Below are 115,343 nucleotides of genomic sequence, written 5' to 3'. Positions count from 1 at the left end.
ACAAGACCCTAAAATTCGATAAAGAACTACGCGGGAATGGTGAGATTGTAACACAGGATCTGAGGTTGATTGAAAGGTTTTTCTATCAGATCAGGAAATTACTGGGTTATCAGAATTAAAAAAACTTACTAAAAATTTTAAAAATTAATTTCGAAACTTCCATCTTCCAACAACCTACACCAAACTGTTCTTATCGGCGTAATTTAGTTTAAAGAAAATAAAAGTCATAATAGAAAAGGCAAGAAGAGAACTCCCACCATAGCTAAAGTATGGCAACGGAATCCCAACGGTTGGAAAAAGCCCCATTACCATCCCCAAATTGATGGAAAAGTGCATTAATAAAATCGAAGCAAAGCAATACCCGAAAACCCGGTTAAAACTAGATTTCTGCTTTTCTGCGAGATAATAAATTCTGCCGATGAAAACCATGTAGCAAAGTACCAAAACAGCACTTCCTACAAATCCCCATTCTTCGCCTACGGTACAAAAAATATAGTCTGTTTCCTGCTCAGGAACGAATTTCCCTTGCGTTACGGAACCCTCACGATAACCTTTTCCAAACATTCCACCAGAACCGATGGCGGTTTTTGAATACAGCAAATTGTAACCCGAAGTATCTCTAAACGCTTTTTCACCTTTATACAAAACTTCAATTCTTTCTCTTTGGTGTTTCGGAAGTTTTTCTAAAACGTAAGGTGTTCCGAATGCCAACCCACAAAGCAAGAGAAGAGACCCCGCAACGCCAGAGACAGAGATTACATCCCATGACATTCTATGGTAATTTAAAAATATCGCAACCGCATAAATCAGCACAATTGTAATGACAACGTAGAGCGGATTTATCGCAAGAGAAATTAAAAATACTCCGGCAAACAAACCTCCTATACCAAACAACAAACCACTTAAACCTTCACGGTACAATGCAATGAAAAATGCCGTAAAAACCAATAACGAGCCCACATCCGGGATCATTAAAACAACTACAGCAGGAATTCCGATAATTGCTAAAGTGGTTAATAAAGATTTTCTGATTTTTAAATTAAATTCTGCGCCAGATACATAACTTGCCAGCATCAAAGCCGTTCCTATTTTTGAAAACTCAACAGGTTGCATGGTTATGCCGCCGAATTTATACCAGTTCCTTTGTCCTAAAATTTCTGTTCCAAAAGGGAAGAGACCAATCAAAAGTAAAACACCGCCAATATAAAATATTGCTGATAAGTTCTCGAAAAATTTACTTCTGCTGAAGAAAATAATTAAGCCTACAAATATTGAAATTCCGAAGAAAATCAATTGTTTTTCGCCCAATTTTTGGTCTACACTGTAAATATTGGCAATGGCAAAGATGCAAAGCAAAAAATAAAGTCCGAGCCCGAGTTTGTCTATACCTTCCGTCCACTTCATAATTTTGGAATTTTCGAAGTTTTAGCTTTTTCCTTTTCCCGAATTTTGGCTTTCTGTTTCTTCACCATTTCTAGGCTGTCCTGTATTTTTTTAAGTTTGATAGAATCTGGTTTGGGATCTTTATACAAACCTTTACGCTTTAGATCGGCAATCCATTGGCGTTTATATTCTGGCATAAAGCTCGATGTGATCATTTTTTTGTAAAGATGTTCGCGCTTCAGATCTCCTGTAATATATTTTTCGGCAATTACTGTACACGCCGGTCCTGCCCAAGTTGCCCCAAATCCTGCATGCTCCATTACAGCAACTACTACAATTCTTGGTTTATCCGCAGGCGCAATCAATACAAAAATAGAATTGTCTTTCCCTTGCGGAACCTGTGCTGTTCCTGTTTTAGCTAATTGAGTAAACTCCGTAGATTTTAGACCTCTTGCAGTTCCGGCAAGCACCACAGCTTCCATGCCTTTAAGAACCGGCCCGAAATGTTTTGCATCTACCAAAGTTTGATGTTTCTTTTTGAACCTCGGATCTGGATTTGGTTTCCCATCAATTGATTTCACAATATGAGGAGTGAAGTACCAGCCGCGGTTGGCAATGGCAGAAACGAAATTGGCCAATTGTAAAGGTGTAACCATCACATCACCCTGCCCCATCCCATTGTAGATAGCACCAGTAGACATTTCGTCCCAGTTTCTAACATCGGTACGGGTAGAGCCGTTGGCTTTTATAATGGCTTTAAATCTTCTTTCATAAAAATCACCTGACGGAATTCTTCCTTTAGCACCTACGGCGAAATCGTTATTTAAAAACTCTCCTACACCGAAGCTGCTCATGATTTTCTTCCATTCATCTACTCCTCTCGACGGGTTTCCCGGATATTTTTTGATAATAGCAATAAAAGCGTAGGTAAAAAAACAGTTACTTGATACCTGAATAGAAGGAATCAGCGGGTCTGCTCCACCATGACCTTTAATTCTTTTACCTTTATAATAAAATCCTCCACCACATGGGAAAATTGTTTTATCAGTCATCACACCCATCTGCATGGCTGCAAGGGCAGTTAGTAATTTAAAAGTAGACCCTGGAGGATAACCTGCTTGTAAAGACCTGTCAAAGGTTGGTTTATTTTCATAAATCGTATCTTTTGAAAGTCTGTAAAGGTTTTTGGATTTGTTTGGTCCTGTAAAAAGATTGGGATCAATATCCGGACCGGTTGCTGCAACCAGAACTTCACCGTTATTTGGATCAATAGCAACCACTGCCCCATGCTTGTCTACCAGCATCTCTTCTGCCATCCTCTGTAGATCGTAATCTATCGTTAGCGTAATGTCTTTTCCGGTAACAACTTCTCTATCCAAGGTTCCGTTTTTATAAGGACCTACATTTCTAAGTTTGATGTCTTTTTGAATATATTTTATACCTTTTACTCCACGAAGCTCTTTTTCATAAGCTTTTTCTACCCCACTTTTCCCAATAAAATCTCCGGGAAGGTAATAAGTAGAGTCTTTTTTAATCTCGCCATCGTTTACTTCGTTGGTGTAACCCAAAAGATTTCCAGAAGTAGAAACCTCATATTGCCTCTGGGGTCTTGAAACGATATTGAATGCCGGATATTTAAATATAATTTCCTGAACTCTTGCAATGTCTTCTCTGCTTAGATCCTTGAAGAAAGTCATTGGCGTAAGCTTAGAAAAATATTTTTCTTTTTTAATAAGATCTACTTTTTTAATGAAATCCTGCTTAGATATTTTCATTAAATTACAGAAAGCAATGGTATCAAAATCTGGCTTCATTAAAGCCTGAGTGAAAGAAATTTCATAAGCCGGCTGATTTCCTACCAAAATTTTACCATTTCGGTCGAAAATGACACCTCTTTGAGGAATGATGTATTCGGTTTTGATGGAAGTATTGGCCGCATTAAGTGCATATCTATCGGTGAATAGTTGCAAATAGGAAAGCCTTGCTACAAAAATTACAGCAATGACAACGAGTACGGAGAAAATTTTTAAATAGCGTGTATTCAAACTTTTTGTTTGATTTTAAAGATTAATGCATAAATGATTATAAATATAAACGAAATTATACTTGTTACCAATACATTAAGCAAGATTTCGAAAACTCTTGTAAACTTGAAAAATTCTATATACTGCACAAAAAGTTGGTGCATAAATATACTTGAAAACAGAAACAATAAAAACTGGCTCCACTGTAAAGACTGAAACGAGAAAAAATCTGTAGACGTATCTGTAGAAGTACGAAAAATTAACGTACGATAATAAGCAATAAGCGTTGTTGCAAAAGCATTATTCCCTCCCGTATGCAAAAAAATATCTATTGAAAGACCAATTAAAAAACTTAATCCTAAAAACTGAAATTTATTCCTAAAAAAAGGATAAAACATAACAAACACGGGATAAATAACAGGTGTATAAATTCCGAAAAGCGTGATTCTATTAAGCACAAAAATCTGCAGTGCTACAAGAAAAGCCATGATCAAAAAGTCTGTAAATATAGTTCTGCTAATCATGTTCTTTTTTCATTACGGCCTGCATTGTATCCTGAATTCTCTGCACTTCTGCTTTTTTCAGGTTTTTAACTACATAAATTTTACTTAAAGCACCCATTTTTTCACTCAGTTCAACCGAAATATCCCAAAACCCGGTTTGGTTATCTACAGAATATCCTGCTACTTTACCAATCATTATGCCTTGAGGGAAAATTGCTGATTTACCATCTGTTACAATCGTATCTCCTATACGTATTGAAACATATTTTGGAATATCAGAAAGATGCATTGTTCTAGAATTATCGCCCTTCCAGGTGAGTGTACCAAAGTAGCCAGACTTTTTCAAGGCAGCATTAATTCTGATTTTATTAACACTTAAAACCGATTGTACGAGTGCATAAGAATCCGTAGAATTAATTACGATTCCAGCAATTCCCTTTGGTGCCATTACGCCCATTTGAGGAAGTACACCATCTCTTTTCCCACGGTTGATTGTAAAATAATTGTTTCTTCTGTTGATGCTGTTGAATACAATTTCGCCGTCTACGAAGGTATATATCTGCCCACCGCCTATGGTATCATGTACTTTTTTGAACAATGGATTTTTCGTCCCCTGCTTTCCGTAAAGCTCAATCATTAAAGATTTATTTTGAGCAACAAGATCCTCGTTGGTTTGTTTTAGCTTTAAATAAGAAACCCCCTCATCAATATAACCCGAAACCCACGCATTAAAAGCAGCGGTTTGACCCGTGAGCCACGATTTCTGCATTGCGTTTTTAGAAAACATTAGAACAAGAGAAATAATCTGCAGAAAAATAAAGAAGATAAACAAAGAGTTCTTCGAAAAAATTCTCAGCAAAAATCCCATTCAGATAAAAAGTCGTAAAAGGTTAAAATTATTTAATTAAGAAATTGAATTTATCCATATTCTTAAGTGCAATCCCTGTACCTCGTACCACAGCTCTCAAAGGATCTTCAGCTACAAAAACCGGCAAACCTGTCTTTTTGTGAAGTCTGTCTGCTAAACCTCTCAGTAAAGCACCACCTCCTGCAAGGTAGATTCCTGTTTTGTAAATATCCGCAGAAAGTTCTGGCGGTGTAAGTGAAAGCGTTTCCATTACAGCATCCTCTATTCTGATGATTGATTTATCCAGAGCACGAGCTATTTCTCTGTAACCCACCATGATTTCTTTTGGTTTACCCGTAATAAGATCTCTTCCTTGTACCGGAATGTCATCAATATCTACATCAAGATCTTCAACAGCAGAACCAACTTCAATTTTCACTCTTTCAGCAGTTCTTTCTCCGATATATAAATTGTGATGTGTTCTCAAGAAATAGGCAATATCATTTGTAAAAACATCACCTGCAATTTTTACAGATTTATCACAAACAATACCTCCTAATGCAACCACAGCGATTTCTGTTGTTCCACCACCTATATCAATAATCATATTCCCCTCTGGCTTCTGAACGTCTATACCTACACCAATTGCAGCAGCCATTGGCTCGTATATTAGTCTTACATCTTTTGCATTTACTTTTTGGGCAGAATCTCTTACTGCTCTTTTTTCTACCTCGGTAATGCCCGAAGGAATACAAATTACAATACGCAGCGCTGGTTGAATAAATTTACCTTTAATACCAGGAATTTTCTTGATAAACTCTTTTATCATGTGTTCGGATGCATGAAAATCTGCAATCACACCGTCTTTCAAAGGTCTAATTGTTTTGATATCCTCATGCGTCTTCCCTTGCATGTGTTTAGCCTGCTCACCTACAGCGATTGGCTTTCCCGTTGATCTCTCAATGGCAACAATAGAAGGTTGATCAATAACAATTTTATTATTATGTATGATAAGAGTATTTGCAGTCCCTAAGTCTATCGCAATATCTTGCGTAAACATATCGAATAAGCCCATAATTTTCTGGAGATTTAAGTTTACAAAGATATAAATTTAACATTAGCCATAGAGTCTCATTCTAAATATTTTGGTTAAAATTTTATTAAATTTTCAAAGACGTCTCAGCAGTCTAGTTACAACAATCTCTAAAAAAAATTTCTTTGTTTATGATTATTATAAATAGCTTTTCACGATATTTATCATTTACCAAATCACAAAATGTTTTGATAAAAAAGAATTAAATTTGCACTTGTTTATGATACAGTATTCTAAAGTACATCAGACATCCAATTTTGCAGTTCTTTCAATAAGTTACGAGAAAGCAGATGTCGAGACAAGAGGAAAATTTGCATTTTTTGATGAAAACATCAAAAGTTTTGTTGCCAAAGTCCACGAGCAGGATCTTGGTGATGCTTTCGTTGTATCCACTTGCAACAGAACAGAAATATACACTACAACGAATAACTATCTTCTCATTGCAGAAGAATATTGCAAAACCATTGACGTACAGCTTAAAGATTTTTTACACTTTGCCAATATTCTAACAAAAGAAGAAGCGTTGAAACACCTTTTCAGGGTGGCAGCCGGTCTAGAGAGTCAAATCATTGGAGATTTTGAAATCATCGGACAAATCAAAAAAGCGTACGCCCGTTTCAAAAAAGAAAGAAAAAATTCCAATCCATTTTTAGAACGATCCATTAATTCTGCGATTCAAATTTCGAAAAGAATAAAAAATGAAACAGGAATTTCCAACGGAGCAGCTTCTGTTTCTTACGCTGCCGTTCATTACATTTTAAACAATCAAAAAAGAATTACCGAAAAAAACATTCTTCTTCTGGGTGTTGGTGAGATTGGTCAAAATACGGTCGAAAATTTGGTAAAACACGTTTATCAGCCTAAAATAAAAATCGCTAACCGAACTCAGGAAAAAGCAGCGAAAATTTCAGAAAAATACAATATTCCCAATATTGATTATAATGATTTTGAAAAGGAACTAAACCACACTGATATTTTAATTGTTGCTACAGGAGCAAAAACACCAATAATCAACAAATCTCATTTAAAAAACGGAAAAGAAATACTCATCATAGACCTTTCTATACCGAACAATGTTGACAAAAATGTTTCAGAGCTTACAAACGCAACATTAATCGATGTAGATGAACTTTCTAAGCAAATTCAAGCTACCATTCAGCAACGTGAGAAAGAAATTCCAAAAGCGGAAGTTATCATTAAAGAAATGACCAAAGATTTTCTTGAATGGGAAAAAAAGAGAAAACTAGCACCCAATATTCATCATTTCAAAGCCGTTTTGAAAAACATGGAACGCAATGAGATGCATAACTTTTACAGAAAAAACAAATACATAGACATCAACGACATGGAACTTTCTGAAAAAATGATTCAGAAAATCACCAACCGTTTTGCGAAATATATCATAGACAACCCTTTGAAAGCGGAAGAAATCAGTAAATTGATGCACGAAATTTTAGTGGAACAACCCAATAACGAATTCAATGAAAAACATTAGAATAGGAACAAGAAAATCTGCACTCGCCCTTTGGCAGGCAGAGGAAGTGGCAGGAAAATTACAAGAGCTTAATTATACAACAGAGATTGTTCCGATTGTTTCTTCGGGTGATAAAAACCTTAATCAACCTCTTTATTCATTAGGAATTACAGGTGTTTTTACACGAGATTTAGATATCGCTTTATTGAATGACGAAATCGACATTGCTGTGCATTCCTTAAAGGATGTTCCTACAAAACTTCCCGAAAATATAGAACTTGTAGCTTATCTGGAAAGAGATTTTCCGCAGGATGTTTTAATTAAAAGAAAATCTGCAGTCAATAAACAATTTCACGAACTTAAATTGGCAACAAGCAGTTTAAGAAGACGTGCTTTCTGGTTGAAACAATATCCAGACACTGAGTTTTTTGACATCAGAGGAAACATCCAAACCCGACTTCAAAAACTTGAAGAGCAGGATTTTGACGCTACCATTTTATCGTTAGCCGGAATCAAAAGAATGAAAATGGATATCGATTACGAATTCCTTCCTATGATGATTCCCGCAGCATCACAGGGCGTTGTGGCTGTTGCAGGACATTCAAACAAGAAAGAAATCAACGAAATTTTAGCTAAAATCAATCATAGAGAAACCCAAATTTGTGTAGAAATTGAAAGAAACTTCCTGAGTACTCTGGAAGGAGGCTGCACCGCTCCTATTGGAGCTTTTGCAGAAAAATTTGAAAATAAAATCAAATTAAAAGCAGCTCTTTGCTCATTAGACGGTAAAAATTACATTGCAACTGAAGAGAGTTTTGAATTTAATGAAGAAGAAAATTTCGGATCGAAGTTTGCGAATATTGTTTTGGAGAACGGAGGAAAAGAATTGATGACAGAAATTAAAAATCAACTTTAAAGTTTAGAGCTTTTTTAAATTTCATCAAAATTATTTTTAAACAGACTCTAAAGTTGAAGATGTTTTATTTGAAAATCATTAGAGTTTTAAAAATTTAAAGATTTTATAAAGACATTCTGAAGAAATTCACTCAGCGGGGTTGCTTAATCTTGTTTTATCTAAAACTTTGAAAAATACGTCTTCAGATTTCTTACTATGTAAAATAAAGGTGTTGTTTTTCAAAATTCATCCCTTAAAAAAAAGTGAAACTTATGAAAAAATACTTTTCAATCTTTTTTGTCACTCTATTTGTGTTTTTTGGCAAGGCTCAGAATCAGTTTGCTCAAAAACTATCTGATGCTGCTTTAAGTTTAACAAAAGACAAAGTAACTTACGACCCTGCATACATTTCTATTAAATACCCGAACGGTGATGTTCCTGCTGATAAAGGAGTTTGTACAGACGTTATCATTCGTGCATACCGAAAATTAGGAATTGATCTTCAGAAAGAAGTTCATGAAGATATGAAGAAGAATTTTTCTAAATATCCAAAAAAATATGGCTTGAAAAGACCAGACACGAATATCGATCACAGAAGAGTTCCCAATTTACAAGTGTTTTTTGCAAAATTCGGCAGATCAAAACCTACAGATCAAAACCCCGCATCCTACGTTCCCGGAGACATCGTAAGCTGGCTTCTTCCCGGAAATTTAACGCACATAGGAATTGTTGTCAACAAAAAATCGGCAGACGGGAGAAGATATTTAATCGTTCACAATATTGGTGGCGGACAGGTTATTGAAGATTGTCTGTTTAAATTTGAGATTACAGGACATTATCAATATTCAAAATAATTTATAATGAAAAAGGTAATTTTCGCTATTTTTCTACTGATTTTGAATTTCAGTTTCGCTCAAAACTCTGGTTTAAAAATCGTTAAAAAACCAATTAATTATTCTTCGGAACGGGTTGCATTAAGTTTAGAATACCTTAAAGATCATCACGGTTTAAACCAAAAAACACCAACGATTACTCCTAAAATGATTGTTTTGCATTACACGGCAGGCGCAACTGTGGAAAGTAATTTTAAATATTTTAATAATACCCATCTCGAAAGTGCCAGAAATACTTTAAAAAAACAAAGTACACTCAATGTTTCCTCACAATACATTATTGATCGAGATGGCACTATTTATCAATTAATGGAACCAACCCAATTTGCAAGACACACCATTGGATTGAATTATTGCGCAATCGGAATTGAAAATATCGGAAGTAAAACACAAACCCTCACAGAAAAACAGATTGAAGCCAATGCGCTATTAGTAAGATATTTAACTCAAAAATATAAAATTGAATACCTCATTGGTCATTCAGAATACGGCGTTTTCAGAAAATCTACACTATGGAAAGAATCTGACCCAAAATATTTTACAGGAAAAGAAGATCCTGGAAAAGATTTTATGACTAAAGTAAGATTGAAAGTCACCGATTTAAAATTAAAAGACAAACCATATTAACCATAGTTCAAAAACACTGTACCTTAGCCGAGCAGAAAGTACTTATCAACACAAAAAAATAGGTAAAGCATAAAAAAATGAAAATTTTATTTGCCAAAAATTTAAACCACAAATACATCTCCGAAAAATTGGGAGAGGATATTTTGGTTGAAACAATTGAGGTAATAAAAACTAATTCTTTGCGTGTTCAAAGTTTTAATTTGAAGGGAAATTCTTTGATTTTCACAAGCTCAAACGGTGTAAAATCCTTTTTTGAAAATGGTTTTACTTCTAATGAAGATTTCACCGCAAAAGCCTTCAATAAAATCTACTGCGTAGGTGAAAAAACAAAAAAAGAACTTCGAAAAAACGGTTTCGGAACTTTTAAAGTAGTAAAAAACGCAGAAACATTATCCCATTTTATTATTGAAAATTGTGCTCAGGAGAAATTCATTCATTTTTGTGGTAATCTTGCACTCAACGTTTTAGATAATGAACTTCCGCTTCAGAATATTCAATATAAAAAAGTGATTGTTTATGAGACAAAAGAGCTCAATCCTACAATAACTGAGAAATATCACGCCATAGTTTTTTTTAGCCCAAGTGGAGTTCGTAGTTTTGCGAAAAATAATTCTTTAGAAAACACACTCTTATTTTCAATCGGAGAAACCACCTCTAAAGAATTAAAAAAATATACAAAAGCAGAGATTTTCATCAGCGAAGAAAATACTTTATCAAACCTGTTGGAGGTTATCAGAAATACCTTAAAGAACAACAATTCTTAAAGTTATGAACTAAAGACCAACAACTATCAACTAAAATTATGATTAAAAACGACCTCTATTTAAAAGCACTTCGTGGCGAAACCGTAGAAAGACCACCGGTTTGGATGATGAGACAGGCAGGAAGATATTTGCCGGAATTCATCGCACTTCGCGACAAATACGACTTCTTCACAAGATGTCAGACTCCTGAACTGGCTTCCGAAATCACCGTTCAGCCCATCAGAAGATTTCCTTTAGATGCTGCAATTTTGTTTTCAGACATATTAGTAGTTCCACAAGCAATGGGAATTGATTTTAAAATGAAAGAATCTGTTGGCCCTTGGCTGGACGAACCCATAAGAACCGCAGAACAAGTTGATAATGTTATAGTTCCCGACGTAAACGATACTTTAGGATATGTTTTCGATGCAATAGAAATGACTTTGGAAAAACTGGATAACGAAATTCCTTTGATTGGTTTCGCAGGTTCTCCTTGGACGATTTTATGTTATTGTATTGAAGGAAGAGGTTCCAAAGATTTTAATATTGCTAAATCTTTCTGTTTCCTACAGACCGAAGCGGCTCACAGATTATTACAAAAAATCACAGATACAACGATTGCTTACCTCAAAAGAAAAGTTGAAAAAGGCGTTTCTGCCGTTCAGGTTTTCGATTCTTGGGGCGGAATGCTTTCACCAGCAGATTATCAGGAGTTTTCTTGGCAGTACATCAACCAGATCGTTGAAGCTTTGGCGCCATTAACGCACGTTGTGGTTTTTGGAAAAGGCTGCTGGTTTGCTTTGGAAGATATGACGAAATCAAAAGCATCTGCATTAGGAGTAGATTGGACGATCACACCGGAACTGGCGAGAAAGTTCACCAACAATTCTGTCACTTTACAAGGGAATTTCGATCCTTCAAGATTGCATTCTACTCCTGAAACGATTAGAAAAATGGTTCATGAGATGATCAACCGTTTCGGGAAAGATCAATATATTGTAAACCTAGGACACGGAATTTTACCTAACATTCCTGTAGAAAATGCGGAAGCTTTTATCAGAGCGGTGGTAGATTGGAAACCGAATAATTAATTCCCCACAGTTTCATAGATTGTCACAGATATCACAGCATTTTGTCATTCCATTGTAATCTAAATTCTTTTTAAAAATGATCAGAATAAATTACTTTCATTTTTTTATAATGACAAGATGATGTAAATAAAATCCCTTTCAAAAGTAGTTTTGAAAGGGATTTTATTATTTATAAAACTTACTTCGTTTTTGCAGAAACAATGTAATCGTAAACCCATTGGTGCTGCTCGTCAGACAATCTCGCTTTCGGCGCCATAGAATTCATGATTCCTACCCATTCTACCGACGTAAAGTCATCCGGTTTTGGTAAGTCGTGACATTTTTTACAAGAATTTTCAAAGATTGTTTTTCCTTGAGCCACTTGTGCAGCAGTACTCTTAGCTGCTACAGGAGCCGTAGTTGCCACAACAGCTTTAGGTGTACATGATGTAAAAAACAGTGCTACCAAAAGAGATGTTCCTATAAGTTTTTTCATTTTTCAAAAGTTTAATAAACAAAATTAGTGTTTCATATTTTATTGAGTATTCCAAAAACTTAATTTAGAAGCATTAAAATTAAGACATTACAAAAAGCTTTTTTGTTTTTTATTTTTATATTTTTGAATCGATGAAAATCTCCACACAAGAACTTTTCGACGGAATACGATCTGGCAATAAACGTCTGATTGGAAAAGCCATCACTTTGGTTGAAAGTAAAAAAGCAGAACACCGCAAAGAAGCGGAGGATTTGCTTAAAAAAATTATGCCGTTTACAGGAAAATCTGTGCGTGTAGGAATTACCGGTGTTCCCGGTGCAGGAAAATCAACTTTTATAGAAAATTTTGGGATTTTGGCTATTTCCAAAGGTAAAAAAGTAGCTGTGTTAGCAATCGACCCGAGTTCTGCTATCAACAAAGGAAGTATTTTGGGTGACAAAACCAGAATGGAAGAGTTGTCTAAAGAAGAAAATGCTTTCATCCGCCCTTCCCCAAGTTCAGGATTTTTGGGAGGTGTTGCCAATGCTACTTTTGAAACGATGCTGATTTGTGAGGCTGCAGGTTACGATTATATTTTAATTGAGACCGTTGGTGTAGGGCAATCTGAAATTCTTGTCGCAGACATTACTGATGTATTTTTATTCCTGAAAATTATTGGCGGTGGCGACGAGCTTCAAGGCATTAAAAGAGGAATTATGGAGATGACGGATGTGATTTTCATTAATAAAGTAGATGCCGATAATCTTCAAAAAGCTAAAAATACCAGGCTTGAACTGAAGCGTGCATTAGACTTTATTCCACCAAAAGAAAAGGACTGGAAAGTGCAGATTTTACTGGGTTCTGCTTTAAATAATGAAGGTCTGGAAGATGTTTTTGAAAAAATAGATGACTTCATTACATTAAAAAAGAAATCAGGAAGATTCGAGGTTGTAAGAAAGCAACAATCCGAAAAACGCTTTGAATATTGGGTTCAGGAATATATTCTGGCTTCACTAAAGAGGAATACAATGTTTGAAGAAGCTTATTTTGAACATAAAAAAAATGCCTCAGAACAAGTTTCTAATCCTAGTTCTGAAGCAAAATTATTTGTTGATCAATTTCTTAAAAATGAAAATTAAAGTTTTTCTTTCTTCGTTTCTTTTTTTGAAATGTAGCCATCATAGGAAATAGGCTGCCTGTCATTACTTTTAATAGAAGTAAATGCTGTTCCGTTTTTGAAAATTTCTATGTAAATATCACTTACATTTTTTACATCTTTTGGTTGAATTCTGTAAATCCATTTTCCTTTTTTCTTCTGCGTTTTTTCAATCGTGAAATCTTTCGAGGTAAATCTATAGCTATTGCCATCAGAATTCCCATAGCTTGGGTTAAAGACACGTCCGAAATAAGGAAGAACAACCTCCAACTCATTTTTATTTATGCTGAAACCATAGCCTTGGCCTTGTAACTGAAACATTCTTGTAGCAGAAGCACTCGGCATTGAGCTAGCGATATTTATCACATCGTAATTGGTGGGGTTGGCTCTTTCTGCATGGAAGATGAACTCATCAGAATAAACTAAAGCATCTGTTTCCGTTTGACTTAACTTTTGGGCATTCAGATTTTGGAAATTTAAAATAAATCCGAATATTAGAACTAGTACAATATATTTTTTCATAATTTTATATAAAATAGAATTAGCATTATACATTACAAATTTTATGCTAATATAGTATTTGTTTTCCTTTTGGAATAAATATTGTAAGACTGCAATTATTAACACTCGAAACAATGAAAATTAAGTTTTTTTTAGGAATAAGCGCTGCCGCTTTAGCAGTTGCAGCTTGTACTACAAACCCTATAACAGGTAGATCTTCGCTGCAAATAGCAAACAATTCTGAGATTCTTACGATGTCTTCACAAGAATACAAAACTACACTTACAAGTTCTAAAGTGATAAAAGGAACTGCAGACGCCAATAGAGTTGTAAACGTAGGTAACAGAATAAAAATTGCAGCAGAAAAGTATTACACAAGTATAGGCAGACAAGCTGATTTGGTAAACTATCAGTGGGAATTTAACCTTTTGCAAGATAAACAAATCAATGCATGGTGTATGCCTGGAGGAAAAGTTGCTGTTTACACAGGAATTTTACCAATCACAAAAGATGAAACCGGTTTGGCAGTAGTAATGGGCCATGAGGTTTCTCACGCTCTTGCAGGGCATGGAAACGAGAGAATTTCTCAATCTATGGTTGCTCAATATGGCGGGCAAATTTTGGGAGGCTCAATTTCTAATGCACAATGGGCGAAGGTTTTCCAAGCGGCTTACCCAATTGGATCGCAGGTGGCTTTGTTGAAATACGGAAGAAATCAAGAATCGGAAGCAGATCAAATGGGATTGTATCTAATGTCTATGGCAGGATATGACCCTAGACAATCTATTCCTTTCTGGCAAAGAATGGAATCTGCATCTTCAGGAGCAAGACAACCTGAATTTCTATCTACACACCCGAATCCTGAAACAAGAATTTCAGGTTTAAACAAAAACCTTCCTCAAGCTTTGGAATACTATAAAGCAGCTGGCGGAAAACTTTAAATACAAATATATTGCCTGACTTATTTTAAAGTCAGGCTATTTAATCTTATTTAAATTTAAAAATATGAAAAATCTTTCGATAACAGGAACTGTACTTTTGGCTTTGGCTATCTTGCTTTTTTATCTTACCACCGATGGATTTACCACAGAACAGATTGGCCTTCCTCATGTGATGGGAATCATGGGAGGCGTAGGAATTGGTCTTATCATTGGAGGAATTGTAGGATACTCAAGCAAAGGCACAGCAATGAAAGAAGAACAACGCAGAAAAGAATACAAACAACTTCAGCAGGAAAAAGCTGAAATGGAACTGAAAGCCCAGCAAATCGCACAGCGGGAAGCAGAGCTTGACAGAGAACAAAACAGAAATCCTCAAATTTAATTTGAGGATTTTTTATGTTTAAACTTATATTATTACTTAAAATTTATACCCTACACCCACCATAAAAAGGCTAGCTCGGTTATCATAACGGATGGTTTCAGTATTTTGAGCACCACCAACTCTTCTTACAAAGTCTCTCTGATCCTTCGTTAACGCACCTTCATATTTTGCATTAAGCACAAGGCTCTTCAACTCTACTTGTGCACCAAACTGATAACCTACAGTAAATTGGTTTTTAGAATTTTCCACAAAATCGTTATAGGTATCTTCTTTAGCAAGGTTGTAGCTCATTACAGGACCTAGAAATACGCCTAAAGTATTACCTATCACTTTGTGCCCTACCAAAAGCGGCACATCTAATCTATTGTTTTTCACATCAAATGTAGTGTTGGAAACAGGATCTGTAAATTCATTTTTAAAAGTAGTATAATATACTTCTGGCATTACAAAAAAAGCCAAAGGCAAATCTATCTTCACAGAAAAACCTAAGTTGAAACCAATATTATTGCTCCCTTTATTTTCAAAAGCTGCAGTTGCAGAATTTGAAATATTTTTCCACGAAGGCGAGCCTGTTGGGAAAATTAAATTGGTCTTGCCAGCTAATGAAATCTGCGCTGATGCTGCTATCGAAATCCCTATGAAAGCGATACTAAGAACTTTTTTCATTGTCGTCAATATTTGTGATTGTATTTTCAATCGTTTTATTATTTTCAAGTAAATACTCCCTCAATTCTTTGAATAATTCTGATGAATAAACGAAGTCAATAAGATTTTTATTGCCTGCCGTAATGAGTATGTCTTTGTCTCCTTCCCATTCTTTAATTCCCAATCTCAGATAAACGATTTTCTCTCCAATCGTCATCACCGAGTTCATATCATGGGTGTTGATAATGGTTGTGGTATTGTATTCTTTTGTAATTTCTAGCAATAGATCATCGATAACGTTGGAAGTATAGGGATCTAGTCCAGAATTCGGTTCATCACAGAAGAGGTATTTAGGATGGTTTACAATTGCTCTTGCAATCGCTACACGTTTTTGCATTCCACCAGAGATTTCAGAAGGGAATTTTCTGTTGGCTTTATCCAAATGTACTCTTCCAATTACTTCAAAAACTCTTCTTTTTTTCTCTCTAAATGTAAGATTTGTAAACATATCGAGTGGAAACATTATATTCTCTTCCACAGTTAATGAGTCAAATAGTGCACTCCCTTGAAATAAAGTTCCAATCTCGGAACGAAGCTGTTGCTTTTCTTCCCGGTTCATTACGTTAATGTTTCTACCATCAAACAAGATTTCTCCAGAAGAAGGCTGATAAACGTTCAATAAACTTTTTAGAAAAACGGTTTTTCCGGATCCACTTTGCCCGATAATCAGGTTTGTTTTACCTTTTTCAAATGTGGTTGAAATTCCTTTAAGCACTTCAACATCACCAAAACTCTTTTTAAGATTTTTTACCTCAATCATCAGCTTAATATTAATTGTGTTAAAATTAATTCGGAAATAATGATAAAAACCATAGTCCAAACTACTGCTTGCGTACTTGCTCTACCTACTTCTAATGATCCTCCTTTCACAAAATACCCAAAGTAAGAAGGCACAGTAGCGATTACAAATGCAAAAACAATTGTTTTAGCAAAAGCATAATAAATAAAGAGATTAGGCATATACATTTGGATTCCGGTAATATAATCTGCCGTAGTCCAGCTACCGGTAAGCATACCTGCGATATAACCTCCTGTAATACCAAAAACTATACTAATTGCAATCAAAATAGGATTAAAAATAAGACAAGCGATGATTTTTGGTAAAATTAAAAAGTTTGGTGAGTTCACTCCCATAATATCTAATGCATCGATTTGCTCAGAAACACGCATCGTGCCAATGGTTGATGCTATATAAGATCCTACTTTCCCTGCTAAAATTAAACTAATAATTGTAGGTGCAAATTCTAATACCAAGACAGCTTTGGTAGCATATCCTACAAATGCGGGCGGAATAGGAAAAGAAGAGGCATCAAAATTATTAAACATTTGAATGGCAACCACTGCTCCTACAAATATAGACGTGAAAATAACCAAACCAAACGAGTTAACACCCAAGTCATTGATTTCCCGCATAAATAGCTTCCAAAAAACCCTCATCTTCTGTGGCTTTTGAAGAGATTTACCTATAAGGATCATATATTCTCCTATTGCTGTAAAAAACTTTTTTAACATTCTGCTAAATTATACTATTTTAAATTAACTAAATTATAACTGAAATTAAGATTGACACATTAAAACAAAGCTTTACAAGACTTTTTATCCTGCTTTTTTATCTCCTGTAATTAGTAACAAAACGGTTTTCAAAATAATTACAAGATCCAATACAAAAGTCCAATTTCTTACATAAAAAGCGTCTGCTAAAACTCTTTTATTCATTTGAACTTCCACATTCCCATCGTCACCACGAAGACCATTTACCTGAGCAAGACCCGTAATGCCAGGATTCACTAAACTTCGAAGGCTGTATCTGCCAATTTTCTGCTTATAATGATCATCTACCGAAATCATGTGAGGTCTGGGACCTACAACAGACATCTCCCCTTTCAAAACGTTGATGAATTGTGGCAACTCATCTAGGCTTGTTTTCCTCAATATTTTGCCAATTTTGGTAATTCTTTTATCATTCTTTTCTGTAGTTTTTGTTGTAGAATAATCGTTAACTACCATTGTTCTAAATTTTAAACAAGAAAAAACTCTCTCATGGAAACCATAGCGTTTCTGAATAAAAAAAACCGGACCTTTTGAGGAAAGCTTAATAAAAATTGCAATCATGGGAAACATCCACGAACAGATGAATAGCAAAATAAAGACCGAAAAAAAAATATCGAAAATTCGTTTAAGAATAAAACTTGAAAAATAGTCTAAAGGATATTTTGATTGCTTTAATACAGGTTGCGTTTTAATGTAATCAAGATCATATAAAAAAAACTCGTTTTGCGAAATTGATGGTACCATGGTAACATTTACCTTATTTTCTTCCGCAAGTCTAAAAATCTGTTCTTCAGTCTTTTTATCAATAGAATTCTGCGTAGGGATAAATATTGTGTGAATACCTTTTTCCTTCCAAAACAATGTAAGCACTTGAGGTAAAAGAGACTGCTTATATTCAAAAATCTTATACCCATAATCTTTTCTTTCTTTTAAAATGTTTTTCAGAACCTCAGTTGATGCATTTTCTTCTAAAAACATGACGTTTCTGTTGTTTACGCCTTGTGATCTTAAATATTTAATTCCAAAATAAATAATTGATTTTGATATGATTACAAAAAAAAATAAATACAATGAAAGCCAAGCCAACTCACTGCTAAAAAACTGATTGTTGCTCACTTTTCTAATAAGCACCAAACCAGTTACAAACAGAATAAATTGTGCAATAATGCGTTCTGCAAATAATGTATAGGTAAGATTTCGGGGAATATTGTAAATTTTGGTTCGCCCGCTTAAAAGTATCCAGAACGAAATGAGAAGAAGCAAGGGAAACGAATTTTCATACCAAAGGCCAACGTTGTATATAAGATCGGAATTTCGACTCAGATAAAAAAAAACGAACACAGATGCAAGCACCAAAAGGTCTAGCAAAACAATGATCATTTTTAAATATCTGGAATACCGTATTCTCTGCATCGTGTATTGAAAACTTATCTGCTAAGATAAAGAATTTTTAAGGTATATTCAAGTATTTATGTGTCTGAACCGAAGCCTGCCAACGAGGATTTCCTAGGATAAAATCTGTAATTTTAGGATAAATTTCTTCGCGCTTACTCCATTCACTCTGCAGATACAATTTGCAGTTTTCTGAAACTTTTGCAGCTTGTTCTTCCGCAAATTTCAAATCGTTATTATTGAAAACAATCACTTTCAATTCGTGGGCTTTATGGTAGATTTCTTCTTTCGGTAATCCTGTTTTTTTTGGTGAAAGTGTAATCCAATCCAATTGCCCGCTCATAGGATAAGCTCCAGAAGTTTCTATATGAACAGTACATCCTAATTCCTTTAGTTTTCCTGTTAAAACTTCCAAATTCCACATCAATGGTTCACCACCAGTTAAAACAACAATTTTACAGTGTTTTGCTGCGGTTTCTGCAATTTCCTCAGCATTCATTAAAGGATGAAGCTTGGGATCCCAACTTTCTTTCACATCACACCAATGGCAACCGACATCACAACCACCCAATCTTATGAAATAAGCGGCTTTTCCTGTGTGTGCACCTTCTCCCTGAATAGTGTAAAAATGCTCCATCACCGGGAGCATTTTACCTTCTTTTAATAATATATCTTCTACTAAATCCATTTTAAATTAGTCATTATAGACTGAAGTTTTGTAGGCAATGATGGTGTTTTTCATCAACATTGCTCTTGTCATAGGACCCACACCTCCTGGCACGGGCGTGATCCAGCTTGCCTTTTCTGCACAGCTATCGAAATCTACATCACCAGCAAGATAATATCCTTTTGCAGAGTCGTCGTCTACTCTTGTAATCCCAACATCCACGATTACAGCTCCTTCTTTTATCATTTCGCCTTTCAAAAAGTGAGGATCACCTAAAGCGGTAATAACGATGTCTGCTTTTTTTGTATATTCTTCAATATCTTTTGTGTAAGAGTGTGTAAGTGTTACCGTAGAATTTCCGGGGAAATCTTTTCTTCCCATCAAGATACTCATTGGTCTTCCTACAATCTTACTTCTTCCGATGATGACGCAATCTTTACCTTTCGTTTCGATATTGTATCTTTCCAATAAAGTTAAAATCCCGAAGGGTGTTGCCGGTAAAAATGTATCCATTTCCAAAGCCATTTTTCCGAAATTTGTAGGATGAAACCCGTCTACATCTTTTCTAGGATCAATTGCATTGATGATTTTTTCCTGATCTATTTGATTTGGCAATGGCAATTGAACGATAAATCCGTCAACAGATTTTGATTTATTTAACTCATCAATTTTCTCCAGCAATTCAGATTCTGAAACAGTACTGGAAAATTTAATTAAGCTTGATTGAAAACCAACTTCTTCACAATCTTTCACTTTTGCATTTACATAAGCCTTGCTTGCTCCGTTGTTACCTACAAGAATTGCTACCAAATGTGGTGCTCTTCTTTTGCTTTCTACAATTTTATCAACTTCAACCTTGATTTCCGCCTTTATTTCTTTGGATACTTTTAATCCGTCAAGAATTTCTGCCATTTTTACTTTTATTACTTTATTAGACTTTCGATACGTACAATAAATGAATTTTAGATGAGTTTCACTTTCAATATTTCATCAAACATTCATTTATTATCTTTTTATTTATTTGATTTATAATAATTAATCAACCCATTTGTAGAGCTGTCATGAGAGCTTATTGCATCATTATTTTCCAATTCAGGTAAAATTTTATTCGCTAAAACTTTTCCTAATTCTACACCAAACTGATCGAAACTGAAAATATTCCAGATCACACCTTGCACGAAAATTTTGTGCTCATACATTGCAATCAACTGACCTAATGAAAACGGAGTTAATTCTTTAATTAGCAGTGAGTTTGTAGGTGTATTTCCTTGGAAGACTTTATAATTTAACAAGAAATCAATTTCCTCATCAGATTTTCCCGCGTTTTTCAATTCTTCTTCCACTTCTTCTTCTGTTTTTCCGAAGGCTAACGCTTCAGTTTGAGCAAAAAAGTTAGCCAGCAATTTATCTTGATGATCAGAAACCTTGTTCGGGCTTTTCGCATAAGCGATAAAATCTGCCGGAATTAATTCAGTTCCTTGATGAATTAATTGATAGAAAGCGTGCTGCCCGTTGGTCCCCGGTTCACCCCAAATAATTGGCCCTGTTTCATATTCTACAAATTCGCCGTTTCTGTCGACACATTTTCCGTTGCTTTCCATGTCGCCTTGTTGCAAATAGGCTGCAAAACGGTCCAGATATTGAGAGTAAGGCAAAACTGCATGGCTTGTAGCTGCATAAAAATTACGGTACCAAATCCCTAAAAGCCCCATCAAAACAGGAACGTTTTCTGCAAAATCTGCCGTTTGGAAATGTTGATCTGTATTTTCTGCACCTTTTAATAATTGCTCGAAATTTTCATATCCTACAGAAAGTACGATGCTTAAACCAATTGCACTCCAAAGCGAATATCTTCCGCCAACCCAATCCCAGAATTCAAAAATGTTTTCTTCTGCAATTCCGAAATCTTTAACCGACTGAACGTTAGTAGATAAAGCCACAAAATGTTTTGCTACGTCTTCTTGTTTTCCGGCTTTCAAAAACCAATCTTTTGCAGAATTGGCATTGGTCATCGTTTCCTGAGTAGTAAATGTTTTTGAAGCAATGATGAATAAAGTAGTTTCCGGATTTAAGTTTTTTACCACTTCAGCGATATGATTTCCGTCTACATTAGAAACGAAATGTACATTTAATCTTGTTTTAAAATGCTTCAAAGCCGAAACCACCATCACGGGCCCCAAATCTGAACCGCCAATTCCGATATTCACAACATCGGTGATTTCTTTTCCGCTAAAACCTTTGTGATTTCCTGAAATTACGTTCTCAGAAAAAGACTTCATGTGGTCTAGAACTCTTTTAATCTGAGGTTTGATATTTTCGCCATCAACCAGAATTTCATTATCTGAAAAATCTCTCAACGCTGTATGCAAAACGGCTCTTCCTTCAGTTTCGTTGATTTTATCTCCAGAAAACATTTTAGAAATAGCATCTTTCAACTGACATTCTTCTGCAAGATTCAGCAAAAGTTCTTTCGTTCTTGCATCAATTAAGTTTTTAGAATAATCAAAAAGAAAATTTTCTTTTTTGATAGAGAACTCTTCAAAACGATTGGGATTGTATTGAAAAAGGCTTCTAAGATCAAAGTCGTTGTTGCCAAAATGTTCATCAAGAGAGACCCAGCTGCTGGTTTGTGTAGGATTTATTTTAGATAGCATATTTAAAGTTTGAATTAGAATTTTGAGGAATACATCCAAATAGATTTTCCTAAAATTCTGATTGATAAATAATGATTTGCAAATTTACGGAATTTTCGTTCAATGATGTTAATTGAGGACCAAAATCAGTTGGTGAGTTCTAGTTGAATTGCAATATTTCCAATACTACTAGATGAAACATTTGTAAATACCCAATCTCCATTTGAAATGCTGCCAGTAATAAAATTGTTAGAATTTTCGTTTATTGCTCCTATCAAAGGTTCGTGTGCAATCACTAATTCTGTTTTCCCTTGTATTAGCGTTTTTTTTTGATAGGCATTCTCGTTATTAAAAATCCATTCGAAACCAATAATTACACCTTCTTTAGGAAATGCAAATGGTTTTTGAACAATATATTCGGTATATTTTTTATTTTTGAAACAAGTTATAATCATAGATTTGTAGATATGACCTGGAAGTCCATTTTCATTATAATAAAAATTAACTTTTATGGTCGCGGAGTGTTTTTCGTTTAATCTAGAAGAAAATTTTAGTGATTTTACATATAATCGTTTTTTAGGAAAATTCAAAATTTTAATCTCTTTACCAACACTCCACATGGTGGTGCGTGCGCCGAAAAAAGTGCTGGATTTTTCAATTTTCCCAATCTTAAAATTTTCTGAAAATGTAGGTTTAGAAATTTCCACCTCTTCAATCTCAGTAAATTTAGGCTTCAACAAATAAACGGTCTGATATTTCTCAACCTTCAGGTTTTCATACCCAAAAAATTGAATTTCTGAGATTTCTTCGGTGTTTTCTAATTGAGCTTGTCCGTTTTCTTCGGTGTTTTTGTAGTAATCTTTATCTTTCAATATCAATTTAGCATACGGGATAGGACTACGGGTTTCTTCGTCTAAAATGCTAATTTTCTGTGAAAAAGTAAGTGAGGAAAACAAGAGAACTGTAAACAAGATAATTTTTTTCATTTGTATTTTATAAGCATTAAAAACCTCTGCAACAACAGAGGTTCAAAAGTATATGTAGATAACCAAACGGTTAGATTGCCATTTTATTTTCCAGTAGTTTGAATTTGTTTTTTATTGAATTTGTTTTTTCGGTAAAAGTAAAATGCAACTGCAGCTATTAATATAAGTGGCCAAATCATAATTAATCCTACCACTAATCTCTGAATTAAATAGCATCCTTCAACAAAGGCATTTTTTGCACTGTAGAAGAAATTGAACTTATATTTGTTGTCAATATTTTTTGAGTTGGTAACGGCAATTTCTGCAATGCGAAGCTTTGGTTCTTTGATGTAAACATCTACCGTACTGTACTTCAGATTATCTGCTACATCCATATTGGCGAGCTGCTGCTGATTTTCTTCAGACCTATTTTCGTCGCTCATATCTACTTTATCTTTGTTTGTTTTGAGCTGAGAAATATTTTCGCTGGTTTTCTTGATTCTTTTCCCTTCTAGTTCGGCATATTTAATGCGGGAAGTAACATCTTCTACGTTGATAACTCTTGAGTTCAGGAAAAGTTTTTTACTGTTGATTAATGTTAAAAATTCGCCCAACTTTTCTGTAGGCACACTAACTTGCATCGTATTTTCGGTCTGATATCTCTTCACCAACGTAGCTTCTTCATTAGAAATATTAAAAGTTTCTTCTGAAACAACATTGCTTTGAAGGTTGCTGTGGGTAACAAATCCGCCCAATTCTAGAACAGATTTTTCTATAGATATGGTTGCTTCGTAAACGTCTTTTACTTCCATATTAACGTTGGCTGTTTTGATGAACTGTTTGTCTTTTACCAACGTAGTAGCGGCTGATGAAACGCTGTCTGCTACAATGTTTTTATTGTATTGCGCGGTTTCAGAATCACTTGCTGTTGCTTCGCTTTTTTTGCATGAGTAAATTCCTAGAAGAATTGCTGCGCCGAATGTTAGTTTGATGTATGTAGTTTTCATAAGGAGATTTTTGTTAGTTTGATTATCTCAAAGTTCAGCTGAAATCGTTTGTAATGTTTGAATATTATATGTAAAGATTTTGTAAATAATTATTTTATTTATTTAATTGAAAATCAGCGAATTGTAAAACAGCACATTGTAAATTACACTACGTTCGGATTGATTTTTGCTTAAATTTCACAAACCAAAACAAAAATCAATATGTCTAACACTTTTTCTAAAATCAGAAACGCAATAGAATTATTCCGATCTATCGACTTTGAGCAGCTAAGTTTAATTTCTCAAAAAGTAGATTTGCCAAAACTGATGCAAAGCTTTTCTACACTGGATGATAAACAACTTCAGGGATTGTCTAAAATGCTAGACCCGAATAAGAAAAAGAAAGAACTCCCACCTATTGACGGAGATTTCTACGATATTTACCACACTTTGACGCCGGAACAAAGAGAAGTTCAGCTAAAAGTAAGATCATTTATGGAAAAAGAAGTGAAACCCTTAGTCAATCACTATTGGTTGAGAGATGAGTTTCCCCATGAATTGATTCCTAAGTTTCAGAAGCTAGACATTTGTGGCGTAACGTATGAAGGTTACGGCTGTAAAGGAATGCCATTTTTGATGGAAGGCGTTATAGCAATGGAAATGGCAAGAATAGATGCTTCTATTGCCACATTTTTCGGAGTACAATCTGGCTTGGCAATGGGATCCATTTACATTTGCGGTTCTGAAGAGCAAAAACAAAAGTGGCTTCCCCAGATGCAAAAATTTGAGAAAATCGGCGCGTTTGGATTAACAGAACCTGAAGTAGGATCCGGAGCAGCAGGTGGCTTAACGGTAACCTGCAAAAAAACTCCTGAAGGCTGGATTTTAAATGGACAAAAAAAATGGATTGGAAATGCAACTTTTGCAGATATAATTATAATTTGGGCAAGAGACTTAGATGATGGTGAAGTAAAAGGTTTTATAGTTGAAAAAGACAATCTTGGCTATTCCGTTGAGAAAATAAAAGGAAAAATGGCGCTTAGAATTGTTCAAAATGGTTTAATAACTTTGAAAGACTGTTTGGTTACTGAAGAAAATCGTTTACAAAACGCTAATTCATTTAAAGACACTGCTAAAGTATTAAGAATGACAAGAGCTGGAGTTGCCTGGATGGCCACGGGATGCGCAAGAGGAGCGTATGAAAGTGCTTTAGACTACACCAGGACAAGAGAGCAATTTGGAAAACCTATTGCTTCATTTCAAATGATTCAGGGGCATTTGGTAGAAATGCTTTCCAATTTAACGGCTATGCAGACGATGGTTTTCAGACTTTCTGAAATGCAGGATGAGGGTATTTTAAAAGATGAACACGCTTCTTTGGCCAAAGTTTTCTGTACGATGAGAACAAGAGACATTGTTTCGAGAGCACGCGAAGTTCTGGGCGGAAACGGAATTCTGCTTGAATATGATGTGGCAAGATTCGTTGCCGATGCAGAAGCTATTTATTCTTATGAAGGAACAAAAGAGATTAATTCATTGATTGTGGGAAGATCAATTACGGGATTCAGCGCGTTTGTGTAAACACCTAATAGTGGATTGTGAATTTTGCTTGGCAATTGACTTTGAAAAATTGCCTGTTGGAGCAAATTCACAATTCATAATTTTATGATTCACCTACCAATTCAACGTTTTCGAAAACAGAAAAACCACTGTAAAAACAGTGGTTTAAATATATGTTGTTTTGCTTTGATAGTCCTTTTTCAGAATTCGTGTGAAAAAGAACTGACAATCAATTAATGATGTCCGTGAGTTCCGTGGTTATCGTGAATGAAAGGCCCATGACCTTTTGGAGAATTGTAAACAACTTCTACACCTTCTTGCTCATAAAGCATTTTACTCCTAATTTGCTCAGGATCAAAAGGTTTTACTTTTCCGAAATATTCTTTTAAACCTTCAGTTAACCAAAGTGGAATAATAAATCCGAAAAACATTATAATACACCAAAACCCTACAAGTAACATACAAATAAAGTAAACTGTCCAAAGGAATTGGTAAAACGGCCAAAATGCTGATAACATCATTTTTCTTTTCTTAAAGATTTACGCAAAAATAGAACTTTTTTCCCGCTTAAACAAAAGATAAAAGCTGATTTTTACAATTTATTTTTATTTTAAACTAATTAATGTAGATATTAGATGATAGAGGTTAGATATTAGAGGTTAGATGTTAGACTACAAATACATCTCTAAAATTCTTATATAAAACTTTAAAATCTAAAATTTAATGCGCAAGATTAGCAAAGAAATCATTTCCTTTATCATCGGTAATGATGAATGCCGGGAAATCTTTTACTTCAATTTTTCTTACTGCTTCCATTCCTAATTCTGGGAAATCTACCACTTCAACGGACAAAATATTATCTTTTGCCAAAATAGCGGCAGGTCCACCAATTGAACCAATGTAGAAACCTCCGTATTTATGACAAGCATTGGTAACATCTGCGGTTCTGTTTCCTTTTGCCAGCATCACCATACTTCCGCCATGACTTTGGAATTCGTCAACATAAACATCCATTCTTCCGGCAGTAGTTGGTCCAAAACTTCCTGAAGCCATTCCTTCCGGAGTTTTTGCCGGCCCTGCGTAATAAATTGGGTGATTTTTAAAATATTCTGGCATGGATTGTCCACTGTCTAGCAATTCTTTAATTTTTGCGTGAGCAATATCTCTGGCAACAATTAAAGTTCCGTTGAGTTTTAATCTTGTTTTGATTGGATATTTTGAAAGTTCAGCCAAAATTTCAGGCATTGGCTTATTCAAATCAATATCAACTGCAGCTTCCAAATGTGGTGGCGTTGCTGGTAAGAATCTTTTCGGGTCTTGTTCCAACTGCTCTAAGAAAATACCGTCTTTTGTAATTTTTCCTTTGATATTTCTGTCTGCAGAACAAGAAACTCCCATTCCCACCGGACAAGAAGCTGCATGACGAGGCAATCTAATCACTCGAACATCGTGTGTTAAATATTTACCACCAAACTGAGCACCAATGGCACTTTCCTGACAGATTTTCTGAACCTTTGCTTCCCATTCCAAATCTCTGAAAGCCTGTCCTGCTTCGTTTCCTTCTGTCGGAAGATTATCGTAATATTTTGCAGATGCTTTTTTTACCGCAGCCAAATTCGCTTCCGCTGAAGTTCCTCCAATTACCAAAGCCAAATGATAAGGCGGACAAGCCGCTGTTCCCAAGTCTGAAATTCTTTCTTTCACAAAAGCTTCAAGAGATTTTTCATTCAGTAAAGATTTCGTTTTCTGATACAGGAAAGTCTTATTTGCAGAGCCTCCACCTTTCGTTAAGAATAAAAATTCGTAGTAATTTCCTTTTTTAGCATAAATATCAATTTGCGCAGGAAGATTTGAACCAGAATTTTTCTCATCAAACATCGTTAAAGGCACTACCTGAGAATATCTTAAGTTTCTTTTTTGATAAGTATTGAAAATTCCTTTGCTTAAATATTCACCATCTTCAACGCCCGTATAAACATTTTCGCCTTTTTTACCCATCACAATTGCAGTTCCTGTATCTTGACAAGAAGGCAAAGCACCTTCCACGGCAACAGCAGCGTTTTGCAATAGATTATAAGCAACAAATCTGTCGTTATCGGTAGCTTCAGGATCGTCTATAATTTTTCTTAAACTTTCCAGGTGAGAAGAACGAAGCATGAAAGAAACGTCTGCCATCGCTTCTTCAGCCAATAGCTCCAAACCTTTTGGGTCAATCGTTAAAATTTCTCTTTCACCATGTTGCTCAACTTTCACAAACTCTGAAGTCAATTTTTTATAAACCGTATCATCTTTCAAAATTGGATACGGATCCTGATATTTAAAATCCATTTACTTTCTATTTTCAGTGCAAAAATACGGCTTACCCAAAAAAGCATAAGTAAAATCAATGACTTAAATACGTATTTATAATGATTATAAATTGCGAGGTTTTTATGCATTGTTTAACTTTATCAATTGAGGCTTAGGTGAAGATTAAGGTTTAAATTAATCTTTAGCTCATCTTAAACCTTAAACAAACAATTTCATAATGAATTACAGAATAGAAAAAGACACCATGGGTGAAGTGCGGGTTCCTGCTGATAAGTTTTGGGGCGCACAGACAGAACGATCAAGAAACAATTTCAAAATTGGTCCGGAAGGTTCAATGCCCAATGAAATTATCGAAGCTTTTGCATACTTAAAAAAAGCGGCGGCATTCACTAATGCAGATTTGGGAGTTTTAACTCCAGAAAAAAGAGATCTGATTGCTAAAGTTTGCGATGAAATTTTAGCTGGAAAATTAAACGATCAATTTCCTTTGGTGATTTGGCAAACCGGCTCGGGAACACAATCGAATATGAATGTGAATGAGGTTATTTCCAACAAAGCACACGTCAACAATGGTGGAAATCTTGGTGATAAATCTGAAATTCATGCGAATGATGACGTGAATAAATCTCAGTCTTCAAACGACACGTATCCAACCGCAATGCACATCGCAGCTTACAAAAAAGTTGTGGAAACAACCATTCCGGCAGTTGAAAAACTAAAAAATACGTTGAACGAAAAAGCAATTCAATTTAAAGATATTGTAAAAATCGGAAGAACGCATTTAATGGATGCTACGCCATTAACTTTAGGACAGGAATTTTCAGGCTATGTTGCTCAATTAAATTATGGAATTAAAGCTTTAAAAAATACTTTACCCCATCTTTCTGAATTAGCTTTGGGAGGAACTGCAGTGGGAACAGGGTTAAATACTCCTCAAGGTTATGATGTAAAAGTTGCAGAATATATTGCAAAATTCACCAACCTTCCTTTTGTAACAGCAGAAAATAAATTTGAAGCTTTGGCTGCTCATGATGCCATTGTAGAATCTCACGGAGCTTTAAAACAATTGGCTGTTTCTTTATATAAAATTGCTCAGGATATCAGATTGATGGCTTCCGGACCTCGTTCCGGGATTGGTGAAATTCATATTCCTGAAAATGAGCCGGGTTCATCTATCATGCCTGGGAAAGTGAATCCTACACAGAATGAAGCTTTAACGATGGTTTGTGCGCAGGTTTTAGGAAATGACACTACTATTTCTTTTGCGGGAACGCAGGGGAACTACGAACTGAATGTTTTCAAACCCGTGATGGCCTACAATTTCCTTCAATCTGCTCAGTTGATTGCTGATGCATGTATTTCATTCAATAATCACTGTGCAGTTGGAATTGAACCGAATAATGAGAGAATTAAAGAACTGGTAGACAAATCTTTGATGTTGGTAACTGCTTTGAACACACACATTGGTTATGAAAACGCTGCAAAAATTGCAAAAACCGCACATAAAAATGGAACGACGTTAAAAGAAGAAGCCATTAATCTTGGCTTTGTGACTTCAGAACAATTTGATGAATGGGTGAAACCTGAAGATATGGTGGGAAGTTTAAAATAATCTTCAAAATACATAAAAACAAGACACTCCGTAGAAAATTCTGCGGAGTGTCTTGTTTGTGAATGTTAATTTTTATTGCTCAATTCTTGTGCCGAATTGAAGTATGTTTTTTAGTTTATCATAAAATTATTTTTTAGTAAAAAACTGTATTGCTTCCTGAATATTTTTATCCTGTAACAAATCATCAAAGTTATCCTGCTTTGAAACAACAATATCAGGTATAATCTGCTGATAATAAATACCATTCCTATCACAATCGTAGCCAATACTTAAAGGCATTCTTGCGTCAAAAGGTAGAGTTACAACCATATTAGAAGTTGTTTTTCCTAAAGTTTTTTCTCCTATAAAAATAGTGTTTAACCTTCCTTTAAATGCTAAAGCTGTTACTTCACCCGAGCTTGCCGTTAATCCACTTATAAGAACCGCTACTTTAGATTTATCCATTAATTCTCCACTTGGTTTTATATAAGAAGGTTTCTTTTCTCCCTGATCGTAAACTCCCTTATTTAATTTAGTAGAATTAGTTAGCTTTTTATTAGCATCAAGAGTTCCCCAAACCACAGTATCTCCCAACAAATCATATAAAGCTAAAAGCATTGGCGATGAATTTCCACCCGTATTAAAGCGAAGATCTACAATCCATCCTTCCAATTTATTACTCATTTTCAGTTCAGCTACTTTATCATATAACGGCTGAGCGATTTTATGCACATTTTCAGAACTAAAATCATCAAATGAGATATTTGGCATTAAGATGTACCCATATTTTTCATCTAAAATTTTTGCTTCAAATTCTGGTTTAGCTTTAAATTTTCTCATCCACGAGTCACTGAAATTCTCCCACGAAACATCTACTGTCGGACCGTAATTTTTTCCTTGATACATTACTTTAGAATGATCTGCCCCAATTTTCTCAAATAAAACCTTCACTTCTTTCAAAGAACTTTTAAAGTCTTTTGTCGTTTCAAGGTTTTTAAATGTTTCAGCCTTTAATTTCTTCCAATCAAAATCTTTTTTATGCAAATAAGCTACTTCTAAGGATTTAAACAGTTTATCGTAAAATACTTTTGTACTGTCTTGTGACGTTTTTATTTTTTGTGCATTGATATTGATGGCGAGACAAAAAACACCTATTAATCCTAAAAATTTATTCATTATTTTTAATTGAGTCATTACTCTAAATTACCATCCTAAAGCAACTCCGAAAACCAAAGCTTTATCGTTTTCAAAATATGAATCTTTGAAGAAATTGCTGAAATCTCTTTTAACGAAAACACTTACATTATCATAAGAAACTGTAAACTGAGCTCCGTAAACAAATGGATTTACCTGATAATTGGAACGGTCTCTGAAACTTTGGCTATCTCCTTTAACGATATTATTAGTTGACATTTTAATTCCGCCATAGACATTCGCTCCTATCCTTAAACCTTCTGAATAAGGCCTGTACTGAACATCCATACCTGCAGTTTTAAGTTTAGAAAAATTATACTGAAAACCGAATGGCACCATTAGATACCCCGTTCTTAGTTTACTTTTATCTAGACTTCCTTCGTATTTTGAAGGCATCACTTCATTGTTTTGTTTTGTGAAAATCATGTTGTTATCGAGACGAACCGTTCTCCATGAAAAGCCCAAACCAGAAATCAATCCCCACGGACTGGTTCTGCTGAACTGATAATTGAATTTTAAACCGAACTCGAGATTATTGGCATAGCCTACATTTTTGTCTAAATCATTATCGGGCTTATCATTCGTGAAGGTCATTATTCCGTAAGAGAAATATCCTTCAAGGTTTTTTGTCGGCCTGTATTTCTTAAGCAACTGTGCCTTTAATTCTTCATTAGAGGTTACATCAGAATTTAACAGAGAATATCTCACCTGCTTTTGGATCACCTGATCCAAATCAAATCCTAAAGCTTCAATTTTTTGATCAATTTTTTGTGAATATGTATCTGCAATTTGCGCTTTCTGTTTGTCGAATTCTGTCTTTTCAAGATTTTTTGCCTGAAGAATCACCAATTCAGCTTCCATCAGTTTCTTTTCTTCCTGAATAATAGCGTTGATTTTTGAAGCGTATTCTTCCACTTTCTCCTTTACAATCGGGCTTACCGTAGTGTCTTCTTTAGATTGAAGATTGATTCCCAAAGTCTTTTTCTGTGCGTGCAATGAAGTAGCAACAAGGCACAACATTCCTGTGATGATAAATTTCTTAATCATAATATTATTATTTTTTAGTTTAAAATTGAATTATTTGTTATTCAGGTCGATGGTCGCCACATTGCTTCCTTCTTTAGATTTTTCGATAACGTCTTTATGCTCTACCGAGAAAAGCAGTGTTGAAGGATCTACATATCTTTTTTTCTTCTGAACCTTTACAGAATCTGATTTTGCCATAATTTTCGCAGGCTCATTCTGTGTAATAATTTGAGAGGCGATTTCAGAAGGATTTTCTTTAATTAACGGAATTTCGTTTTTAAGAGAAACTTCTTTTTCAATCTTTAATTCAGAAGGGGAATTTTCAATGTGAGTAAATTTTATACCCTCTACCTTTTCAATATTTCCCTTATTATTAGCCATTTGTAGCTGTTTACCTAGATTCTGCTCACTAATATCAGAAGTTTTCTCAGTTTCAGCCATCTGTACGGTAGCTTCAGAGTCATTTTTTAAAAGCAAAACTGCTCCCAAGCCCAATATTAAAACAAAACACGCCGTAAGCAAAAGCCAGTTTAACTTAGATTTTGTCGGGCTTGCATTTTCAGTTTGAATCTGAATTTCAGCCCACAAATCTCTAGAAGGAGCTATTTCTCTTTCATCGATTTGCTTTTTGAGCTGTTTTTCAAAATTATTATTAAACGAGTTCATTTTTCAGTTGTTTTTGTTGTTGAAAGTAAATCTTTCTTAATTTTTCTTTTGCTCTGAAGAGTTGCGTTTTGCTTACCGCTAAAGAAATATTCAGTGTATCTGCAATTTCCTGATGCGAATATTCTTCAATCACATAAAGGTTAAAAACCATTCTGTAAGCATCCGGAAGCTGATCTAAAAGTTCCTGCGCATTAAAATCAAAAACAATTTGCTCATCATGAATTTCTTCGAGAACAGAAGCGTGAACATCGTCGAGATAAAAAACTGTTTTGTGGCTTTTAATAAAATTGAGGCATTCGTTGACCACAATTTTTCTTGCCCACCCTTCAAAATTCCCTTCGCCACGGAAGCTTTCTATATGTTTAAAAATCTTACAAAACGCTTTTATCACGCAATCTTCTGCCTGATACAGATCGGTGACGTAGCTTTTTGCCACACTCAGAAATTTTTTCACACTTTGATCGTAAAAGATTTTCTGCGCAGCCGGATCCTGTTTTTTCAAACGGCTCAGCAGATCTTCTTTTCTATTATTAAACAAAAGCTTCATGATTGTTATTCTGTTTCTACTATAAAGACAAGGAAAAGTTGAAAAGGTTACACGAAAAAATAATTCATTAAAATTAAATTGATAATCAACTGAAAATGAATACGATTATTGGATAAAAAAAACCTAACAGGTTTTAAAAACCTGTTAGGTTTGAATTGACTGTTGCAAATTTAAAAATTACATGCTTACAACATTCACCTGATCGGCAAAATACTGTTCCAGATCTCTCAATGTCTCAGGATTGGTCTGAATATCTTTTACTTGAACACCTTTATTAACAACAACAATTCGGTTGCACACTTCAGTTGTATGCGCAAGATCGTGGCTTGAAATAAGAAAAGTCACACCGCTTTGTTTTGATAGTTCTTTAATTAAATTCTTCAATTTAATCTGTGTAGAAGGATCAAGATTGGCAAAAGGCTCATCCAAAATAACGATTTCTGGATTTCCGATGATCGCCCCTACAATTCCTACTTTTTTCTGATTTCCTTTGGATAAATCTCTTACATATTTCCCTGAGTTCACAATCTCTCCGTTAAAAAGATCGTGAAACTGCACCAGAAATTCATCTACCGAAGCTTTATTTTGTCCTCTCAATTCTCCGATGAAATAAAAATATTCTTCCGGCGTGAGATATCCTATCAGAAAAGTATCATCTACGAAAGCGGCAACTTTAGATTTCCAAGCTTCAGATTCGTTGACCTTGATTCCGTCGATGCTTACAAAACCTGTCGTAGGCTGAATTAAATCAAGCATCAAACTGAAGAGTGTTGTTTTTCCGGCTCCGTTATTTCCTACCAAGCCAAAAGTTTCGCCTTTTGGAATTTCTAGATTTTCGATATTGAGAACGGTTGCGTTTCCGTAAGTTTTAGATAAATTATGTATAGTAATCATTGTATTAATTTTTGGCTTTAAACGCTTCTATTGTGCTGTATTTTTCACTTTTGTACTGTTTTACAATAATGTCGAATATTTTTTCTCTGAATAGAAATCCTATCAATCCCAGAACGGCAATAGTACCTACAGCTGCAGTCATACCGTAGAAGTATTTTGTTGCACCAAAAACAGCTATGGGTAGTAACATTTTAGGGATAAGCAACAGAAGACTTTTCAGATTAAAACTGTTTTTCTGACCCATTACTTTTTCTTTAGAGTTCAGATCGATCTGGGTTTTGGTAAAAGCGCCTGACCACAATGTAAACTGGGAATTTACACCGATATTGTACAATCCGGCAGCAAAAAAGCTGAAATAGACTTCCCAACTGATTATTGCATAAAAAAGTGCTACAACGATGGAAGCAGCGGTTACAATATTCATGAGCCACCATTTTGCCTTTAGATATTCTTTATACGGAACATTCAGCGTCATCATCAGCGGATAATATGAACTGTCAAAAGATGGCACTCTCTGCCCAAACAGAAACTGAAAACCGCCTGTGACAAATAATCCCATCAGCATCATCATGTAAGGGGTTTTATAAAGAGGGGAAGTGAACATCAGCAAACCGTAGAAAATAAACATAAAACTCCCAATCAGAACGCCTTTCGTCACTTTATTTCTTCTAAGCATTTTGATATCGTTGTTGATGAAACTTCCGATTGCACCGTATTTATTCAGAAAAGCAATGTTTTCTGTTTTCCCGATTGTTTTTTTGTCTTCTAAGCCTTGGTCGAGATAGAATTCTTTTTTTACGTGGTTAAAACAGATCCACCATAATCCCGCAAATAAGGCAATTGCAAATACTGTAAAATAAGGCTGATCATAAAAAGCGTAAAAAAGTTTTTCAGAATAATTAAAAAGCGGAATGATGTTGTAATACGTCAAGCCTCCAATTATCGCAAACACAATTCCTACAGCGATGGCAATATTTTCTTTATTGTTGAAGAGAATATTGATAAAATTATTTAGATAAAACAACATTGAAAGTGCAATAAGCCAGCTTAAACTTCCCAGAATCCCAAAACCGTTGAACATGCAAATTACTACAAATGTGATCAGGAAAAAAGAATTCATCCAGCTAAACGGCGAGAGAAAAGTTTTGATCAGCATGTAATTAACCAACGTTTTCTTAGGAATATTGAGCGTAAGAAAAGGTTTGATATTCTGCGTAGACATCTGCTGCATGAGATATTTCAGAATCAAATCTGCAACCCATAAAAGGATCATAAATCTCGACACAATTTTCATCGGATCCTCCTCCATTTCTTCCCTCACATAGAAAAATGCCAGAAAAGCGGCTCCGATGCAATAGACTATAAAAGAAAGAATCCCGATGAACCGGAAAATCTTCATTGCCAGATTGATTCCGACAGAAGTACCACGAAAAAAACTTTTGATTTCTAACCTCAGGAACTGTACAAACATCGTTTACTTTTTTACATTAGTAAATATAATGTGGTTTTTGTTACAGGTTAGTAGGATTAACAAAAGAATAATTAATTACCATCTTCTATAACGATAGCTAATAAGTAAATACTGGGTTTTAGCCTGATGTTCCTTCTTGGGTATGCGATAGGACAAATTAAAATATCTTACAGCAACATCATCTTTTATGGTTAATGTTGTCTGAATATCCTTTCCTTCGCTTTCATTCTCAGGCGATTCACCCATAATATTAGAAGCATAGGGTTCAAATTTATTGAAAACATTATTGTACTCAACAATCAAAGCTTCATAATTTGGAAACGCTATTCTCTGAGAAACGGTATGTCGCCCAAGGTCTTTCTCAAAATCTTGTTGCTCTATCCAAACTTCAGCATCCAGTATCTTTGATTTTATCATGACATTTTTGTCATATTTTGAATGGTAAATTGTAATAGTTTCTCCTGTAATCTCCTGTGTCCTAGTAATTTTTTCAAATTTCAGGTTAGATCCTAAAATTATTTCTTCGGGGCTACGGTCCACATTCAACCCAACAAATAGTTTTTGAAAATCTTTTTCGGAATCACCTTGAGCAAAAATAACATTGCCTACCAAAGACATAAAAATTACAAATAAAATTTTCATACTTCAATAATATCTAATTACCCAATCAATTCCCTCGCTTGTGCCATCGCCGCTTCCGTAATCTTACTTCCGGAAAGCAGCTGTGCAATTTCATTCAGCTTATCTTCTTCACTTAATGTGATAATTGTTGATTGAGTTTTGCCGTTGACATCTTCTTTTACCACTTTGTAATTATCATTTCCTTTTGCGGCAACCTGCGCTAAGTGAGAAATAACAATCAACTGCATATCCTGAGACATTTCTCGCATCAGATTTCCTATTTCTTCGGCTACTTTTCCGGAAACTCCGGTGTCGATTTCGTCTAAAATAAGCGTTGGAAGCATATCGCTTTCGGCAATGATTTTCTTTACTGCCAACATCACACGAGATCTTTCACCACCAGAAATGGCAGTCTGAATAGGCTTCAAAGGAAAACCTGAATTCGCCTGAAACAAAAGTTGAATATTTTCTTTTCCGAATTGATTAAATTCCGGAACGTCGGTTAATTCGATGTCGACTTTTGCTTTTTCGAGACCTAATTTTTTTAATAAATCTTCCGCTTTTTTGATAAAAACGGGAACATTTTTCTTTCTGTTTTTTGAAAGTTTTTCAGCAAGAGACTGAAGTGATTTTTCTTTTTTAGCAATATTGATTTCAATCTCAACAATATTGGCTTCAATTTCCTCAGTTCCTTTTTGCTCACCAGACAACTGATCTCGGATTTCTTTTAATTCATTAACGTCCTGAGCATTATGCTTCAGAAGCAAAGCATTAATTTTATTATTGAGTTCAGAAAGTATGGCTAAATTTTCAGGATTGATTTCGATTTTCTCAGCTTCATCTTCCAATTCCTGAAGAATATCTTTAAGCTCAACAAAAGAACCTTCAAGCCTTTCATCCAATTCAGAAAAAGAATGAGAAACTTCGGCAATTTTTGAAAGTTTATTTTTAGCTTCATTAAAGAAAGAAAGAATCCCAATTTCTTCCTGATGAAATCTTGAAAGAATCTGGGCAATATTTTCGGAAATCATTCCTGCATTTTCCTGCACAGAAAGATGATTTTGCAACTCGTCATAATCTACATCATCTAGTTTCAAGTCTTCCAATTCATTCAAAAGAAACTGTTTGTAATCACTTTCTTTGGTGTTTTCGGAAAGTTGTATCTGGAATTTTTTAAGCTGAGTTTTTAAACTTTGAAATTCTAAAAAATCCTGTTGATAGTCTTCAATAATCTTTTTATTCTCAGAAAGTCCGTCAATGATTTTAAACTGATAATCAGCCGTAAAAAGATTCGAGGTTTCAAATTGTGAATGAATATCAATCAATTGTGAAGTCAATTCTTTCAACACATCCAAAGTCACCGGAACATCATTGATAAATGCTCTGGATTTTCCTGAAGGTAATATTTCTCTTCGGATAATGGTTTGATGCTCATAATCGAGATCATTTTCGATGAAGAATTTTTTAAACTGATTGTTCAGATCAAATTCTGTTTCTACAACACTTTTTTCCTCTGCTTTTGAAATAGATTTCAAATCAGCTCTTTCACCTAAAATAAGGCGAAGAGCGCCGAGGATAATAGATTTTCCGGCACCGGTTTCTCCCGTAATGACTTGTAATCCTTTATTTAGATTAACTTCAAGCACATCGATGAGTGCAAAGTTTTTGATATAGATTCTGGAAAGCATATTTGTGACATCTGCATTTGAACTGCAAATATAAATTTAAGTAATGAGAATTCAACAATTATACAAGTTATGAAAATAGCGTTTTTAAAATTGTAACTATCAATGAAGCTTCAATCTAAGAAAATGTTTATGATTTTTTTCCATTAAGTGATTTAAGTTGCTAACTAAAAAAGCGTTTCTGGTTTCTAGAGATTCGCTTTAGTACAAATATTAAATAGAACGATAACAATTTGGGCGTTAGGTTGCTGATTAAAAGAAATCAATTAAATAATTAGAAGAATCTATTTCCACTTATTCCACTTGGTTTCTGCAAATTTTGGTGCAAATGTAATCATGAGTTGCTTCAAATCTGCAATATTTACTCCACCATTGTTGTTTGAGTTGAAAACATTGTAAATTTCATCGCTCTTATTATCTATAAAAAGATTGAAAAAATAATTCTGCTGAAAGTTGTTTTCATACATTTTCAACTGCATGAGTGCATCAAAAAGATTCTTCTTGCCCTGGCTTTGATCTTGATTATAAAGATTATCCAAACCTGCTCTGTAATACGTGTACATCGTTGCACGAAGTTGGCTCATGTTTGGATTTAAAATCTCCCCGATTAAAATGGTACGACTTCTTGGCTCATTGATTTGATTCCAGCCTTCATAGCCTCTGTTTTGTGAATTTTGTGCAATCTGCTGTGCTTTTGCGAAATATTGTGTACCTCCGGAAGACTGAAAACTGTCTGCATCGTAACCTAAGATAACGTAAACATAAAAACTAATAACATCGATTAAATTTTTACCAGAAAATTGCCTTTCATTGAAAACAAGATTTTCATTTTCTACATATTCAAATGCAAATTTTGTATCCTGAAGATTGAGCAGTGGCGATTCGTAAGATGAGTTGTAAACTGGGCGAACCGCTTGCACTACAATACTTCCACGATATCTGTTGCCATCTCGTTCGCTTAATACAAGTGAGAAATTTGATTTTATTTTCTCAAAGTTTTGGAGTTTTTTACCCGTCCAGCTGGTATTATTGATGAAGTCTCTTAAACTTTTCTCTAAAGCCTTAAAAGCCTGCTGATTACTTCCCTGTATCTGCTGAGTATTAACTTGTACTGTTGCAAGAATTTCCTGCGCAAACGACAGATGAGAAATTAATAGCAGAAAAAGTATGATGATGTATTTTTTCATTTCGAATAGTAAGATTGAGAACGGAAATTTATTAAATTTATTTTAAATATTGATTTTCAACGAAATCAAGAATATCTATAGCAACAGAATCTTTAGATTTAAGATCAAATTCTTTCTTTTCTGAGGGCGTAAAAATTTTAATCTTGTTGGTATCATTTTTAAATCCTGCTCCGGCATCACGCAACGAGTTCAAAACAATCATATCGAGATTTTTTTTGTGAAGTTTTCCTATGGCATTTTCTTCTTCATTTTGAGTTTCGAGAGCAAAACCAACCAGAAACTGATGTTTTTTCTTCTCACCCATTGTTTTCAGAATATCCGGATTTTTAATTAATTCGATGGTGAAACTTTCGTCATTTTTTTTGATTTTTTCCGTAGCTACCATTTTCGGTGTATAATCTGCTACAGCGGCGCTTGCAATACCGATGTCTGCCGTATCGTAGAATTCAAAAACCTTGTCAAACATTTCTTTTGCGGAGGTCACTTTGTGGATTTCAATATTTTTTTCAGATACTTTCTCAGAACTTGGTCCAGAAATCAAAATTACTTTTGCGCCTCTTCTCGCAGCTTCATCCGCCAACGAATAACCCATTTTCCCAGAAGAATGATTTCCTATAAATCTCACAGGATCAATTGCTTCATAAGTAGGTCCTGCAGTAATCAAAACTATTTTTCCTTCTAAATTTTTTTTCAGATTAAAATTAAAAAATTGCACAATTGTTTTTGTAATAGTTTCCGGCTCTGCCATTCTTCCCTGCCCTACCAATCCGCTGGCTAATTCGCCACTTTCTGCTGGGATAACAATATGCCCAAAACTTTCTGCAAGATCAATATTTTTTTGTGTAGAAGGATGTTTGTACATGTCTAAATCCATAGCTGGTGCAATAATGACTGGGCATTTTGCAGACATATAAGTAGCGATTACCAAATTATCACATATACCATTAACCATTTTGGCCAAGGTGTTTGCTGTGCAAGGCGCTACAATCATCACATCTGCCCAGAGAGCCAATTCTACATGGTTATTCCAGGTTCCGTTATCTCCGAAAAAATCGCTATAGACTGGCTTTTTAGATAAAGTTGAAAGACTAAGTTTCGTTACAAACCGCTCTGTATCAGGAGTCATAATTACCTGAACATCTGCACCTTGCTTTATTAAATCCCGAATCAGGAAATGTATTTTGTAAGCAGCAATGCCACCGGATACTGCAATAAGAATTTTTTTTCCTGAAATACTCATTAAAAATAATTTTAAAGCACTAAAATACTTAATTTTTAGCGAACCACATTGCTGTAATCAACAAAGGTCATAAAAAGAAAAATTCCTTTTATGACCTTTGTTTATAAAAACACCTATTGTGTTACTTTCTTTCTTCAGTTTTTCTGAAGTAAACGTCTCCGTTTAACCATTCTTCGATTGCTATAGAAGTTGGTTTCGGAAGTTTTTCGTAATGTTTAGAGATTTCGATCTGCTCTCTATTTTCGAAAACTTCTTCTAATGTAGAATTGTGCACTGCAAATTCATCCAATTTATTGTGAAGCTCTGTACGAATTTCTGCGTTGATCTGCTCTGCTCTTTTGCCCATGATAACAATCGCCTCATAGATTGATCCTACTTTTGCTTCAATCTTGTCTTTATCGTAAGTAATAGTATTTACTTCTGCTTTTGTATCTTTTACGCTCATTTTGAGAAAATTAATTTATATTTAAGATGGCAAATGTACAACTTATCTTTGGATTTTGAAAGTAGCTGCGGGAGGTGGGGTTTGAAGTACCGCACTGTCTCTCTGCATTTGTTTTGCTTGCTTTTCGTTATCCATCTGATCTTTGATTTGCTCGTTGTTTTTTGTTTTTAGCTTCTGTTGATCTGCCAATTTCTTTTGTCTTTCTGTAAACAAAGCTATTCTTTCTTCGTTTTGCTTCTTTACGATGACAAAAGCTTTCTTTTCTTTTTCAAGTTTTTCTCTAAGATCTACAGCTGTTTTAGAGTATTCTGAATTTGGAAGCTCTTTTTCAACTTGTTTCGTGAATGCTAAAGCACTTTCAATACGCTCGTCTTTAAGTTCATAATTAGAACCCATTGCTAGAGAGTAGCGCGCATTCATCATATAATCATAAATCTTGGGACGAAGCTTTGTACTTGGGAAATCTTCCAAAACATTTTCAAATGCCACACCGGTAGATTTGTAATCTCCCATTTTATAATAATGTTTTGCATTTTCGTAAGATTTAAATTCCAATTTGTAAGTAAGCTCATCAATCATGGTGTTGATGTTTTTACCTCTTTCAGAGTTTGGATAATTGGTTAAGAAATCTTGAAGCTCATTAATTGCTAATTCTGTACTAGTTTGATCCAGATTATAATCCATGGAACCATTGTAGTAGCACAAAGCAGACAAATAAGCAGCTTCTTCTTTTCTGCTGTCTTGCGGGAAACTTACCGCAAAATTCTTAAATTGATGCCCTGCCAGTTTATAATTTTTGTCGTAATAATTGGCATAAGCCGAATTAAAAACCACATTCGGTGCATCATCTGTACCTGCAACAAGATTAGGAAGTCTATCGTACAATGCCAAAGCATTTTTCCATTTCTTTTTAGCAAAATTTTCGTTGGCAGTTTTGAGGATAAAAGTTTTATCCGCACTTGTTAATGCTTTTTGCTGAGTGCTTTTGCAGGCAGCAAGTACCGCTACAGCGAAAATACCTAAAATATACTTTTTCATAAAGATTTCAACAGATTCGGTATTTTTCCGAACTTTTAATTTGCAAAAATAAAACTTTTTTGCCAAATGATTTTTTTTTATGATTATTTAACGTAAAATTAGTCTACAGCGTATCCCAAAATTGCAAAAACAGTCATCAATGTGTTCACTCTTACCTTTTTTTCCGCTTCTTTATCATAGGAATCAAAATCTTTGTGAGGAACATAAATTTCATAAAAATTTTTGTTTCTAATGACAAACAAGGCTGCACCAATAATAACTGTAAGCAAATCTTCTGGTTTTGGAGCAAAAGTAAAAACTCCGGATGCCACTCCTTTTTTTATTACTTCATCAATTTTCTTCACAAAAAGCTGATAACAATCTAACAATTCATTTTTCACTTGATCAGAATGTCTTAGTTCTTGTGTAACAAAGCCGTGAAAATAATTGTATTTGAAAAGCTGAGCGATGATAAATTTTACCATTTCTTTCATTTGCATTTCTGGCTTGCCATATTTTATGGTATCGGCAAATTCAGAAAAATTTTCTCTCGTTTTCAAAACCCTATATTGATAGAGGTAAGACATCATTTTTTCTTTAGATCCGAAATAATATGAAATCATTGCGACATTAATATTGGCTTTTGAACAGATATCCCTCACCGAAGTACCTTCATACCCTTTCTTGGCAATTAATTCTTCTGCAATATCTAAAATATGAATTTGTTTTTCCGTGAACTTTTTCTTCATCCGAACTGACTTTGCCTTAAAGTTATAAAAATTTTAAACAAAATCTACAAACCACTGTTTAAAATATTACAACTTAAATTCATTACTTTTGATGATGTCTTATTTTGACTTTCATCATCACAAACCTCATCTTTCCAACGGAATTTATAATTTGGAACTTTTTAATACTGCTCCTGATTTCCCTTTCTCTGCCGGAATTCATCCGAAAAACATTGTGGCGAAAAATATTGATCAGCAACTCCAGTGGTTAAAGCACACAATTTCTGAAGAATGCTTTGCAATTGGCGAGTGCGGTTTGGATTCTTTGGTAGAAACTGATTCTGAAGTACAAAACCATGTTTTTCTGGAGCAAATTAAAATTGCAAACGATTTCAAAAAACCCATAATAATACATTGTGTAAGAAAGTTTTACGAATTGATTCCGTTTAGAAAAAAATCAAACCAAGCTATGATTATTCATGGTTTTAATAAGAAGAAAAAAATTGCAGAAGACCTTCAATCGAATAATTTTCATCTCAGTTTTGGAAAAGCCGTTTTGTATAATTTATCTTTGCAAAATACTTTGAAAGATTTTCCTTTAAACAAATTGTTTTTGGAGACCGATGATTCAAATTTTGATATCGCAGAACTGTATCAAAAAGTATCTGAAATCAAAAAAATAACTAGTAAAAATCTTCAGGAGCAAATCTTTATAAATCTAGAAACTATAAGAAATGGATAAATACTGGCTGGAAAGAACAGAACTTCTCATCAAAGAAACGGGTTTGGAAAAACTTCACAACGCTACTGTTCTTGTAGTAGGATTGGGCGGTGTAGGTTCTTTTGCCGCAGAGTTTCTTGCCAGATCTGGTGTAGGCAGCATAACAATTGTAGATGGTGACACCGTAGATATTACCAATGTAAACAGACAGTTACCCGCTTTGCATTCTACCGTTGGAATGCACAAAGTAGATGTGGTTGGCGATCGGCTTTTAGACATCAACCCTAAGCTTAATCTGAAGAAGATCAACGAGTTTCTAAATCCGGAAAGGATGGCTGAAATTCTTGATTCTGAAAAATTCGATTACATTTTAGACTGTATAGACAGCGTGACCCCAAAAACCTCACTTATTATCGCTGCAAGACGCAGAAAGATAAAAATTGTAAGCTGTATGGGTGCTGGTGGAAAAATAGATCCGTCTAAAGTACTCGTTCGTGACATCCACAAAACGCAACATTGCCATCTCGCAAGACAAATTAGAAAAAGGCTGAAAAAAGAAAAAATAGATAAAGGAGTTCGTTGTGTATTTTCAGACGAAATTCAAGATGAAGACAGCTTAAAAATGACAGATGGAAGCAATTACAAAAGATCGTTCTACGGCACAATAAGTTACATGCCTGCTATTTTTGGGCTTTATGCTGCCTCTGAAGTAATTAATCATCTATTAAAAAATACAAATCTGGACGATGCAGAACTTTAAATATCCTTCAGCTGAAAAGTTGAAAAGCAAGACGGATATTGGTTTTCTTTTTGAAAAAGGCAAATGGAGAACCCAAGGAAATCTGCGAATTATTATTCTCAAAAACAAAGAAAACACACCCATTTCTGAACTAAAACTAGGGGTTTCTGTTTCTAAAAGATATTTTAAAAAAGCGGTTGACAGAAATCGCTTGAAAAGACTTTTGCGTGAATGTTTCCGCTTAAACAAGGAGCTTTACAAAGAAAATTTCGGCGAAAAATCGCATGCAATGCTCTTCTGGGCTTCATCGGAAAAGCCTCAAACTTTTCAGGAAGTTGAACTTCAGTTTACTAATCTTTGTTTGGCTCAGCGTAGGAAGTGAAAATTGGAGATTGATTTTTAGATTTAAGTTTAATGTTTCTAAGACCTTTTAAATCATTATGGATTTTAAAATTTTAATCTTGTTTAAGGTATAAATTAAACTACTAGAACAATTCTCTTAAAAGTTTAATTTTTTTAGTAATTTTAAATTTCACAAATTTGAAAACAAAATGCTAGACAATATACCTTATTTCCCTTTTATTGCAAGTGCTTTCTTTGGAATTGGTCTTGCTGCTGCTACAGGATTCCGAGTTTTCCTTCCTTTATTTGCCGTAAGCCTCAGTTCTTATCTAGGCTGGATCCCTATAAGTGATAGCTTTGAATGGCTTTCTGGTCTGCCAACGTTGATTACTACAGGAATTGCCACAATTGCTGAAATTTTGGCTTACTACATCCCTTTAGTTGATCATCTTCTGGACACTGTAGCTATACCGCTTTCTACCATTGCCGGCTCTATACTATTTGCCAGTCAGTTTGCAGATTTGGGAACCTTTCCGCAATGGGCTTTGGCGATTGTTGCGGGTGGAGGAACAGCAGCCACGATAAGCTCAGGATTTGCAGGCATACGAGCTGCATCTACCGCCACTACTGGAGGAACAGGAAACTTCCTTGTGGGAACTACGGAAACCGCAGGAGCAGGTTTTATGACCATCGTCTCAATGGTTGCGCCATTTATTGCTGCTGTTTTGAGTATTATTTTGGTTATTTTCATCATCATTAGAGGAAAAAAATTGATGAAAAAATTTTTAACAAAGAGCTCTTCTCACAGATAAACATAATAAAATAAAAGCAGATCTTGTTTGATCTGCTTTATATCTTTATCTACCTCTAAGGTCTTTTATCTCCTGAATTTTTTCTTGAAAATAAGATTTTTTGTGGGGATGTTTTTCACATAAAATTTGGTAGGCACTTATGGCTTTTGTGTAGAGTTTTTGCTCAGTATATAACTTGGCAAACGTTTCTGTCATCAAATGCGATATATCGTCTGTTTTCTCTTTTACTACAAAAGTAACCTCATCTTTTAATTGACTGATTTTAGGATTGTTCTCGAGGAAGTTTTCAATTGCTTTAACTTTAATTTCGGTTTTGGCTTTTACAATTTCATCAGTTCGATCTATTTTTAGCCAACTTTGCCATGTGTTGATAAAATTGGGAACATTACTGTCTAATACACTCGCTTTTTCTAGTGAGTCAATAGAAGTTTTTGCTTCAATTTCTTTTTCAGCTTTTGGTTCAGCTTCCTCTGTATTAGAATCAGAAGCTTTACTAAAAGTGGAGATATTATTTCCAAAAAACGAAAGATTGAATCCTGGATTACCCTTATCAAATACATCATCCTCAACATCATCAACAACTACAATCTCTTCCCCATCTTTTTCTAACACTACATCTTTGTTTTGCTCAATTTTTGCAGGTTCAGATAGTTCGGGCGTTTTTTTTGTATCAATTTCTTGTTGATTGATGACTGCTTCTTCTTGTTTTGAATTTAAATGCTCGTTGATAATAACAGAATCCAGCGTTTTATTTTCAAAAGACATTGGTTTCCAATCAGATTTCACTTCTTCAGTAGTTTCTCTTTCTTTTTTCTCTTCATGAATAACAGATTCTATAGCAGGAGCTTTTTGAAATTCATCAGCTACTTTTTGTACTTCTTTATCATCATTTTGAGGCTTGGTTTCAATTTCAAAAGACTGAGTTTCGGCATAGCTGATTTGGATGCTATTTTGATCTTCTTGTTCCTCTTGAACATCTTGAACATTTTTAGTCGCAACTTCTTTTTTAGCCTCTTTCATTTTCTGCTCTACCTGTTCTATCAGGCGACGCATTTCATCTTCATATTTGTTTGAAGTAGACAATGGTGTAGTAGTGCTTTCTTTTTGCGCCTCAGTTTTAGATTCAATCTTTACTTCAGGAAGAAAAGATTCTGTGCCATGAAAACTTAATTGAGAATTATCTTCAATTTTTTCTTTTTCGGTTTGTGATTGAATTCCATTTTCAGAAATAATTGTTTCAGCGGTAAAAAGCTCTTTTTCATCCACAATTTTTTCCTCTAACTTAATTTCATTCTGAGTATTGAGTTCAAGAGATGGAGTTTCCTGAAAGCTAATGGCCTTTTCTTCAATAATTGCTTCAACTTCTTCTGTAAAATTGTTTTGAGATAAAACTTCAATTTCAGGTTGATTAATGACAATCTCGTTTTGTTTCTCATCATTAAGATTATCTACAACATTTGTTTTCCCTGTCACCAAATTTCCTGCTTCCAAACTAGATTCTATATCTATTTTCTCACTATTTTCTTCGTTCAAGAAATTTTCTTCACCATCAAAAAGAATCCTATTTCTTTGGCCTTCCACAAAAATCAGGTTATTGGAAATCTCAGGTTCGGGTTGAATTGCAGTATAAGCGGATTGTTCTTCTGAACTTGTTTGCTCCACATTTCTTTTTATTGGGAAGCCACCGGTTCTTTGAGCGTAGATAGGGTTTGCTTTTTTAGTTTCTATAACATTCACAGCCGGAGCTGTAGTTTTCTCTATTGCAAGGCGCTCTATATTACCGTTAATGAGATGATAGAGATTTTTTTTATCGGTAGTATAAGCTGCCGTTTTAGAAAGTTCTTTTTGATAGTTTTCAGATTCGTAGAGATGGATTCCGTACAAATGCAAAGCACGTACACTTTGTAGATACGGAAATGCCTTTATCTCGTCTCTCAAGATTTGAAGATCTTCTTTTTGAATATTTTTTGGCTCTTTCAAAAGCTCTAAAATTCTAGTTTCCATCTTACCAGTTTGCTACAATGTCGTTAAAAATTTTATTTATAATCCTGTCTGTCACCAATTTCACCTGAGAAACTTCAATATCAGATTGCGAAAGACTGCTGTTAAAAGCAGCTTCGTCCATATATGTACGATCAAAACTCACGTCAGGATGCAGCTTGTTTTCGTAATGTACTTTTATGGTAATCGTTAATTTATTTTGTGATTCTTGAATTGTTCCTGCGGCAGTTTCTTGGGTATTTGAACTGATGTTGGTAGGAGTGATAGAATAATCTGTAATCTCTCCTTCTATCAAAATATCGGGATTAGATTTTGTACCCTTCAGGGTAGTTCTCTGCAAAAATCTGTTTTGAATATCTGTTGAAAACTGTTGAGAAAGCGTGGGATTTACCAACGGAGCATTGTTTGGAAACTCGTTGATTTGCACGGTTTTTTCATCCGTTAAAGAAGAACCTGTAAAGCTGTAGCAAGAATTTAGAATTCCTGCGGATATGAATAGAATGAAAAGATTTCTGAGAAAATTCATCGCTTTTAAAATTTAATATTTGTCTTTGATTCCTATTTCGGAAATTTCGTCGCGCTCAAGCTGCTGAATTGCATCATCGAATGCATAATAATATGCGGTACAAGCAAAAGGGAGTGTTAGAAAAACCCCAATACCACAGGCGACCACGCCTATTTGTGCAAGAATACTCACAACCAAAGAGAAAAGGAAAATATTGAGAAGATTCCCTTGCGTCATCACTTTAGAAATATTCCAAGCAGTTTTGATGTCTGTAATTCCTTTGAAACTGATAAGAGCAGAAATATAAAATCCTTTTAAAGTAAAATAATATATCGCTATGAACATTAAAATCATAAAAGGAATCATCATTAAAGGCCACATTACACTTGGCTCTCCGTTTCCGTAAGAAGAAATGCCGCCCAAAAACCCAAAAATACCTACAGGAATACTAAGTGCAAAAATACCTCCCACAATAATTAATTGTAAAATAAGGTAAGGCATAAAATCTTTAAAATCAAAAATATCGCCTGGACTTGCTTGTTGATTTTTGTCTATTTTCCTTAGATATTTGTAAAAATTACCCATGGCTAAAATTCCACAAAAAGGGATGATAGACATCAGTAAACACACTAAAAAGCCCACAAAAACGCCGCCGAAGTCTTTCTTCATAAGCTCGAAGCCTTTATTGATATATTCGCCAAATTTAAAATTGATTGGCTTAGGCGTTAAATTCACATTCATAATATTGTAGTTTATTCTTCTAGGTTATATTGTTTTATTTTTCTGTATAGCGTTCTTTGCGAAATTCCCAATTCGTCTGCCGCTCTATTTCTTCTTCCGTTGTGCTTCTCAAGAGCCTTCACAATTAAGTCTTTTTCATTATTTTGTAGAGAAAGTGATTCTGGTCTATTTTCTTCTATTTCAATATCTTCAAAATCTTCGTAGTTATCGTCAGGATTTGAGATAATGGTAGGATTTTGTACATTTTGATCATTGTTATTATTATTTTCAAAATACAATAAGGAATTAGAGTTTGCAGCTGGCTGTGTTTCAGGTGTATAAATTCTGCTTATCAAATTTTTTTCTTGATTGCTGAGATCTGCCGTTCCTCTATTTTTAATCAGTTCGGAAGTTAAGGATTTTAAATCATTTATATCGTTCCGCATATCGAAGAGAATTTTGTACATAATTTCTCTTTCGTTGCCAAAATCGGTTTGTTTTTGACTGCTTGGCTGATTTACTACCATCGGCAAATGAGCATTCATTGGTATATATTCTGTAAGTTTAGCTACAGAAACTTTTCGCTCTCGTTCTACCACCGTCATTTGCTCAACTAAATTTCTCAGCTGACGTACGTTTCCTGGGAAAGTATAGTTTTCGATATAGTGAACTGCACCTGCCTCTAGTTCTAGTTCCGGCATTCTGTATTTTTCTGCAAAATCGATGGCAAATTTCCTAAAAAGCAGGTGAACATCCCCTTTTCTTTCCCTCAAAGCCGGCATATCAATCTGAACTGTATTCAAACGATAAAACAAATCTTCACGAAATCTTCCGTCCTGAATGGCTTTCATCATATTTACATTTGTTGCAGCAACGATTCTTACATTGGTTTTCTGAATTTGCGAAGACCCTACTTTCATAAATTCTCCACTTTCTAAAACCCTAAGCAAACGAACCTGAGTTTGCAAAGGCAATTCACCTACCTCATCCAAAAAAATCGTCCCACCGTCAGCCACTTCAAAATACCCTTTTCTCGTTGCTGTAGCTCCCGTAAAAGCGCCTTTTTCGTGCCCGAAAAGTTCAGAATCTATTGTTCCTTCTGGGATTGCACCGCAATTTACCACAATGTAAGGCTGATGTTTTCTTTTCGATTCGGAATGAATTATTTTTGGGATAAATTCTTTCCCTACACCACTTTCCCCGATAACCAAAACGGAAATATCGGTGGGTGCTACTTGTATAGATTTTTCTAAAGCTCGGTTTAAAGCTGGAAAATTTCCTATTATCCCAAAACGTGCTTTTATAGATTGTAAGTCTGCCATTTTCTTGATTTAAAGATTAAAAAAATTAAAGATTTTTAAAATTTACAGTTCTTCTATTTCTGCTCTGTAAACTTTGTTGAAATGATGTGTGTACCCATCTTTCATGGTTTTACCTTCATCGTAGCTTTTTAAAGCCATCTTTTTTAAATCTAAATAATCTTTGTTCCGAATTTTTGCAACTTTACTTTTAAAATAAATATTTTCGGCAAAATCGTTTTGCTTGCTTTGTTTTTCGAAGTTTATTAAAGCTTTGTCATATTTCCCAAGTTCAAAATAAGTTACACCGAGTTGATAAAAATCGTAAAGACCAATATTATGATCTTTTTTTGCCAACTGATTTTCAATAATATAAACCGCTTTCTTTTTTTGACCTAAAGCTGAATAACAAATTGCTTTTGCAATGTGCAATTCGTAATCGCCATTGGCTGAATACCCTAAATATCCTGTAGGATAAATTTTCTCTAAAGCCTCAATATCTGCAATTGCGCCTTTGTAATCTCTAAGGAACTGATATTTGCACCATCCGCGATAGCCTAAATATTTTGCAGGATCAAGTTGTACTGCCTTGTCAATTAAGGTTTTCCAATTAATAAAATCTCCCCTTTTCAAATATGGAACTGATTTTTCCATGTAAGAATTGGCGAAATTCGGGCATAATTCAATTGCTTTATCAAAACCTTCCTGAGATTCTCTTAATCCCTGATATTCACCCCAATAGTTAAATAACTCACATGCCTTTTTGCAATCGTCACTTTGCATGACATTACAATTTACCTGTGATTGTAAATTAGAATAAACAACGAGAATTAAAAGACTAAGGTAATATTTCTGAAACTTTTCCATTCTCAATTTTATAGGTTAGATACTGGTAATAGTCTACTTTTTTTTCCTCAATTTCTTTAGGGATCCAGCCATTTAATTTCTTTGTGAAATTAAGTAACTGGTCTGATAATTTTTTGTTGAAAGTATATTCTTTGTATTCATTATCTATCTGCTGCATTCTGAACATTCCAGATTTCCCTTCACAATTGACTACAAAACGAATCGTAATATAGCCATTTGCTTCTTTATTTTCTGGAAGATTTAGTGTCTGAATTTCTTTTTCGATTTCTCTTTTTTCACTTTTATATTGAAACCCTTTTGAATCATTATAGTACTGAAAAACATATTTCTCATCAAGACACCTTTTAAAATTAGGATCATCTAGCTTTTCATCAAATTCTATATTCCCTACATGATTTGGGTATTTTGAAACTGCTTTTCCTGTCTGAGAATTAATCAGCAGAGGTATTAACAATATGATGAGAAATATATTTTTCATTTATGCTTGTAATAATGTAATGTTCTAATAACGCTTTCTTCTAAAATTTACTATAATCTTGTTTATATCTTTATTTGTATCAATTTTAGAGACAATCATGATAAACATTTTTTTTGTAAATCTTTACTTTTAGCTGCAAATCTTGTATTGAAAACACAATTTGCAGCCCGACCTGAGTGGAGCTCTTTTTGCGAGGAGGAACGACGAGCAAAAAAGCGGGAACGGAGGGCGGATAAAGCTGCCATAAAAATCATTTACTTAACCGTTTCCCCTAAAAGCGTACCTTGTGTATTTCCGTGCACAAAAACAGACACTATGTCTCCCAATTTCTGGCCTTCCTTCATATCAAATACGCAAACTGCGTTTTGGGAATTTCTTCCTTTCCATTGGTTTTTGTTTTTCTTTGAAATTCCTTCAATCAAAATTTCATGAACTCTACCAACGTAACCTTGCATTCTTTTTCGGGAAAGTTCGCCTTGTAAAGCAATTACTTCGGCAAGACGACGCTGTTTTACATCGGCAGGAATATCGTCTTCCATCTTTTTGTGAGCGGGCGTTCCCGGTCTTTCAGAGTAGGAAAACATATAGCCATAATCGTACTCCACTTCTCGCATAAGGCTCATTGTGAGTTGATGATCTTCTTCGGTTTCTGTGCAAAACCCGATAATCATATCTTGTGAAAATGAAATATCTGGAACTATTTCTTTTCCTTTTTTAATTAAATCTAAATATTCCTGACGCGTATGTTGACGGTTCATCAATTGAAGAATTCTGTCGCTTCCACTTTGAACGGGAAGATGTACGTAATTGCAAATATTATCGTGTTTTGCAATCATTTTAAAAACTTCTTCCGTCATTTCATGGGGATTAGAAGTTGAGAATCTGATTCTCATTTCCGGAACCGCTACCGCTACCATATCAAGCAACTGAGAAAAATTCGTGGCTGTTAATTTTTGCATTTCAGAAGCTTTTGCAAAATCTTTTTTAGGACCGCCACCGTACCAAAGATACGAGTCTACATTTTGACCTAATAACGTAATTTCTTTGTAGCCATTTTCCCACAAATTCTTACATTCCTCGATGATTGAATGAGGATCACGACTTCTTTCACGACCTCTCGTAAAAGGAACTACACAGAAAGTACACATATTATCGCAACCACGGGTGATCGTCACGAAAGCAGTCACACCATTTCCACCCAAACGAACGGGATTGATGTCTGCATATGTCTCTTCTTTTGAGAGAATGACGTTGATAGCATCTCTCCCATCTTCGGTTTCCTTCAAAAGATTAGGCAAATCCCTGTAAGCATCTGGGCCCACTACCAAGTCTACAAGCTGTTCTTCCTCTAAAAATTTAGTTTTCAATCTTTCTGCCATGCAACCCAAAACACCAACCGTCATATTGGGGCGTTCTTTTTTAAGATTTTTAAATTGCGCCAAACGCATTCTCACGGTTTGCTCAGCTTTTTCACGGATAGAACAAGTATTTAGAAGAATCAAATCTGCTTCTTCTACTTTCAAAGTAGTGTTGTAACCCTGCTCATTAAGTATGGATGCGACGATTTCAGAATCTGAGAAATTCATTTGACATCCGTAGCTTTCCAGAAATAATTTTTTAGAATTTTCGGGTTTTTCTAGAATGGCAAACGCTTCACCTTGTTTTGTTTCGTCTATATATTTTTCTTGCACTTTTTCAATTTAATTAATTTACAAAGATACAAAATATTGTGACAGAATGGCAGGAGCTAAATTTGACTTTTCTTACTGAAATTATTCTGGTGCACCAAAACGTAAAGGCAATCTAAATCTTGTTTTCACGGGAACTCCATCAATTTTTCCGGGAGTCCACTGATGTTTTTTTCCTTTAACACTTTTTATACCTCGAAGAACTCTTTCGTCGAATTCTGGTAATCCGGATGATTGTAAGACTTTATAATCTTCAGTTTCGCCATCTGTGTTGACTACAAAAGTTACAATCATTGTAAAAGATTTCGACCAATTATATCCGCGCGTATCAATTCTTTCTGCAACTTGTTTTCTAAACGAATTGATACCGCCGCCTGGTTGATGTTTATAATTCGCCATTTCTCCGGAGGGGATGTAGCCTTCCTTATATTTTTCAAAAAGATGATCTGAGATGATATAAAATTGGGCAACAGACTGTTTTTTCTCTCCGTTAATAATTATAGGTTTCCATTTATTCATTAACGAAACTACTTTAAGACCTAAATCATAAGTGCATTTGTACTTTTCTGCTGCATCTTTATTGGTTTCATCTTTAAGATATTTAATTGGTCCTGTCTCCGGAATTATCACTTTCAGATTATAAACCTCATCCTTATTTTCGCAAGGTTGCAATCCGTTTTTGGAAACAATTTCATGAAAATCTTTATAGAAAGCAGCTTCTCCACCCTGATAAGGATATTGCCCTGAAGCATAATGATAGTATTCCTGAAACTCATCTTGTGCTTTTACAATAAACGATGAGAGGACAAAAATTGAAAATAAAATATTTTTCATCACAACAAAAGCCCTAAATTAATGAGAGCTTATGCAAAAATAAAATTTATAATTCTACAAGACGTGTTATAAAAATTACAAAATTGTAAATTTAATCATAATGAAAAATTCAGATTCTTTTTTCTTTACAATGAAAATCTGATTTGCTTTAAATTCTCTTTTAGAAAAATTAAATATCCGTAGCTACAGAGCTGAAATTCATTTTAATTTTAATTTCGCTCGCGACAGGTTTTCCATTGCAGTTCGCTGGTATCCAGCTGTTTTTAATTCTTCTAATTATATATTTCATATCATCAAAAAAAATTTCGCTGTTATCAACTTTTGGCCCGGCATCGATTTTTACAATTTTGCCCGTTTCATTTACGGTAAGCGTGAATGTAAAATTACCATTGAGTACATAAAATTCTGAATTGAGATAATTGAACATATATTCCCTCAGAATTTCTGTATAATTAGAAACCCCTCCATCTACTTTGGCTGCTTTGAAACTTGTACAATCTTTTACAGCAACCTGCAAAGGATCGTTAATCACTATTTTAAGAATATTTTTATTGGTCTCTGAAATAACGAAATTAGATTCTTGATCCTCTAAATCATTTTGCTGGGCAAAAACTAGATTCGATAAAGCTAAACACAAAATTATAAATGCAGATTTCATAGTAAATGAATTTGTTTACACCTCATCAAATTTCCCACCAAATAGCTTCAAATTAATCAATTTAAATTAAATTTCGTGCGATTTTTTACCCGTTTCTTTTAGTAATAATGAAATAAAAATTGCCAATACAATTCCACTTATCCAAAAAAACAAAGCGTTTTGAAAATGGCTATTAGCGTCTGATAATCCTAGACTTCTACCAAAATAATAACTGAAGACAGGACTCAATAATGTAGTTACGCCAAAAGTGATAAAATTAATTGCTCCTGTAGAACTTCCTTTTACAAAATCGGGATTGGCCTCTTTAATGATTGAATATGGAATCATCGCCGCTCCGGAACCTACTCCCAAAATAAACATCGATAATTTTGCTGGAAACACCTCTGGTAAGAAGGCAAGTTGTAAAAGACTTAAAATCATCAAGATTGCACCACAAACTAAAACTGGTTTTCTACGTCCCAATTTATCGGTGATAAACCCTAACAACGGGCATCCAAAAACCCATCCAAAAGCCACCATTCCGCTGGTTATAGCAGCATCATGAAAGGTAAATTGTTTATCTTTTTCGAAAAAGGCAACAGCCCAAGTCATTGCAAATATTGTGGTGGGCGCAAATAATAATCCTGAAACCAAACCGCAAAGCCAAGATTGTAGGTTTTTAAAAACAATTTTATAAGTTTCAAAATAGCCTAATTTTTTAGAATTTTTTTCTATTTCGGGTTCAGAATTTTCTTTCGGTATCACAAAATACAGTACAAAAGCGGTAATTATAGTAAATACACCTGCCCAAAGCCAGAATGCATTACTATCCATCCCCGAATCTATCCAAGGACCGACTAGAAATTGACCTGAAGCACCTCCTAACATTCCGAAACACTGGGTAAACCCAATTGCCGTCGCCAAAGATTTAGAAGAAAATCCTTTACTCGCCAAATAAACACAACCCGGAAACGCAAACGCACAACCGGCCCCCTGCAAAAGCCTTCCCGAAATTCCGGCAAATTGGGTTGACATTAAAAAAAACAAAGCTCCTAGTCCTAAAATAAAGGTTCCTGCAAATAGAGACTTTTTTCCTCCAAATTTATCTAGAGCAATCCCTGCAAGCAAGCTGCAGGTGGAATAGGTATAGTAATACGTACCAATCATCCAAACCAAATCAAGATCATTGGTATTGAAATGACTGGTCAATTGTGGCAACATCACTGCGGGTGCAGATCTGATAACATAGTCTAAAAAATAGAAAATAAGCCCGAATACCCAGGCTATCACATAAAACTTCTTCAAAGAATCACTCATCAAGTAAGAAAAAATAGAACTAAAAAAAATAATATTGTCTTGATTTTCAAGAGCAGATATTTAATCTTCAAATATAATGAATTATTAAAGATTCTTAATGAAACAATGATTGTTTAACTAAAAAAAATCCGCAAAATAAAATGCGGATTTTGTATAATTATAAAACTTCAATCTGATTTCTTAAAAGATCTTCAAATTCATCTCTTTTTCTTATTAAATGTGCTTTTCCGTCTAAGAAAAGAACTTCAGCTGGTTTTAATCTTGAGTTGAAATTTGTACTCATTTCAAATCCGTAAGCTCCGGCTGTGTGGAATGCTAATACATCACCTTCTCTTACCTCATTCAGTTTTCTGTCCCAAGCGAAAGTGTCTGTTTCACAAATATTTCCAACGACTGTATAAATTCTTTCTGCTCCTTTTGGGTTTGATAAATTTTCAATCGTATGGTAAGAATCATAGAACATCGGCCGAATCAAATGATTAAATCCTGAATTTACTCCAACAAAAACTGTTGCTGTAGTTTGTTTGATCACATTTGCTTTCACCAATAAATAGCCGCTCTTTCCAACCAAAAACTTACCTGGTTCAAACCAAAGTTCAAATTTCTTACCCGTTTCTTTAGAAAATTCTGAAATAGCTTTTTCAACCTTCTTCCCTAAAGCTTTCACATCGGTTTCCATATCAGTTTCTTGGTAAGGAATTTTGAATCCGCTTCCCATATCCAAATATTTCAGATTCGGGAAATGCTCAGATAATTCGAGCATAATTTCAAGAGCCTGCAAAAATACTTCAGGATCTTTAATTTCGCTTCCGGTATGCATGTGAAGACCTTCCACGTTCAGGTTGGTACTTTTCATGACACGTTCTATATGACGCATCTGGTGAATAGAAATACCAAATTTTGAATCGATATGTCCGGTTGAAATTTTATGATTACCACCAGCGTAAATATGTGGGTTGATTCTTACAAAAATAGGATATGTATTTCCGTATTTATTCCCGAATTGCTCTAAAATAGAGATATTATCTATGTTGATGTGAACTCCGTGCTGCATAGCTTCTTCAATTTCAGCTAAGTCTACACAATTGGGTGTAAATAATATTTTTTCTTTAGTAAAACCAGCTTTTAAACCTAATTTTACTTCGCTAATCGATACGCAATCCAAAGAAGCACCGAGGTTCTTTATGTATTTTAGAATATTGATGTTTGTTAATGCCTTTGCAGCATAAAAAAACTTGGTATGTTTTAAAAAAGAAGAGGTAAGTTTCTCGTACTGAGTTTTAATGGATTCGGCATCGTAAACATACACCGGTGTGCCAAATTCTTGGCCAATCTTTAATAATTCTTTTGGATTCATATTCTAAATTTTACATAAAAAAAGGCAGATTCTTCGAGAAGAGTCTGCCGCAATAATTATTTTATGCAAGGCAACTCTTTTACGTATTCCAAACCTTAGAAAACTTTACAGCTCCCTTTTTTCCGGTTTGTTTATGTTTAAAATTTTGCATTGCTTATTTTTTTCTTTTGCAAAAATAAGATTTATTTTGGGAAAATTTTGTGGTAATGTAATTTTGTGACAACAAAAATTATCTAATTGTAAAATATTTTATTATTTCGGCAGCGGCAAAGTTTCAAAATCGCCTTTAAGTAGAGCTAATTGCAAATCATTGGTAAGATATGATCCGGGTAAAATCAAATCTATTTTCAGTTTTGAAATTTTATTCAAAGTCTGAATTTGGGTAAACAATTCATAAAAACCATAAGAAACTGCTTTTCCGTTTTCTATAATCAAAAACAACTTTTCTCCTAATCTCCTGCCACTTCCCAGCCAAAGTTCGTTGCGTTTTCTGAAATCAATTTTATTTTTAAATGCTTCCACATCTTTGTATTCATCGATATTATTGATAAACTGCACCGCTTTAGAACCTTGCGTGAAAGCTCTGAATTTCAAAATTGGTTTTTCATTTTTATTTAAAGTATTTTTTTCTGCTACATATTTATTATTTCTAAAATAGAGCCCGAAGGGTAAAACATCTCTCTTTTTTATACCTTTCGAGTTTAAAATCAATTTAGCAATAATATCATTTCCAGTGAGTTCAAAATGAATCTGTTCTACATCGCGCTGAATTTCTTCAAATTTCTTCAACTTAGAATTAAAGAGTTTTTTTGAAAATTTATTGATATCCTGAACATAATCTGAAAAAATAATTTTCCCAGATTCGTTTTGGAAATAAACAAATCCTTTTTCGCTTGGCAAATCCTGCGTTAAAAGTTTGATTTTGTTGATGTAAGTCTTTGCGTTGGTCTCTTCGTGCTGCTCCTGAATAATCTCGTTTTCGGTATCTTTTGAAACCAAAAGTTTAAACAATTCTAAGGTCGCTCTGGCGTCACCTTCTGCACGATGGGCATTTACCAAAGGAATTCCTAAAGATTTGACTAATTTTTGCAGAGAATAGCTTTTTTCGTCTGGAATCAGCTTCTTAGCCAAAGGAATTGTATCTAAAGTATTGATTTGATAATCATACCCTAATCTTTGAAACGACTGGCGCAGCATCCTGAAATCAAAATCAATATTGTGCCCAATTAAGGTAGTTCCTTCGGTAATCTCTATGACTCTTTTCGCCAATTCATGAAATTTAGGAGCAGTTTTAACCATTTTTGGGCTTATATTGGTTAATTTTTGCACAAATGGTGTAATATCACTTTCCGGATTCACAAGAGAAATAAACTGGTCTACAATTTTGTGACCGTCATATTTAAAAATGGCGATATCGATAATGCATTCTTTCCTGAAACCTGCACCATTACTTTCTATATCTATAATTGAATACATTTTAATCTTATTTAAGCTTTATACCAAAAATTCTAAATTTTGATAATGCTATTTAATAAAAAGGCAATTCTGCTAAAATAATGAAAATACGTTTAAAAATGCAAAAAGATGAATGATTATCTTCTTCTTCCACCCAAACCGAACATTCCCAAAATTGCTTTTGCACCTTCTCGCATCAAAGTATTGGCAAAAGTTCTACCGGCTCTGCTTTTTAAAACCTGCTCAAACATTCCCGGTTCTTCTTTTATAGGTTTAGTTTTTTCTGTGGGAGCTGAATTTTCAACAGCCTGCTCCATTCTGTTTACCAAAATCTCGTAGGCTGATTCACTGTCTATTGGTTTTTCATATTTTGAAACCAATGCAGATCTTGAAGTTAGTTCAGAAACCTCAGCATCATTCAAAACATCCATTCTTGATTCTGGAGAGATTAGATAGGTGTGAACCAAAGGCGTTGGAATTCCTTTTTCATCTAATGCAGTGATAAAGGCTTCACCGATTCCTAAATTCTGAATTAATTCAGAAGCATTGTAAAACTCAGTAGTTGGATAATTTTCTACGGCTTTTGAAATTTCTTTTTTATCTTTTGCGGTAAATCCTCTCAAAGCGTGCTGAATTTTTAAACCCAATTGAGAAAGTACATTTTCTGGAACGTCACCCGGAATTTGAGTGATAAAATAAATCCCAACTCCTTTTGAACGAATCAGTTTTACCATCGTTTCAATTTGTGAAACCAAAGCCTTGGAAGATTCATCAAAAATCAAATGCGCTTCATCAATGAACAGAACTAATTTTGGTTTTCCGCTGTCGCCTTCTTCCGGAAACGTCATGTAAATTTCAGCAAAAAGCGAAAGCATAAATGTTGAGAATAGCTGCGGTTTATTCTGAATATCTGCAACTCTCAAAATATTAACAACCCCTTTTCCATCTCTTGTTTCCAACAAATCGTGAACATCAAAACTCAGTTCGCCAAAGAAATCTGCGGCTCCTTGCTGTTCTAATGCAACAATCGATCTTAAAATAGTTCCCAAAGAAGCGGATGCAATCGATCCGTAATTGGCTGATAATTCAGCTTTACCTTGAGGGTTATCCGTAACATATTGCAGAACTTTTTTTAGATCATTTAAATCAATTAAAGGCAAACCTTTATCATCGCAATATTTGAAAACGATTGACATGATGCTTTGCTGCGTATCATTCAGTTCTAAAATTTTACTTAACAAAACAGGTCCAAATTCTGTTACAGTAGCTCGCAATTTCACACCTTTGCCTCCGGAAATGCTCATCAATTCCACAGGAAAAGCCTGCGGATTGTAAGGAAGCTGTGTTTTTGCATAGCGTTCTTCAATGATAGGATTCATTTGTCCGGCTTCAGCAATTCCTGAAAAATCTCCTTTAATATCTAAAACCAAAGAAGGAATTCCTGCGTGCGAAAACTGCTCGGCGAAAACCTGAAGTGTTTTTGTTTTTCCGGTTCCGGTGGCTCCGGCAATGAGACCGTGACGGTTAATAGTTTTTAAAGGAATCGTGACATTGACCTCTGTGACAACATCGCCGTCTAGCATTCCTTTTCCCAGAATTATATGTTCTCCTTTTGGAGTATATCTTGTTGAAAGTTCGTCAATAAATTTTGTTTTGTCTGCCATTTGATATTTTTAACATCTAAAGGTAAAATATTTTCTTAAAATATCGGATTTTAGTATTATTAATTTACTAAAATTAATGAGAATTTGATTCTATTTTAATACATAAATCCAATTATGAATTTAAAAATAATATTTTAATTAATTGAAAATCAATATTCTAAATTCTTTCACAATCAATCTTGCGTTTCTAAACGCAACGGGAAACAAAGTCTTTTTCAATACCGAACCCATTATTCTAAAGTAAAAAAAGGTGATAACAATTATTAAACTAGAACAATGTTATAAATGGACAATAGGTTACCTAAAGTAATTTAAAAAAAACATCACAGTATCCTAAAAACAAGTAAAGAACAAAAAAAAATACAGTGTTTAAAACGGCTATTTTATAAAAACAAATCTTGATAAATGAAAACCTAACTCAAAAAATGGGAAGTTAGATAATATGATATAAAACAGCAATTCTTTAAATTTAAGACATTAATCAAAATAAATATTTGACTATCAGAATTTTAAAAACAAAAAAACAACTGACAAATCTTCTATATCGACAGAAACTATCATTCGAGATTATCATTTCTTTATAATAAATTCCTTACTTTGTATCTTTATAATTATTTTAAATAAAAATCAATGAAAATTGAACAAATATATACAGGCTGTTTAGCACAAGGTGCATATTATATCGTATCAGAAAATGAAGCCGCAATTATAGATCCGCTGAGAGAAGTAAAACCTTATCTTGACCGCCTTGAAAAAGACAACGTTACCTTAAAATATATATTTGAAACTCATTTTCATGCAGATTTTGTTTCAGGACATTTAGATTTAAGCAAAAAAACAGATGCACCAATTGTTTACGGACCTACCGCAGAACCAGATTTCGAAGCAATTATTGCTGAAGACAATCAGATTTTTGAAATCGGAAATATCAAAATAAAAGCACTTCACACTCCCGGTCACACCATGGAAAGTACTACTTACCTTTTAATTGACGAAAACGGTGTAGAAACTGCTATTTTCACAGGAGACACTTTATTTTTAGGTGATGTTGGCCGTCCCGATCTTGCCCAAAAAGCCGGAAGCATGACACAGGAAGATCTTGCCGGAATTTTATACGAAAGTCTTCACAGTAAAATTTTGCCTTTGGATGACAGCATTACCGTTTACCCCGCTCATGGTGCAGGCTCGGCTTGCGGAAAAAACATGCAGAAAGAAACTGTGGATATTCTTGGAAATCAAAGAAAAACCAATTACGCTCTGAATCAGCCAGATAAAGAATCATTCATTAAAGAAGTTCTCGACGGACTGACGGCTCCACCGAAATATTTCGGGATGAATGTTGCGATGAACAAAGGTGGTTACGATAGCCTTGATGATGTGATGAACAAAGGCTTAAGCCCAATTGCTGTAGAAGATTTTGAAAGTTTTGCCGAAGAAACCGGAGCCTTAATTTTAGACACAAGAGGTGCCGGTGAATTCCATAAAGGATTTATCCCAAACTCTATCAATATCGGTTTGAAAGGAGATTTCGCACCTTGGGTTGGAAGTCTTATTGTTGACGTAAAACACCCTTTGCTTTTAGTTGCAGACGAAGGAACCGAAGAGGAAGTGATTACGAGATTAAGCAGAGTTGGTTTTGATAATGTTTTAGGATATTTAAAAGGAGGTTTCAATTCATGGAAAAATTCTACGAAACAAATTGATGAAGTGAAAAGGATCTCTCCGACAGAATTTGCAGAACAATTTAATGAAAATTCAAAAATAATTGATGTAAGAAAAATCGGGGAATACTCTGCAGAACATATTGAGAATGCTTACAGCAAACCACTAGACACTATAAGCGACTGGGTTTCTACCATCGATGATTCTGAACATTTCTTTTTGCATTGTGCTGGAGGTTACAGAAGCATGATTGCCGCAAGCATCCTTAACTCTCACGGAATCAGAAACTTTACTGAAATAGAAGATGGATTCAACGGAATAAAAAAAACAGAAAAATTGCCTACATCTGATTTTGTTTGTCAGTCTAAAACTCTTTAAATGAAAATATTTCTATTTGGAATTATTCTTGCTGCATTTTTCTCACTGAATGCCTGCAAAACCACGTCTATACAACAAAACATACCCAAAACCTATATTAAAGAATTGGTAAAAAATTCTGAAACTATTTTGGTTGACGTAAGAGTTCCGGAGCAGTTTGCAGAAGGAACGGCAAAAAACGCCATCAACATTCCTTTAGCAGAAATTCAGAACAAAGCAGAATCTCTGAAAGGGAAAAAGGTTGTGGTTTTTTGCAACAAAGGATTTCAGGCAGATGATGCCGTAGAAATCTTAAAAAAGAACGGTATTGAAGTGTATGACGGCAAAACTTTAGATAATATTAAAGCCATTCAGAATTTAAAGTAAAAGATTAAATTAAATCATTATGTCACAAAAATTTCAGGAACTTATAGAATCAGAAAGACCCGTCTTGATCGACTTTTTCGCCACATGGTGCCAACCTTGTAAAGTACAGTCTTCAGTTTTGAATACTGTGAAAGAAAACGTGGGCGACGGTGCAAGAATTGTAAAAATAGATGTTGATCAATATCCTGCAATTGCTTCTCAATATGGCGTGCGTGGCGTTCCTACATTGGCGGTTTTCAAAAAAGGAGAATTGCTGTACAAAGAAAGTGGTGTGCATGATGTGAACCGTTTGACACAGCTTTTGGAGCAGTATATTTAGCTTTAGGTTGAAAAATGCAAATTTATTTGCAAAGATGAATGCCGAAATCCTGAATGTGAAAATACAGCCACGAATGCACGAATGTAATTGTTGCTTTTTTACTTAAATGAAATTTTAACACCAATTTAGATCTAGAAATTTGTGCATTAGTTGCAAAAAATCTGTGGAAATATGTGAAATCCGCGGTTAATTTATCTAAAACTTAATTTCAAAATCATCCCGGTCATTCAAAAACTGAAAGTGATTTCTAAAGTCTTTCAATTCTTCTAAATTGAATTCTGCAGTAACTAAATTACTCTTTTTCTCTGCCATTTCTTTTCCGTCGGCAAAAAAACAATGCGAACTTTCCTGATAAAGAAGACCATTCCCATCGGTACCAATTCTATTTAAACCAAAAACATAAGAGAGATTTTCTATAGCCCGAGCTTTAAGTAAGTGTTCCCATGCTCCTACTCTTTTCTCAGGCCAGTTGGCAACGTATAAAATTGCATCATAATCATTATTATTTCTGGCAAATACCGGAAACCTAAGATCGTAGCAAATCTGCAGCAGAAAACGAATTCCAAGATATTCTACAATCACTCTTTCTTTTCCGGGTGTATAAATTTTATCTTCTCCAGAGAAGGAAAACAAATGTCTTTTATCATAGAAATTAACTTCACCATCAGGTTTTACAAAATACATTCTGTTAAAAAACAGCCCCTCAACCTCCACAGAAGCACTTCCTGAAAACGCAGTATTTTTTTCTTTTGAAATTTTCTTTAAAAACTCTAGAGATTCTTCATTTTTATCTGAAACCTCAGCGGCATCCATGCAAAAACCTGTGGAAAACATTTCGGGCAAAAGAAACAAATCGGCTTCCTGATTTTGAAGCTGATTTTCAATTAATGTAAAGTTTTCATGTTTATTTTTCCAGACGATGTCGAAATTCAACCCTGTAATTTTCATAAGTATTCCAATAAAGTTTTTAAAATTACGTTTTTTAGATTAGAATCGGTTTTAATTTTGCTTCCAAAAAAAATATTTAACTTTAAAATATAGACTATGAAGAAATTGTTTTTAATGATGATTATCCTTTTTTCAGGCTTAGCAGTTCAAGCTCAGGCCTACACGGGAAGTGGCGACCAAAAAGTAAATGCGGGACTGAGTGCTTGGGGCTACGGAACCGGAATTGCGGGAACTTACGATTACGGAATCAATGATCTGATCTCAGTAGGAGCCGGACTCAATGTTTATTTTGAAAACTTCAAAGATAATAACAGCGACAATCGCTTTTTTGCCTTCGGAAGAGTGAATTTTCATTTGAATAAAACGCTTCAACTGCCGGAAAAGCTTGACATTTATCCAGGTGTAGACGTTGGGGTTTTGCATAGAGAGTTCGGAATCGGTGCTCACATCGGTGCGAGATATTTTTTCACTCAGAACATTGGAGTTTTTGCAGAAGTCGGCAACAATGGCAGCCTAGGTGTCTCATTTAATTTTTAAATTTTGCATTAAGATATGACAAAGCTTCTCATTTAGAGAGGCTTTTTTATTTGGCATCCTTTTGATAATTGTTACCTTTGCAACTTATAATTTAAAAATAATTAATGGAAATAGCAATTAAAGTGTTTCAATTTATATTGAGCATTTCTATTTTAGTGATCCTTCACGAACTTGGGCATTTCTTACCCGCAAAATATTTTAAAACCAAAGTAGAAAAATTTTACTTGTTCTTCGATCCTTACTTTTCTTTAGTTAAGAAAAAAATTGGCGAAACTGAATACGGAATTGGCTGGCTTCCTTTCGGAGGTTACGTAAAAATTGCAGGAATGGTGGATGAAAGTATGGACACTGAGCAACTGAAACAGCCTGCTCAACCTTGGGAATTCAGAGCGAAACCTGCTTGGCAGAGATTGATTATCATGCTTGGAGGTGTTACGGTAAACTTTTTCTTAGCATGGTTAATCTATTCTTGCCTACTCGGAAATAATGGCGAAAATATTTTTGAAACTGAAAGAATGACCACACCACTGCACTATACTGAGGCAGCAAAGAAAATGGGTTTTCAAGATGGTGATAAAATTTTAAAAGTAGATGGCAAAACTCAGAAAGACTTTAAAAAACTGGCATTAGACGTTTTATTAAGTGATGAAATTACTGTTGAAAGAGGCGGAAAAGAAGTTACTTTCCCTACAAACGATGACGGAAAAGCTATGGCTTTTAACGACCCTGAACCGAAAGCATTCCTTACCCCAAGGCTAAGTCCTATTGTAGATACAATTGCCATAAAGGAAGTAAGCAACGCTGGATTAAAGCTTGGAGATAAAATCTTAGAAATAAACGGTAAAAAAATTAGCTTTTTTGACGAGTTGAAACCTTTAGTAATTCCTCAAGCAGGAAAAATGGTTGCGTTAAAAGTTTCAAGAAATAATGAAATTGTTGATTTGAAAGTTCCTGTATCTAAAGAAGGTGTTATTGGAATTCTTCCTTATAAAGAACTAAAAAAATACAACAACCACGTTGAATACAGCTTCGCAGGTTCTATAAAAAGAGGCTTTACTCTTACAATTGAAAGTTTAACATATCAGATTAAGCAGTTTAAACTGATTTTTAATAAAAAAGTTCAAGGCTATAAAAAAGTAGGGGGTCCATTAGCAATTATCAACAAAATGCCTGTTGACAAAGATGCGTCTGGAAACGTTTCTATAAACTGGACAGATTTTTGGGCGTTCACTGCTATGTTTTCGGTTTGGTTGGCCTTCTTAAACTTAATTCCTATCCCAGGATTGGATGGAGGTCACGTTATATTCACTTTATATGAAATGATTGTAGGAAAACCAGTTCCTCAAAAAGTATTGGAAAATGCTCAGATGGTAGGCGTTATCTTCCTGTTAGGCTTAATGATACTGATTTTTGGAAGCGACATATTCAAAATGGTAACGGGAAGTCTTTAATTTTTTTTAAAAAAAATAATAAAAAAACTTGCGTGGTTTAAATATCAGTCCTATATTTGCACCACCTAAAAATAGGGACATTCCTCCTTAGCTCAGTTGGTTAGAGCATCTGACTGTTAATCAGAGGGTCCTTGGTTCGAGCCCAAGAGGAGGAGCAAAAAAGACTTACAGTAATGTAGGTCTTTTTTGATTTTAATACTTTCCTATTTCCATTTATTTTAAAATTTAAATTCCTGAAAAATAATCTGATAGCACTTTTCGGGTAATTTTAATTAAAAAATATTTGCTTGATATTAATTTTCATATTATATTTGCACCACCTTAAAAGAGGGACATTCCTCCTTAGCTCAGCTGGTTAGAGCATCTGACTGTTAATCAGAGGGTCCTTGGTTCGAGCCCAAGAGGAGGAGCAAAACCACAATCTACAATGATTGTGGTTTTTTGTTTTACATTCTATTTCTACTTTGTCTCCAAACAATGGATATTGTATCAATCTAAAAATCTATAGCCTTCGCAAAACGAACAATCTCATTAAAAAAGATTGACCATAATAAACTTTTACACTCATACAATATGAAGAATATTTTTTTCGTTACATTTGCACCTTAATAATCAGAAACAAAAGCTGTTGAATATATTTTAGTTTACAAAATTTATAGCACGCTTTTTGTTTAAGCTAAATGCTCGATGAACCAAATGATGTCTACAAAGATTTATAATTTTTTTTTCCTTACAATTTCCCTCTTTACCACAGGCTTTTTTTTTGCCCAAACTTCCGTTTCAGGAAAAATTACAGATTCAAAAACCAATAAAGATCTCATAGGAGTCACTATTTTTATCAACGATAAAAAAACACCCATTTTAAACACAAAAACAGCACAATTTAATATTGTTGCCGATACCATCATTTACAAAATTCGTTTTGAAAGAAAAAATTATTCTGCCTACGAAACAAATAGTATAGAAGGCACTCTGGATATCAAACTCTCTCAAGATAAAGAAAGCGCAATTGCAGAAGTTGTTATTAAAAACAGCAAGCAGAAATACAAAAGCAAAAAAGAGAATCCCGCCTATGCTATCATGCAAGAAGTTTGGAAGCGCAAAAGAGATAACGGACTCGAAAAATTCAACAGCTACAGCTATAAAGAGTACGAAAAAATACAGTTTGACGCCAACAATATTGATAGCGCTTTTATGAATCGAAAGGTTTTTAATAAACTTGATTTTATCTTTGAATACGCAGACTCTACCGCCAACGGAAAAATGGCTTTACCTGTATTTCTTAATGAATCTATTTATGAAAATTATGGTGTAAACCAACCAACCAAAAAAACAAAAAAACTTCTTATTGCACAAAAGACATCTGGTTTTCAAGACAACCAAGTTGTTGCAATCACTGCAAAAAACCTTTATCGTGATATTAATATTTATGATAATACTTTAAATTATTTCGACATAGGATTTCCTAGTCCTGTTGGCACAGACGGCTTCAGTACGTATGACTACAATATTAACGATACAGTTTCTATTAGCGGAAACAGAGCCTACAGAATACGTTACGAACCACGCAGGAAAGATGTCTTGGCATTTCAAGGATATTTGTATATCGATACAGAAACCTACGCAGTATTATCTGCCACATTGAAATCAACCAGTAAAATCAACGTTAATTTCATCAATTCAATTTCCACCGAACTTGAATACAGCAATCCTGATGACGAAACTTTTTTACCAAAAAAAGTGATTACCAAGATAGAGCTAACACCTTTTGCAAAAAAGAAAAACAGCAAAAGCCTTATAGCCAAACGATCTGTTGATTACTCAAATTATCAATTTAATCAATCTTTAGCTGATGAAGTATTCACAAGAAAAAAAGAAGAATACGACGATAATTTTGTGAAAAAAAATGATGAATTTTGGGCTACAGCTAGACCAGATTCCCTTTCAAAACAAGAGCAAGGCGTTTATGAAATGCTCGAAAAACTTCAGGAAACCCCCAAATTTAATAGAATTGTAAAAATATATGAAACAGTAGCTTCAAGATATTACAACATCACAAAAGGCATTGATTTAGGACCAATCACTTCAATTTACGGCAAAAACGAAGTTGAAGGAGATAGAATAAGAATTGGAGCAAGAACTTATTTTACTCAAAATGATCCCTGGAGACTTGAATTTTATAATGCTTACGGTTTCAAAGACCAACAATACAAATACGGTGTTGAAGGACGCTATATGTTTAACCGAGTTAATCGTTTTATGATTGGTGGAGGCACCAAAAGAGACATCACACAACTTGGGGTACAGTTGACCACTGAAGACGGAATTCTTTCCCGTTCATTCGCCTCATCAACGGTTTTTGCAAGAGGAGAAAACGCATCATTGAGTTCAGTAATCCAAACAAGCTTTTTTACATCAATAGAACCCTGGAAAAACTTTCAAGTAAGAGTAGATGGTACTTTGCAGAGTATAAAATCTGCCAACCCTGAAGATTTTAATCTAATGTACACTCTGAACGGAAATTTAAGAAGAACCGCAAATGATTCTCACGTTACCATCAGCTTAATAGCAAGACCGGGAGCAAAATTCTCACAAACCGGTGTAGATAGGTATGAACACAGTACGCTCGCGCCAACTATTGTTTTGAAATATACCCGAGGAATTGAGGGCTTATTTAATGCAGATTTCAATTACAACAAACTGCAGTTTATGTTTTACAAGCCGATGATTCTCGGAAGCTGGGGAAAAACTTTTCTAAATTTTGAAGCTGGGAAAAACTTTGATACTGTTCCATTGGCTTTGCAGAATATTATTCCTGCCAATCAAAGCTACGGTTTGGTACCCAATACTTTTGCACAGCTGAATTATTATGAATTTGTTGCAGACACGTATTCCACTTTGCACATAGAGCATCATTTCAATGGCAAGATACTCTCTTTTATTCCTTTAATTAAGAAACTTAAATTGAGAGAAGTTGCATTCATAAGAGGTGCTTATGGAAGCCTTAGCGACGCCTCTAAAAACATCAATTTAGACAATCTGAAATACTCGGCTCCAGATCAGCAAATCTATTACGAATATGGTTTTGGAATTGAAAATATCGGTTTCGGAAACGTTAGAATCATCCGTGTAGATTTCAATTGGAGAGGCAATTATCTAGACAGACCAGATGCCTCTAAATTCGGAATTAAGGCTGGTTTTCAGTTTAATTTTTAATCGCAGAAGACATTTGAAATCTAAACTTCTGAAGTATCTGATATTTCCATAATATTGAGAGTTTCTGCCGGAATATTTTCTTGTACAAAATACTTATTTTTTTGTTTAATAAATGTATAGCTGTTCATACTTAATTTTAAATTCAAAAACATTTCCCTAAGTTATTGAATATGTTGTTTCCTGATACACCTATCCAATCAGCTTATGCGCAGCATCATTTTCACCAAAGATCAATTCCCAGATTTAATCTCATTTTATTTAAATTCCTCTGAAATTGCCGACACCTATATAAAAAACTTATTCTATCTATTTTTTTATTATATAGTATAAGATTTTATTATCTAATATTTCCAAATTGATGCAAGCAATTATTAATTCCTGAAAAAGCAAACCATATTATTACAATATTCGGAGATATCAACCTCAAAAGGATTTTTTACAATTTATTATGAAGTGAAAAACTACTATTTCAAGTAAAGGCACAATGTAAAGCACAAAAAATCCCCAACAAAAATGCTGAGGATTTTATTTTTATAAAACGCTTTTTGAATTATGCGTTCGGCTCAATAGATACGTAAGATCTGTTGTTTGCTTTCTTTCTGAAGACAACTTTACCGTCTACAAGAGCGTGCAAAGTGTGATCTTTACCCATACCAACGTTTTCACCTGGGTGATGTTGAGTACCTCTTTGTCTGATAATAATGTTACCAGCAATAGCGTCCTGTCCACCGAAAATCTTCACACCTAATCTTTTAGAATGAGATTCTCTACCGTTTTTGGAACTACCAACTCCTTTCTTGTGTGCCATTTTATTTTAAGGTTTTTTGGTTAAACAATTATTCTGCGGCAGCTTCCTCAGTCTTAGGAGCTTTTTTCGCTTTAGTTTCTTTTTTAGCTCCGTCAAAACCTGTAATACCAGTGATTTGAATCTGAGTTAATGACTGTCTGTGACCGTTCTTTACCTGATAACCTTTTCTTCTTTTCTTTTTGAAAATGATTACTTTATCAGCTTTTACGTGGTTTAGAATCTCTGCTTCTACAGTGATTCCGCTTACAGCTGGGGCGCCTACAGTGATTGCTCCGTTTACAGTAAGAAGAATTTTATCAAAAGATACTTTTCCTCCTATGTCTCCTGCCAAACGGTTCACAAACAACTTCTGGTCTTGCTCAACTTTATATTGAAGCCCTGCTATTTCTACAATTGCAAACATTGTTTATAAATTTTTAGTTATTTCGAGGTGCAAATGTACTGATTATTTATTGATTAACAAGATGATTTTTAGAAATTTTCTATTTTTTGTGAACATTAAGTTCCAGATGATTGTTGTTTCTTTTAAATTCTTCGGCCAAAGATTCTTCGTAGTATTTGATGATTTCTGCATTATCTCTTATCGTTCGGCCATCCCCAAAACTTACTTCCATCCTAGTATTTGGGCTTGAAAGTTTCTGTTTGATGTCTTTTGCAGGATCGTTTTTGTAAGACAGATACAACTTTTGGTATTGAGAAGGGTTTATTTTCACACCTTTCACTTCATTTTTTGCTTCTTTTCTCAATGCTAAAATTAAATCCCAAGATTGATCTTCCTTTTTTAATTTTTTACTGCCTTTCAATAAAAATTGGTGAGACTTTGTCTTATCTTCCAGTTTTACAATTAATCCTGGCAAACCATGAAATTTATATGGCCCGTCTGGAAATGGTAAATCTTTGGAAAACCATGCTTCCCAAGTTCTTCCTCCAAATTTTGTTGTTGCTCTCTGGCAATTATAATTTTCAATCTTTGCGGTTTCTGGTAAGATATTCCACTTAATTTCAGTTTTTTCCTCTACATTCAAATCTGAATCTTGTAGTGCTGTAAACCAATTGATTTTAAAATTGGGATAAGATTTTTCAACTACATAATCAATATTCCAATCCTCAATATTCGATGTTATACTATAATTACCAAGAGTGACATTTCGTTGTTTTGCAATTGAAACATTGTCGGCAGAATCACTCGCAAACTTTGCCTGACCGTAGAAATAAGATTTTGCAGGCAAAATATCTAGATTCACAAACTCCTTTTTGAGACTGTCGGTTCTCGTAGAATCTTTTCTCGAGTGATATTCGTAAATAAAACGGTTTCCTTGCGCTGAAAGATGAATAACAAAGAAAATTGCTATTAGAAACAAGACTTTTAATTTCATTATTTGTTGATTTAATTTATATCTTAACGAAATTTTAACGGAAATATTTTATTTGTACTTTTGAAAAATATTCCACATTGAGATGAGCAGAGATTTATATATTGATTTTGCGAAAGGTTTAGCCACACTTTCCATTATTTTCATCCACACGGCTTTTTGGTCAGGACAATTTTATATAGAGCCGGAGGTAAGAGTTTTTTCTCTTGTCTTTGATGTTGCCCTTTTCTACGCCTTAAGCGGAATTACATCAGGATCAAACATAGAAAAAACGTTCTACCGACTACTGAAATTACAGGTTACGTACATGATTTTTGTGACGTTCCTTTTCTTTTTAGATTATTTCTTTAAAATTTTCGGACTTACCTTTTTCTCCCTAGAATGGCTGCAAAGCTTCTACTCTACTTTTGGGTCGAAATACGCTGCAACAAGCATATCGACCATTCCACAATGGCAAAATCTTGGGAATTGGTATTTGCACGAATACGCTAATGCCGACACTTTTCCTGTAGTAATGGGAAGCTTCTGGTATCTGAAAGTATATTTTATCTTAACAGTTTTCGGAGTTTTAATTTTAAAATTTTTTCCGAAACATGTCAATTGGTTTATCGGAATATGTATTGCTCTTACAGTATTGTTCAATATTTTCCCTGAAATTTATCCAAACGGACAAGTGGGTTATGTTGCATTTTACATGACCGTTTTCTTGGTTGCCAACAGAATGAAAGGCAAAAAAATCCCCGCGAAGATGATTCCTGTTCTTTACGGATTGGTCGCCGCAGCGCTGGCTTGGATGTTTCTTTATTTCGGAAATGATATATTTTTTAAAATCAACAAACAAAAATTCCCACCAAAGATCCCTTACATTATCTGGTCATTATTTTCATTAACGACCCTTTTCGTCTTTTATAACCGTTTAAAAATCATAAAAGAAAACTTCGTCACTTACATTGGTAAAAACGCCATATTCTTTTATTTCGGACAGGGAATCAGCTCTTCTTTAATCTATTTCATTGTTGTTCCTTTGAAAGAAACTATGCCATGGTGGCTTTTGATGATTTTAATTTATGTTTTCAATGTCATTTTAGCATTCATCATTTCAGCAGGATTGAAAAAAATTGATGCTTTAGGCTGGAAAATTTTAGACTTTTTAAGACTGGAAACCGCTGAAAAATAATGTGAATTTTGAACCATTAAGAGTCTGTTTAAAAATGATTAAAAAACAAATTTTCAAGGCATTTTTCTTTTCCCCAACCCTAAAGGGTGGAAAAATGCCTTGAAAATTTCATCAAAATTAACTCCCTTTAGGGTTGGGGAAATTAATTTTGATGAAATTTAAACGGACTCTAAGTTTTTTAACGTTTAAAATTTTTCTAAAGGTAATATCTGAAGGTTTATTTTAAGGGAAACCACACTAGATTATTCAAAAATATTTGCAATTGTTTTTAGTGTTAAAGCAAATAAAATTTGTGGTATTAGCTGAGTAGAACGCCTTTGCGAACTTAAAAGCAGGTGCAAAATTTTCAAAAAAAACTTTGCGGTCCTTTGTGTTATATTCATTCACAATTTATACGGCAAAATAAAATTCAATATCTTAACTCAAATTATTTTAAATTTACAAAAATTTTTAAGTCATGTTTAAGCTGAAACTTCCTACCGACCCAAGGTGGGCGAATATTGCAGAAGGAAACCTTCAGGAAATCCTGACCGACCACGCTTGGTGCGAACAAAAAGCAGCTACAAACGCCATCGGATTGATTACCATGCTTCCTGAACGACCAGATATTATATCTGAACTTTTGCTTATTGCTCAGGAAGAATTACAACATTTCGGACAAGTTCTCGAGATTATTACAAAACGAGGATACACTTTTGGACGCACCAGAAAAGATGACTACGTCAACGAATTGGTGAATTTCATTCAAAAAGGCGGACATAGAGACACTTTAATTGTCGACAAGATGCTTTTTGCAGCAATGATTGAAGCCAGGAGCTGTGAAAGATTTAAAGTTTTAACAGAAAACATCAAAGACGAAGAATTAAAAACATTTTACAGAGACCTGATGATTTCCGAGGCCAATCATTACACCACTTTCATTGGTTTTGCAAGAGAATTGGGAGATCCTGATCAGGTAAATGCACGTTGGGAAGAATGGCTGGAATATGAAGCCAAAGTCATTCAATCTTACGGAAACAAAGAAAGCATCCACGGATAATTATAAGAATTGAAGAAACCAACATTTGAAAGCGTAACGAATATATTCCTGAAAAACTTCTTTCAGGGATTAATTATCATTGGCCCTATCGGACTTACCATTTATGTTATCTGGTCGGTGATTACGTCTATCGATAATATCATTCCATCGGTTGCAAAACAAATTCCGGGGTTGGTTTTTATCTCTGTGCTTTTAGTTACTGCCTTGTTGGGATTTTTAGGAAATAAATTTGTTGTGGGACGGTTTTTTGTTGATTCTATTGATCGACTTTTAGAAAAAATCCCCGGCATCAAACACATCTATTCGCCAACCAAAGATGTAATGTCCTCATTCGTAGGAGATAAAAAAAAATTTAACGATCCTGTTTGGGTAAAAACAAACGAAAATCCGGAAATCTGGAGGATCGGTTTTTTAACCCAAAAAGAAATGGCAGATGTGGGCAAACACAACTACGTTGCCGTTTATCTTCCGCACTCTTATGCCATTTCGGGCTGGGTCATCATTACCGAAGAAAAAAACATCAAACCCGTACTCGGAATGAGTGCTGCCACTGCTATGAAATTTGCCGTAAGTGGCGGTGTAGCTGGTTTTCATTCTGATGATAATATTTTTAAGGCTCCGGAATAGTTTTTTTCCTATTTTTCTTAATAATATCGCTCTGATATTATTGCTTCTTATTTTATTGAATGATTTTAGTTCAATAAACAAACCTTTACAAAAGTCTACCGGAAGTAATTGTTTATTTTAAATAAATGATTATTGAAGTTTAGGATTAAATCAAAATAAAACTAACAATACAATTAAATCAAAAAAGATGAGCAAAGTTGCAATCATTGGAGCCGGAGTTTCTGGTTTGAGCATGGCAAATTATCTTGAAAAAAATAATATTGACTATCACCTCTACGAAAGAAGAACTCAAAATGACCTTAAAGGCCATGGTTTTATCCTGCCAAAAGAAGGAATAGAGTTTCTTTCAAACATCATCAATATTGAAGATCTTTACCAAAAGGGAAGTTTCCTAAAAAAATACATACACTACAATCAAGCCGGAGAAATAATTTCTGAGAAAGATCTAGATGATGTTTTTGTGGTTTCCAGAAGTGCTTTGATTGAAATTTTGGCAAACGAAATTCCTTCAGAAAAAATTTCTTATAAAACGACTATCGGACTCAGTGGTTTTGAAAACGGAAAAGCCAGCATTCAGATTGACGAAGAAAATACAATAAAGGCCGACATTGTAGTTGCTTCCGACGGTTCAAGAAGCAGAATTAGAAGAAAAATATTTCCGGATGAGACGATGAAAGCTGTTTTGGAAAACGAAGTTGTCAACATTATTGAAAATGAAGAATTAGCAAGCCAAATTGAAAGTAATTTTCTTAAATTCCATCATGAAAAAGGCGGTTTGACTTTCGGTGTTTTAAAACTTTCATCTACAAAAATCCTCTGGTATTGCCAGTTTGATATTACAAAATATTTCATCAATGAAGATTACACTGCAGATTGCATCAGACAATTTATGATTGATAATTTTGGGGATTGGAACGCTTTAATTTCATCCATTATTGAAGGATCAAGCTACGAAAACGCACACATCTGGCGCGTTTATGAACTGGAAAAACTCAATCCTTTTTACCACGAAAACGTAGTATTCATAGGTGATTCTGCACATCCTTTAATTCCGTTTACAAGCCAAGGTGTAACTTCTGCTTTGAAAGATTCTTTCACTTTAACCAACCTTTTAAAAGAAGCGAAAACTTTAGACGAGACTTTCAAAAAATACGAAGAAGAAAGAAGACCGGAAATAGATATCCACATCAAAAACGGCAGAATATTGCTGGAGCAGTTTCTTTTACCGCTTTGCGAACAACCAAAAAACACTTTACCCATTTCATACAAATAAAAAATGTTTACAAACAACGATATTAACTTCGAAGCTCTGAAACGAAAGGCCTACAACGGCAGATGGGCAACTCTGGAAGACGGAATTATTCCTTTAACGGCAGCCGATCCAGACTTCAGAATGTCGCCTGTGATCGAGCAGGGAATTATTGAATATATAAAAGACGGATATTTAAGTTACGGTCCGTTTTCCGGCTTACCTGAGTTTAAAAAAAGTGTTGCAGAACATTTTAACAGCGGAAAAAACGGAAATTTCTCTCCAGAAAATGTTTTGGCAGTCAACAGCGCAGCGATGGGAATGTACATGGTAGCCAATTACATTTTGAATCCTGGCGATGAAGCGATTATTTTTGATCCGGTAGATTTTCTGTTTAAAAAAACCGTGGATGCCGTTGGTGGAAATATAAAATTATGCGCAGTAGATTCTAAAACCGGCGACATCGATCTTGAAATGTTGGTCTCTTTGATCGGTCCGAAAACCAAAATGATCAGCATCTGCAATCCTCACAATCCGGTAGGAAGAGTTTATTCTAAAGAAATTTTGATTAAAATTTCCGAAATCGCAGCCGCTCACGATCTTTGGGTAATGAGTGACGAAATCTGGAGCGACATTGTGTACGATAAAAAGGAATTCAACACCTACTCTTCTGTTTCTGAAGCAGCAAAAAAGAAAAGTTTCACGGTATTTGGTTTTTCAAAATCTTTTGGAATTGCCGGTTTAAGAATTGGTGCAGTGTTATGCAATGACCAGGAACTGCTGGATGATTTTACAGAAAAATCTCAGTTTAACTCTACCATTGAAGGGGTTTCTACATTATCTCAGATTGCCGCAAGTGTTGCTATTGACAAAGCTAAACCATGGTTTAATGACTTCCTTTCTCACCTTCAAAGCAACAGAGATTTCGCTTACAACAAACTGAAAAACTCAGGAATTTTAACCCCAAATTTACCTGAAGCTACTTTCGTTATTTTCCCAAAAATAGAAAACGGAATGTCGAGCGATGCTTTTGCTCAACACGTTCTGAAGCAAGGCAAAGTAGCCATCGTTCCAGGTTCCGAAAGATGGTTTGGAAAAGGAGCAGAAGGCCATGTAAGAATTTGTTTTTCTACTTCAAAAGAGATTTTAGAAGAAGGTCTGAACAGGGTTATTAAAAGTTTTTAGTTTAATTCACATTATAACCAAAAAAGCGATTTCAAGATCTGAAATCGCTTTTTTTATTAATGTTTTGTTCAATTACAAATCAAAAGAAACCCCTGCCATAAATGCAAACTGATTATTCAAAAGCCTGTAATTAGCAGACTCTTTATTGTATTTTGCAATCGGCACCTGAATTTCTGTGAAAACACCAAATCCTTTTTTAAAGAAATATCTTGCTCCTGCGTGAGCTCCAAAGTTCTTCAAACCTAAATTAAGTCCTGGATAAACATCAAAATTGGCAGGCAAACCAATTACATCTCCTAAATGTGCGCTGGCTCTGGCTTTTACGTCAAAACGGTGTTCTATTCTTGATTTATCTCCGTACACTTCGTCAATTCCTAAGAGATAGCCTGCTTGTGCACCGATGGAGAAACTTTCTCCCAAACCATAATCTAAAGAAGTCATAATTCCCGCACCACCACTTTGAATATTGGCTCCGATGTTAAGCTTCAAATCTCCTTTTCCGGAAAAAGCATCGTTTTGAGCATTCGCAAATCCAAAAACAGCAATAGCTGCTGTTAAAAATATTTTTCTCATTTGTTGATTTTTTTTTAAAGCAACAAAGATATAAAAATTACTTTTAGAGAATTTTATACTTAATAAATTTAAAAATAAAGAATTTATTTCTTTGAAATCCTATATAATTTACCACTATCCGTAATTCCGTAAAGATTCCCATCCATTCCGTTCAAAACATCTCTGAATCTTTCTTTTTGATCCAAAAGCAAACGCTCTTCTCCTACCACTTTATTGTCTTTTAAAACAATCCTGTTGATATGTTGGCCGCTGAGGCAGGCGATGAAAAGATTGTTTTTCCATTCTTCAATATTTCCGGTGTAGAAAGTGACTCCACTTGGAGAAACAACCGGATCCCAGTAATAAACAGGCTGTTCGGTTCCTGCTTTTTGAGTTGTACCGTTGTTGATTTTGTCGCCGTTATACTCAATTCCGTAAGTTACATCGCCCCATCCGTAATTTTTTCCGGGCTGGATGAGATTGATTTCGTCTCCGCCTCTCGGTCCCATTTCAATATCCCAAAGCTGTCCTTTTTCATCCAAAGCCAAACCTTGAGGACTGCGGATTCCAAATGCATAAATTTCTGGTTTGTAACCGGCTTTTCCAATGAATGGATTTCCCTCGGCAGGTTTTCCGTCTGTGGTAATTTTTAGAATTTTACCTAAATAATTATCGGTTTTCTGAGCATAAACTCTCGTTTCTTTATCAGACCTTTCTCCGGTGCTCACAAATAAATTTCCGTCTTTGTCAAACTGAAGACGGCTTCCGTAATGTTTATCGCCATCGTAAGTTGGTGTAGCCCTGAAAATGACTTTTACTTCAGAAATATTTTTGAGGTCTGCAGATAATTTTCCTTTGGCAACTGCAGTATGATTTCCATCTCCATAAGGTTCAGAATAGCAGAAGAAAATCATTTGATTTGTTTTAAAATCTGGGTCTAAAGCTACATCAAGCATTCCGCCCTGCCCTTTGTCATCCACTTTTGAGAAACCTTCGATTTTAGAAACCGTTTTTCCGTCTGCAGAAACTACATTGATGAATCCTGATTTTTCAGTAATTAAAAACCGTCCGTCAGGAAGATTAATAATTCCCCACGGTTTTCCGAGTGATGTATTGAGAATCTCAACGTTGTATGGGGTTGTGGTTTTTACGGGTGCTATCCTTGTCTGGCCAGCGAAAGCAGGCTTATAGTTTGTGTTTGCTTTTTCTTCTTTAGCCGATGGCTCGCTGGGTTTGCCTTTTCCCTGACACGAAACAATTGTTGTGGCAGAAGCTAACAAAATAGGTAATAGAATCTTATTCATAATTAATTTTTAATGGGTTATGCTATTCAGACGAAAAATAATGCCATAAAAATTTGTTCAATTAAAATTTTACTCTACATTTGTAGAACACAATACAAACATGTAGAATATGAATGAAATAAAACTGACCGACTCCGAGAAAACTTTAATGGAAATTCTTTGGGAAAAAGAGAAAGCTTTCATGAAAGAAATTCTTGAAGCCTATGCCGCTCCGAAACCTGCCAGCACAACGATTGCAACACTGCTAAAAAGAATGCAGAACAAAGACTTGGTGGGCTTCAAACTTTATGGCAACTCAAGAGAGTACTTTCCGAAAGTGGCAAAAAGTGATTATTTTAAAGACGAAATGACAACCATGATTGACCGTTTTTTCAATTCTTCGGTCACGCAGTTCGCTTCGTTCTTTACGTCGAATTCCAAACTGACGCAGAAAGATCTTAAGGAACTTCGGGATATTATAGACCAACAGATAAAATAATAAGTATGGAAACTTTCGCTTTAAAAATCTTCTTATGTTCAGGGATTTTACTTAGTCTTTACCATTGGTTTTTAGCAAAGGAAAAAACGCTTGTATTTAATCGTTTTTATCTGATTTTTTCACTTATTTTTTCACTTATCATTCCATTTTTAACGATTGAATTGTCTGAATTTACTAAAGAAAAGCCAATGTTATTAATCGAACAGGAAATACCTCAACCAATTTTAACGGGACAGATTATTGAGGAAAAAAGTTTTGATTTTACTCAAATTATTATGACTGTTTATTTTTTAATCGCTGTCTTTTTATTGGCAAAATTTATTTTCTCAATATTAAAAATAAAAAATTTAAAGGGAAGAAAAATAATCTATAAAAGCAGAAACGTCATCCTTATAAAGCAGGATCTTGCACCATTCAGCTTTTGGAATACCATTTATATTTCTGAAAAGTCTTTTACTGATTTCGAAATTGACGAACGTGTTTTCCTGCACGAAGAAATTCATATTCAACAAAAACATTCGCTAGATCTTATTTTTATTGAACTTATAAAATCTATTCTGTGGCTCAACCCATTTTTTTATTTCTACAAAAATGCAATGATCAACAACCACGAATTTCTGGCTGACGAAGAAGTTATAAACCAAAACACAGACATTAAAAACTATCAGGAACTGATTTTACAGGAAGTTATGAAACAACAAAATCTAACTCTGACCCATCAGTTTAATTTTAACAATACTAAAAAACGATTTATTATGATGACAAAACAAAATTCAAAATTTGCTAAGGCAAAAAAAATGATTGCATTACCTCTATTCGCTATCACAACAGTGGTTTTCGCAGAGAAAGTCTATGCAAACGATAAAATATCTGCCCCAGAAATTAAGCTTGAGAAAAAGTTTCAAAACGAAAAAGTCCTTTTCTCTCAGGAATTTTTTAAGAAAGTAAAAACCGACACTATTTCGCCAAAAAAAGCAAGAGAAACCAAAGCTGAGATAAAGAAAATAACACCAGACGAAATAAATGCTAACGATGCTCCACCAGTTGCCGCTCCGAAAATTGTGCAGACCGGCGAGCAGATTCCTGCAGAATACCCCGGAGGAATACATGTGATGAGAATGTTTGTGGGAAATAATTTTGATTCCGGAGTCTTCGATAAAAACACGACTGGAACCATGAAAACATCCATTTTTATTTCTATCGACGAAAATGGCAAAACAACAAAGATAAAAACCGAAGGAGGCAATATGGTGTTTAACAAAGAAGCAGAAAGAGTTGTAAAACTCGCTACCGACAATAAAACCTGGAAACCCGCAATAGAAAATGGCATACCTGTGAAAAGTGTTTTTAAGCTACCTCTCACCATGCGTTTTAATTAAAACAGAATAAAAGTTTATATTTAAAAAGACAGCATTATTGAAAAAACCCATCTTACGATTGCCGAGAACAGTTACTGTGGGGAAAAGAATAAGCGGTTTCACTAGAAAGGTTTGAGAATTTTTTAAATTTTGAAGGCGTTCTGATTTTTTCGGGACGCTTTTTTGATGTTTATATGTCTGTAAATTATGATTCAGCGCTTCTTCTTACCCATTTTTATTTCCTAAATTTGCTCAATGCAATTCAAACTTCAATCAGAATATAAACCTACAGGAGACCAGCCCACTGCCATTAAAAAACTGACAGAAGGTATTGAGATCGGTGAAAAATACCAAACCCTTCTCGGCGTTACGGGATCGGGGAAAACTTTCACCATTGCCAATGTAGTGCGCAATGTTCAAAAACCAACTTTGGTTCTCGCACACAACAAAACTTTGGCAGCCCAGCTTTTCATGGAATTTAAAGAATTCTACCCCGAAAACGCTGTTGAATATTTTGTAAGTTACTACGACTATTATCAGCCTGAAGCTTACATTGCAAGCTCAGGAACTTATATTGAAAAAGATTTAAGCATCAACGAAGAAGTTGAAAAGCTGCGACTTTCGGCAATTGCAAGTTTGCTTTCAGGAAGAAGAGACATTTTGATTGTCGCCTCAGTATCGTGCATTTATGGTGTAGGAAACCCGGCAGAATTCCACAAATCATTGATTTCACTGGAAATTGGTGAGAAAACTACGAGAACAGCATTGCTTCATTCTTTAGTTAATGCATTGTATTCCAGAACGCTCAGCGAGTTTCAAAGAGGTACGTTTCGGGTGAAAGGTGATGTGATTGACATCTTTCCTGCGTATGCCGACAACGGAATAAGAGTTCAGTTTTTTGGAGACGAGATTGAAAAAATTCAAAGCTTTGATCCGGTTTCAGGGAATGTAACTTCCAATTTTGAATCTATTCAAATTTATCCTGCCAATCTTTTTGTGACTTCCAAGGAAACGCTGAACGGAGCCATTAGAAATATTCAGGATGACATGGTGAAACAGGTTGATTTTTTTGGTTCAATTGAAAAACCTCTGGAAGCCAAAAGATTGCAAGAAAGAACAGAGCTTGATCTTGAAATGATCAAAGAACTCGGTTACTGTTCTGGAATTGAAAACTATTCAAGATATTTAGACGGAAGACTTCCGGGTTCACGGCCATTTTGTCTTTTAGATTATTTCCCAAAAGATTATTTGATGGTGATTGATGAAAGCCACGTTACTGTTCCGCAGGTTCATGCCATGTACGGAGGCGACAGAAGCCGTAAAGAAGCCTTGGTAGAATATGGTTTCAGGCTTCCCGCTGCGATGGATAACCGACCTTTGAAGTTTGAAGAATTTGAAGCTATTCAAAATCAGGTAATTTATGTTTCTGCAACTCCGGCGGATTATGAACTGGAGAAAACCGGTGGAGAATATATAGAGCAGATCATCCGTCCGACGGGACTTTTGGATCCTATTATTGAAATCAGACCTTCTTTAAATCAAATTGATGATTTAATGGAAGAAATCAATAAAAGAGCTGAAATTGATGAGAGAACTTTGGTGACAACTTTGACCAAAAAAATGGCAGAAGAGCTGACCAAATATTTCACAAAATTTGGCATCAGAACAAGATATATACACTCTGATGTGGAGACTTTGGAACGTATTCAAATCATGCATGATCTTCGTATAGGTCTTTTTGATGTGTTGATTGGTGTGAATTTACTAAGAGAAGGTTTAGATTTACCTGAAGTATCATTAGTTGCTATTTTGGACGCCGACAAAGAAGGTATGCTAAGAAGCCGAAGATCAATGATACAAACTGTTGGCCGTGCCGCAAGAAACATCAACGGAAGAGCCATTATGTATGCTGATAAAATTACAAAATCTATGCAGGCAGCATTGGATGAAACAGAATACAGAAGAAATAAACAGATTGAATACAATCAAAAACACGGACTAGTTCCGACAGCTTTAAATAAAAAGATTTCTGAAAACCTGGTTGGAAGAAGTAAAGATTTCCCAGACGAAAAATATACTCAAAAAGAGATTACACAGAAAGTAGCCGAAACAAAAGCCAATTATTCTTCAGAAGATGTTGCAAAAATTGTTCAGCAAAAGCAAAAGGAAATGGAAGCTGCCGCGAAAAATTTAGACTTCATAAAAGCCGCAAAACTGCGTGATGAGATTGAAGCTTTGAAAAACTAACGTCTAGGGAGCAAAAATTTGTAAAACTTTAGAATTTTTTTCATTTTTCTCTTTCGAACCATGCCATTGATAGCGTGAGTAATCTTATTGAAACAATAGTCTGCAGATGAGCCAGCTTGTTTTGCATACTCATCACTTATTATCCCAATCACCCCAGAATCTGAAGTTAAACGTGCAAAATTATTTAACCTTTTGTCTAAATTCAACTCACCGTGAAAGCTCATTCGGTTAAGATCAACCATATAAAATTCATAGACATTATCTTCATTTTTGATAATAAAATTCCCTGGGGCATTGTCTAAAAATTCAAATCCTTGCTCATGCAGACGAAACATTAATTGAGCATATTGGCGTATGATTTTCTCTCTTTCTGGAAACGAATGATTAACAATAACCTCCATCAAAGTAGGAGAATCTTCAAGTTGTCTGCTGATGTAATAACTGGAAGTTACGCCCCAAAAATCAAAATTTTCGATATAGGCAACAGGTTCAGGCGTCTGAAAACCTTTGCTTAAAAGAAGTTGCGCATACTCAAAAGAGCGTTTTGCCTTAGATTTTCTATAATATTTGTAAACATGTCTGTTGACAACGTTGTGCTGTTTAAATGATTTAAAATTAAATCTTTCACCGTTGATATCAAAAATTTTAACCACATTTCGGCTTCCGGGACCAATAAGAATTCCACCCGTTTTAAAATTATTCAAAACGTCTAAAATCTTAGTTTCTAAAGGACGAAAACCTTCTGCATAAAAACTTTTCATAATATAATAACTGTATTTGATACTGCAATTTATTACAAAAACTTTTGCAATAAATTAATTATTTCTTCGGTAGATTTCTCATTTGTATCTACCGAAAAACTGCCTTCGTTGTAGGGTTTATAAACAGTCTCTTCAGTCATCATAAACAATCCTACTGTTGGTGTATTTACTGCACTAGCCAAATGCATTACTCCGTTGTCTGCTGCTATAAAAACCGAGCAGTTGGCAATGAAACCACCCATTTCTCTTATATCTTTACTGTAAAAAGAGGGTGCCCGAAAATTGATTTTAGAAATATTTTCTACCGGTAAAAGTTCTACAATATTGTAATTGGGGAAAGCGGTTTGCAGCTTTTCATAGAAAGCATTCCACCATTCTTCGGAGTAACATTTTGCTCCTGTAGCATTGGTAAAAAGACAAATAGATTTTTTGTCATTTTTTATAATATCATGCAGCTTTTTTCTTCCTTCTTCTTTTTCGTCACTGCTCAATTTTATATCTAAATCTGGGATTTTGGAACTGCTTCTGTCAATATCCAAATGACTGACAAAATCTCTAAAGCTGTAGATAGAATTTTTTGCGGCGTGACGATAATCTGTAAATTTTGATTGTAGTTTTTCGTCTGTATCTCCAAAGATTTTATATTCTGATCTAGCCATAGAAGTAGATAATTTCCCTGATGATGAACCATAACTGGCGTTAATCACCAAATCATACTTTCTGCTTTTAAGTGTTGCCCAACCTTTTATGTATTGAAACAGGCTACTAAATGGTTTTTTAGGAAGTTGAATAATACGATCTATATTCTTGTAGTTTTTATAAATAATAGGAGTAATTCCTCCTTTTACAAAAAGATCAACCTTGGCATCAGGAAAAGTTTCAATTACTTCTTGTACCAGAGGAGACAGTAAAAGTAGATTTCCTAACCTATGATTAGGTCTTGAAATAAGTATTTTTTTTATCGGAATATTTTTTTGCACAAAACCTTCGGAATGAGATTTACCAACATTTTTGGTAAGCCCCCTCATCAAAGAACGTCTTGCTGCATTTACTTTTTTAGATACTTTCATTATAAAAATAAGAACATTTTACAAAGGTCGGAATTTATTTTGACTCAATCTAATTAATTACGAAGCGGCCTCAGCAAATCAGTAAGCCCGTTGATTTTTATTTCATAAATCGTTGAAAGCTGCATTCCAAGTTTTCCTGGCGGCATTCCTTTTTTATACATCCATTCGAGATAATGTACCGGAATGTCGGCAATTATAGTTCCTTTATATTTACCGAAAGGCATTTTTACTATGCATATCTCCTGCAGTATTTCTGGTCTTAATCCTTCTATTTATTATACAATCAAATCTATTTTCTTTTCTAATTCTTCACATTTATCTTTATCTGAAAGCATAATTTCTTTTGTGTCATCCTCAGAAAATTCATTTCTGTAAACTTGAATTAAAAGCAATGTTAAAGAAACCATGATTGGGCCAAAAACCAATCCCATGAAGCCGAAAAGGTTCATACCCATAATAATCCCAAACACAGTATTTAAAGGGTGAATATCTTCCAGTTTTTTAAGTAAGGTAAATCTTAATAAATTATCTGTAATGCCCACCACAATTACACAGTATGCAGCAAGACCCAAGCCTGCTCCGGTATTCCCTTCAGCAATCATAAAAATACAAATCGGAACATAGATAATCGCTGCGCCAACCACTGGAATCATGGAAGCTGCAGCTGTAAGTGCAAACAAAAGCACAGGACTTGGTGCTCCAAAAATAAAGTAACCAATGAGAGCAATAATACCCTGCCCTAAAGCAACAACCGGAATACCGATTGCATTCGCCATAATCAGTTTTCGCATTTTTTCGCCAATTAAGGATATATTTGATCTTTTTAGTGGTGCCGCAGAACCTAAAATTCTTTCGAATAAACGTGGTTTTTCAAACATAAAATAAAGAATGAAATACATCGACATAATAACCGTAAGCGTATTTACCGTTCCGCTTAGAGCCGATGTAGAAAATCTACCCGCCGTAGTTTTCAGTTTGTTCATATTATCTTTGCTCAGAATATCAAATTTTGTCTTGCTGTAAACAAAATCATGTATTTTATCAATAAAAACATTGAATTTAGCCATGTAAGCTTGCGCATTCCCAACCTTCTCAATCAGCAAGTCTGCAATAAAGTAAATTGGTAATACAATTACAATGAGGCTTACCAACATAAGAACCAAGGCAGAAGCCCAAGGTTTCCATTTTCTTTCTTCTTGTAAATAAAAATTGTATTTCCTGCAAACTACATAAATTGTAATTGCACCTAAAACAGAAGGAATAAAAAGAGCAAGATGAAAACATATAAGCCCAACCATCGTAATAATGATTGCCAAAAGAAACACTTGTTTTATTTTAATTCCACTAATTTGTTGATCTTTATCCATGTTTTCAAATTTTATACAGTTTGTTGAATAATCTGTAGTTATCAGTTTGCGTTGAAGCATTCAGCTAATAAAACTTTATACTAAAAACTATACCAATAAACGCTTAAGAATCCCGAAACAAAAAAATATCTCAGTAAAAGAAAATGACATCGTTGCAAGCATCTTGTATATGCATGTTAATTGCCATTAGTAAAACAATATCTGTTTAGTGGATAAAAATAATAAACTATGGCAATTTTCCTTTTTTATTTTCTAAAATATTAGAGTAAAGAGAGTAAGCAATTGCATTCCAGAAAGGAAAAGTAAACAATCCTCCGATCAAAAAAAATAAAAACCCGATGTGGCTAAACACCGCTGCAATTAAAACACAAACAAATATTTCTATAAAATTTCTTCTTAAAGCGGCCCATCCAATAGACAGTGTTTCAAAGGTTCTTTTGTTTTCAAAAAATATCAGAGGTGTAGAAAAAATAGTGATTAAAATCCAAAAAAACGGAAAAATAATAAGCGGCGCCAGCATAAAAAGTAAAAGAAACCAAAACAAATAAAAACTAATAAATTTAAAAAAGTTCAACCCTCTATAGCCTGCAAATAAATCTGAAAGGCCTACATTTTCTTTTAAATCAATTTTTTTATAGATTTGAAAAAAACCAATATTAAGAGGTCCTAAAAAAACCAAAACCCCTATAAATGCATAACGGAAATAGCTAAATTCTACCGTTGAAGAAAGAGCTGCCGATTTTTCCGCATACTCTTGAAATCCCTTCGACAAAGCAGCCTGAAGCTCCGGCTCGTGATTATAGATTCCGTAATATCCCATAAAAAAATGTATTGCGGAAATAAAAATCCCAAAATAAATAATAGAAAACATAAGCTGTAGGCCTATCGTTTTGCTCCAATACGAAAAAGCCTGTTTTAGGATAATATCGAGTCCCGGTTTCTGAGGAAATTGCTGCTGCATCAAAAAAATTTTATGCAAAAGTAATCATCAATAACTACTTTTGTAGAATGTTTTTGGCAAATCATCATAATTTTAAAAGAATGGATGAACTTTCAGAGAAGAAAGTTCCCTTTTTTTTCATCACGGACTTTCTTTCTAAAAACGTTTTGGTGTACAACGAAGAGGAGTTAGCAAATTCAGGCTTACTAATTGATTTTCAATCATTTTCGAATCTAAAAAAAAGAGATGATTTTACTAAAAAAACAGAGCTAAAATCTTATCCCGAAACGATTGAAAGTTTTAAAAAAGGTTTTGATTGTGTTCAAAAAAATATTCGATTTGGAAATTCTTACCTCATCAACTATACCCGAAAAACCGAAATTGAAACCAATTTAACTTTAGAAGAAATTTTTTACCATTCTCGGGCAAAATACAAAGTATTATTCCAAGATTTTTTCGTATTTTTTTCTCCAGAAACGTTTGTGAAAATTATTGATGGTAAAATCTATACGTATCCGATGAAGGGGACTATTGATGCATCAATAGAAAATGCATCTGAAGTTTTGAAAAATAATCCGAAAGAAAAAGCAGAGCACTACACAGTGGTTGATCTTCTGAGAAACGACATGAGTATGGTGGCAGATGACGTGAAAGTAGATAAATTTCAGTATATTGACTTTATTAAAACAAAACAGAAAAATCTTTTTGCCATGAGCTCGGAAATTTCTGGGATAGTAAAATCAGAATTTAAAGGAAAAATAGGAAGCATGCTACAAAAATTGCTTCCGGCAGGATCTATTTTGGGAGCGCCAAAACAAAAAACTTTAGATATTATTTTGGAAGTTGAGGATTACAACAGAGGCTTCTACACAGGAGTTTGCGGATGGTTTGATGGCGAAAATCTAGACAGTTGCGTGATGATTCGGTTTATTGAAAAAGAAAAAGAAAAACTCTTTTTCAAGAGTGGCGGTGGGATTACCCACATGAGCAAATTAGAAGACGAGTACGAAGAAATGAAAAACAAAATTTATGTCCCTATTCATTGAAAGCATTAAAGTAGAAGACCAGAAAATTTTTCTTGCGGATCTTCATCAAAAAAGAATAAATGACACTTTTTCTCATTTTGGAAAGAGTGATTCTGTTGACCTGCAAAAAATTTTTAAACATTTGGATCATAACGAAGACGGATTGTATAAACTTCGCTTGATTTATGATCTCGAAAAGAAAATCCGCACCCAGATGATACCTTATGCAATACCAGAAATTCATACTTTTCAGCTGGTAGAAAACAACATTTATGATTATTCCTTCAAGTTTGAAGACCGTAAGGAACTTGAAAAAATGAAAATGAAATCTAAATGTGAAGAAATCATCATTGTAAAAAACAATCATATTACCGATACTTCTTTTTCGAATTTGTTGTTCAAAAAAGGGAAAGAGTGGTTCACGCCAACCACCTATCTTTTGAACGGAGTACAAAGACAACAACTTCTGAAAACAAAAAAAATAAAGGAAACAGAAATCACTTTACAAAATCTCAAAGATTTCTCTCACTTTCAGCTCATTAATGCAATGAATGACTTTGATGATATGTTTGTTTATCCGATAGACAGAATCTTGAATCTTCCGTGGAATGAAGATTATTTTGAGCTTTAAACAAGAAATCATTCTTTGAGCTTCGCATTATGAAAAAAAATGAATCTTAAGAATTTTTTGAATCATTACCATTGCATTTTGTTATTAAGCTTTATTCAAAACCTTTTTGAAGATATTTTCTAAGCATGATGCTAAAGTTTATCTAAATCTTTCTTAGAAGCTAGGGTCATGTAATGCTTAAAACCTAAAGCTTCTAGAGCGATTTAAAATAAGTTTTCAAAATTTCTGCGTTACTTTTCCCTGCAGTCATCACTTCCAGAATTTTTGGATGAATATCTGCCTTGAAAAAATTATCCATCACCCGATCAAGCGTCATTTCGTCTTCTACTTTAGTATACGAGAATCCGAAGTGTTTTGCCAAAAACTCCATATTTTTATTATGCTTTGTTGCAATAAATTCGTCTACAGAATTCGAGTTGGCATTTCCAGGCCCTGGGATGATTTTAAAGATATTCCCTTCCCCATTATTAAAAATAATAATTCTTGTAAAAGGTGGGATATACTGATTCCAGATCCCATTGATATCGTACATAAAACTCAAATCTCCGGTAAGCAAAAGTGTTGGTTTTTCGTTTTTAATAGCAAATCCCATCGCAGTAGAAGTACTTCCATCGATGCCGCTGGTACCTCTATTGCAGTAGATTCTTCTTTTCCCGAAATCAAACAATTGTGCATAGCGGATTGCCGATGAATTACTGAAATGCACATTATAATTTTCCGGAATACTTTGCGAAACTTTATTAAAAAGATAAAAGTCTGAAAACTCTATAAGATTAAGATATTGCTCGTGTTTCAGATCTTTTTTACCTCTCAAAACATCCCAAAGATTGTAAAAAGGTTTCGGCTCCAAAGTGGCAAAATTAAGTAACTTTGAAAAGAACAGTTCTGGTTTAATCTCTATTTTCTGTGTTAATGCAAAATACGTATCAGGTTGCCAAACCTCATCCAGATGCCAGTGTTGCTTCGGATGAGCATTTCTTAGAAACTGTTTTACTCTCTTAGACACTACATTCTGCCCCACCGTAATCAAAAGATCGGGAGCATATTGTCGGTAATCTTCCTCCGTAAAACCCGTGATATACCTGTCGATATGTTTAAAAAATTTCTCATGATATAAATTAGAATTTGTTTCACTTAAAACCACTACTGTATGATTTTTCACAAGCTGGGTAAGCTGGTTTTCAAGCTCGGCACTGTGATCTCTAGTTCCTACCAAAATCATGATTCTCTGTGAAGTATTCCAGTCTGCTACAAGGGTTGAAGGTATTTCGTATTCCTTATTCCGAATGGTATGTTCCACAGTTGGGAAAGTCGGCAGTTCTGAAACAAGGTTGTACAAAGGTTCTTCCAGAGGAATGTTGATGTGCACCGGACCTCTTTTCTCGAAACAAAGTTCGATGGCTTTTTTAATAATTTCTGAATTTACATTTTCGGCATCATCTTTAGAATCTTCTAAAAGCTGAAAATCTCCGTAAGAATGCTGATGAAACAAGTTATTTTGTCTTATGGTTTGTCCGTCGAAAATATCGGTGTAGTCTGTAGGGCGGTCTGCCGTTAAAATCAACAAAGGCGTATTGGAATAGAAAGCTTCGGTAACCGCAGGATAATAATTTGCTGCTGCCGAACCGCTTGTACAGGTGATTACCACAGGTTTTTTCTCACTCATCGCCATTCCCATTCCTACAAACGCGGCACTTCTTTCGTCAACAATAGAGAAACAGTTGAAGCTGTCGATTTCAGAAAAATGAATTGCCAAAGGAGCATTTCTCGATCCCGGCGAAATAATAATATCTGAAATTCCGTACTGCTGAAGAAGATGTGCAAGAATCTGCACACTGCGTTTAGAAGAATATTTTTTCATAAAGCAAAATTAATTTTTTTTAGTGAGTTTATAAACTAAAATATAACACGTCAAGTTTTGTCGCTTATCTGAATTTTCTTTGTAGTCATGATTGATTTTGCAAAATCTAAATTATTCACTAAAAAATTACATTTATGAAACAATTTAATGATGAGTGGAGTGACGACCTCTCAGAGTTCAAAATTCTTTCCTTTGAAGATTTAAACAAAGGAATGTCTGGCCAAGACCCATTCAAAGCAATAAGAACAAGCAAAACATTTGATGAAATTTCAAACGAATACGCATTGAATACACCCTTTGGAAAGAAAAGTGCTTTTTACAAACCAACAGTAGATGACTACGATGCATTATCTGAAGATTTTCACACCGGTGGAATTAATTATGATCTTCTTGCAAAACATTTGAAAGAAAAATTAGGGTTGATAGAAGCTTTTTTATTTGATCCGGAAATTTACTTTTTAAGAGACAAAACTATTTATACAGGTTCATCTTCAATGAATATTCCTGTACCCAGTACTATTAAAAACAACAACCCTTTTGTATACAAAAAAGGAGAGCAAGAAGTTCGGGCAACTTTTGACTTAGCCAAATTGAATACCAGAAAGAATTTACTAAGCAATTCTTACACATTTGGGATTTATTTTGATAATAATAAGGTAACGTATAATCTTAACTTCATCTATAAAGACGGTGAAGATAAAAAATTTCAAGATGCAGAAACTAAAGAATCTTCCAGCCCTACTGACTTTAAATTAAATGACGAGTATTTTGCTATCAAATTATACACATCAAATGTCGAAACTTTTATAGAATTTTTACGAATTGTTAAGGGTGATTCTCATGCAGAATCAATGAAAAAATCGATTGTTCGTTATTATTTAGATTTTTTTGCAACTGCCGAAGGCAATCCTAATATTATTGATGGATTGTACGAAAAGATTCCTGACTTTGTCTTACAAGCTCTTACAGATGAAATGCTTTGGAAAGACTTTATTTCACTTTCTGAAAAAGCCATTAACACCTCTGGAACTAATGAAAATCTTTCGGTTATTAATTTACTTAAAGGTGCGAAAAATGGAATTTGGTGGGGGAATCAAATAAATAACAACCCTGAAATAGTAAGGAAAATTTTGAATAAACTTAAAGCTAAATATCTTGAAGATTTCATTATTGAATTGACAAAAGTGGGAAGTAAAGCTTGGAAAGATTCTGATTATCAAAATGCCATTATTTACTCTCTTGATATGAAAGATACAATGAAAAATGGTGTTGTTGAAAACAGATTTGTTTATTGGAGTGGGTTTATGGAAGAGGAAAAGAAATTTGAAGTTGGTTTTACCATTCACTCTTATGAAAATGGAAATTGGGCACCTTTAGATAGTGGTTCTCAAACGTTAGGTATTAATAATGCCTTAACTCCTTTAAAAATATTAGATGATAAAGGAGATTATTTTATACCTACCGTTGTTGCTAATTATTTCACTGAAGAACAAATGGATAAAGACCGCTGGACAGTTTTGGAAAACATTACAGCAGGGCTTATACCAGAGTTTCAAGCCAATGCTTTCAGAAGTTTTTCTTCTTTAGCTGCAAAACTTAGAAATACCAAATATTTAAAAGTTTTAGGAGAAAATCCTGCTTTTCAGAAAATTTTAGTTGAGCTTTCTAGCACAAGATATATGGCAAAATATTTATCTTTGGAAGAGGAAGTTGCTGTAAGACTATATACGTCAGGATATTATTCTGGTTTAAACAGAGCTTTAAGAGGAGAAATTGCAATAACAGAAGAGTACAAAGTATATAAAGAGTTGCTGAATAATGCTTTAAATAAATTACCAAAAACTAGCTCTTCGACTTTTTACAGGTTAGAAAAATGGTCACCTGAATCACTGAAGAAAGAGTATATAACCGGTAAAACTGTTGAGAAGAAAGCATTTACATCTTCTACTTATGATTATATGGCGGCAGAAGAAATGATGTTTGATGATGCAAGTTATAATGTGTTAATAAAAATCATAGGAAAAAACGGCAAAAATATAGAAGAAGCATCATTACTACCCGCAGAAAAAGAGGTGCTTTTTAAGAGTAATACAAAATTTTTAGTTGGAGAAATTAAGCCAATTCCAAGTCCAGTTAACCCAAATGAAAATATAATGTTTATTAATTTAATTGAAAAATAAAAATGGAAAAGAAAGAGAAGAAACAAAGATTAGAATTTCTATTGTCGAGAAATGAAGTTTTAAGAAAAAAACTATTCTTTGACGTGCCAAAAAATATCGATAAATTTAAAAAAGATAACGAAATTGAATACAAAGAATATTATTCTAACGCTGATAATATTAGAGCATTAAAGTTAGAATTAATGACTCCCGAAGAAAAATTAGAATATTACCGTCAAAAGGAATTAGCGAAAGAAAAATATAAAAACTCTTAAAAACTAAAACGAACCATTCATTAATGAATGGTTCGTTTTAGTTTTTAGAAACTTTTGTAAATTAGTGAATACCAAATTTCAAAAAAACTGTAATATACAATGATAATAATTTCAATCTTAATTCATCTTTTAGGAAATTATCTTCCGAAGTGGTTTGTATCCAAAGCAAAACACAATAATCCTATTCTGAAATTATCGGGATTGCTTTTTGATTTTTTCATAGCATTTTTAGTACTTTTTTTAATTCATTCACTGTCTCCAAAAGTTTTTTACATTGATAATAGAGACGCAATATATGGTTTGGAATTTAATGGAACCATGCAACAATTAGGATTTAAAAATGGAGATAAAATTATATCTGTGAACGATCGGCCAGTTAAGGACATTCGAAAAATCAATGTTGATATCTTAATGAATTCTAATTCTGAGATAAAAATTAAGAGGGGTAATCATTTTAAAGAAATAAAAATCAACGACGATGGTGTCGCAAAGATCCTTCAATCAGAAGGAACACCAATAAAAGCTTTAATCAAACCGACTACCGAAGAAAAGAATGCTCAAGAAATAAAACAAACACAGGAAAAATTCAGCTTCGGAAAAGTTTTTAAAAATTACCAAAAAATGATCAAAGAAGCTTATGACCTTATGATTCCAAAAAATGATCATAAAAAAGTCGGCGGAATTGGCGCTGTTTCCAAAAATTTTTCCTCTCAAATATCATTGTTGCCGTTTTGCTGTATAATTGTTGGTCTTTTAAATTTATTACCATTACCGGGATTCAGTGTAGGAAATTTTATTATTTCACTTGTAGAATCAAGAATGGGTAAAGTATTTAATTTCAAATTGAAAAATATTGTCGGTTTATTCTCTGTTTCTGCTGTAATTATATTGATTTTTTATCTTCATTATTAAAGTTTCAAAAAACATAATTTTTAACTTAAGATAGATCTAAAAACAGTAAATTAGCCGCACGTAAAATTTCTATAAAATGGATAAAATACCTAGTGTAGACCTGCGTGATTTCCTTTCGGACAACCCGGAACGCAAACAGAAATTTGTAAATGAAATCGGAAAAGCTTACGAAGAAATTGGTTTTGTTGCCTTAAAAGGACATTTCCTGGATGACAAACTTGTAGGCAATCTTTATGGAGAAGTGAAAAACTTCTTTGAACTCCCCACAGAAACCAAACAACAGTACGAAATCCCCGGAATCGGTGGGCAACGTGGCTATGTCGGTTTCGGAAAAGAGACTGCGAAAGGTTTTAAAAAAGGCGATTTGAAAGAGTTTTGGCATTTCGGACAGTACGTTTCGGATGATTCAAAATACAAAAGCGAATATCCCGACAACGTCATCGTAGATGAGCTCCCAAAATTTAATGAAGTAGGAAAAGAAACCTACCAAATGCTTGAAAAAACAGGTAAATATGTTTTGAGAGCGTTAGCATTGTATCTTGGTTTGGATGAGTTTTATTTTGATGATAAAATCGCAGAGGGGAACTCTATTTTGAGACCAATTCACTACCCGCCAATCACTCAGGAACCAGACGATGCGGTAAGAGCAGCAGCCCACGGAGATATTAATTTGATTACTCTTTTGATGGGTTCTCAGGGAAAAGGTCTTCAGGTTCAAAACCACAAAGGAGAATGGATTGATGCGATTGCAGAACCAGACGAACTGATGATTAACGTTGGAGATATGCTTTCTAGACACACCAACAACAAGTTGAAATCTACCATTCACAGAGTGGTAAATCCACCAAGAGAATTGTGGGGAACTTCAAGATACTCTATTCCTTTCTTTATGCATCCGGTGAGCGAAATGTCGCTGAATGCCCTTGAAAACTGTGTAGATGAAAACAACCCGAAACTGTACGAAGATACAACGGCAGGAGCGTTTTTACACGAACGATTAATTGAACTGGGATTAATTAAGAAATAATTTTGAAACCGAACTTTTTTGTTCGGTTTTTTGTTTTTTGAAGATTGTAAGGAACCACGTTACTCGTTGCAACTCTTAAATTCGATAAAAGTGCAGAAGTAAACATTGGGCCATGTTTCTAGAAGATTATCTTGTCAGTAATTTTCTCTAAAAAAAACTCAGTTGCTGCTCCCTCGTTCCCGTAAATCCATCTTTAGAAAGTTTCGGAAATTCTTTTCCTTCGAAAAACTTTTTTCTGCCTATTTTAAAAGTGTTGTGAATCATTTCGGCGATATTACCTTCTCCTCTGTGCCTGTCGTACATTTTTTTGTCTCCCAATTTTCCTCCTCGCATTGATTTAATTAAATTTAAAACTTTTTGCGCTCTGTCTGGAAATGCGGTCTCAATCCAATTAATAAAAACAGGCTCTACAGAATCATTTAATCGTACCAAAGTATAGCCAAAATTTTGAGCTCCAGCATCAGAAATTGATTTTAGAATAGACAATGGCTCATCGCTGTTTAATCCCGGAATGATGGGCGCAATCATCACATGAGTTGGAATTTCGTTTTTAGAGAGAATTTCCAACGCTTTCAACTTGTTTTTAGAAGAACTTGTGCGTGGTTCCATCTTTCGACGTAATTCTTCGTTGATAGTAGGAATACTGAGAGATACAGAAACCAGTTTTTGCTGTGCCAAAGGTTTCAATATGTCCAAATCTCGCAATACTAAAGCATTTTTAGTTAAAATATTTACAGGATGTCTATAATTTAAACAAACTTGCAACAATTGCCTTGTAATCTCAAATTGCCTTTCTGCAGGCTGATAACAATCTGTATTTCCAGAGAGTAAAATGGGTTCGGGTTGATACCCCTTTTTCTTAAAAAAAATTTCTAATAGCTCTGGGGCGTTTTTTTTAACCATTATTTTTCTTTCAAAATCAACTCCTGCGCTGTATCCCCAATACTCGTGAGTTGGTCTGGCAAAACAATAGGAGCATCCGTGCTCACAACCTTGGTAAGGATTCATAGAATAATCCATCGGAAGATCTGCACTTTTTACGATATTGACGATAGTTTTGGGGAAAACTTCAGTGAATGTGGTTTTTACATTGCCAAAATCCTCATCATCTTGCTCATAAATGTATCTATCGAAACGGTTATTTACATTTCGCTGTGCGCCTTGACCTTTTATGATGTTATCATCTTTCATTTAGTTTTGTAAAATTAAAACCGAATTATTTTAAAATAATAAGTTTTAAGAATAAAGTTTTCCACAAAAAAATCCGGCATCCAAAAAATGGAAATACCGGAAATTGTAAGACAAATATAATTGTTTACTACTTCAATTTTATATTACTTCATTGCATAATACTCCACACCATGTTCATCATCTGCCTCATCTTTGTCATGATGTCTATGATAGTCGCCATAGTAATCGTTGTATTTCTTTTGCTTTTTTTCCAAGATTTTCTTGATTCCAATAAAACTTAGTGCAGCCAGAAGACCAATCCCTCCTGCAAGTAAAATTCCTGCTTCTTTTTTCATATTATGAAACTTTTGTTTTAGACAAAAGCAAATAATATACCTTTTGGAATTTAATCAGTATTAATTTTTTGTTAAACTGATGATTCTACCGCTACTGCTTTGTGGTTTGATAATTGTATTTTAAAGCTTAAAAATAGTATTATGGAAAATCAAGACAGAGAAGACAAAATGACAACGCTTAGCCAAGTAATGACAACGCTCTCCCAAAGAGGAATTCACAGAGAATACCGAATGAGTGATGAGGGAAATATGAGACTAGACAATGACCAAACCATTTACCAACCAGAAGACTTAACAATATTACGTACGTACAGATTTGAAGGAGACAGCAACCCTGCAGACAATGCAGTTTTGTATGTTGTAAAAGATCATCACGCCAACATTGGCTTTATCTTGGATTCTTACGGAGCCGAAAGCAATTATTCCGGCGACCAATTTGATCAATTCTTGAGAGACATCCCCGTAGAAGAAAGTGATGAATACAATATTGAGTAATGTAACTCCTATTCATAAAACAACAGACGACAAATCCGGAAACTTTATGGGTTATCGGATTTTTCTTTTTTCTTGAAAACACCTTTCATGAAACCTTTTTCCTTTTGCTGATTTTCGGATTTTGAATCAGATTTTGTACTTGGCTTTAATTCTTGTTTTACATCTTTTACAGATTTTTTCACCTCTTTTACTGTTTGAATAGTATTTTTAACCGTTTTCTCGGTTTTGGCAATATTGGCTCCAATTAATGTTTTCTTCAAGCCATCTTCCACACCTTTCCAAAACATATTAAAGAATGATTTTGTAGGATCTCGCTCCACCCCTTCTACCACTACAGATTCTGGGAATTTATCTGATGTGCTTTTAATAAAAACATTGGCAACGGCACTTAAAAGATTTTTCTTTTCCTTCGTTTGTTTATCTAAGACCGCAATTTTCAAATCCTTATGTTTTAATTTAAAAGTACCTCCTAAGCCTTTAGGATTTCCAGTAAAATCAAAAAGCATCTCTTGAATCGTACCTGTTGCGGAAACATTCATGTAAGGAACAATAAATGCATTTACAGATCTTGCAGGAATTCCCGTTGAACGACCTGCAATTCTAAAGCGATCACTTTGATCTGCAGTATTAAAATTCCAGTTGACAGAAAGTGGCGATGCGTTGAGAAACGAACAGTCGATTTTTATTTTCACTTCGGTTGGCTTCCCTTTTATTTTACCAGAGTTCAGATTATGAACGTGCATATTAAAATTGCTAAAGGTAAGTTTTCCTGGTCCATCACTTTTTTGGGTGTCTTCTTCGTATTCCAAATAAGAATTTTTAAGATAAAAATCATCAATAAACATGGGGATATCTATTGATCTCAACATTTTAGAATACAATGGTTTTATTTTCGGATCATCTGCCGGAATTTTACTCCGGAAAATATTGGCATTGGCATTTGAAATGATTACAGAATTAGCAACAATCGATTTATTTTCTGAAAAGAAATCCCAATTTCCTGTGGCTGCAATCTGTGCAAATTTCAAATCATACAAATCATTTTCTACGGGAATCATTTTGATAAATTGAGCCCTAGAAACCAGGGGCTTCATTGCAAAATTAGTAATCAAGGCTTTATTTTTAGATAAATTTAAATCTCCTGCAGTCATCAGATAAAATTTAGTTTTATAAGAAAAATCTGTGGCTGAAAGATGGTAATCATTTATCTTAACAGCTAATCCTGAGTTGTTTTTTTTAGGAGAAACTTCAACATTATTAACCTGAGCATTTAGTTGCTTAAACGCTATTGGTTGATTGCCTTTGTCTAAAGTAAAATCTGAATTTTTGACATTAATATTTCTGATAATTATTGGAAAATGAATTCCTGAATAAGTCGTTTTCTTCTTCACTCCCCCAACGCCTGAAAGCTTATAAACACCTGAAATTTTGTTTATTAAAATATCTTTCACATCAAAATTCAACTTTTTGCCTTGTATTTTCCACTCATTAATATTGAATTCAATTTGATTAACCTTTACATCTGATTGAGTTTGTACATTTGAAAGCGAAATGTTATTAAAAACACCTTTTTTGGGGTTGATAAAAATATTTTTAACGTGAATATAATCGTTTGCAGCCAAAAGAATGTCTTCTCCAGAAAACTTGAAGTCTTTGTAATGCACAGGAATTGTCTCTTGCGAGGTTTCCTTATTAAAAACAAAATTATCTACATTGAAATTAATTTTTTTTGCCTGTAAAAGATGGCTTCTATCTGGTTTTAATATTTGTGCAGAAGCATTTACGAAATTGATGATTTTAACATCTAATTCAAAATTAAAAGGCTTTTTTTCTTTCTTCTGAGCAGCAACTTTGTTGGTATAAACCAAAAACTGAGGATCTATAAAAACTGCTTTGCTGAGCGAAACTTTGTTTTTCTTTAAAACGATATCCGAAAAACTCATTTGCGGAATGATGAACTGAAAAAGCTGCTTCTCTTCAGGAAAATTCTTTTTAAAATCATCAAAACTGAGCAAAGGTTTCAAAATAAAATTATTGACAGACATTTGCCCATCTTTCGTTGTAACTTTTGCTATGGTAAGCTGATATAATTTATTGGGCTGAAAAAAGAAATTCTCCCCACGAAGGTTGTAACTATCAAAAACTACGGGCAATTGGTTGTCTACAATTTCATCGGTTGTATGTAGGTTTTCTACAATCAGATTAAGATTTTGAACACTTATAAACTTTTCTTTCGTAGGTTTAAAAACAGTGATTTTACCATTTGAAATTCTAATATTTTCAAAAGAAACCGGATTTTTTTTCTTTCCTGTTTTTTTATCCTTTGCATCAGCCAGAGTAATATTTAAATTGGGGCTTGCCAAAAATAAATCTGTAGTACTGATTTTCTCATTAAAAACGGCATCAAAAATTCCGAAACGACTAATTTCCAAGGTATCAACAGTTCCTTGCAATCCTAAAACCTGAGTGTTTTTTGTGGTTTTTGATTCCACCTTAATTGCTGTGGCAAAAATATTGCCCGTTGCTAAATCTACTTCGAGTTTTTTGTAGGAAACCTTGTAGGCGGTGTTCTTCTTTATATAATCAGGAAGCTGGGTTTTAAGCCAGATATTGAGTGCAAAATTAGCAATCAAAATCAGTCCGAAGAAAATTCCAAATACAAGGAAAAGCTTTTTAACCCAAGGTTTTTTCATGGTGTGTGGTTTATTTTAGAAAATTATTATAAAATTGTAAAAGGCGTTGCTAAAATCAGACCACAGTCATTAGAATTTAGCTTATCTTTAGGTCAATCACATATCCTTCATGCCCTCTCACATTCATAAAATTTCCTCCTTCAAAAGCTAAATATTGTCCTTTAATTCCCATAAGTTTTCCCGTAAACTCAGGTTTTTTGTCTAGGGTAAAAGAACTTACTTTTTCGGGCTTTTCGAATGGGTAATCAAATTTCCACATATCTTCACCTTCAGAATAAAACTTTTGGAAATCTTCGGGAAAATATTCTTTTATTTTTTTCTGGAAATCTGCCAAGTCAATCTCATCTTCAAAATCATCCTGCAGCATTTTTCGCCAATTGGTTTTGTCGGCAAGATGTTCTTTTAAGGCAACTTCTATCATTCCGGCTTCGTAACGGTTTTCTGTTCTGGCAATCGGAAGGGCAAATGTAGCCCCCTGATCAATCCATCGGGTAGGAATTTGCGAATTCCTTGTTACACCCACTTTTACATCTCCAGTATATGCTAAATATACGGTATGGGGCTGTAATTGGATTTGTTTCTCTACATCAAGGTCACGCTCGGCAATTCCCAAATGAGCAGTAGAGAGTTCGGGGCGGATAATCGTATCACTTGCATAAGGACTTTCAAAAAAGCAGCTCTTACAGAAACCCATCCTGTAAATGGTCTTATCTAAACCACAATTTACACATTGAAAACCTGTATGCTTTATGCTTATTTCTTTGCCCAACAATTCGTTCATGTGGATTAAATCCCCTGAAAGATTTAAATAATATTGAATCGGTTGATTGTTGACACTTGTCATTTTTAAAATTTGTCCTTGAAACTGCATGTTTTGGTAACTTTTTAGTAAATATAAAATTTTAGAATCAGTTATTATTCTTTTTCACTTTTAATCGTTCTATTTCCCGTTTTAATTCAGAAATTTGAGACTGCATGTTTTCAATTTCCAAAAATTCTGTTGTCTTTTGTCTTGGTGAATATTGCCAGATCAAATGAATGTCTTTTACAAGATTATTGTGTTCGTCTAATCTACCTTTGCTAATGGCTGCGCTATCATTCAACAATGTTATTTTTAAAAACTTTTCTCCTTTTTCTTCATAAATTTCGTGGTTAATAATTGCCAGTTCTGGGTGATTATCTTTTATTGTTTTAATATAACTCTCAGATCTCTCTTTGAGTTTTTCTTTATCCCATTTCTTTTTGGTAAGCCAGATACTCGGTATAAGGATTATAGCAGAGATTAAGCTTATAAATAGTGACATTTTGTGATTTCTGGTTTTATTTTTTTTGAGATAATATTTTTGATAACCAAGTATGATGCTCAAAATCCATGTTCCTACTCCTATAAAAAAGCAATTGATGAGATAAAAATAAAATCCACCCCAAAAATATTCCCAATTCCCATTTGCTATCCCAAATCCCGCGGTGCAAAGAGGCGGAATACATGCAGTAGAAACAGCAACTCCTGCTATTACCTTAATGGCTTCTTTTCTCACAATTCCTAAAAACCATGCAAAACCGCCCAATAGAGCTAAAAAACAATCAAAAATAGTAGCTGTTTTAAAACTTTCGAGCTGCGCAGTTTCAGAATGAAAAGGGGTAATAAAAAAATAAAGTGTAGATGAGCAAAGAGCCACCAAAATCATGAGTGCCCAATTAACAACGCCTAACTTTATAAGTTGTCTGTTACCAATAGAAAAGCCAAAAGCAACACCCACAATAGGCCCCATTAATGGCGATATAAGCATGGCTCCAATAACAGCTGCCGGACTATTGACATTCAATCCAATACATGCAATACCCATCGAAATAACCAAAAGCCAAAGATTGTGACCCCGAAAGTAAATTCCTTCCTCAATTTCGTTAAAAGTAAAATCCTCTTCTTCTTCTTTTGGTAAAGCAAAAAGTTTCTGAAAATTAATCATTAATTTAATTTAAAAAGCAAAAGTAAGAAAACACCTTTCAACTATTATTAATAAATTTGTCATCTAAAAAAAAATACACATGACGTATCTCGTTACGGGAGGAAGCGGATTTATTGGTTCTCACTTGGTAGAAGAATTATTGAAACACGGACATTCTGTCATTAATATTGACAATTTTGATGATTTTTATGATTATCAGATAAAAATTAAAAATACTTTAGATTCTATCGGAAAAAATATCAATTTCCAATTTTCTGATAAAGTAAGCGATATCCCAAGTTTAGTTTCTATATCCAAATCAGAGCGTTACACATTATATTATCAAGATATTCGGGATATGGAAGGTCTAGAAAACATTTTCAAAAGCCATCAGATTGATATGATTATTCATCTCGCTGCTCTTGCCGGAGTGAGACCTTCAATAGAAAGACCTTTAGATTACGAAGAAGTAAATATCAGAGGAACCATGAATCTTTGGGAGCTGGCAAAAGATTTTAAAATAAAAAAAATGGTCTGCGCCTCCTCTTCCAGCGTTTACGGAAACAATGAGAAAACTCCTTTTTCCGAAACAGACAATGTAGACCAACCAATTTCTCCTTATGCAGCAACAAAAAGAGCTGTGGAAATACTAGGAAATGTTTATCACGGTTTATACGACATCGACATGATTCATTTGAGATTTTTTACAGTTTATGGGCCAAGACAACGTCCGGATCTTGCCATTCATAAATTCACAAATCTCATTTACGAAAATAAAGAAATCCCTTTCTACGGCGATGGAACTACAGCCAGAGACTATACCTTTATTGATGATATTATCACCGGAATTATAGCCTCTACAAATTATTTAGAAAACAACAACAAAATTTATGAAATCATTAATTTAGGAGAAAATGAAGTGATTACTCTTAATGAAATGGTCTCTACATTAGAAAAAATATTAGAAAAAATTGCGAACAGAAAAAATCTGCCAATGCAACCAGGAGATGTCACAAAAACCAATGCCGATATTGCCAAAGCAACCACATTATTGTATTACCAACCTTCTGTAAACTTCCAAAATGGCATAAAAATATTTGTGGAATGGTTTTTGAGAAATCGTGAGCATAATTGCTGACAGACGTTGTTTTACCACAATCATGCGCAGTTTACAAATATTTAACAAAAAGAATTGAAAATCAAGTATAAAAAAGGCTTTAATATAACCTAATTTTATACTTTTGCAAAAATTAAAATTTATGTACTGGACATTAGAATTAGCCTCATATCTTAGTGACGCACCTTGGCCGATGACAAAGGCAGAACTTATCGACTACGCAATCAGAACTGGTGCACCTATGGAAGTAGTAGAAAACCTTCAAGCTATAGAAGATGAAGGTGAAGTTTACGATGCTATCGATGAAATCTGGAGTGACTATCCTACGGACGAAGATTATCTTTGGAACGAAGACGAATATTAATTACCATTTGGCTTCTGGCATATTGCCTTTTGCCAATTTTTTTTAAATAGATAATGCAGTCGGCTGATAGCAGATTGCCAATCGCAAATAGCAAACTATGAGTTTTTTAAACAAAGTTCTAAAAGGGTTTTTGGGAGACAAGAAAGCGCAGGACCTAAAGGAAGTAAAAAAAGTTGTAACAAAAATCAAAGCTGTTGAACCCTCTATTCAGCAATTGTCTGATGATGGTTTAAGAGAAAAAACGGCCGAGTTTAAAGAAAATATCAAATCTGCAACCAGCAAAATTACTGCTCAGGTAGAAGAAACAAGAGAATTAATAAAAAACTCAACAAATGTTGATGAAAAGGAAGCTTTATTCTCGAAAATCGATACTCTGAAGAAAGAATCTTACGAGATAGAAGAAAAAGTACTTCTTCAAATTCTTCCCGAGGTTTTTGCTTTGGTAAAAGAAACTGCTAGAAGATGGGCTCAAAACGGAGAAATTCGTGTAACAGCTAAAGAGTGGGACAAACAACTGGCTGCTGCAGGAAAAGACTTCGTAGAAATACAAGGCGATCAAGCGGTTTGGAAAAACCATTGGGATGCTGCAGGAACACCTGTAAATTGGGACATGGTACATTACGATGTGCAGTTTATTGGTGGGGTAATTCTTCATAGTGGTAAAATTGCAGAAATGGCAACAGGTGAAGGTAAAACTTTAGTAGGTACGCTGCCAATCTTTTTAAATGCGCTTCCAGAAAGAGGAGTACACGTAGTAACAGTAAATGATTATCTTGCGAAAAGAGACTCCGCTTGGATGGGACCTTTGTACCAATTCCACGGGATGTCTATCGACTGTATAGATAACCACCAGCCCAACTCAGACGGGAGAAGAAAAGCATACAACTCAGATATTACCTACGGAACGAATAACGAATTTGGTTTCGATTATTTGAGAGACAACATGGTAAATACTCCTTCAGAGCTGGTTCAGAGAGAATTGAATTTTGCTATCGTTGATGAGGTAGATTCTGTTTTAGTAGATGATGCAAGAACACCATTGATTATTTCAGGACCGGTTCCTCAAGGCGACAGACAAGAGTTTGATGTTTTAAAACCTTCCATCGACAGAATTGTTGAAGTTCAGAAAAAAACAGTTTCTGTAATATTTAATGAAGCTAAAAAATTAATCGCAGCAGGAAACACGAAAGAAGGAGGCTTTAAATTACTTCAAGCTTACAGAGGTCTTCCAAAAAACAGACAGTTAATTAAGTTCTTATCAGAAAGCGGAAATCGCGCATTGCTTCAGAAAGTTGAAGCGCAATATATGCAAGACAACAACCGCGATATGCCTATTGTAGATAAAGACCTCTACTTCGTAATTGAGGAGAAAAACAATCAGGTAGACCTTACAGATAAAGGAGTGGAATACATGTCTCAGGGAAATGAAGATAATAACTTCTTCGTTCTTCCGGACATTGGGACTGAAATTGCTGAAGTTGAGGCCAAAAATTTATCTAAAGAAGAAGAATTTGAAGCTAAAGAAAAACTTTTCTCAGAATTTGCAGAAAAATCTGAAAGAGTTCACACCATGAGTCAATTGCTGAAAGCTTACACCTTATTTGAAAAAGATGATGAATATGTTGTAATTGATGGCGAGGTGAAAATTGTGGATGAGCAAACTGGTCGTATCATGGAAGGAAGACGTTATTCTGACGGACTTCATCAGGCTATTGAAGCTAAAGAGAATGTGAAAATAGAAGCGGCAACGCAAACTTTTGCAACCGTTACACTTCAGAACTATTTCCGAATGTACAACAAACTTGCGGGAATGACGGGTACAGCAGAAACTGAAGCAGGCGAGCTTTGGGAAATCTACAAATTAGATGTTGTGGTAATTCCTACCAACCGCCAAATTCTTAGAAACGACAAACAGGATTTGGTTTTCAAGACCAATAGAGAAAAATACAATGCCGTAATTGAGGAAGTTGAGCAATTAACTGCTGCTGGAAGACCTGTCTTGGTGGGTACCACATCTGTAGAAATTTCTCAATTGCTATCTAAAGCACTTCAACTAAGAAAAATTCCACACCAGGTACTTAATGCAAAACTTCACAAAAAAGAAGCAGAAATTGTAGCGGGAGCAGGTCAACCAGGGGTTGTAACTATTGCAACCAACATGGCAGGTCGTGGTACCGATATTAAATTGACCAAAGAGGTGAAAGAATCTGGTGGTTTAGCAATCATCGGAACAGAGAGGCATGATTCTAGACGTGTTGACAGACAGTTGAGAGGTAGAGCCGGGCGTCAGGGAGATCCTGGAAGCTCACAATTCTATGTTTCTTTAGAAGACAACTTGATGCGTTTATTCGGTTCTGAGAGAATTGCAAAAATGATGGACAGAATGGGTCATAAAGACGGTGAAGTAATTCAGCATTCTATGATTTCTAAATCTATCGAGAGAGCCCAGAAAAAAGTAGAAGAAAACAACTTCGGAACAAGAAAGAAACTTCTTGAATACGACGATGTAATGAATAAGCAGCGTGACGTAATCTACAAAAGAAGAAAGAACGCATTATTCGGAGATCATTTGAAATATGATATCACCAACATGATTTTTGATGTTGCCAATTCTATCGTTGCGAAAGGAAAAGCTACCGGAAATTATAAAGAATTTGAGTACGAAATCATCAAGACTTTCACAATGGAATCTCCAGTTTCTGAGGAAGATTTCAAATCGAAAACTATTGCAGATCTTACTACCGTTTTATTCAAAGCAGCTCAGGAAGATTACAACATGAAGCTCAATCTTTTGAAAGAAAAATCGTTCCCGATAATTGAAAACGTATACCAAAGTCAAGGTTCTCTATTTAAAATGATTCAGGTTCCTTTTACTGACGGAATCAAAACTATGACGATTGTAACCGATCTAAAAGAAGCTTTTGATACGAAATGTGAAACGATGATCAATGATTTTGAGAAAAACATTACTCTTTCTATTATTGATGAAAACTGGAAACTACACCTTCGTGAAATGGATGATTTAAGGAAATCTTCTCAAGGAGCCGTTTACGAACAAAAAGACCCTTTGGTTATCTATAAACAAGAATCTTTTCATTTATTTACAGAAATGATTGATAAATTAAACAGAGAAATTATTTCATTCTTATATAAAGGTGAAATCCCCGCATAGTAGATGTAATACTGATTATAAAAACCGTTTCAATAGAAACGGTTTTTTTATTTGCTGATTTTAAAAAGAAATATGACGAAAATCAATATTAAATCTTATTTAGAATAAATAAAAACAATAACTTTGCAAGAAATCAAGTATTCATGAATAAACTATCGATATCTGCTTCGTTATTAACAACAGTTTTCGCTTTTGCACAAGAACAAGACTCAATTAAATCTAAAGAAATAAATGAAGTCGTTGTGCAAGGCTACATTACTAGAGATAGAGAGTCTGTTAACAAAATGCCTTTAAAAGAAATTGAAAACCCACAAGTTTATAATATAGTCAACAAAAACGTTATCAAAGAGCAAGTTGTCACCAATTTCAACGATGCTTTAAAAAACGTAACAGGTATTGCTAGACTATGGGAATCCACAGGTAGAGGAAATGACGGCGGTGAATATTATACCATGAGAGGTTTTTCATTACAGCCAAGTTTAATCAACGGAATGCCGGCCCTTACAAACGGAACATTAGACCCTGCAGGAATAGAAACTATTGAAGCCATCAAAGGACCCGCCGGAACACTTTACGGTGGAAGCGTAATCTCTTACGGTGGACTCATTAACGTAATTACCAAAAAACCGCAACAGAGTTTCGGTGGAGAAATAAACTACATCAACGGAAGCTACGGTCTAAATAGAGTGACGGCAGATGTAAGCACACCACTTAGCAAAAATTTGTTTGCGAGAGTAAATACTGCTTATCTAAAACAAAACACCTTCCAGGATGCCGGATTTAGCGAATCTTTTTACGTAGCACCTTCAATTAAATTTTTTGTAAATGATAGGCTTACTTTCTTTGTGAATACAGAAATAAAATCTAGTGAATCTGCTAATGCACCAATGATTTTTTTAAATAGAAATCTTCCCTTGTCCTACCAATCCATAGATCTTTTCAAAGAAAATTACAAAAAATCATATACTAGTGATGATTTAACAATTCTAAATCAAACATTCAACATTCAAGCATCTGCTAATTATAAAATTTCTGAAAATTGGACTTCAAAAACAATTTTCTCAAGAAGCAACTCTAAAACTGACGGCTATTATCAGTATTTGTATGATCAATCGAACGGAAAAGATTTCACAAGATTTATTGCAGATGTAGGCGGTGAAACAAACACTACGGGTATTCAGCAAAATTTTGTTGGCTCTTTCAGCTTTGGAAATGTAAAAAACAAATTACTCGTAGGTTTAGATTATTTCCAAAGAGATTTTATCCAAGGAGGAACTGGCTGGATTGGCTACGGAATTGTAGACATTAAAAACCAAACAGATACAAAGTCTAATTTATTAACAAAACAAGCTGTAGACTATGAATTAAGAAATGCAGGACAAGCGATTGGCCATGCAGAAGCAAAAATATACAGTGCCTATATTTCTGATGTTGTAAATATCTTACCCAATTTATCAGCTATGCTAAGTTTAAGGATGGATCATTTTACAGGTAGAGCAAGTGCTTACGCTACAGATGATGCCAAAGAGCAGACTACTTTTTCTCCAAAATTGGGCTTAGTGTATCAACCTATCCCGGATAAAGTTTCTGTTTTTGGAAATTACATGAACGGTTTCCGAAATGTAGATCCTTCCACAGTACAAATAAGTGACAATCTTGGAAATGTTTTGAGCAGCGAACTGCGTTATTTTGACCCTGAACATGCCAACCAATGGGAAATAGGGACAAAAGCTAACCTAGCTGGGGACAAATTTTCTATTACAGCAAGCTATTACAACATCAATGTGAAAAATAAAGTAATGGGTAACGGTGTCAATATAAACCAAGGAGGTGAGGTAGATAGCAAAGGTTTTGAAGTCAGTATCTTAGGAAGCCCAATTCCGGGAATGAATATCATTGCTGGCTACAGCTACAACGACAGTAATGTTGTGAAAGGAGACGAAGGATATCCTGGCCATAGAACAGAAGATTCTGGCCCAAAAAACCTTGTCAACTTTTGGGGAACTTACAAAATTCAAAAAGGTTCACTCAAAAACTTTGGTCTTGGATTCGGAGGCAATTCAGCAAGCCGTTTTTATACACTAAACAGAGGAGAAATTGGTGCATTTCCACTTCCAAGCTATATCATTATGAATTCTTCACTTTCTTATACAGAAGACAGATACAGTATCATTTTAAAATTAGACAATATTGCTAATAAAAAATATTTCTCAGGATGGTCTACTATAACACCTCAGAGATTAAGAACACTATCTATAAGTTTGAATTATAAATTTTAATAAAACATTCAAGAATAATATCTGCCAAACTGCGCATGTAGCTTGGCAGATTTACTTTAGAGAAAACTATTTGCTAATTGTATTTTATCTAAAAAAAAACAAAATATTATTTTTCTTCAACTTACAGCTTCATGACGAAAAAACATCCAAACAAAAATAAACCACGCTTATTCAAAAAATGGACAGGTAAGCTACATCTCTGGCTCGGGTTGTCTGTTGGCCTTATAATCTTTATAGTATCAATAACCGGAACTTTATTCGTTTTTAAGGATGAAGTAGAAAATTTCACGCGAAAAGAAGTAATCTATCATAAAGAAGTAAATATTGCTCAAAAGCAAGTGTTGCCTATTCGTTCTTTAGAAAAAATGGTAGATGAACAAGTAAAAGAAAAATACATAATTCATTGGGTCAACATTCCTATAGATAAAAAAATGACTTATCAGTTCTACTGGTACGAGCACAATACTAATGCGTGGAATTATTTTGAAGAATTTCCTATCTACAAATCAGCCTACGTAAATCCGTATACAGGAAAGGTTTTAAAAGTATTTGATGAGAAAAACGGCTTTTTTCAAATAGTAAAATGCATCCACTGGAGCTTTCTACTCAAGCAGGATTGGGGGAAATATGTAGTGGGAATTCCCGTTATTATCTTCGTTATTATGCTTATTTCAGGAATTATTCTCTGGTGGCCAAAGAACAAAGCAGCAGCAAAACAACGTTTTTCATTCAAATGGAAAAATATCAAAAGCTGGAAGAGAAAAAATTATGATCTTCACAACATCCTCGGTTTCTATGTCTCTATTTTTGCATTGATATTTTCAATTACAGGCTTATTTTATGCCTTTTTTGTAGTTCAAACCATGATGTACTTTATTTTCTCTGGGGGGAAAACAGAATATCCAGATTTTTCTAATATTAAAAACAAAGCTCCCATTGAAGCCCGAACCGAAACTACTTTAGACAGAGTAATTTCAACAGTACATACAAAATATCCAAGCTCATACGGTTTCTCTATCGATTTGGGACACCCGCACATGGATGATCACGAACATCCAAATTTCTCGGTATTCGTAAAACACCTCTCCTACTCTTATCACAAAAACAGCAGTTTGATTTTTGATGAGAACTCGGGCGAGCTTTTGCATACTTACAACCACGAAGACAAAAATTTTGGCGAAAAAACAGTTGCAGCCAATTACGATATTCACGTAGGTTCTATTTTAGGGTTACCAACAAAAATAATTGCCTTTATTGTAAGTTTAATTTGTGCTTCACTTCCACTTACTGGGTTTTTAATTTGGTGGGGACGAAGAAAAAAACGAAAAAACAATATGACCTCATAAATAAAATAGGTTTGATAACTATTAATACAATCTTTTTTATAAATTTAGTCCCTCGAAATTATACAATAAGAAAATGTCAGTAGTAGATTTGTCAAAACAGGTTGCACTAGGTATCGATATCGGTGGAACCAATACTAAATTTGGTCTTGTGAATCACAGAGGTCAGATTTTAACTAAAGGTTCTATACCAACCGACCAATACAGCACGCCTGAAGCTTTTGTTGATGCTCTCCATGAGCAAATTCAGCCCATGATTGAAGAGTATTGTGAAAGCGGAATTGAAGGAATTGGTGTAGGAGCACCCAATGCAAACTATTACAGAGGAACTATTGAGCTTGCCCCCAACCTTCCTTGGAAAGGCGTAATTCAATTTGCAAATTTAATAACTGCGAAATTTGGTCAGCCTTGCAAAATGACTAATGATGCCAACGCAGCAGCTCTTGGCGAAATGATGTACGGCGCAGCAAGAGGCATGAAAGATTTCATTATGATTACTTTAGGAACCGGGGTAGGAAGTGGAATTGTTTCTGGTGGACACTTAATCTACGGTAGCGACGGTTTTGCCGGAGAATTGGGTCATACCATCGTAAAACCTGGAGGCAGAAAACACTGGAGCACAGGCTCTGAAGGAAGTTTAGAATCTTACGCATCTGCCACAGGAATTGCCATTACTGCAAAAAAAATGCGTGCAGAGTTCCCGGATTCTATGCTGAATCAATACCCCGAAGAAATCATTAACTCTAAAACAGTGCACGAATGTGCTTTAAAACAAGACCCAGTTGCTATAGAAGTATTCAGATATACCGGTCAGAAATTGGGTGAAGCTTTGGCCAATTTTGTAATGTTTTCTTCACCTGAAGCTATTTTACTATTTGGCGGAGTAATAAAAGCCGGAGATTTCATCTTAAAACCCGCAAAACTTCACATGGAAAGAAACCTTCTTCCTATTTTTAGAAACAAAGTAAGATTAGTTTTTAGCGAGCTGGATGAAGCTGATGCTGCCATTTTAGGTGCCAGCGCCTTGGTTTGGGAAAAATAGTTTTTTTAAAAAATTTAAATGATACATTGTAAAGCATCCTTTCTAGGGATGCTTTATTTGTTTAAATGACCTTTAATAAGTTCTTAGGCATCAACCCTGCCGTCTATTTGCCAGAATTTTTAACCTTAGAAGTGAGTTTAGAAATCACGTCATCACAGATTATAATTTATTACACTAAGATATTTCAAGTAAGTAGGCACAATTCTAGATTTTACTTGCATCATTTATTTTGATGTTTATTTTATATCGCAGTTATTTATCAAATCACTACTTAAAAAAGCTCCGTTTGCTAAGATTTTCCCTAATTTTGATACGCTTTTAAAAGCTTTTTAAATTTAAATAAGATTCAATAAAAATGGATACAAATCAATTTGAACAAATAACTTTTGGAGGAGGATGCTTCTGGTGTGTAGAAAGCTGTTTCAATATGCTGAAAGGTGTAGAATCTGCTGTTTCAGGATATTCTGGAGGACATAAAGAAAACCCAACTTATGAAGAAGTTTGTACCGGAGAAACCGGACATGCCGAGGTAGTACAGCTTACCTATGACCCACATGTAATTTCTTATGAGCAGTTGATGGATGTGTTTTTCTTTTTGCATGATCCCACACAACTGAACAGACAAGGAAATGACATCGGAACGCAATACAGATCTGTAGTTTATTACAAAGATGAAGCTGAAAAAGCAAAAGCCGAAAAAGCAATTAAACACTCACAAGATTCTGGAAGATGGAACGGAACTTATGTGACAGAACTTTCGCCTGCCGAAAAATTTTATCCCGCAGAACAATACCACCAAGGGTATTACAATGTAAATCCTACTCAGCCGTATTGCAGCGCAGTAGTAGGACCAAAGATTCAGAAGTTTAAAAAACACTTTGGAGAATTGGGGTTAATAACTGAAAACTAAAATAAATGCCGACAGAAAATGTCGGCATTTATTATTTATATCAAAATCATTCAAGATCTTAAATAAACAATTAAAATAAACTTGTGAATAGTTAACCATCCTAAGCTTCTTTACAAAAATCTTAATTGAATTGAAGATAAAATTAAAAATGCCGTTCAGAGACTAAAATTGACCATTCGGTGTAATTTAATTGAAATCATTACACGAACTGTGTATTTTTACATCAAAAATTACCAGCTAATGAAAACCTTCTCTCTCAGATTACTTCTTTTTAGTTTTACATTTCTATTCATTTCTGCATCCTCTCAAATAACGATTTCAGGAAAAGTAAACTATAAAAACAAAGGTATACCTCAGGTAAATATTACTCTAAAAGATACTTACGACGGAACAACTTCCGACAGCGAAGGGAATTTTTCTTTCGAAACCACAGAGAAAGGCAATCATATTCTACAGTTTACTCATGAAAAATATGTGGATAACGAAAAAAATATTCAGATTGAAAATAAAGAGATTACATTAACAATTGATTTAAAAGAACAAATCAGTGAGATTGATGCTGTGGTAATTACCGCAGGTTCTATTGAAGCCAGCGACAAAAATAGAGCGACAGCTCTGCTTTCTCCTTTAGATATTTATACTACTGCCGGAGCCGACGGCCAGGTTTCATCGGCTCTAAATTTTCTACCGGGAGTACAGAAAGTAGGTGAAACAGAAGGACTTTTCATCCGTGGAGGAACAGGTTCTGAGGCTAAAATTTTTATGGATGGAAGTTTAATCAACAATTATTTTTCCAATTCTGTTCCGGGTATTGCTGGAAGAGATAGATTTAATACTTCGCTTTTCAAAGGAAATATATTCTCTAGTGGTGGATATTCTGCGTTGTACGGACAAGCGCTTTCAGGAGCATTAATGCTGGAAAGTGTAGATCTTCCCGATCGGTCTTCTTATGATTTTGGTGTTGCACCCCTATTTTTAAACGCTTCTTTTCAAAAGGTAAATGATGAAAAAACGTATTCTTATGGTGCAAGTGCAGGATATTCTAATTTAAAACCAATGCAGGATGTTTTTCGTTTCAACACCAATTTCAACGAGCCACCCAATGGGTTTAATGGCGATGCCAACTTTAGAATTAAAACAAAATCTGGCGGCTTTATAAAATACTACGGCATGTATAATACCGATGCAATGGGCGTAAAAATGCCTAGTGTAGAACCAGAATACGAAAATTCTTTGGTGAATTTAAAAGGAAAAAATACTTTTCAAACACTTTCTTATCGTCAGAAATTCGGAAGATATATGCTAAACTTAGGAACATCTTATTCGTTTAACCGTTCAGATTTACACTTTGCCACAGAAAGCAACTCTTTACAATCCAGCAAAACACGGTTACTGAATGACGGAAATTACTTAAACTTCAAAGCTGTCTTAGAAAGAAAAATAAACAGAATTAGTGCTATACGTGGTGGTTTTGAACTCAATTATGCAAAAGAAGAACTTTCTGTTGCAGAAATCAACAAAAATTACTCTGATTTAATTTCTTCTGCATTTGTAGAAACAGATTTGGGTTTCAGCAACAGATTTTCAGCTAAAGTTGGCGCAAGAGCCGAGTATTCTTCATTTTTAAAAGCTGGTAATTTTGCACCAAGATTTGCTATTGCATATCGTTTGGCAAAAGATTGGACTACCTCCCTCGCTTACGGAATATTTCATCAAAACCCTGAAAGCAAATACATCAACTCGCCTTCAAAACTAGATTTTCAGCAGTCTCAACATTATATTTTTCAGCTTCAAAGAAATACAGACAGACGAAGTTTGAGATTAGAAGTTTTCTACAAAAAATATGATGATTTGATAAAAGTTCAGAATATCACCAATATTCCGGGGCAAAGTCAACCTCTACAAACCGCAATCAACAATAATGGAAATGGCTTTGCTAAAGGAGCTGAATTCTTTTTCAGAGATAAAAAAACTTTTGAAAACATCGACTATTGGATTAGCTATTCTTATTTAGATTCAAAACGAGATTTTTTAAATTATCCCATGAGTCTAAAGCCCGGTTTTGCTTCTGAGCACACCGTTTCTGTAGTTGCAAAAAGGTTTTTTCCTAAATTGAAATTCGGAACCAATCTTTCATTTAATTATGCTAAAGGACGACCTTATTATGATATTGCAAGCAATAACGGAGAGAATATCATTCGAAATGAAGGCAGTTTGAAAGATTTTAGTTCATTAAATTTAAGCTTTAACTATCTGCCAAATATTGGTAAAAAAGATGCTAAAGCTTTCACTATTTTTGTGGTGAGCCTGTCTAATGTTTTAGGCAGAAATAATATTTACGGATACAATTTTTCATCCAACGGAAATTTCAAATCAGCGGTGGTTCCACCTATCAACACATTTGTTTTCGTGGGAATGTTCATCAGCTTTGGGGTAGACAAATCCGAAAATGCCATCAATAACAATCTTTAGAAAATCAATTATATTTAACTTTTAAATAAAAATATCATGAAAAAATTACTTTTAAGCATCGCTTTAGGTCTGTTAAGTTTAAATGTTGCTGCACAAACCACTTATGAAAAAGTGATGACAGAAAAAATCACCAAAATTGAAACCTGCAAAACCGCTGAAGAGTTCAACGCTCTTGCGAATGATTTTCAGAGAATTTCGGTGAAAGAGACAGATAAATGGCTTCCCAATTACTACACCGCACTATCTCACATTCAGAAAGGAAGAGTGATGATGCGAGAGGGAAAACTTGATCAGCTTGATGAGACCGCAGACAACGCACAGAAGTTTGTAGATCTGGCTATGGCGGTAGATGCGAACAATTCTGAAATTTATTTACTTCAGAAAATGGTTTACTCTCTGAAAATGATGGTCAACCCAATGGAAAGATATATGAAGTACGGAATGAAAGCCGGCGAAATGCTGACTAAAGCTGAAGAATTAAATCCTAACAACCCAAGAGTGATCTTAATTAAAGCCGAAGACATCTATTTTACACCTGAGCAATATGGCGGAAGTAAAACCAAAGGAATGGAGCTTTTTAAATTGGCTTTAGAAAAATTCAATTCATTCAAACCAAAAACTGCATTGGATCCTAATTGGGGAAAGGCAGAAGCAGAATATTTTATCGCTCAGACCTCAGCAAAACAATAGTTACTTTTATGAACGCCGCTTTTATTAAGCTTCAAATTAGATTATGAAACGCAAGAATTTTATCACTTTAGCATGGATTTCTCTGGGAACATCAATGTTTTTCTTTTTGGCATTTACAAATGAGAAAACAATAGAAAACTTCATGCTTACTGTACTCATTTCATTTATGTATTCCTTTTTTTTGGGAGCAGGAAATGGCTTGATTAACGATTATCTCAATAAAAAATTCCCTTGGTCTGAAGCTACTACAAAGAGAGGTATAATAAGCATTATTGTTATTTTGATTACCAATACTGTCTTGGTTTATTTTTGTAATTATATGAATTTTGTGGTCTTTCAAAAAGCGGCAACCACGCAAGAATATTTTACGGGAAGGTATAATTTCATCAATTGGTTTACCATCAATGTTGCCCTATTGATTTCTGCTTTTCTCCATGCGAAAGGTTTTATGGATGAGCTGAAAAAAACGTCTAAAAAAGAAGTCGTAGAGCAAAAACTCATCGCAAAATCTGCCAATGCACAATTTGAAAGCTTAAAAAACCAGCTCGATCCTCATTTTCTTTTTAATTCTCTCAACGTTCTAAGTTCATTAATTGATGAAAATCCTAAACAGGCACAGAAGTTTACCTCTTCTATGTCTAAGATTTACAGATATGTTCTGGAACAAAAAGACAAAGAATTGGTAACCATCCAGGATGAGATTGATTTTGCCAAAACCTACTGCGAATTATTGAAAACAAGATTTGAAGACAGCGTAGATTTTGAATTTAATGTGAGCGAAAATGACCTTCGAAAATTTGTTGTTCCGCTTTCATTGCAGTTGCTTTTAGAAAATTGCATCAAACATAATTTTGCAACCTCATCCAAACCATTAATCATCACTATTTTTACCCAAAATGATTGTCTTTGCATAGAAAATAATCTTCAGGCTAGAGAACAGCTTAGAGAAAGCGCAGGAATTGGCTTGGCCAATATTGTTCAACGCTACGCCCTTTTAACTAAAAGGAATGTTTTTATAGAAAAATCTGAAGACTATTTTAAAGTAAAGCTTCCGGTTTTGGAAGAGAAACCTTTGGCAGAAAAGCCAAAACCAGAAAACGATAATCTTGCTTACGAAAGAGCTCATAAAAGAGTAAAGGAACTGAAAAGTTTTTACTCAAACCTCATCAGTTATGTAATTGTTACTATTTTTCTAATTATTTTAAATCTCATTACTTCACCGAAACAACTATGGTTTTACTGGCCATTAATGGGTTGGGGGATCGGCGTTATAGGTCATGGCATGAGTGTTTTTGCTATTGGAAAGTCTTGGGAAGACAAAAAAATAAGAGAAATAATGGAGAAAAAAAAGTAATCTTTTTCTAGGTTTATTTTACAAAAAACAAAATCCCGACTCTGCAGAGTCGGGATTTTTGCAGTTCAGTCGCCAAAAATGACCGTTGGGTTATATTAAATTGAGTTGAGGCTAT

At 34.4% G+C, this 115,343-nt stretch carries 107 protein-coding genes, 2 tRNA genes and 1 pseudogene (1 of these 110 cut by a window edge); 49 read left to right on the top strand and 61 right to left on the bottom strand.

Annotation, left to right across the window (positions count from 1 at the left end):
• Positions 1 to 119 carry the end of an HlyD family secretion protein gene (locus tag BW939_RS01670; protein ID WP_076449174.1) on the top strand. The gene continues 1,183 nt to the left of window position 1, outside the view, so 119 of the gene's 1,302 nt are visible here — the last part of the coding sequence; the start codon falls outside the window, past its left edge; its stop codon occupies positions 117 to 119.
• A gap of 55 nt (positions 120 to 174) precedes the next feature.
• Here BW939_RS01670 and rodA read toward each other — a convergent pair whose 3' ends face one another.
• The 5 genes from rodA to BW939_RS01645 are packed head-to-tail and all read right to left on the bottom strand — an operon-like array spanning position 175 to position 5,832.
• Positions 175 to 1,404, bottom strand: a complete 1,230-nt coding sequence (gene rodA, locus BW939_RS01665; RefSeq protein WP_076449172.1) for a rod shape-determining protein RodA — start codon at positions 1,402 to 1,404, stop codon at positions 175 to 177.
• A complete protein-coding gene (locus BW939_RS01660; protein ID WP_076449170.1) occupies positions 1,401 to 3,428 on the bottom strand; it encodes a peptidoglycan D,D-transpeptidase FtsI family protein in 2,028 nt (675 codons plus the stop codon). Before BW939_RS01660 ends, rodA begins: the two co-directional genes overlap by 4 nt.
• Complete coding sequence (locus tag BW939_RS15990) at positions 3,425 to 3,931, bottom strand: rod shape-determining protein MreD (protein WP_076449168.1); 507 nt, start codon at positions 3,929 to 3,931, stop codon at positions 3,425 to 3,427. Before BW939_RS15990 ends, BW939_RS01660 begins: the two co-directional genes overlap by 4 nt.
• Positions 3,924 to 4,778, bottom strand: coding sequence for a rod shape-determining protein MreC (gene mreC / locus BW939_RS01650; RefSeq protein ID WP_076449167.1), 855 nt, complete (start codon positions 4,776 to 4,778; stop codon positions 3,924 to 3,926). The genes BW939_RS15990 and mreC overlap by 8 nt, the downstream gene beginning before the upstream one ends.
• Positions 4,779 to 4,806: 28 nt before the next feature.
• On the bottom strand, positions 4,807 to 5,832 hold the full coding sequence (locus BW939_RS01645; RefSeq protein ID WP_076449165.1) for a rod shape-determining protein: 1,026 nt from the start codon (positions 5,830 to 5,832) through the stop codon (positions 4,807 to 4,809).
• 238 nt (positions 5,833 to 6,070) lie between these two features.
• On the opposite strand from BW939_RS01645, the gene hemA reads away from it, so the two are divergent.
• The 6 genes from hemA (at position 6,071) to hemE (ending at position 11,573) form a co-directional block, all read left to right on the top strand.
• Entirely contained in the window at positions 6,071 to 7,345 is a 1,275-nt protein-coding gene (gene hemA / locus BW939_RS01640) for a glutamyl-tRNA reductase (protein WP_076449163.1), read from the top strand.
• The gene (gene hemC, locus BW939_RS01635; RefSeq protein WP_076449161.1) at positions 7,332 to 8,240 is read left to right on the top strand and encodes a hydroxymethylbilane synthase; all 909 of its coding nucleotides are present in this window, start codon (positions 7,332 to 7,334) and stop codon (positions 8,238 to 8,240) included. The genes hemA and hemC overlap by 14 nt, the downstream gene beginning before the upstream one ends.
• 251 nt (positions 8,241 to 8,491) lie before the next feature.
• A complete protein-coding gene (locus BW939_RS01630; protein ID WP_076449159.1) occupies positions 8,492 to 9,073 on the top strand; it encodes a DUF1287 domain-containing protein in 582 nt (193 codons plus the stop codon).
• Positions 9,074 to 9,079: 6 nt separating this feature from the next.
• Positions 9,080 to 9,739, top strand: a complete 660-nt coding sequence (locus tag BW939_RS01625; RefSeq protein ID WP_076449157.1) for a peptidoglycan recognition protein family protein — start codon at positions 9,080 to 9,082, stop codon at positions 9,737 to 9,739.
• A 77-nt stretch (positions 9,740 to 9,816) separates the two neighbouring features.
• Positions 9,817 to 10,503, top strand: coding sequence for a uroporphyrinogen-III synthase (locus BW939_RS01620; protein WP_076449154.1), 687 nt, complete (start codon positions 9,817 to 9,819; stop codon positions 10,501 to 10,503).
• A 38-nt stretch (positions 10,504 to 10,541) separates the two neighbouring features.
• Entirely contained in the window at positions 10,542 to 11,573 is a 1,032-nt protein-coding gene (hemE, locus tag BW939_RS01615) for a uroporphyrinogen decarboxylase (protein WP_076449152.1), read from the top strand.
• Positions 11,574 to 11,751: 178 nt separating this feature from the next.
• On the opposite strand, the gene BW939_RS01610 is transcribed toward hemE, so the two are convergent.
• Positions 11,752 to 12,048 (bottom strand): c-type cytochrome, encoded by a 297-nt coding sequence (locus BW939_RS01610; protein WP_076449150.1) that lies wholly within the window; start codon positions 12,046 to 12,048, stop codon positions 11,752 to 11,754.
• Positions 12,049 to 12,179: 131 nt separating this feature from the next.
• On the opposite strand from BW939_RS01610, the gene meaB reads away from it, so the two are divergent.
• The gene (meaB, locus tag BW939_RS01605; RefSeq protein WP_076449147.1) at positions 12,180 to 13,166 is read left to right on the top strand and encodes a methylmalonyl Co-A mutase-associated GTPase MeaB; all 987 of its coding nucleotides are present in this window, start codon (positions 12,180 to 12,182) and stop codon (positions 13,164 to 13,166) included.
• On the opposite strand, the gene BW939_RS01600 is transcribed toward meaB, so the two are convergent.
• Positions 13,163 to 13,705 (bottom strand): DUF4251 domain-containing protein, encoded by a 543-nt coding sequence (locus BW939_RS01600; RefSeq protein ID WP_076449144.1) that lies wholly within the window; start codon positions 13,703 to 13,705, stop codon positions 13,163 to 13,165. The genes meaB and BW939_RS01600 overlap by 4 nt on opposite strands.
• A gap of 113 nt (positions 13,706 to 13,818) precedes the next feature.
• Here BW939_RS01600 and BW939_RS01595 point away from each other — a divergent pair, with 113 nt between their 5' ends.
• Together BW939_RS01595 and BW939_RS01590 are read left to right on the top strand one after the other, a co-directional pair.
• The gene (locus tag BW939_RS01595) at positions 13,819 to 14,625 is read left to right on the top strand and encodes a M48 family metallopeptidase (RefSeq protein WP_076449135.1); all 807 of its coding nucleotides are present in this window, start codon (positions 13,819 to 13,821) and stop codon (positions 14,623 to 14,625) included.
• 64 nt (positions 14,626 to 14,689) lie between these two features.
• A complete protein-coding gene (locus BW939_RS01590) occupies positions 14,690 to 15,007 on the top strand; it encodes a hypothetical protein (protein ID WP_076449133.1) in 318 nt (105 codons plus the stop codon).
• Positions 15,008 to 15,043: 36 nt separating this feature from the next.
• Here the strand turns inward: BW939_RS01590 and BW939_RS01585 are convergent, their stop codons facing one another.
• From BW939_RS01585 to BW939_RS01545, 9 genes are all read right to left on the bottom strand, one after another.
• Positions 15,044 to 15,673, bottom strand: coding sequence for an outer membrane beta-barrel protein (locus BW939_RS01585; protein WP_076449130.1), 630 nt, complete (start codon positions 15,671 to 15,673; stop codon positions 15,044 to 15,046).
• Entirely contained in the window at positions 15,657 to 16,472 is an 816-nt protein-coding gene (locus BW939_RS01580; RefSeq protein WP_076449127.1) for an ABC transporter ATP-binding protein, read from the bottom strand. Before BW939_RS01580 ends, BW939_RS01585 begins: the two co-directional genes overlap by 17 nt.
• A complete protein-coding gene (locus tag BW939_RS01575) occupies positions 16,472 to 17,224 on the bottom strand; it encodes an MlaE family ABC transporter permease (RefSeq protein ID WP_076449125.1) in 753 nt (250 codons plus the stop codon). Before BW939_RS01575 ends, BW939_RS01580 begins: the two co-directional genes overlap by 1 nt.
• A gap of 84 nt (positions 17,225 to 17,308) precedes the next feature.
• Positions 17,309 to 18,643, bottom strand: coding sequence for an exopolysaccharide biosynthesis polyprenyl glycosylphosphotransferase (locus BW939_RS01570; protein ID WP_228417077.1), 1,335 nt, complete (start codon positions 18,641 to 18,643; stop codon positions 17,309 to 17,311).
• A gap of 70 nt (positions 18,644 to 18,713) precedes the next feature.
• Positions 18,714 to 19,343, bottom strand: coding sequence for a 7-carboxy-7-deazaguanine synthase QueE (locus BW939_RS01565; RefSeq protein WP_076449121.1), 630 nt, complete (start codon positions 19,341 to 19,343; stop codon positions 18,714 to 18,716).
• 6 nt (positions 19,344 to 19,349) lie between these two features.
• A complete protein-coding gene (locus BW939_RS01560) occupies positions 19,350 to 20,234 on the bottom strand; it encodes a bifunctional 5,10-methylenetetrahydrofolate dehydrogenase/5,10-methenyltetrahydrofolate cyclohydrolase (protein ID WP_076449119.1) in 885 nt (294 codons plus the stop codon).
• 101 nt (positions 20,235 to 20,335) lie between these two features.
• Complete coding sequence (pgi, locus tag BW939_RS01555; protein WP_076449117.1) at positions 20,336 to 21,976, bottom strand: glucose-6-phosphate isomerase; 1,641 nt, start codon at positions 21,974 to 21,976, stop codon at positions 20,336 to 20,338.
• 125 nt (positions 21,977 to 22,101) lie between these two features.
• Positions 22,102 to 22,941, bottom strand: coding sequence for a hypothetical protein (locus BW939_RS01550; RefSeq protein ID WP_076449115.1), 840 nt, complete (start codon positions 22,939 to 22,941; stop codon positions 22,102 to 22,104).
• An 83-nt stretch (positions 22,942 to 23,024) separates the two neighbouring features.
• Positions 23,025 to 23,927, bottom strand: a complete 903-nt coding sequence (locus BW939_RS01545) for a DUF4349 domain-containing protein (RefSeq protein WP_076449113.1) — start codon at positions 23,925 to 23,927, stop codon at positions 23,025 to 23,027.
• Positions 23,928 to 24,128: 201 nt separating this feature from the next.
• On the opposite strand from BW939_RS01545, the gene BW939_RS01540 reads away from it, so the two are divergent.
• Positions 24,129 to 25,487 (top strand): acyl-CoA dehydrogenase family protein, encoded by a 1,359-nt coding sequence (locus BW939_RS01540; RefSeq protein ID WP_076449111.1) that lies wholly within the window; start codon positions 24,129 to 24,131, stop codon positions 25,485 to 25,487.
• 212 nt (positions 25,488 to 25,699) lie between these two features.
• On the opposite strand, the gene BW939_RS01535 is transcribed toward BW939_RS01540, so the two are convergent.
• Together BW939_RS01535 and BW939_RS01530 are read right to left on the bottom strand one after the other, a co-directional pair.
• Positions 25,700 to 25,987, bottom strand: a complete 288-nt coding sequence (locus BW939_RS01535; RefSeq protein WP_076449109.1) for a hypothetical protein — start codon at positions 25,985 to 25,987, stop codon at positions 25,700 to 25,702.
• A 199-nt stretch (positions 25,988 to 26,186) separates the two neighbouring features.
• The gene (locus tag BW939_RS01530; protein ID WP_076449107.1) at positions 26,187 to 27,794 is read right to left on the bottom strand and encodes a fumarate hydratase; all 1,608 of its coding nucleotides are present in this window, start codon (positions 27,792 to 27,794) and stop codon (positions 26,187 to 26,189) included.
• A 199-nt stretch (positions 27,795 to 27,993) separates the two neighbouring features.
• On the opposite strand from BW939_RS01530, the gene fumC reads away from it, so the two are divergent.
• The gene (gene fumC / locus BW939_RS01525) at positions 27,994 to 29,388 is read left to right on the top strand and encodes a class II fumarate hydratase (protein WP_076449105.1); all 1,395 of its coding nucleotides are present in this window, start codon (positions 27,994 to 27,996) and stop codon (positions 29,386 to 29,388) included.
• 126 nt (positions 29,389 to 29,514) lie between these two features.
• Here fumC and BW939_RS01520 read toward each other — a convergent pair whose 3' ends face one another.
• The 13 genes from BW939_RS01520 to BW939_RS01460 form a co-directional block, all read right to left on the bottom strand.
• Positions 29,515 to 30,543: a S41 family peptidase gene (locus BW939_RS01520; RefSeq protein ID WP_076450086.1), complete on the bottom strand. Its 1,029-nt coding sequence runs from the start codon at positions 30,541 to 30,543 to the stop codon at positions 29,515 to 29,517.
• A gap of 27 nt (positions 30,544 to 30,570) precedes the next feature.
• Positions 30,571 to 31,608 (bottom strand): porin family protein, encoded by a 1,038-nt coding sequence (locus tag BW939_RS01515; protein WP_076449103.1) that lies wholly within the window; start codon positions 31,606 to 31,608, stop codon positions 30,571 to 30,573.
• Between the two features lie 30 nt (positions 31,609 to 31,638).
• Positions 31,639 to 32,253: a hypothetical protein gene (locus tag BW939_RS01510; protein ID WP_076449101.1), complete on the bottom strand. Its 615-nt coding sequence runs from the start codon at positions 32,251 to 32,253 to the stop codon at positions 31,639 to 31,641.
• Positions 32,240 to 32,800: an RNA polymerase sigma factor gene (locus BW939_RS01505; protein ID WP_076449099.1), complete on the bottom strand. Its 561-nt coding sequence runs from the start codon at positions 32,798 to 32,800 to the stop codon at positions 32,240 to 32,242. Before BW939_RS01505 ends, BW939_RS01510 begins: the two co-directional genes overlap by 14 nt.
• A gap of 177 nt (positions 32,801 to 32,977) precedes the next feature.
• Complete coding sequence (locus BW939_RS01500; protein ID WP_076449097.1) at positions 32,978 to 33,694, bottom strand: ABC transporter ATP-binding protein; 717 nt, start codon at positions 33,692 to 33,694, stop codon at positions 32,978 to 32,980.
• 4 nt (positions 33,695 to 33,698) lie between these two features.
• Positions 33,699 to 35,165, bottom strand: a complete 1,467-nt coding sequence (locus BW939_RS01495; RefSeq protein ID WP_076449095.1) for a DUF5687 family protein — start codon at positions 35,163 to 35,165, stop codon at positions 33,699 to 33,701.
• A gap of 75 nt (positions 35,166 to 35,240) precedes the next feature.
• Positions 35,241 to 35,807 (bottom strand): hypothetical protein, encoded by a 567-nt coding sequence (locus BW939_RS01490; protein WP_123891545.1) that lies wholly within the window; start codon positions 35,805 to 35,807, stop codon positions 35,241 to 35,243.
• A gap of 17 nt (positions 35,808 to 35,824) precedes the next feature.
• Positions 35,825 to 37,474, bottom strand: coding sequence for a DNA repair protein RecN (locus BW939_RS01485; protein ID WP_076449091.1), 1,650 nt, complete (start codon positions 37,472 to 37,474; stop codon positions 35,825 to 35,827).
• 281 nt (positions 37,475 to 37,755) lie between these two features.
• Entirely contained in the window at positions 37,756 to 38,658 is a 903-nt protein-coding gene (gene porD, locus BW939_RS01480; RefSeq protein ID WP_076449089.1) for a type IX secretion system protein PorD, read from the bottom strand.
• 37 nt (positions 38,659 to 38,695) lie between these two features.
• A complete protein-coding gene (gene coaBC, locus BW939_RS01475) occupies positions 38,696 to 39,898 on the bottom strand; it encodes a bifunctional phosphopantothenoylcysteine decarboxylase/phosphopantothenate--cysteine ligase CoaBC (RefSeq protein ID WP_076449088.1) in 1,203 nt (400 codons plus the stop codon).
• A gap of 121 nt (positions 39,899 to 40,019) precedes the next feature.
• Entirely contained in the window at positions 40,020 to 40,343 is a 324-nt protein-coding gene (locus BW939_RS01470; protein WP_076449087.1) for a DNA-directed RNA polymerase subunit omega, read from the bottom strand.
• Positions 40,344 to 40,385: 42 nt separating this feature from the next.
• Entirely contained in the window at positions 40,386 to 41,381 is a 996-nt protein-coding gene (bamD, locus tag BW939_RS01465; RefSeq protein ID WP_076450084.1) for an outer membrane protein assembly factor BamD, read from the bottom strand.
• A gap of 98 nt (positions 41,382 to 41,479) precedes the next feature.
• Positions 41,480 to 42,109 carry a TetR/AcrR family transcriptional regulator gene (locus BW939_RS01460; RefSeq protein ID WP_076449086.1) on the bottom strand — a complete coding sequence of 210 codons (630 nt, stop codon included), beginning with the start codon at positions 42,107 to 42,109 and terminating at the stop codon, positions 41,480 to 41,482.
• Positions 42,110 to 42,200: 91 nt separating this feature from the next.
• Between BW939_RS01460 and BW939_RS01455 the strand changes: the two genes are divergently transcribed.
• The 4 genes from BW939_RS01455 to BW939_RS01440 all read left to right on the top strand — a co-directional run bounded on the left by BW939_RS01455 (position 42,201) and on the right by BW939_RS01440 (position 44,702).
• The gene (locus BW939_RS01455) at positions 42,201 to 42,830 is read left to right on the top strand and encodes a TatD family hydrolase (RefSeq protein ID WP_228417075.1); all 630 of its coding nucleotides are present in this window, start codon (positions 42,201 to 42,203) and stop codon (positions 42,828 to 42,830) included.
• Positions 42,823 to 43,569: a tRNA threonylcarbamoyladenosine dehydratase gene (locus BW939_RS01450; RefSeq protein WP_076449084.1), complete on the top strand. Its 747-nt coding sequence runs from the start codon at positions 42,823 to 42,825 to the stop codon at positions 43,567 to 43,569. Before BW939_RS01455 ends, BW939_RS01450 begins: the two co-directional genes overlap by 8 nt.
• Positions 43,556 to 43,930 carry a ribonuclease P protein component gene (rnpA, locus tag BW939_RS01445; RefSeq protein WP_076449083.1) on the top strand — a complete coding sequence of 125 codons (375 nt, stop codon included), beginning with the start codon at positions 43,556 to 43,558 and terminating at the stop codon, positions 43,928 to 43,930. Before BW939_RS01450 ends, rnpA begins: the two co-directional genes overlap by 14 nt.
• A 169-nt stretch (positions 43,931 to 44,099) precedes the next feature.
• Positions 44,100 to 44,702, top strand: a complete 603-nt coding sequence (locus BW939_RS01440; protein ID WP_076449082.1) for a DUF4126 domain-containing protein — start codon at positions 44,100 to 44,102, stop codon at positions 44,700 to 44,702.
• Between the two features lie 45 nt (positions 44,703 to 44,747).
• On the opposite strand, the gene BW939_RS01435 is transcribed toward BW939_RS01440, so the two are convergent.
• The 13 genes from BW939_RS01435 to BW939_RS01375 form a co-directional block, all read right to left on the bottom strand.
• Positions 44,748 to 46,706: a hypothetical protein gene (locus BW939_RS01435; RefSeq protein ID WP_076449081.1), complete on the bottom strand. Its 1,959-nt coding sequence runs from the start codon at positions 46,704 to 46,706 to the stop codon at positions 44,748 to 44,750.
• 1 nt (position 46,707) lies between these two features.
• Positions 46,708 to 47,229 carry an LptE family protein gene (locus BW939_RS01430; RefSeq protein ID WP_076449080.1) on the bottom strand — a complete coding sequence of 174 codons (522 nt, stop codon included), beginning with the start codon at positions 47,227 to 47,229 and terminating at the stop codon, positions 46,708 to 46,710.
• Positions 47,230 to 47,241: 12 nt separating this feature from the next.
• Positions 47,242 to 47,949, bottom strand: a complete 708-nt coding sequence (locus tag BW939_RS01425; protein WP_076449078.1) for a hypothetical protein — start codon at positions 47,947 to 47,949, stop codon at positions 47,242 to 47,244.
• A gap of 11 nt (positions 47,950 to 47,960) precedes the next feature.
• Entirely contained in the window at positions 47,961 to 49,250 is a 1,290-nt protein-coding gene (locus BW939_RS01420; protein WP_076449077.1) for a sigma-54 interaction domain-containing protein, read from the bottom strand.
• A gap of 42 nt (positions 49,251 to 49,292) precedes the next feature.
• Positions 49,293 to 50,009, bottom strand: coding sequence for a tetratricopeptide repeat protein (locus tag BW939_RS01415; protein ID WP_228417073.1), 717 nt, complete (start codon positions 50,007 to 50,009; stop codon positions 49,293 to 49,295).
• Between the two features lie 55 nt (positions 50,010 to 50,064).
• Entirely contained in the window at positions 50,065 to 50,571 is a 507-nt protein-coding gene (locus tag BW939_RS01410; protein WP_076449074.1) for a hypothetical protein, read from the bottom strand.
• Between the two features lie 254 nt (positions 50,572 to 50,825).
• Positions 50,826 to 52,262, bottom strand: coding sequence for a tRNA (N6-isopentenyl adenosine(37)-C2)-methylthiotransferase MiaB (gene miaB / locus BW939_RS01405; protein ID WP_076449072.1), 1,437 nt, complete (start codon positions 52,260 to 52,262; stop codon positions 50,826 to 50,828).
• Between the two features lie 81 nt (positions 52,263 to 52,343).
• Positions 52,344 to 53,093: an energy transducer TonB gene (locus BW939_RS01400; RefSeq protein ID WP_076449071.1), complete on the bottom strand. Its 750-nt coding sequence runs from the start codon at positions 53,091 to 53,093 to the stop codon at positions 52,344 to 52,346.
• A gap of 169 nt (positions 53,094 to 53,262) precedes the next feature.
• Complete coding sequence (locus tag BW939_RS01395) at positions 53,263 to 53,751, bottom strand: hypothetical protein (protein WP_076449069.1); 489 nt, start codon at positions 53,749 to 53,751, stop codon at positions 53,263 to 53,265.
• Positions 53,752 to 53,817: 66 nt separating this feature from the next.
• Entirely contained in the window at positions 53,818 to 55,020 is a 1,203-nt protein-coding gene (locus tag BW939_RS01390) for an MFS transporter (protein WP_228417071.1), read from the bottom strand.
• Between the two features lie 184 nt (positions 55,021 to 55,204).
• Positions 55,205 to 56,404: a diaminopimelate decarboxylase gene (gene lysA, locus BW939_RS01385; RefSeq protein WP_076449062.1), complete on the bottom strand. Its 1,200-nt coding sequence runs from the start codon at positions 56,402 to 56,404 to the stop codon at positions 55,205 to 55,207.
• A 252-nt stretch (positions 56,405 to 56,656) separates the two neighbouring features.
• Positions 56,657 to 57,880, bottom strand: coding sequence for a 3'-5' exonuclease (locus tag BW939_RS01380; RefSeq protein ID WP_076449061.1), 1,224 nt, complete (start codon positions 57,878 to 57,880; stop codon positions 56,657 to 56,659).
• 116 nt (positions 57,881 to 57,996) lie between these two features.
• Positions 57,997 to 59,523 carry a helicase HerA-like domain-containing protein gene (locus tag BW939_RS01375; RefSeq protein ID WP_076449060.1) on the bottom strand — a complete coding sequence of 509 codons (1,527 nt, stop codon included), beginning with the start codon at positions 59,521 to 59,523 and terminating at the stop codon, positions 57,997 to 57,999.
• Positions 59,524 to 60,153: 630 nt separating this feature from the next.
• Between BW939_RS01375 and BW939_RS01370 the strand changes: the two genes are divergently transcribed.
• The 3 genes from BW939_RS01370 to BW939_RS01360 are packed head-to-tail and all read left to right on the top strand — an operon-like array spanning position 60,154 to position 62,248.
• A complete protein-coding gene (locus BW939_RS01370) occupies positions 60,154 to 61,563 on the top strand; it encodes an MBL fold metallo-hydrolase (RefSeq protein ID WP_076449059.1) in 1,410 nt (469 codons plus the stop codon).
• On the top strand, positions 61,564 to 61,929 hold the full coding sequence (locus tag BW939_RS01365) for a rhodanese-like domain-containing protein (RefSeq protein WP_076449058.1): 366 nt from the start codon (positions 61,564 to 61,566) through the stop codon (positions 61,927 to 61,929). It begins immediately after the preceding gene.
• A gap of 19 nt (positions 61,930 to 61,948) precedes the next feature.
• Complete coding sequence (locus BW939_RS01360) at positions 61,949 to 62,248, top strand: thioredoxin family protein (protein WP_076449057.1); 300 nt, start codon at positions 61,949 to 61,951, stop codon at positions 62,246 to 62,248.
• 195 nt (positions 62,249 to 62,443) lie between these two features.
• Here BW939_RS01360 and BW939_RS01355 read toward each other — a convergent pair whose 3' ends face one another.
• A complete protein-coding gene (locus BW939_RS01355) occupies positions 62,444 to 63,196 on the bottom strand; it encodes a nitrilase-related carbon-nitrogen hydrolase (protein WP_076449056.1) in 753 nt (250 codons plus the stop codon).
• Positions 63,197 to 63,292: 96 nt separating this feature from the next.
• On the opposite strand from BW939_RS01355, the gene BW939_RS01350 reads away from it, so the two are divergent.
• The 5 genes from BW939_RS01350 (at position 63,293) to BW939_RS01330 (ending at position 68,400) form a co-directional block, all read left to right on the top strand.
• Entirely contained in the window at positions 63,293 to 63,733 is a 441-nt protein-coding gene (locus tag BW939_RS01350) for a DUF6646 family protein (RefSeq protein ID WP_076449055.1), read from the top strand.
• A gap of 104 nt (positions 63,734 to 63,837) precedes the next feature.
• Positions 63,838 to 65,184, top strand: a complete 1,347-nt coding sequence (rseP, locus tag BW939_RS01345; protein ID WP_076449054.1) for an RIP metalloprotease RseP — start codon at positions 63,838 to 63,840, stop codon at positions 65,182 to 65,184.
• An 81-nt stretch (positions 65,185 to 65,265) separates the two neighbouring features.
• A tRNA-Asn gene (locus BW939_RS01340) sits at positions 65,266 to 65,339 on the top strand.
• A gap of 181 nt (positions 65,340 to 65,520) precedes the next feature.
• Positions 65,521 to 65,594, top strand: a tRNA-Asn gene (locus BW939_RS01335).
• A 289-nt stretch (positions 65,595 to 65,883) separates the two neighbouring features.
• Positions 65,884 to 68,400 carry a DUF5686 family protein gene (locus BW939_RS01330; RefSeq protein ID WP_105170179.1) on the top strand — a complete coding sequence of 839 codons (2,517 nt, stop codon included), beginning with the start codon at positions 65,884 to 65,886 and terminating at the stop codon, positions 68,398 to 68,400.
• 550 nt (positions 68,401 to 68,950) lie between these two features.
• Here BW939_RS01330 and rpmA read toward each other — a convergent pair.
• From rpmA to BW939_RS01315, 3 genes and pseudogenes are all read right to left on the bottom strand, one after another.
• Complete coding sequence (gene rpmA, locus BW939_RS01325) at positions 68,951 to 69,208, bottom strand: 50S ribosomal protein L27 (RefSeq protein ID WP_034677604.1); 258 nt, start codon at positions 69,206 to 69,208, stop codon at positions 68,951 to 68,953.
• A 52-nt stretch (positions 69,209 to 69,260) separates the two neighbouring features.
• A pseudogene (gene rplU, locus BW939_RS01320) lies at positions 69,261 to 69,611 on the bottom strand (50S ribosomal protein L21); the annotation flags it as partial.
• Between the two features lie 79 nt (positions 69,612 to 69,690).
• Positions 69,691 to 70,584 carry a GLPGLI family protein gene (locus BW939_RS01315; protein WP_076449052.1) on the bottom strand — a complete coding sequence of 298 codons (894 nt, stop codon included), beginning with the start codon at positions 70,582 to 70,584 and terminating at the stop codon, positions 69,691 to 69,693.
• A gap of 82 nt (positions 70,585 to 70,666) precedes the next feature.
• Between BW939_RS01315 and BW939_RS01310 the strand changes: the two genes are divergently transcribed.
• From BW939_RS01310 to BW939_RS01290, 5 genes are all read left to right on the top strand, one after another.
• Positions 70,667 to 71,758, top strand: a complete 1,092-nt coding sequence (locus BW939_RS01310; protein WP_076449051.1) for an acyltransferase family protein — start codon at positions 70,667 to 70,669, stop codon at positions 71,756 to 71,758.
• A gap of 457 nt (positions 71,759 to 72,215) precedes the next feature.
• On the top strand, positions 72,216 to 72,797 hold the full coding sequence (miaE, locus tag BW939_RS01305; protein WP_076449050.1) for a MiaE family protein: 582 nt from the start codon (positions 72,216 to 72,218) through the stop codon (positions 72,795 to 72,797).
• 9 nt (positions 72,798 to 72,806) lie between these two features.
• Complete coding sequence (locus BW939_RS01300) at positions 72,807 to 73,424, top strand: DUF502 domain-containing protein (RefSeq protein ID WP_076449049.1); 618 nt, start codon at positions 72,807 to 72,809, stop codon at positions 73,422 to 73,424.
• A gap of 187 nt (positions 73,425 to 73,611) precedes the next feature.
• On the top strand, positions 73,612 to 74,697 hold the full coding sequence (locus BW939_RS01295; protein WP_076449048.1) for an FAD-dependent oxidoreductase: 1,086 nt from the start codon (positions 73,612 to 73,614) through the stop codon (positions 74,695 to 74,697).
• A 3-nt stretch (positions 74,698 to 74,700) separates the two neighbouring features.
• Positions 74,701 to 75,858 (top strand): pyridoxal phosphate-dependent aminotransferase, encoded by a 1,158-nt coding sequence (locus BW939_RS01290; RefSeq protein WP_076449047.1) that lies wholly within the window; start codon positions 74,701 to 74,703, stop codon positions 75,856 to 75,858.
• Between the two features lie 72 nt (positions 75,859 to 75,930).
• Here the strand turns inward: BW939_RS01290 and BW939_RS01285 are convergent, their stop codons facing one another.
• A complete protein-coding gene (locus BW939_RS01285; protein ID WP_076449046.1) occupies positions 75,931 to 76,431 on the bottom strand; it encodes a DUF6646 family protein in 501 nt (166 codons plus the stop codon).
• Between the two features lie 83 nt (positions 76,432 to 76,514).
• Complete coding sequence (locus BW939_RS01280) at positions 76,515 to 77,714, bottom strand: PQQ-dependent sugar dehydrogenase (RefSeq protein ID WP_076449045.1); 1,200 nt, start codon at positions 77,712 to 77,714, stop codon at positions 76,515 to 76,517.
• Between the two features lie 109 nt (positions 77,715 to 77,823).
• On the opposite strand from BW939_RS01280, the gene BW939_RS01275 reads away from it, so the two are divergent.
• From BW939_RS01275 to uvrB, 3 genes are all read left to right on the top strand, one after another.
• Positions 77,824 to 78,192 carry a BlaI/MecI/CopY family transcriptional regulator gene (locus BW939_RS01275; RefSeq protein WP_076449044.1) on the top strand — a complete coding sequence of 123 codons (369 nt, stop codon included), beginning with the start codon at positions 77,824 to 77,826 and terminating at the stop codon, positions 78,190 to 78,192.
• Positions 78,193 to 78,380: 188 nt separating this feature from the next.
• Positions 78,381 to 79,571 (top strand): M56 family metallopeptidase, encoded by a 1,191-nt coding sequence (locus BW939_RS01270; RefSeq protein ID WP_159439248.1) that lies wholly within the window; start codon positions 78,381 to 78,383, stop codon positions 79,569 to 79,571.
• A 234-nt stretch (positions 79,572 to 79,805) separates the two neighbouring features.
• On the top strand, positions 79,806 to 81,797 hold the full coding sequence (gene uvrB / locus BW939_RS01265) for an excinuclease ABC subunit UvrB (protein ID WP_076449041.1): 1,992 nt from the start codon (positions 79,806 to 79,808) through the stop codon (positions 81,795 to 81,797).
• On the opposite strand, the gene BW939_RS01260 is transcribed toward uvrB, so the two are convergent.
• The 5 genes from BW939_RS01260 to BW939_RS01240 all read right to left on the bottom strand — a co-directional run bounded on the left by BW939_RS01260 (position 81,794) and on the right by BW939_RS01240 (position 85,956).
• Entirely contained in the window at positions 81,794 to 82,558 is a 765-nt protein-coding gene (locus BW939_RS01260; RefSeq protein ID WP_076449039.1) for a lipopolysaccharide kinase InaA family protein, read from the bottom strand. The genes uvrB and BW939_RS01260 overlap by 4 nt on opposite strands.
• Before the next feature lie 32 nt (positions 82,559 to 82,590).
• Positions 82,591 to 83,628 (bottom strand): glycosyltransferase family 9 protein, encoded by a 1,038-nt coding sequence (locus tag BW939_RS01255; RefSeq protein WP_076449038.1) that lies wholly within the window; start codon positions 83,626 to 83,628, stop codon positions 82,591 to 82,593.
• Positions 83,629 to 83,681: 53 nt separating this feature from the next.
• On the bottom strand, positions 83,682 to 83,900 hold the full coding sequence (locus tag BW939_RS01250) for a DUF3820 family protein (RefSeq protein WP_076449036.1): 219 nt from the start codon (positions 83,898 to 83,900) through the stop codon (positions 83,682 to 83,684).
• 3 nt (positions 83,901 to 83,903) lie between these two features.
• Entirely contained in the window at positions 83,904 to 84,995 is a 1,092-nt protein-coding gene (locus BW939_RS01245) for an AI-2E family transporter (protein WP_076450080.1), read from the bottom strand.
• A gap of 226 nt (positions 84,996 to 85,221) precedes the next feature.
• Positions 85,222 to 85,956, bottom strand: coding sequence for a hypothetical protein (locus BW939_RS01240; protein ID WP_076449034.1), 735 nt, complete (start codon positions 85,954 to 85,956; stop codon positions 85,222 to 85,224).
• 47 nt (positions 85,957 to 86,003) lie between these two features.
• Between BW939_RS01240 and BW939_RS01235 the strand changes: the two genes are divergently transcribed.
• Together BW939_RS01235 and BW939_RS01230 are read left to right on the top strand one after the other, a co-directional pair.
• Positions 86,004 to 86,981, top strand: a complete 978-nt coding sequence (locus BW939_RS01235) for an aminodeoxychorismate synthase component I (protein ID WP_076449032.1) — start codon at positions 86,004 to 86,006, stop codon at positions 86,979 to 86,981.
• Positions 86,965 to 87,591: an aminotransferase class IV gene (locus BW939_RS01230; RefSeq protein WP_076449030.1), complete on the top strand. Its 627-nt coding sequence runs from the start codon at positions 86,965 to 86,967 to the stop codon at positions 87,589 to 87,591. The genes BW939_RS01235 and BW939_RS01230 overlap by 17 nt, the downstream gene beginning before the upstream one ends.
• A gap of 193 nt (positions 87,592 to 87,784) precedes the next feature.
• Here the strand turns inward: BW939_RS01230 and menD are convergent, their stop codons facing one another.
• A complete protein-coding gene (gene menD, locus BW939_RS01225; RefSeq protein ID WP_076449028.1) occupies positions 87,785 to 89,452 on the bottom strand; it encodes a 2-succinyl-5-enolpyruvyl-6-hydroxy-3-cyclohexene-1-carboxylic-acid synthase in 1,668 nt (555 codons plus the stop codon).
• A gap of 134 nt (positions 89,453 to 89,586) precedes the next feature.
• Here menD and BW939_RS15685 point away from each other — a divergent pair, with 134 nt between their 5' ends.
• From BW939_RS15685 to BW939_RS01205, 4 genes are all read left to right on the top strand, one after another.
• Positions 89,587 to 91,632: an ADP-ribosyltransferase domain-containing protein gene (locus tag BW939_RS15685; RefSeq protein WP_084566563.1), complete on the top strand. Its 2,046-nt coding sequence runs from the start codon at positions 89,587 to 89,589 to the stop codon at positions 91,630 to 91,632.
• Between the two features lie 2 nt (positions 91,633 to 91,634).
• On the top strand, positions 91,635 to 91,886 hold the full coding sequence (locus BW939_RS01215) for a hypothetical protein (protein ID WP_076449027.1): 252 nt from the start codon (positions 91,635 to 91,637) through the stop codon (positions 91,884 to 91,886).
• A 99-nt stretch (positions 91,887 to 91,985) separates the two neighbouring features.
• Positions 91,986 to 92,798 (top strand): site-2 protease family protein, encoded by an 813-nt coding sequence (locus tag BW939_RS01210; RefSeq protein WP_076449025.1) that lies wholly within the window; start codon positions 91,986 to 91,988, stop codon positions 92,796 to 92,798.
• Positions 92,799 to 92,874: 76 nt separating this feature from the next.
• Positions 92,875 to 93,825 carry an isopenicillin N synthase family dioxygenase gene (locus BW939_RS01205; protein WP_076449023.1) on the top strand — a complete coding sequence of 317 codons (951 nt, stop codon included), beginning with the start codon at positions 92,875 to 92,877 and terminating at the stop codon, positions 93,823 to 93,825.
• Positions 93,826 to 93,972: 147 nt separating this feature from the next.
• On the opposite strand, the gene BW939_RS01200 is transcribed toward BW939_RS01205, so the two are convergent.
• Positions 93,973 to 95,016: a PA0069 family radical SAM protein gene (locus tag BW939_RS01200; protein ID WP_076449021.1), complete on the bottom strand. Its 1,044-nt coding sequence runs from the start codon at positions 95,014 to 95,016 to the stop codon at positions 93,973 to 93,975.
• 143 nt (positions 95,017 to 95,159) lie between these two features.
• A complete protein-coding gene (locus BW939_RS01195; RefSeq protein WP_076449018.1) occupies positions 95,160 to 95,351 on the bottom strand; it encodes a hypothetical protein in 192 nt (63 codons plus the stop codon).
• 141 nt (positions 95,352 to 95,492) lie between these two features.
• Here BW939_RS01195 and BW939_RS01190 point away from each other — a divergent pair, with 141 nt between their 5' ends.
• The gene (locus BW939_RS01190; protein ID WP_076449016.1) at positions 95,493 to 95,846 is read left to right on the top strand and encodes a hypothetical protein; all 354 of its coding nucleotides are present in this window, start codon (positions 95,493 to 95,495) and stop codon (positions 95,844 to 95,846) included.
• Between the two features lie 44 nt (positions 95,847 to 95,890).
• Here BW939_RS01190 and BW939_RS01185 read toward each other — a convergent pair whose 3' ends face one another.
• The 3 genes from BW939_RS01185 to BW939_RS01175 form a co-directional block, all read right to left on the bottom strand.
• On the bottom strand, positions 95,891 to 98,539 hold the full coding sequence (locus BW939_RS01185; RefSeq protein ID WP_076449013.1) for a hypothetical protein: 2,649 nt from the start codon (positions 98,537 to 98,539) through the stop codon (positions 95,891 to 95,893).
• 76 nt (positions 98,540 to 98,615) lie between these two features.
• Complete coding sequence (locus BW939_RS01180; protein WP_076449011.1) at positions 98,616 to 99,410, bottom strand: DUF2797 domain-containing protein; 795 nt, start codon at positions 99,408 to 99,410, stop codon at positions 98,616 to 98,618.
• Positions 99,411 to 99,447: 37 nt separating this feature from the next.
• Positions 99,448 to 100,506, bottom strand: a complete 1,059-nt coding sequence (locus BW939_RS01175; protein ID WP_076449009.1) for a DUF389 domain-containing protein — start codon at positions 100,504 to 100,506, stop codon at positions 99,448 to 99,450.
• A gap of 79 nt (positions 100,507 to 100,585) precedes the next feature.
• On the opposite strand from BW939_RS01175, the gene BW939_RS01170 reads away from it, so the two are divergent.
• The 10 genes from BW939_RS01170 (at position 100,586) to BW939_RS01125 (ending at position 115,228) form a co-directional block, all read left to right on the top strand.
• Entirely contained in the window at positions 100,586 to 101,623 is a 1,038-nt protein-coding gene (locus BW939_RS01170; protein ID WP_076449007.1) for a GDP-mannose 4,6-dehydratase, read from the top strand.
• A gap of 121 nt (positions 101,624 to 101,744) precedes the next feature.
• Entirely contained in the window at positions 101,745 to 101,966 is a 222-nt protein-coding gene (locus tag BW939_RS01165) for a DUF2795 domain-containing protein (RefSeq protein ID WP_034709134.1), read from the top strand.
• A 97-nt stretch (positions 101,967 to 102,063) separates the two neighbouring features.
• Positions 102,064 to 105,138: a preprotein translocase subunit SecA gene (secA, locus tag BW939_RS01160; RefSeq protein WP_076449006.1), complete on the top strand. Its 3,075-nt coding sequence runs from the start codon at positions 102,064 to 102,066 to the stop codon at positions 105,136 to 105,138.
• A 143-nt stretch (positions 105,139 to 105,281) separates the two neighbouring features.
• The gene (locus BW939_RS01155) at positions 105,282 to 107,417 is read left to right on the top strand and encodes a TonB-dependent siderophore receptor (protein ID WP_076449003.1); all 2,136 of its coding nucleotides are present in this window, start codon (positions 105,282 to 105,284) and stop codon (positions 107,415 to 107,417) included.
• A gap of 131 nt (positions 107,418 to 107,548) precedes the next feature.
• Positions 107,549 to 108,763 (top strand): PepSY-associated TM helix domain-containing protein, encoded by a 1,215-nt coding sequence (locus tag BW939_RS01150; protein WP_076449001.1) that lies wholly within the window; start codon positions 107,549 to 107,551, stop codon positions 108,761 to 108,763.
• A gap of 73 nt (positions 108,764 to 108,836) precedes the next feature.
• A complete protein-coding gene (locus tag BW939_RS01145; protein ID WP_076448999.1) occupies positions 108,837 to 109,802 on the top strand; it encodes an ROK family protein in 966 nt (321 codons plus the stop codon).
• Positions 109,803 to 110,157: 355 nt separating this feature from the next.
• The gene (gene msrA / locus BW939_RS01140) at positions 110,158 to 110,712 is read left to right on the top strand and encodes a peptide-methionine (S)-S-oxide reductase MsrA (protein WP_076448997.1); all 555 of its coding nucleotides are present in this window, start codon (positions 110,158 to 110,160) and stop codon (positions 110,710 to 110,712) included.
• Between the two features lie 240 nt (positions 110,713 to 110,952).
• Positions 110,953 to 113,184 carry a TonB-dependent receptor gene (locus tag BW939_RS01135; protein ID WP_076448995.1) on the top strand — a complete coding sequence of 744 codons (2,232 nt, stop codon included), beginning with the start codon at positions 110,953 to 110,955 and terminating at the stop codon, positions 113,182 to 113,184.
• Positions 113,185 to 113,220: 36 nt separating this feature from the next.
• Complete coding sequence (locus tag BW939_RS01130; protein WP_076448993.1) at positions 113,221 to 113,874, top strand: hypothetical protein; 654 nt, start codon at positions 113,221 to 113,223, stop codon at positions 113,872 to 113,874.
• 43 nt (positions 113,875 to 113,917) lie between these two features.
• The gene (locus BW939_RS01125; protein WP_076448981.1) at positions 113,918 to 115,228 is read left to right on the top strand and encodes a 2TM domain-containing protein; all 1,311 of its coding nucleotides are present in this window, start codon (positions 113,918 to 113,920) and stop codon (positions 115,226 to 115,228) included.
• Positions 115,229 to 115,343 lie beyond the last annotated feature (115 nt).

The organism is Chryseobacterium piscicola (assembly GCF_900156685.1).
Lineage (GTDB): Bacteria > Bacteroidota > Bacteroidia > Flavobacteriales > Weeksellaceae > Chryseobacterium > Chryseobacterium piscicola.
This window is presented reverse-complemented; position numbering and strand designations above follow the sequence as displayed.

Excerpts from the sequence above, each read along its gene's own strand:
- BW939_RS01210 (WP_076449025.1), top strand. The coding sequence starts at position 91,986 with ATGATAATAATTTCAATCTTAATTCATCTTTTAGGAAATTATCTTCCG.
- BW939_RS01450 (WP_076449084.1), top strand. The coding sequence starts at position 42,823 with ATGGATAAATACTGGCTGGAAAGAACAGAACTTCTCATCAAAGAAACG.
- rnpA (WP_076449083.1), top strand. The coding sequence starts at position 43,556 with ATGCAGAACTTTAAATATCCTTCAGCTGAAAAGTTGAAAAGCAAGACG.
- BW939_RS01290 (WP_076449047.1), top strand. The coding sequence starts at position 74,701 with ATGTTTACAAACAACGATATTAACTTCGAAGCTCTGAAACGAAAGGCC.
- BW939_RS01600 (WP_076449144.1), bottom strand. The coding sequence starts at position 13,705 with ATGAAAAAATATATTGTACTAGTTCTAATATTCGGATTTATTTTAAAT.
- BW939_RS01630 (WP_076449159.1), top strand. The coding sequence starts at position 8,492 with ATGAAAAAATACTTTTCAATCTTTTTTGTCACTCTATTTGTGTTTTTT.
- BW939_RS15990 (WP_076449168.1), bottom strand. The coding sequence starts at position 3,931 with ATGATTAGCAGAACTATATTTACAGACTTTTTGATCATGGCTTTTCTT.
- BW939_RS01515 (WP_076449103.1), bottom strand. The coding sequence starts at position 31,608 with ATGATTAAGAAATTTATCATCACAGGAATGTTGTGCCTTGTTGCTACT.
- BW939_RS01535 (WP_076449109.1), bottom strand. The coding sequence starts at position 25,987 with ATGATGTTATCAGCATTTTGGCCGTTTTACCAATTCCTTTGGACAGTT.
- BW939_RS01130 (WP_076448993.1), top strand. The coding sequence starts at position 113,221 with ATGAAAAAATTACTTTTAAGCATCGCTTTAGGTCTGTTAAGTTTAAAT.
- BW939_RS01565 (WP_076449121.1), bottom strand. The coding sequence starts at position 19,343 with ATGGATTTAGTAGAAGATATATTATTAAAAGAAGGTAAAATGCTCCCG.
- BW939_RS01240 (WP_076449034.1), bottom strand. The coding sequence starts at position 85,956 with ATGCAGCAGCAATTTCCTCAGAAACCGGGACTCGATATTATCCTAAAA.
- mreC (WP_076449167.1), bottom strand. The coding sequence starts at position 4,778 with ATGGGATTTTTGCTGAGAATTTTTTCGAAGAACTCTTTGTTTATCTTC.
- BW939_RS01370 (WP_076449059.1), top strand. The coding sequence starts at position 60,154 with ATGAAAATTGAACAAATATATACAGGCTGTTTAGCACAAGGTGCATAT.
- BW939_RS01375 (WP_076449060.1), bottom strand. The coding sequence starts at position 59,523 with ATGGCAGACAAAACAAAATTTATTGACGAACTTTCAACAAGATATACT.
- BW939_RS01530 (WP_076449107.1), bottom strand. The coding sequence starts at position 27,794 with ATGGATTTTAAATATCAGGATCCGTATCCAATTTTGAAAGATGATACG.
- meaB (WP_076449147.1), top strand. The coding sequence starts at position 12,180 with ATGAAAATCTCCACACAAGAACTTTTCGACGGAATACGATCTGGCAAT.
- BW939_RS01315 (WP_076449052.1), bottom strand. The coding sequence starts at position 70,584 with ATGAAATTAAAAGTCTTGTTTCTAATAGCAATTTTCTTTGTTATTCAT.
- BW939_RS01490 (WP_123891545.1), bottom strand. The coding sequence starts at position 35,807 with ATGAAAATTTTATTTGTAATTTTTATGTCTTTGGTAGGCAATGTTATT.
- hemE (WP_076449152.1), top strand. The coding sequence starts at position 10,542 with ATGATTAAAAACGACCTCTATTTAAAAGCACTTCGTGGCGAAACCGTA.
- BW939_RS01400 (WP_076449071.1), bottom strand. The coding sequence starts at position 53,093 with ATGAAAAATATTTTATTTTCAATTTTTGTCCTCTCATCGTTTATTGTA.
- BW939_RS01230 (WP_076449030.1), top strand. The coding sequence starts at position 86,965 with ATGTCCCTATTCATTGAAAGCATTAAAGTAGAAGACCAGAAAATTTTT.
- BW939_RS01190 (WP_076449016.1), top strand. The coding sequence starts at position 95,493 with ATGGAAAATCAAGACAGAGAAGACAAAATGACAACGCTTAGCCAAGTA.
- BW939_RS01645 (WP_076449165.1), bottom strand. The coding sequence starts at position 5,832 with ATGGGCTTATTCGATATGTTTACGCAAGATATTGCGATAGACTTAGGG.
- BW939_RS01560 (WP_076449119.1), bottom strand. The coding sequence starts at position 20,234 with ATGGCAGAAATTCTTGACGGATTAAAAGTATCCAAAGAAATAAAGGCG.
- BW939_RS01570 (WP_228417077.1), bottom strand. The coding sequence starts at position 18,643 with ATGATCATTGTTTTGCTAGACCTTTTGGTGCTTGCATCTGTGTTCGTT.
- rodA (WP_076449172.1), bottom strand. The coding sequence starts at position 1,404 with ATGAAGTGGACGGAAGGTATAGACAAACTCGGGCTCGGACTTTATTTT.
- BW939_RS01415 (WP_228417073.1), bottom strand. The coding sequence starts at position 50,009 with ATGCAAAGTGACGATTGCAAAAAGGCATGTGAGTTATTTAACTATTGG.
- BW939_RS01580 (WP_076449127.1), bottom strand. The coding sequence starts at position 16,472 with ATGATTGAGGTAAAAAATCTTAAAAAGAGTTTTGGTGATGTTGAAGTG.
- BW939_RS01440 (WP_076449082.1), top strand. The coding sequence starts at position 44,100 with ATGCTAGACAATATACCTTATTTCCCTTTTATTGCAAGTGCTTTCTTT.
- BW939_RS01355 (WP_076449056.1), bottom strand. The coding sequence starts at position 63,196 with ATGAAAATTACAGGGTTGAATTTCGACATCGTCTGGAAAAATAAACAT.
- BW939_RS01180 (WP_076449011.1), bottom strand. The coding sequence starts at position 99,410 with ATGCAGTTTCAAGGACAAATTTTAAAAATGACAAGTGTCAACAATCAA.
- BW939_RS01195 (WP_076449018.1), bottom strand. The coding sequence starts at position 95,351 with ATGAAAAAAGAAGCAGGAATTTTACTTGCAGGAGGGATTGGTCTTCTG.
- BW939_RS01365 (WP_076449058.1), top strand. The coding sequence starts at position 61,564 with ATGAAAATATTTCTATTTGGAATTATTCTTGCTGCATTTTTCTCACTG.
- BW939_RS01165 (WP_034709134.1), top strand. The coding sequence starts at position 101,745 with ATGTACTGGACATTAGAATTAGCCTCATATCTTAGTGACGCACCTTGG.
- BW939_RS01245 (WP_076450080.1), bottom strand. The coding sequence starts at position 84,995 with ATGGATAAAGATCAACAAATTAGTGGAATTAAAATAAAACAAGTGTTT.
- BW939_RS01625 (WP_076449157.1), top strand. The coding sequence starts at position 9,080 with ATGAAAAAGGTAATTTTCGCTATTTTTCTACTGATTTTGAATTTCAGT.
- BW939_RS01550 (WP_076449115.1), bottom strand. The coding sequence starts at position 22,941 with ATGAAAAAAATTATCTTGTTTACAGTTCTCTTGTTTTCCTCACTTACT.
- BW939_RS01310 (WP_076449051.1), top strand. The coding sequence starts at position 70,667 with ATGAGCAGAGATTTATATATTGATTTTGCGAAAGGTTTAGCCACACTT.
- BW939_RS01430 (WP_076449080.1), bottom strand. The coding sequence starts at position 47,229 with ATGAATTTTCTCAGAAATCTTTTCATTCTATTCATATCCGCAGGAATT.
- BW939_RS01350 (WP_076449055.1), top strand. The coding sequence starts at position 63,293 with ATGAAGAAATTGTTTTTAATGATGATTATCCTTTTTTCAGGCTTAGCA.
- BW939_RS01275 (WP_076449044.1), top strand. The coding sequence starts at position 77,824 with ATGAATGAAATAAAACTGACCGACTCCGAGAAAACTTTAATGGAAATT.
- BW939_RS01150 (WP_076449001.1), top strand. The coding sequence starts at position 107,549 with ATGACGAAAAAACATCCAAACAAAAATAAACCACGCTTATTCAAAAAA.
- BW939_RS01380 (WP_076449061.1), bottom strand. The coding sequence starts at position 57,880 with ATGTATTCAATTATAGATATAGAAAGTAATGGTGCAGGTTTCAGGAAA.
- BW939_RS01470 (WP_076449087.1), bottom strand. The coding sequence starts at position 40,343 with ATGAGCGTAAAAGATACAAAAGCAGAAGTAAATACTATTACTTACGAT.
- porD (WP_076449089.1), bottom strand. The coding sequence starts at position 38,658 with ATGAAAAAATACATCATCATACTTTTTCTGCTATTAATTTCTCATCTG.
- BW939_RS01285 (WP_076449046.1), bottom strand. The coding sequence starts at position 76,431 with ATGAGAAAAATATTTTTAACAGCAGCTATTGCTGTTTTTGGATTTGCG.
- BW939_RS01280 (WP_076449045.1), bottom strand. The coding sequence starts at position 77,714 with ATGAATAAGATTCTATTACCTATTTTGTTAGCTTCTGCCACAACAATT.
- BW939_RS01425 (WP_076449078.1), bottom strand. The coding sequence starts at position 47,949 with ATGAATGTGAATTTAACGCCTAAGCCAATCAATTTTAAATTTGGCGAA.
- BW939_RS01505 (WP_076449099.1), bottom strand. The coding sequence starts at position 32,800 with ATGAAGCTTTTGTTTAATAATAGAAAAGAAGATCTGCTGAGCCGTTTG.
- menD (WP_076449028.1), bottom strand. The coding sequence starts at position 89,452 with ATGAAAAAATATTCTTCTAAACGCAGTGTGCAGATTCTTGCACATCTT.
- BW939_RS01540 (WP_076449111.1), top strand. The coding sequence starts at position 24,129 with ATGTCTAACACTTTTTCTAAAATCAGAAACGCAATAGAATTATTCCGA.
- BW939_RS01575 (WP_076449125.1), bottom strand. The coding sequence starts at position 17,224 with ATGTTAAAAAAGTTTTTTACAGCAATAGGAGAATATATGATCCTTATA.
- BW939_RS01590 (WP_076449133.1), top strand. The coding sequence starts at position 14,690 with ATGAAAAATCTTTCGATAACAGGAACTGTACTTTTGGCTTTGGCTATC.
- BW939_RS01155 (WP_076449003.1), top strand. The coding sequence starts at position 105,282 with ATGAATAAACTATCGATATCTGCTTCGTTATTAACAACAGTTTTCGCT.
- BW939_RS01235 (WP_076449032.1), top strand. The coding sequence starts at position 86,004 with ATGTTTTTGGCAAATCATCATAATTTTAAAAGAATGGATGAACTTTCA.
- msrA (WP_076448997.1), top strand. The coding sequence starts at position 110,158 with ATGGATACAAATCAATTTGAACAAATAACTTTTGGAGGAGGATGCTTC.
- BW939_RS01170 (WP_076449007.1), top strand. The coding sequence starts at position 100,586 with ATGACGTATCTCGTTACGGGAGGAAGCGGATTTATTGGTTCTCACTTG.
- BW939_RS01595 (WP_076449135.1), top strand. The coding sequence starts at position 13,819 with ATGAAAATTAAGTTTTTTTTAGGAATAAGCGCTGCCGCTTTAGCAGTT.
- BW939_RS01520 (WP_076450086.1), bottom strand. The coding sequence starts at position 30,543 with ATGAATAAATTTTTAGGATTAATAGGTGTTTTTTGTCTCGCCATCAAT.
- BW939_RS01330 (WP_105170179.1), top strand. The coding sequence starts at position 65,884 with ATGTCTACAAAGATTTATAATTTTTTTTTCCTTACAATTTCCCTCTTT.
- BW939_RS01435 (WP_076449081.1), bottom strand. The coding sequence starts at position 46,706 with ATGGAAACTAGAATTTTAGAGCTTTTGAAAGAGCCAAAAAATATTCAA.
- BW939_RS01510 (WP_076449101.1), bottom strand. The coding sequence starts at position 32,253 with ATGAACTCGTTTAATAATAATTTTGAAAAACAGCTCAAAAAGCAAATC.
- BW939_RS01185 (WP_076449013.1), bottom strand. The coding sequence starts at position 98,539 with ATGAAAAAACCTTGGGTTAAAAAGCTTTTCCTTGTATTTGGAATTTTC.
- BW939_RS01260 (WP_076449039.1), bottom strand. The coding sequence starts at position 82,558 with ATGAAAAGTTTTTATGCAGAAGGTTTTCGTCCTTTAGAAACTAAGATT.
- BW939_RS01360 (WP_076449057.1), top strand. The coding sequence starts at position 61,949 with ATGTCACAAAAATTTCAGGAACTTATAGAATCAGAAAGACCCGTCTTG.
- BW939_RS01410 (WP_076449074.1), bottom strand. The coding sequence starts at position 50,571 with ATGAAAAATATATTTCTCATCATATTGTTAATACCTCTGCTGATTAAT.
- fumC (WP_076449105.1), top strand. The coding sequence starts at position 27,994 with ATGAATTACAGAATAGAAAAAGACACCATGGGTGAAGTGCGGGTTCCT.
- BW939_RS01495 (WP_076449095.1), bottom strand. The coding sequence starts at position 35,165 with ATGTTTGTACAGTTCCTGAGGTTAGAAATCAAAAGTTTTTTTCGTGGT.
- BW939_RS01205 (WP_076449023.1), top strand. The coding sequence starts at position 92,875 with ATGGATAAAATACCTAGTGTAGACCTGCGTGATTTCCTTTCGGACAAC.
- BW939_RS01125 (WP_076448981.1), top strand. The coding sequence starts at position 113,918 with ATGAAACGCAAGAATTTTATCACTTTAGCATGGATTTCTCTGGGAACA.
- bamD (WP_076450084.1), bottom strand. The coding sequence starts at position 41,381 with ATGAAAAAGTATATTTTAGGTATTTTCGCTGTAGCGGTACTTGCTGCC.
- BW939_RS01420 (WP_076449077.1), bottom strand. The coding sequence starts at position 49,250 with ATGGCAGACTTACAATCTATAAAAGCACGTTTTGGGATAATAGGAAAT.
- secA (WP_076449006.1), top strand. The coding sequence starts at position 102,064 with ATGAGTTTTTTAAACAAAGTTCTAAAAGGGTTTTTGGGAGACAAGAAA.
- BW939_RS01145 (WP_076448999.1), top strand. The coding sequence starts at position 108,837 with ATGTCAGTAGTAGATTTGTCAAAACAGGTTGCACTAGGTATCGATATC.
- uvrB (WP_076449041.1), top strand. The coding sequence starts at position 79,806 with ATGCAATTCAAACTTCAATCAGAATATAAACCTACAGGAGACCAGCCC.
- BW939_RS01500 (WP_076449097.1), bottom strand. The coding sequence starts at position 33,694 with ATGATTACTATACATAATTTATCTAAAACTTACGGAAACGCAACCGTT.
- BW939_RS01270 (WP_159439248.1), top strand. The coding sequence starts at position 78,381 with ATGTTATTAATCGAACAGGAAATACCTCAACCAATTTTAACGGGACAG.
- BW939_RS01135 (WP_076448995.1), top strand. The coding sequence starts at position 110,953 with ATGAAAACCTTCTCTCTCAGATTACTTCTTTTTAGTTTTACATTTCTA.
- BW939_RS01485 (WP_076449091.1), bottom strand. The coding sequence starts at position 37,474 with ATGCTTTCCAGAATCTATATCAAAAACTTTGCACTCATCGATGTGCTT.
- BW939_RS01545 (WP_076449113.1), bottom strand. The coding sequence starts at position 23,927 with ATGAAAACTACATACATCAAACTAACATTCGGCGCAGCAATTCTTCTA.
- BW939_RS01200 (WP_076449021.1), bottom strand. The coding sequence starts at position 95,016 with ATGAAAGATGATAACATCATAAAAGGTCAAGGCGCACAGCGAAATGTA.
- miaE (WP_076449050.1), top strand. The coding sequence starts at position 72,216 with ATGTTTAAGCTGAAACTTCCTACCGACCCAAGGTGGGCGAATATTGCA.
- BW939_RS01460 (WP_076449086.1), bottom strand. The coding sequence starts at position 42,109 with ATGAAGAAAAAGTTCACGGAAAAACAAATTCATATTTTAGATATTGCA.
- BW939_RS01215 (WP_076449027.1), top strand. The coding sequence starts at position 91,635 with ATGGAAAAGAAAGAGAAGAAACAAAGATTAGAATTTCTATTGTCGAGA.
- rpmA (WP_034677604.1), bottom strand. The coding sequence starts at position 69,208 with ATGGCACACAAGAAAGGAGTTGGTAGTTCCAAAAACGGTAGAGAATCT.
- BW939_RS01620 (WP_076449154.1), top strand. The coding sequence starts at position 9,817 with ATGAAAATTTTATTTGCCAAAAATTTAAACCACAAATACATCTCCGAA.
- BW939_RS01255 (WP_076449038.1), bottom strand. The coding sequence starts at position 83,628 with ATGAAAGTATCTAAAAAAGTAAATGCAGCAAGACGTTCTTTGATGAGG.
- coaBC (WP_076449088.1), bottom strand. The coding sequence starts at position 39,898 with ATGAGTATTTCAGGAAAAAAAATTCTTATTGCAGTATCCGGTGGCATT.
- hemA (WP_076449163.1), top strand. The coding sequence starts at position 6,071 with ATGATACAGTATTCTAAAGTACATCAGACATCCAATTTTGCAGTTCTT.
- BW939_RS01455 (WP_228417075.1), top strand. The coding sequence starts at position 42,201 with ATGATGTCTTATTTTGACTTTCATCATCACAAACCTCATCTTTCCAAC.
- BW939_RS15685 (WP_084566563.1), top strand. The coding sequence starts at position 89,587 with ATGAAACAATTTAATGATGAGTGGAGTGACGACCTCTCAGAGTTCAAA.
- pgi (WP_076449117.1), bottom strand. The coding sequence starts at position 21,976 with ATGCTATCTAAAATAAATCCTACACAAACCAGCAGCTGGGTCTCTCTT.
- lysA (WP_076449062.1), bottom strand. The coding sequence starts at position 56,404 with ATGAATCCAAAAGAATTATTAAAGATTGGCCAAGAATTTGGCACACCG.
- BW939_RS01395 (WP_076449069.1), bottom strand. The coding sequence starts at position 53,751 with ATGAAATCTGCATTTATAATTTTGTGTTTAGCTTTATCGAATCTAGTT.
- BW939_RS01295 (WP_076449048.1), top strand. The coding sequence starts at position 73,612 with ATGAGCAAAGTTGCAATCATTGGAGCCGGAGTTTCTGGTTTGAGCATG.
- BW939_RS01585 (WP_076449130.1), bottom strand. The coding sequence starts at position 15,673 with ATGAAAAAAGTTCTTAGTATCGCTTTCATAGGGATTTCGATAGCAGCA.
- BW939_RS01175 (WP_076449009.1), bottom strand. The coding sequence starts at position 100,506 with ATGATTAATTTTCAGAAACTTTTTGCTTTACCAAAAGAAGAAGAAGAG.
- hemC (WP_076449161.1), top strand. The coding sequence starts at position 7,332 with ATGAAAAACATTAGAATAGGAACAAGAAAATCTGCACTCGCCCTTTGG.
- BW939_RS01610 (WP_076449150.1), bottom strand. The coding sequence starts at position 12,048 with ATGAAAAAACTTATAGGAACATCTCTTTTGGTAGCACTGTTTTTTACA.
- rseP (WP_076449054.1), top strand. The coding sequence starts at position 63,838 with ATGGAAATAGCAATTAAAGTGTTTCAATTTATATTGAGCATTTCTATT.